This is a genomic window from Sphingomonas abaci (genome assembly GCF_014199625.1).
GTDB classification, from domain to species: domain Bacteria; phylum Pseudomonadota; class Alphaproteobacteria; order Sphingomonadales; family Sphingomonadaceae; genus Sphingomonas; species Sphingomonas abaci.
Genome location: NZ_JACHNY010000005.1, coordinates 126,066 through 241,408 on the forward strand (window position 1 = coordinate 126,066; position 115,343 = coordinate 241,408).

The 115,343-nt window shown below is 67.7% G+C and carries 99 protein-coding genes, 1 tRNA gene and 1 riboswitch (1 of these 101 only partly in view); of the genes, 57 read left to right on the plus strand and 43 right to left on the minus strand.

Going from position 1 to position 115,343, the window contains the following annotated elements; all coding sequences use genetic code 11:
• Positions 1-77: 77 nt before the first annotated feature.
• The 4 genes from GGQ96_RS12890 to GGQ96_RS12905 form a co-directional block, all read right to left on the minus strand.
• Positions 78-1,046, minus strand: a complete 969-nt coding sequence (locus tag GGQ96_RS12890; protein WP_184115379.1) for a FecR family protein — start codon at positions 1,044-1,046, stop codon at positions 78-80.
• Entirely contained in the window at positions 1,043-1,615 is a 573-nt protein-coding gene (locus tag GGQ96_RS12895; protein WP_184115380.1) for an RNA polymerase sigma factor, read from the minus strand. The genes GGQ96_RS12890 and GGQ96_RS12895 overlap by 4 nt, the downstream gene beginning before the upstream one ends.
• A 214-nt stretch (positions 1,616-1,829) precedes the next feature.
• Positions 1,830-2,132 carry a polyhydroxyalkanoic acid system family protein gene (locus tag GGQ96_RS12900; protein WP_184115381.1) on the minus strand — a complete coding sequence of 101 codons (303 nt, stop codon included), beginning with the start codon at positions 2,130-2,132 and terminating at the stop codon, positions 1,830-1,832.
• 2 nt (positions 2,133-2,134) lie between these two features.
• Positions 2,135-2,557, minus strand: coding sequence for a VOC family protein (locus tag GGQ96_RS12905; protein ID WP_184115382.1), 423 nt, complete (start codon positions 2,555-2,557; stop codon positions 2,135-2,137).
• Between the two features lie 103 nt (positions 2,558-2,660).
• On the opposite strand from GGQ96_RS12905, the gene lnt reads away from it, so the two are divergent.
• The 3 genes from lnt (at position 2,661) to GGQ96_RS12920 (ending at position 6,670) form a co-directional block, all read left to right on the plus strand.
• Positions 2,661-4,208, plus strand: coding sequence for an apolipoprotein N-acyltransferase (gene lnt, locus GGQ96_RS12910; protein WP_343059042.1), 1,548 nt, complete (start codon positions 2,661-2,663; stop codon positions 4,206-4,208).
• Positions 4,209-4,250: 42 nt separating this feature from the next.
• The gene (metK, locus tag GGQ96_RS12915) at positions 4,251-5,471 is read left to right on the plus strand and encodes a methionine adenosyltransferase (RefSeq protein ID WP_221239959.1); all 1,221 of its coding nucleotides are present in this window, start codon (positions 4,251-4,253) and stop codon (positions 5,469-5,471) included.
• Positions 5,472-5,626: 155 nt separating this feature from the next.
• Positions 5,627-6,670: a hypothetical protein gene (locus tag GGQ96_RS12920; RefSeq protein ID WP_184115387.1), complete on the plus strand. Its 1,044-nt coding sequence runs from the start codon at positions 5,627-5,629 to the stop codon at positions 6,668-6,670.
• On the opposite strand, the gene GGQ96_RS12925 is transcribed toward GGQ96_RS12920, so the two are convergent.
• Positions 6,645-7,256 carry a phosphatase PAP2 family protein gene (locus GGQ96_RS12925; RefSeq protein WP_184115389.1) on the minus strand — a complete coding sequence of 204 codons (612 nt, stop codon included), beginning with the start codon at positions 7,254-7,256 and terminating at the stop codon, positions 6,645-6,647. The genes GGQ96_RS12920 and GGQ96_RS12925 overlap by 26 nt on opposite strands.
• A gap of 81 nt (positions 7,257-7,337) precedes the next feature.
• Here GGQ96_RS12925 and trmB point away from each other — a divergent pair, with 81 nt between their 5' ends.
• A complete protein-coding gene (gene trmB, locus GGQ96_RS12930) occupies positions 7,338-8,018 on the plus strand; it encodes a tRNA (guanine(46)-N(7))-methyltransferase TrmB (RefSeq protein ID WP_184115391.1) in 681 nt (226 codons plus the stop codon).
• 25 nt (positions 8,019-8,043) lie between these two features.
• Here the strand turns inward: trmB and GGQ96_RS12935 are convergent, their stop codons facing one another.
• On the minus strand, positions 8,044-8,529 hold the full coding sequence (locus GGQ96_RS12935; RefSeq protein ID WP_184115393.1) for an Lrp/AsnC family transcriptional regulator: 486 nt from the start codon (positions 8,527-8,529) through the stop codon (positions 8,044-8,046).
• A 115-nt stretch (positions 8,530-8,644) separates the two neighbouring features.
• Here GGQ96_RS12935 and ald point away from each other — a divergent pair, with 115 nt between their 5' ends.
• The 7 genes from ald to GGQ96_RS12970 all read left to right on the plus strand — a co-directional run bounded on the left by ald (position 8,645) and on the right by GGQ96_RS12970 (position 18,864).
• The gene (gene ald, locus GGQ96_RS12940; RefSeq protein WP_184115395.1) at positions 8,645-9,730 is read left to right on the plus strand and encodes an alanine dehydrogenase; all 1,086 of its coding nucleotides are present in this window, start codon (positions 8,645-8,647) and stop codon (positions 9,728-9,730) included.
• A gap of 138 nt (positions 9,731-9,868) precedes the next feature.
• Positions 9,869-11,977, plus strand: a complete 2,109-nt coding sequence (locus GGQ96_RS12945) for a TonB-dependent siderophore receptor (protein WP_184115397.1) — start codon at positions 9,869-9,871, stop codon at positions 11,975-11,977.
• Between the two features lie 90 nt (positions 11,978-12,067).
• On the plus strand, positions 12,068-13,072 hold the full coding sequence (locus GGQ96_RS12950; RefSeq protein ID WP_246360542.1) for a M48 family metalloprotease: 1,005 nt from the start codon (positions 12,068-12,070) through the stop codon (positions 13,070-13,072).
• Between the two features lie 116 nt (positions 13,073-13,188).
• Positions 13,189-14,604: a carboxylesterase/lipase family protein gene (locus GGQ96_RS12955; protein WP_184115399.1), complete on the plus strand. Its 1,416-nt coding sequence runs from the start codon at positions 13,189-13,191 to the stop codon at positions 14,602-14,604.
• 133 nt (positions 14,605-14,737) lie between these two features.
• On the plus strand, positions 14,738-17,185 hold the full coding sequence (locus tag GGQ96_RS12960) for a putative bifunctional diguanylate cyclase/phosphodiesterase (RefSeq protein ID WP_184115401.1): 2,448 nt from the start codon (positions 14,738-14,740) through the stop codon (positions 17,183-17,185).
• Positions 17,186-17,290: 105 nt separating this feature from the next.
• Entirely contained in the window at positions 17,291-18,397 is a 1,107-nt protein-coding gene (locus GGQ96_RS12965; protein ID WP_184115403.1) for a Gfo/Idh/MocA family protein, read from the plus strand.
• Positions 18,394-18,864, plus strand: a complete 471-nt coding sequence (locus GGQ96_RS12970; RefSeq protein ID WP_246360544.1) for a cupin domain-containing protein — start codon at positions 18,394-18,396, stop codon at positions 18,862-18,864. Before GGQ96_RS12965 ends, GGQ96_RS12970 begins: the two co-directional genes overlap by 4 nt.
• A gap of 145 nt (positions 18,865-19,009) precedes the next feature.
• On the opposite strand, the gene GGQ96_RS12975 is transcribed toward GGQ96_RS12970, so the two are convergent.
• Positions 19,010-20,041: an SMP-30/gluconolactonase/LRE family protein gene (locus tag GGQ96_RS12975; RefSeq protein WP_184115405.1), complete on the minus strand. Its 1,032-nt coding sequence runs from the start codon at positions 20,039-20,041 to the stop codon at positions 19,010-19,012.
• On the minus strand, positions 20,038-23,037 hold the full coding sequence (locus GGQ96_RS12980; RefSeq protein ID WP_184115407.1) for a glycosyl hydrolase family 28-related protein: 3,000 nt from the start codon (positions 23,035-23,037) through the stop codon (positions 20,038-20,040). The genes GGQ96_RS12975 and GGQ96_RS12980 overlap by 4 nt, the downstream gene beginning before the upstream one ends.
• 227 nt (positions 23,038-23,264) lie before the next feature.
• On the opposite strand from GGQ96_RS12980, the gene GGQ96_RS12985 reads away from it, so the two are divergent.
• On the plus strand, positions 23,265-26,303 hold the full coding sequence (locus GGQ96_RS12985; RefSeq protein ID WP_184115409.1) for a TonB-dependent receptor domain-containing protein: 3,039 nt from the start codon (positions 23,265-23,267) through the stop codon (positions 26,301-26,303).
• A gap of 84 nt (positions 26,304-26,387) precedes the next feature.
• On the opposite strand, the gene GGQ96_RS12990 is transcribed toward GGQ96_RS12985, so the two are convergent.
• The gene (locus GGQ96_RS12990) at positions 26,388-26,630 is read right to left on the minus strand and encodes a helix-turn-helix domain-containing protein (protein ID WP_184115411.1); all 243 of its coding nucleotides are present in this window, start codon (positions 26,628-26,630) and stop codon (positions 26,388-26,390) included.
• Positions 26,631-26,920: 290 nt separating this feature from the next.
• Here GGQ96_RS12990 and GGQ96_RS12995 point away from each other — a divergent pair, with 290 nt between their 5' ends.
• Both GGQ96_RS12995 and GGQ96_RS13000 read left to right on the plus strand, forming a co-directional pair.
• Positions 26,921-28,267: a GntP family permease gene (locus GGQ96_RS12995; protein ID WP_184115773.1), complete on the plus strand. Its 1,347-nt coding sequence runs from the start codon at positions 26,921-26,923 to the stop codon at positions 28,265-28,267.
• Between the two features lie 22 nt (positions 28,268-28,289).
• On the plus strand, positions 28,290-28,967 hold the full coding sequence (locus tag GGQ96_RS13000; protein ID WP_184115775.1) for a FadR/GntR family transcriptional regulator: 678 nt from the start codon (positions 28,290-28,292) through the stop codon (positions 28,965-28,967).
• Positions 28,968-28,981: 14 nt separating this feature from the next.
• On the opposite strand, the gene GGQ96_RS13005 is transcribed toward GGQ96_RS13000, so the two are convergent.
• The gene (locus GGQ96_RS13005) at positions 28,982-29,518 is read right to left on the minus strand and encodes a gluconokinase (RefSeq protein ID WP_246360545.1); all 537 of its coding nucleotides are present in this window, start codon (positions 29,516-29,518) and stop codon (positions 28,982-28,984) included.
• Positions 29,519-29,718: 200 nt separating this feature from the next.
• Between GGQ96_RS13005 and GGQ96_RS13010 the strand changes: the two genes are divergently transcribed.
• Positions 29,719-32,805, plus strand: coding sequence for a glycosyl hydrolase family 28-related protein (locus GGQ96_RS13010; protein ID WP_246360547.1), 3,087 nt, complete (start codon positions 29,719-29,721; stop codon positions 32,803-32,805).
• 18 nt (positions 32,806-32,823) lie between these two features.
• Here GGQ96_RS13010 and GGQ96_RS13015 read toward each other — a convergent pair whose 3' ends face one another.
• Positions 32,824-33,060: a hypothetical protein gene (locus tag GGQ96_RS13015; protein WP_184115413.1), complete on the minus strand. Its 237-nt coding sequence runs from the start codon at positions 33,058-33,060 to the stop codon at positions 32,824-32,826.
• A 77-nt stretch (positions 33,061-33,137) separates the two neighbouring features.
• Positions 33,138-33,407, minus strand: coding sequence for a DUF6894 family protein (locus GGQ96_RS13020; RefSeq protein ID WP_184115414.1), 270 nt, complete (start codon positions 33,405-33,407; stop codon positions 33,138-33,140).
• A gap of 305 nt (positions 33,408-33,712) precedes the next feature.
• Between GGQ96_RS13020 and GGQ96_RS13025 the strand changes: the two genes are divergently transcribed.
• Positions 33,713-35,578, plus strand: a complete 1,866-nt coding sequence (locus GGQ96_RS13025) for a glycoside hydrolase family 97 protein (protein ID WP_221239960.1) — start codon at positions 33,713-33,715, stop codon at positions 35,576-35,578.
• 21 nt (positions 35,579-35,599) lie between these two features.
• On the opposite strand, the gene GGQ96_RS13030 is transcribed toward GGQ96_RS13025, so the two are convergent.
• From GGQ96_RS13030 to GGQ96_RS13040, 3 genes are all read right to left on the minus strand, one after another.
• Complete coding sequence (locus tag GGQ96_RS13030) at positions 35,600-36,208, minus strand: DUF2076 domain-containing protein (protein ID WP_184115416.1); 609 nt, start codon at positions 36,206-36,208, stop codon at positions 35,600-35,602.
• 243 nt (positions 36,209-36,451) lie between these two features.
• Positions 36,452-37,333 (minus strand): hypothetical protein, encoded by an 882-nt coding sequence (locus GGQ96_RS13035; protein WP_184115418.1) that lies wholly within the window; start codon positions 37,331-37,333, stop codon positions 36,452-36,454.
• A gap of 103 nt (positions 37,334-37,436) precedes the next feature.
• Positions 37,437-37,757 (minus strand): hypothetical protein, encoded by a 321-nt coding sequence (locus tag GGQ96_RS13040; protein WP_184115420.1) that lies wholly within the window; start codon positions 37,755-37,757, stop codon positions 37,437-37,439.
• A 356-nt stretch (positions 37,758-38,113) separates the two neighbouring features.
• On the opposite strand from GGQ96_RS13040, the gene GGQ96_RS13045 reads away from it, so the two are divergent.
• Positions 38,114-39,775 (plus strand): alpha-L-fucosidase, encoded by a 1,662-nt coding sequence (locus tag GGQ96_RS13045; RefSeq protein ID WP_246360548.1) that lies wholly within the window; start codon positions 38,114-38,116, stop codon positions 39,773-39,775.
• Positions 39,776-39,904: 129 nt separating this feature from the next.
• Here GGQ96_RS13045 and GGQ96_RS13050 read toward each other — a convergent pair whose 3' ends face one another.
• Positions 39,905-42,868 (minus strand): TonB-dependent receptor, encoded by a 2,964-nt coding sequence (locus GGQ96_RS13050; RefSeq protein ID WP_184115421.1) that lies wholly within the window; start codon positions 42,866-42,868, stop codon positions 39,905-39,907.
• A gap of 231 nt (positions 42,869-43,099) precedes the next feature.
• Between GGQ96_RS13050 and GGQ96_RS13055 the strand changes: the two genes are divergently transcribed.
• Entirely contained in the window at positions 43,100-44,656 is a 1,557-nt protein-coding gene (locus tag GGQ96_RS13055; RefSeq protein ID WP_184115422.1) for a tryptophan halogenase family protein, read from the plus strand.
• On the opposite strand, the gene GGQ96_RS13060 is transcribed toward GGQ96_RS13055, so the two are convergent.
• Positions 44,647-46,272, minus strand: coding sequence for a DUF5597 domain-containing protein (locus GGQ96_RS13060; protein WP_184115423.1), 1,626 nt, complete (start codon positions 46,270-46,272; stop codon positions 44,647-44,649). The two genes, GGQ96_RS13055 and GGQ96_RS13060, sit on opposite strands and share 10 nt — an antisense overlap.
• A gap of 172 nt (positions 46,273-46,444) precedes the next feature.
• Between GGQ96_RS13060 and GGQ96_RS13065 the strand changes: the two genes are divergently transcribed.
• From GGQ96_RS13065 to GGQ96_RS13115, 11 genes are all read left to right on the plus strand, one after another.
• Positions 46,445-47,209 (plus strand): Crp/Fnr family transcriptional regulator, encoded by a 765-nt coding sequence (locus tag GGQ96_RS13065; RefSeq protein ID WP_184115424.1) that lies wholly within the window; start codon positions 46,445-46,447, stop codon positions 47,207-47,209.
• 150 nt (positions 47,210-47,359) lie between these two features.
• Positions 47,360-48,541, plus strand: coding sequence for an inositol-3-phosphate synthase (locus GGQ96_RS13070; RefSeq protein WP_184115425.1), 1,182 nt, complete (start codon positions 47,360-47,362; stop codon positions 48,539-48,541).
• Positions 48,538-49,443: an HD domain-containing protein gene (locus GGQ96_RS13075; RefSeq protein ID WP_184115427.1), complete on the plus strand. Its 906-nt coding sequence runs from the start codon at positions 48,538-48,540 to the stop codon at positions 49,441-49,443. Before GGQ96_RS13070 ends, GGQ96_RS13075 begins: the two co-directional genes overlap by 4 nt.
• A complete protein-coding gene (locus GGQ96_RS13080) occupies positions 49,440-50,552 on the plus strand; it encodes a methyltransferase domain-containing protein (RefSeq protein WP_184115429.1) in 1,113 nt (370 codons plus the stop codon). The genes GGQ96_RS13075 and GGQ96_RS13080 overlap by 4 nt, the downstream gene beginning before the upstream one ends.
• Complete coding sequence (locus GGQ96_RS13085) at positions 50,552-51,547, plus strand: Gfo/Idh/MocA family protein (protein WP_246360549.1); 996 nt, start codon at positions 50,552-50,554, stop codon at positions 51,545-51,547. Before GGQ96_RS13080 ends, GGQ96_RS13085 begins: the two co-directional genes overlap by 1 nt.
• The gene (locus GGQ96_RS13090) at positions 51,538-52,353 is read left to right on the plus strand and encodes an MBL fold metallo-hydrolase (protein ID WP_184115433.1); all 816 of its coding nucleotides are present in this window, start codon (positions 51,538-51,540) and stop codon (positions 52,351-52,353) included. The genes GGQ96_RS13085 and GGQ96_RS13090 overlap by 10 nt, the downstream gene beginning before the upstream one ends.
• Entirely contained in the window at positions 52,350-53,855 is a 1,506-nt protein-coding gene (locus GGQ96_RS13095; protein ID WP_184115435.1) for a YcaO-like family protein, read from the plus strand. Before GGQ96_RS13090 ends, GGQ96_RS13095 begins: the two co-directional genes overlap by 4 nt.
• A complete protein-coding gene (locus GGQ96_RS13100; RefSeq protein ID WP_184115437.1) occupies positions 53,852-54,682 on the plus strand; it encodes a sugar phosphate isomerase/epimerase family protein in 831 nt (276 codons plus the stop codon). The genes GGQ96_RS13095 and GGQ96_RS13100 overlap by 4 nt, the downstream gene beginning before the upstream one ends.
• Positions 54,679-55,887, plus strand: a complete 1,209-nt coding sequence (locus tag GGQ96_RS13105; RefSeq protein ID WP_184115439.1) for a glycosyltransferase family 4 protein — start codon at positions 54,679-54,681, stop codon at positions 55,885-55,887. Before GGQ96_RS13100 ends, GGQ96_RS13105 begins: the two co-directional genes overlap by 4 nt.
• The gene (locus GGQ96_RS13110) at positions 55,884-56,585 is read left to right on the plus strand and encodes a PIG-L family deacetylase (RefSeq protein WP_184115441.1); all 702 of its coding nucleotides are present in this window, start codon (positions 55,884-55,886) and stop codon (positions 56,583-56,585) included. The genes GGQ96_RS13105 and GGQ96_RS13110 overlap by 4 nt, the downstream gene beginning before the upstream one ends.
• Positions 56,586-56,645: 60 nt before the next feature.
• Positions 56,646-57,419 (plus strand): SDR family oxidoreductase, encoded by a 774-nt coding sequence (locus GGQ96_RS13115; RefSeq protein WP_184115444.1) that lies wholly within the window; start codon positions 56,646-56,648, stop codon positions 57,417-57,419.
• A 54-nt stretch (positions 57,420-57,473) separates the two neighbouring features.
• Here GGQ96_RS13115 and GGQ96_RS13120 read toward each other — a convergent pair whose 3' ends face one another.
• Positions 57,474-57,956 carry a MarR family transcriptional regulator gene (locus GGQ96_RS13120; RefSeq protein ID WP_184115446.1) on the minus strand — a complete coding sequence of 161 codons (483 nt, stop codon included), beginning with the start codon at positions 57,954-57,956 and terminating at the stop codon, positions 57,474-57,476.
• Between the two features lie 61 nt (positions 57,957-58,017).
• On the opposite strand from GGQ96_RS13120, the gene GGQ96_RS13125 reads away from it, so the two are divergent.
• From GGQ96_RS13125 to GGQ96_RS13170, 10 genes are all read left to right on the plus strand, one after another.
• Positions 58,018-59,106, plus strand: coding sequence for a branched-chain amino acid aminotransferase (locus GGQ96_RS13125; protein ID WP_184115448.1), 1,089 nt, complete (start codon positions 58,018-58,020; stop codon positions 59,104-59,106).
• Positions 59,107-59,151: 45 nt separating this feature from the next.
• Positions 59,152-59,226: transfer RNA gene (locus tag GGQ96_RS13130), tRNA-Gln, on the plus strand.
• Between the two features lie 477 nt (positions 59,227-59,703).
• Positions 59,704-61,263, plus strand: coding sequence for a type I restriction-modification system subunit M (locus GGQ96_RS13135; RefSeq protein WP_184115450.1), 1,560 nt, complete (start codon positions 59,704-59,706; stop codon positions 61,261-61,263).
• Positions 61,260-62,585 (plus strand): restriction endonuclease subunit S, encoded by a 1,326-nt coding sequence (locus GGQ96_RS13140; protein WP_184115452.1) that lies wholly within the window; start codon positions 61,260-61,262, stop codon positions 62,583-62,585. Before GGQ96_RS13135 ends, GGQ96_RS13140 begins: the two co-directional genes overlap by 4 nt.
• A complete protein-coding gene (locus tag GGQ96_RS13145) occupies positions 62,582-63,604 on the plus strand; it encodes a DUF4268 domain-containing protein (RefSeq protein WP_184115454.1) in 1,023 nt (340 codons plus the stop codon). Before GGQ96_RS13140 ends, GGQ96_RS13145 begins: the two co-directional genes overlap by 4 nt.
• Positions 63,604-66,759, plus strand: a complete 3,156-nt coding sequence (locus GGQ96_RS13150; RefSeq protein WP_184115456.1) for a type I restriction endonuclease subunit R — start codon at positions 63,604-63,606, stop codon at positions 66,757-66,759. Before GGQ96_RS13145 ends, GGQ96_RS13150 begins: the two co-directional genes overlap by 1 nt.
• Before the next feature lie 50 nt (positions 66,760-66,809).
• Positions 66,810-67,082, plus strand: a complete 273-nt coding sequence (locus GGQ96_RS13155) for a hypothetical protein (protein ID WP_184115458.1) — start codon at positions 66,810-66,812, stop codon at positions 67,080-67,082.
• A 21-nt stretch (positions 67,083-67,103) separates the two neighbouring features.
• Positions 67,104-69,599 carry a DNA-directed RNA polymerase gene (locus GGQ96_RS13160; protein ID WP_184115460.1) on the plus strand — a complete coding sequence of 832 codons (2,496 nt, stop codon included), beginning with the start codon at positions 67,104-67,106 and terminating at the stop codon, positions 69,597-69,599.
• Between the two features lie 683 nt (positions 69,600-70,282).
• Complete coding sequence (locus GGQ96_RS13165; RefSeq protein WP_184115462.1) at positions 70,283-70,837, plus strand: recombinase family protein; 555 nt, start codon at positions 70,283-70,285, stop codon at positions 70,835-70,837.
• A 66-nt stretch (positions 70,838-70,903) separates the two neighbouring features.
• Positions 70,904-71,602, plus strand: coding sequence for a hypothetical protein (locus GGQ96_RS13170; RefSeq protein WP_184115464.1), 699 nt, complete (start codon positions 70,904-70,906; stop codon positions 71,600-71,602).
• 107 nt (positions 71,603-71,709) lie between these two features.
• On the opposite strand, the gene GGQ96_RS13175 is transcribed toward GGQ96_RS13170, so the two are convergent.
• Together GGQ96_RS13175 and GGQ96_RS13180 are read right to left on the minus strand one after the other, a co-directional pair.
• A complete protein-coding gene (locus GGQ96_RS13175) occupies positions 71,710-73,137 on the minus strand; it encodes a tyrosine-type recombinase/integrase (RefSeq protein ID WP_184115466.1) in 1,428 nt (475 codons plus the stop codon).
• Between the two features lie 142 nt (positions 73,138-73,279).
• Positions 73,280-73,888 carry a tyrosine-type recombinase/integrase gene (locus tag GGQ96_RS13180; protein WP_184115468.1) on the minus strand — a complete coding sequence of 203 codons (609 nt, stop codon included), beginning with the start codon at positions 73,886-73,888 and terminating at the stop codon, positions 73,280-73,282.
• Between the two features lie 150 nt (positions 73,889-74,038).
• Here GGQ96_RS13180 and GGQ96_RS13185 point away from each other — a divergent pair, with 150 nt between their 5' ends.
• From GGQ96_RS13185 to GGQ96_RS13200, 4 genes are all read left to right on the plus strand, one after another.
• A complete protein-coding gene (locus tag GGQ96_RS13185; RefSeq protein ID WP_184115470.1) occupies positions 74,039-74,674 on the plus strand; it encodes a hypothetical protein in 636 nt (211 codons plus the stop codon).
• 384 nt (positions 74,675-75,058) lie between these two features.
• A complete protein-coding gene (locus tag GGQ96_RS13190) occupies positions 75,059-75,394 on the plus strand; it encodes a hypothetical protein (RefSeq protein ID WP_184115471.1) in 336 nt (111 codons plus the stop codon).
• Positions 75,395-75,580: 186 nt separating this feature from the next.
• Positions 75,581-76,030: a LexA family transcriptional regulator gene (locus GGQ96_RS13195; protein WP_184115473.1), complete on the plus strand. Its 450-nt coding sequence runs from the start codon at positions 75,581-75,583 to the stop codon at positions 76,028-76,030.
• 286 nt (positions 76,031-76,316) lie between these two features.
• Positions 76,317-76,595 carry an aldo/keto reductase gene (locus GGQ96_RS13200; protein ID WP_184115475.1) on the plus strand — a complete coding sequence of 93 codons (279 nt, stop codon included), beginning with the start codon at positions 76,317-76,319 and terminating at the stop codon, positions 76,593-76,595.
• Here GGQ96_RS13200 and GGQ96_RS13205 read toward each other — a convergent pair.
• On the minus strand, positions 76,592-77,488 hold the full coding sequence (locus GGQ96_RS13205) for a LysR family transcriptional regulator (RefSeq protein ID WP_184115477.1): 897 nt from the start codon (positions 77,486-77,488) through the stop codon (positions 76,592-76,594). The genes GGQ96_RS13200 and GGQ96_RS13205 overlap by 4 nt on opposite strands.
• Before the next feature lie 91 nt (positions 77,489-77,579).
• Between GGQ96_RS13205 and GGQ96_RS13210 the strand changes: the two genes are divergently transcribed.
• A complete protein-coding gene (locus GGQ96_RS13210; protein WP_184115479.1) occupies positions 77,580-78,443 on the plus strand; it encodes an aldo/keto reductase family oxidoreductase in 864 nt (287 codons plus the stop codon).
• Here the strand turns inward: GGQ96_RS13210 and GGQ96_RS13215 are convergent, their stop codons facing one another.
• On the minus strand, positions 78,444-78,755 hold the full coding sequence (locus GGQ96_RS13215) for an ArsR/SmtB family transcription factor (RefSeq protein ID WP_184115791.1): 312 nt from the start codon (positions 78,753-78,755) through the stop codon (positions 78,444-78,446).
• A gap of 131 nt (positions 78,756-78,886) precedes the next feature.
• On the opposite strand from GGQ96_RS13215, the gene GGQ96_RS13220 reads away from it, so the two are divergent.
• Positions 78,887-79,621, plus strand: a complete 735-nt coding sequence (locus GGQ96_RS13220; RefSeq protein WP_184115481.1) for an SDR family oxidoreductase — start codon at positions 78,887-78,889, stop codon at positions 79,619-79,621.
• Positions 79,622-79,667: 46 nt separating this feature from the next.
• Here the strand turns inward: GGQ96_RS13220 and GGQ96_RS13225 are convergent, their stop codons facing one another.
• Positions 79,668-80,393, minus strand: a complete 726-nt coding sequence (locus GGQ96_RS13225) for an SDR family oxidoreductase (RefSeq protein ID WP_184115483.1) — start codon at positions 80,391-80,393, stop codon at positions 79,668-79,670.
• 154 nt (positions 80,394-80,547) lie between these two features.
• Here GGQ96_RS13225 and GGQ96_RS13230 point away from each other — a divergent pair, with 154 nt between their 5' ends.
• Positions 80,548-81,444 (plus strand): AraC family transcriptional regulator, encoded by an 897-nt coding sequence (locus tag GGQ96_RS13230; protein WP_184115793.1) that lies wholly within the window; start codon positions 80,548-80,550, stop codon positions 81,442-81,444.
• Positions 81,445-81,819: 375 nt separating this feature from the next.
• Here GGQ96_RS13230 and GGQ96_RS13235 read toward each other — a convergent pair whose 3' ends face one another.
• From GGQ96_RS13235 to GGQ96_RS13295, 13 genes are all read right to left on the minus strand, one after another.
• Complete coding sequence (locus GGQ96_RS13235) at positions 81,820-82,824, minus strand: FUSC family protein (protein ID WP_184115485.1); 1,005 nt, start codon at positions 82,822-82,824, stop codon at positions 81,820-81,822.
• Positions 82,825-82,974: 150 nt separating this feature from the next.
• The gene (locus GGQ96_RS13240; RefSeq protein WP_184115487.1) at positions 82,975-84,372 is read right to left on the minus strand and encodes an efflux transporter outer membrane subunit; all 1,398 of its coding nucleotides are present in this window, start codon (positions 84,370-84,372) and stop codon (positions 82,975-82,977) included.
• A gap of 11 nt (positions 84,373-84,383) precedes the next feature.
• Entirely contained in the window at positions 84,384-87,554 is a 3,171-nt protein-coding gene (locus GGQ96_RS13245) for an efflux RND transporter permease subunit (RefSeq protein WP_184115489.1), read from the minus strand.
• A 79-nt stretch (positions 87,555-87,633) separates the two neighbouring features.
• On the minus strand, positions 87,634-88,875 hold the full coding sequence (locus tag GGQ96_RS13250) for an efflux RND transporter periplasmic adaptor subunit (RefSeq protein WP_184115491.1): 1,242 nt from the start codon (positions 88,873-88,875) through the stop codon (positions 87,634-87,636).
• A gap of 431 nt (positions 88,876-89,306) precedes the next feature.
• Positions 89,307-89,855, minus strand: coding sequence for a nicotinamide riboside transporter PnuC (gene pnuC / locus GGQ96_RS13255; protein WP_184115493.1), 549 nt, complete (start codon positions 89,853-89,855; stop codon positions 89,307-89,309).
• Positions 89,855-90,952 (minus strand): phosphotransferase enzyme family protein, encoded by a 1,098-nt coding sequence (locus GGQ96_RS13260; RefSeq protein WP_246360551.1) that lies wholly within the window; start codon positions 90,950-90,952, stop codon positions 89,855-89,857. The genes pnuC and GGQ96_RS13260 overlap by 1 nt, the downstream gene beginning before the upstream one ends.
• A gap of 56 nt (positions 90,953-91,008) precedes the next feature.
• Positions 91,009-93,249, minus strand: a complete 2,241-nt coding sequence (locus GGQ96_RS13265; protein ID WP_246360583.1) for a TonB-dependent receptor — start codon at positions 93,247-93,249, stop codon at positions 91,009-91,011.
• 105 nt (positions 93,250-93,354) lie between these two features.
• Positions 93,355-93,465: riboswitch (TPP riboswitch) on the minus strand.
• A gap of 85 nt (positions 93,466-93,550) precedes the next feature.
• The gene (locus GGQ96_RS13270; RefSeq protein WP_184115499.1) at positions 93,551-94,696 is read right to left on the minus strand and encodes a glycosyltransferase; all 1,146 of its coding nucleotides are present in this window, start codon (positions 94,694-94,696) and stop codon (positions 93,551-93,553) included.
• Positions 94,697-94,767: 71 nt separating this feature from the next.
• Entirely contained in the window at positions 94,768-95,595 is an 828-nt protein-coding gene (locus GGQ96_RS13275) for a pyrroline-5-carboxylate reductase family protein (protein ID WP_246360552.1), read from the minus strand.
• Positions 95,592-96,092, minus strand: coding sequence for a type III secretion system chaperone family protein (locus GGQ96_RS13280; protein WP_184115501.1), 501 nt, complete (start codon positions 96,090-96,092; stop codon positions 95,592-95,594). The genes GGQ96_RS13275 and GGQ96_RS13280 overlap by 4 nt, the downstream gene beginning before the upstream one ends.
• Positions 96,093-96,177: 85 nt before the next feature.
• Positions 96,178-96,441: an accessory factor UbiK family protein gene (locus tag GGQ96_RS13285; RefSeq protein WP_184115503.1), complete on the minus strand. Its 264-nt coding sequence runs from the start codon at positions 96,439-96,441 to the stop codon at positions 96,178-96,180.
• Positions 96,442-96,479: 38 nt separating this feature from the next.
• Complete coding sequence (locus tag GGQ96_RS13290) at positions 96,480-97,031, minus strand: tryptophan-rich sensory protein (protein ID WP_184115505.1); 552 nt, start codon at positions 97,029-97,031, stop codon at positions 96,480-96,482.
• 97 nt (positions 97,032-97,128) lie between these two features.
• Complete coding sequence (locus tag GGQ96_RS13295) at positions 97,129-97,875, minus strand: TlyA family RNA methyltransferase (protein ID WP_184115797.1); 747 nt, start codon at positions 97,873-97,875, stop codon at positions 97,129-97,131.
• Positions 97,876-98,070: 195 nt separating this feature from the next.
• Here GGQ96_RS13295 and GGQ96_RS13300 point away from each other — a divergent pair, with 195 nt between their 5' ends.
• A complete protein-coding gene (locus GGQ96_RS13300; RefSeq protein WP_184115507.1) occupies positions 98,071-98,739 on the plus strand; it encodes an RBBP9/YdeN family alpha/beta hydrolase in 669 nt (222 codons plus the stop codon).
• 172 nt (positions 98,740-98,911) lie between these two features.
• Here the strand turns inward: GGQ96_RS13300 and GGQ96_RS13305 are convergent, their stop codons facing one another.
• Complete coding sequence (locus tag GGQ96_RS13305) at positions 98,912-100,405, minus strand: replicative DNA helicase (protein ID WP_184115509.1); 1,494 nt, start codon at positions 100,403-100,405, stop codon at positions 98,912-98,914.
• A gap of 107 nt (positions 100,406-100,512) precedes the next feature.
• Here GGQ96_RS13305 and GGQ96_RS13310 point away from each other — a divergent pair, with 107 nt between their 5' ends.
• From GGQ96_RS13310 to GGQ96_RS13340, 7 genes are all read left to right on the plus strand, one after another.
• Positions 100,513-101,001, plus strand: coding sequence for a UPF0262 family protein (locus GGQ96_RS13310; RefSeq protein WP_184115511.1), 489 nt, complete (start codon positions 100,513-100,515; stop codon positions 100,999-101,001).
• Entirely contained in the window at positions 100,998-101,441 is a 444-nt protein-coding gene (locus GGQ96_RS13315; RefSeq protein ID WP_184115513.1) for a cytidine deaminase, read from the plus strand. The genes GGQ96_RS13310 and GGQ96_RS13315 overlap by 4 nt, the downstream gene beginning before the upstream one ends.
• A gap of 169 nt (positions 101,442-101,610) precedes the next feature.
• On the plus strand, positions 101,611-101,808 hold the full coding sequence (gene secE, locus GGQ96_RS13320) for a preprotein translocase subunit SecE (protein WP_125994628.1): 198 nt from the start codon (positions 101,611-101,613) through the stop codon (positions 101,806-101,808).
• Positions 101,809-101,821: 13 nt separating this feature from the next.
• Positions 101,822-102,358, plus strand: a complete 537-nt coding sequence (gene nusG / locus GGQ96_RS13325) for a transcription termination/antitermination protein NusG (RefSeq protein WP_125994644.1) — start codon at positions 101,822-101,824, stop codon at positions 102,356-102,358.
• Between the two features lie 272 nt (positions 102,359-102,630).
• Entirely contained in the window at positions 102,631-103,062 is a 432-nt protein-coding gene (gene rplK, locus GGQ96_RS13330; protein WP_125994627.1) for a 50S ribosomal protein L11, read from the plus strand.
• A 4-nt stretch (positions 103,063-103,066) separates the two neighbouring features.
• Complete coding sequence (gene rplA / locus GGQ96_RS13335) at positions 103,067-103,759, plus strand: 50S ribosomal protein L1 (RefSeq protein WP_184115515.1); 693 nt, start codon at positions 103,067-103,069, stop codon at positions 103,757-103,759.
• A 219-nt stretch (positions 103,760-103,978) separates the two neighbouring features.
• Entirely contained in the window at positions 103,979-106,471 is a 2,493-nt protein-coding gene (locus GGQ96_RS13340; protein ID WP_343059052.1) for a PhoX family protein, read from the plus strand.
• A 48-nt stretch (positions 106,472-106,519) separates the two neighbouring features.
• On the opposite strand, the gene GGQ96_RS13345 is transcribed toward GGQ96_RS13340, so the two are convergent.
• Positions 106,520-107,362 carry an oxidoreductase gene (locus GGQ96_RS13345; RefSeq protein WP_184115519.1) on the minus strand — a complete coding sequence of 281 codons (843 nt, stop codon included), beginning with the start codon at positions 107,360-107,362 and terminating at the stop codon, positions 106,520-106,522.
• 103 nt (positions 107,363-107,465) lie between these two features.
• Here GGQ96_RS13345 and GGQ96_RS13350 point away from each other — a divergent pair, with 103 nt between their 5' ends.
• The 3 genes from GGQ96_RS13350 to GGQ96_RS13360 all read left to right on the plus strand — a co-directional run bounded on the left by GGQ96_RS13350 (position 107,466) and on the right by GGQ96_RS13360 (position 110,467).
• Positions 107,466-109,115: a thiamine pyrophosphate-binding protein gene (locus GGQ96_RS13350; protein ID WP_184115521.1), complete on the plus strand. Its 1,650-nt coding sequence runs from the start codon at positions 107,466-107,468 to the stop codon at positions 109,113-109,115.
• A complete protein-coding gene (locus GGQ96_RS13355; protein ID WP_184115523.1) occupies positions 109,112-109,573 on the plus strand; it encodes a YaiI/YqxD family protein in 462 nt (153 codons plus the stop codon). The genes GGQ96_RS13350 and GGQ96_RS13355 overlap by 4 nt, the downstream gene beginning before the upstream one ends.
• Before the next feature lie 114 nt (positions 109,574-109,687).
• A complete protein-coding gene (locus GGQ96_RS13360) occupies positions 109,688-110,467 on the plus strand; it encodes an SDR family oxidoreductase (RefSeq protein WP_184115525.1) in 780 nt (259 codons plus the stop codon).
• A 154-nt stretch (positions 110,468-110,621) separates the two neighbouring features.
• Here the strand turns inward: GGQ96_RS13360 and GGQ96_RS13365 are convergent, their stop codons facing one another.
• From GGQ96_RS13365 to panB, 5 genes are all read right to left on the minus strand, one after another.
• Positions 110,622-111,041: an Hpt domain-containing protein gene (locus GGQ96_RS13365; RefSeq protein WP_246360553.1), complete on the minus strand. Its 420-nt coding sequence runs from the start codon at positions 111,039-111,041 to the stop codon at positions 110,622-110,624.
• Between the two features lie 74 nt (positions 111,042-111,115).
• Entirely contained in the window at positions 111,116-112,495 is a 1,380-nt protein-coding gene (gene der / locus GGQ96_RS13370) for a ribosome biogenesis GTPase Der (RefSeq protein ID WP_184115527.1), read from the minus strand.
• A gap of 91 nt (positions 112,496-112,586) precedes the next feature.
• Complete coding sequence (locus tag GGQ96_RS13375) at positions 112,587-113,912, minus strand: PQQ-binding-like beta-propeller repeat protein (RefSeq protein WP_184115528.1); 1,326 nt, start codon at positions 113,910-113,912, stop codon at positions 112,587-112,589.
• Positions 113,909-114,628 carry a tetratricopeptide repeat protein gene (locus GGQ96_RS13380; RefSeq protein WP_184115530.1) on the minus strand — a complete coding sequence of 240 codons (720 nt, stop codon included), beginning with the start codon at positions 114,626-114,628 and terminating at the stop codon, positions 113,909-113,911. Before GGQ96_RS13380 ends, GGQ96_RS13375 begins: the two co-directional genes overlap by 4 nt.
• Positions 114,629-114,697: 69 nt before the next feature.
• Positions 114,698-115,343, minus strand: partial view of a 3-methyl-2-oxobutanoate hydroxymethyltransferase gene (gene panB, locus GGQ96_RS13385; RefSeq protein WP_184115532.1) — the 3' portion only. It continues 215 nt past the right edge of the window; only the last 646 of its 861 coding nucleotides appear in the window; the start codon falls outside the window, past its right edge — the gene reads right to left on this strand; it ends in the stop codon at positions 114,698-114,700.

Sequence of the window (115,343 nt, forward strand, 5' to 3'; positions counted from 1 at the left end):
TCTGGGGTCAGCCTTCTGGGGTCAGCCTTCTGGGGTCAGCCTTCTGGGGTCAGCCTTCTGGGGTCAGCCTTCTGGGGTCAGCCTTCTGGGGTCAGCCGCCAGCCGGCGCCGTCGCGCGTCGCGCGCATCCCGCTGATTGCCGCGAAGCGTCGGACGCTGGTCGCGGCATCGGCATCGACCTTGAACGTCCCGCTGAACCGGCGCATCCCGTCCCCCGGTGCCAGGCGCACCGGCTGGCCGATCGCACGCGACAGGTCGTTCGCGACCTCGGACAGCGCGACGTCGCCATAGCTCAACTGTCCGGTCCGCCATCCGCCGACCGACGCCCGGTCGACCCGGCGCACCGCGCCGCGATCGTCGACGATCCGGATCGCCTGGCCGGCCTTCAGGATGACCGCATCGTCGTCCGGTTCGGTGCCGCCATCGGGATCGAAGGACACCACCCCCGTACGCACCGCCACCTCGATCATCTTGTCGTGCCGGCGGACGTTGAAGGCGGTGCCGATATCCTCGACGCTCGCCGCGCCGATCTGCAAGCGGAACGGCCGCGCGGGGTCATGCACCACGTCGAAATAGGCCTCGCCCTCGCCGAACGATACCGCGCGCGTGGCGCGATCGACGTGCAGCGTCGTGCCGCCATTCATCGCCACCTGCGTGCCGTCCGCCAGCCGAACGGCGCGCGTCTGCCCCAGTGCGGTCGCGATGGTCAGCGGCGATGACGGCGCCTCCGCCCGAAAGGTCCAGCCGGCGATGCCGATCACCCCGACCAGGGCCGCGGCCAGGGCCGAGCCCAGCCACCAGCGGCGGCCGACACCGGCCGGCGGGTTGTCGTTGGCGGCTTCGGGCAAGGGCTCCGGCGCGGGTTCGGGAGCGAGGCCCGCCGTCGCCGCTTCCAGGTCGAGCGACACGGCATCGAACAGGGCGGCATTGGCCGGATCGGCCTCCAACCATGCGAGATGCCCGTCCCAATCCGCGAAATCGGGATCATGCAGCCGTCGCGCCCAGTCGAGCGCCTCGGCCAGCCGATGCGACGCTGCGCCGGTCATGTCCGCGCCTCGCCCGAAACGGCTCCGTCACCCCGCTGCCAGGCGGCGATGGCGCGGTACGCCTTTTGAAGATGCTTCTCGACCGCGCTCAGCGAAATGCCGAGCTCGGCGGCGATGTCGCGCTGCGCCACGCCCTCGACCCGGTGGCGGCGGAAGATGCGGTCGGTCCGCTCGCCCAGCGCCGCGAGCAGCCGGTCGACCTGATCCAGCCGCTCGCGCGCGATCAAGTCCGCGAGCGCGGAAGGTGCGGCCCCGTCTTCCGCACCGTCGCGGTGATAATCGTCGTCGCGGGTCAATCGCCGCCGCGTCGCCCGCGCCCGGTCGAGCATCAGGTTATGCGCCATGCGCATCATGTAGGATTCGGGGCGTTCGACCCCCTGCCCGCTGGTCGATGCCAGCTTGAGCCATAGATCCTGGAGCAGGTCCTCCGCCTCCTCCGCCGCACCCCGCGCGCGCAGATAGCGGAGCAGCACCGGGCGCTGCGCCAGAAAGGTTTCGGCCAGGGGATGGGTGGGAGTCACCCGCCACTCTTCGCCCAAGACGATGCGGCGCGGCACGAGGGCGCGCATCCCGCGACGCCACGCCAGCGATGGCCGGCGCTCTCGGCCGGACCGCAAAGGGGGATCGATCCCGTCTGATCTGCGCGCCCGAAACGCGACGATGATCCCCATAGGAAATACGCCATTGCCCTGGCGGCGACGCCGATGCGTCGAACCGCTGCTGGTATGACGCCGCCGTCTCGGCCGAGCCGCACCATCGTTTCGCCCCTTTCGCCGCGCAGGTTTATTTCAGCAGCTTGGGGGCTTCGCGCTCGATCATCTCCTTCACCTTGCCCGCGAACAGGCGCAGGAACGCCGGCAGGTCGACCACCGCATGCACCCTGTCGGCGAAGACCGTGGCGGTCGAGGCGATGCTCTGGCCCATGGCGGTGACGGTGAAGTGCATTGTGTCGCCGTCCCAGCGATGCTGGACGACGCCGCCGCCGGGAATCTTTTCGGTGATGCGCGAGATACCGCCGTCCAGACGCTGGCGTACGCCCTCCTTGCCGAGCGAATGGGGGATGTCGATCGCAATCGGGGTGCCCATGGTCAGTCCTTCGCAAAGATCATCGAGTCGTCGGCGAATGCCTTGAACTCCAAGGCATTGCCACTGGGATCGTGGAAGAACATGGTCGATTGCTCGCCCGCCTCGCCGGCGAAGCGGGTATAGGGTTCGATCACGAAGCGCGTGCCCGCCGCCACCAACCGGTCGGCGAGCGCGCGCCAGACCGCGGGCGTCAGCACCACGCCGAAATGCGGCACCGGCACCTGATGGCCGTCGACCGCGTTCTCCACCGCCAGCGCCCGCGCCCCGGGATCGAGATGCGCGACGATCTGGTGGCCGTAAAGGTCGAAGTCGATCCAGTGATCGCTCGACCGGCCCTCCGCGCAGCCCAGCGTGCCGCCATAGAAGGCGCGCGCGGCGACGAGGTCATGAACGGGAAAGGCGAGGTGGAAAGGCCGAATCGTCATGCACCAACACGTAATGCCCGCCCGGCTTTTCGCCACCCCGGACTTGCTGGCGCCGAGAAGCGGCGGCAAGGGCGGACACCATGGCCCCGATCAGGACAATGATGTGACCTTGCGCCTTCCCGCCCTGCTTCGCTCTCCGGGCCTCGCCTGCGTGCTGCTTGGCGCGCTGGCCAGTTGTGGCTTCGCGCCACTCGACTGGTGGCCGCTGTCGATCGCCTGCCTCGCCGCCTGGATGGCGATCGTCCACCATGCGGCGTCGCTGCGGACGGCCATGGCCCGTGGCTGGCTGTTCGGGCTGGGCCACTTCACCGTCAACAACAACTGGTTCCAGCACGCCTTCGATTTCCAAGACAAGATGCCGCCGGTGCTGGGCTATTTCGCCGCGGTCGCCCTGGCGCTCTATCTGGCGGTCTATCCGATGGCGGCGGCGGGGATCGCGTGGCGCGCACGCGGCAAGGCGGGCCCCGACCTGCCCTATGTGCTGGTCTTCGCCGCCGCCTGGATCGCGACCGAGTGGCTGCGCGCGGTGATCTTCACCGGCTATGCCTGGGACCCGCTGGGCGTGATCTGGGTGCCGGACCAGGCCATCGCGCACATCGCGTCCTGGATCGGCACCTATGCGCTGTCGGGCCTGACCATCGCCTTCGCCGGCGCGCTGTTGCTGTTGTGGCGCCGCCGTCGATGGACGGCGGCGGTCGCGCTGATCGTGCCGCTACTGCTGCAACCCTTCGGCTATCGCACCCGCCCCGGCCCCGCCGCGCCCGACGCACCGCGCGTCCGTGTGGTGCAGCCCAATATCGGCAACGAGGCCCGGGTGAACGCCGCCGAGCGTTCGCTGGAGACGCTGATCCGGCTGTCGGGCCGCCCCGGCCCCGCACCCCGCCTGGTCGTCTGGCCGGAGGGGCTGGTGACCGACCTGTTGGAAAGCGGCTATCCCGACTGGGTCTATGCCGATCGCCGGCCCTTTGGCCTGCGCGCCCGCATCGCCGACGGGCTGGGACCGCGCGACCTGCTGCTGACCAACGCTCCGCGCCTGGGCTTCGACGATCGCGACCGGATCGTCAGCGCCGCCAACTCGGTGCTGGCGATCGGCCCGGATGCTGAGCTCCACGGCACTTATGACAAGGCGCATCTGGTCCCCTATGGCGAGTATCTGCCGATGCCGTGGCTGCTCAAGCCGCTGGGGCTCGCCCGATTGGTGCCCGGCGACATGGACTTCACTCCGGGCCCCGGCCCGCGCGCGATCGAATGGCCGGGCTTCGGACCTGTGGGCATCCAGGTCTGCTACGAGATCATCTTCTCGGGCGCGGTGGTGGACGAGGCCCGTCGTCCCCGGTTGCTTTTCAACCCCTCCAACGACGCCTGGTTCGGTCGCTGGGGCCCGCCCCAGCATCTGGCGCAGGCGCGGATGCGCGCGATCGAGGAGGGCGTGCCGATCGTGCGCGCCACCCCGACCGGGATCAGCGCGATCATCGCCGCGGACGGCACCTTGCTCGCGACGGTCCCGCACGAGACGGCGGGCGCGATCGAGCTACCCGTGCCGCCCGCGCTGCCGCCGACCCTGTTCTCGCGCGTCGGCAACGCCATGGCGGCGATCGTCGCACTGCTGTTCTTCGTCGCCGCGATTGCCATTCGCCGCCGCCGCCGCTAGGTACCCCATATAAAGCTATCTTTATATCGTTATGAGGCCTTGATGCGCTCTTCCTATATCTTCACGTCGGAGTCGGTGTCCGAGGGTCACCCGGACAAGGTCGCCGATCAGATCAGCGACACGATCGTCGACCTGTTCCTGTCCAAGGATGCCGAGGCGCGCATCGCCTGCGAGACGATGACCACCACCAACCTGGTCGTGCTGGCGGGCGAAATCCGTTGCAAGGGCGTGTACGAACATGGCGAATGGGCCCCCGGCGCGCTCGAGGAAATCGAGGCGGCGGTGCGCGACCGGGTGAAGCAGATCGGCTATGAGCAGTCGGGCTTCCACTGGCAGACCTTCACCTTCGAGAACAACCTGCACGGTCAGTCCGCGGAAATCGCGATGGGCGTGGACGAAGGCTCGAACAAGGACGAGGGCGCGGGCGACCAGGGCATCATGTTCGGCTATGCCACGGACGAGACCCCCGGCCTGATGCCGGCCACCCTCTATTACAGCCACAAGATCCTGGAGACGATGGCGGCCGACCGCCATTCGGGCAAGGCCCCCTTCCTGGAGCCGGACGCCAAGAGTCAGGTGACGCTGCAATATGAGAATGGCGTCCCCGTCCGCGCCACCGCGCTGGTCGTCTCGACCCAGCACAAGGCCGGCTATTGCCTGCAGGGCGAGAATGCCGATCCGGCCAAGTATGACGTGCTGAAGGATTATGTCACTGGCGTGCTGACCAGCGTGCTGCCCGACGGCTTCGTCACCGACGCGACCAAGGTCTATATCAACCCGACCGGCGCGTTCGAGATCGGCGGCCCGGACGGCGACGCCGGCCTGACCGGCCGCAAGATCATCGTCGACACCTATGGCGGCGCGGCCCCGCATGGCGGCGGCGCGTTCAGCGGCAAGGACCCGACCAAGGTCGACCGTTCGGCCGCCTATGTCGCGCGCTACCTGGCGAAGAACGTCGTCGCCGCGGGCCTGGCCAAGCGCTGCACCATCCAGCTCAGCTACGCGATCGGTATCGCCGAGCCGCTGTCGGTCTATGTCGACACCCACGGCACCGGCACGGTGGACGAAGCGAAGCTGGAGCAGGTGCTGCCGCAGCTCGTCCGCCTGACGCCCAAAGGCATCCGCCAGCATCTGAAGCTGAATGCGCCGATCTACGTCAAGTCGGCCGCCTATGGCCATTTCGGCCGTGAGGCGGAGAACGGCTTGTTCACTTGGGAGGCGACCGATCTGGTCGACCAGCTCAAGGCCGCCGTCGCCGCCTGACCGGCGGACGTCGCGCCCGTCTGGAACGCGCCCCCGTGGTCCAGCGAAAAGCCGGGACACGGGGCAGCGTGGGAATGGGGCACGGCCATCACCGGCCATTGTGCCCCGCCGCCGAGGCGACTAGCCTCTCCCAAAAGCATTGGGAGAGGCTTACCATGGCATTGATCCGGCGAATGGGCTGGACGGCGGCGGCGCTCGCGGTCCTGTGCCTGTCGCCCTCCATGGCCCGGGCCCGCGACCTGGCGGTGCCCGCGGGCCAGGGCTGGCGCCATGCCGAGAGCGGGCTGATCCTGCCGTCGACGCTCGACGGCATGGCGCGGACCCGCCTGTCGGATTCGACGAGCCAGGAGCGCGACGTCACGATCAGCTTCGCCGATCCGACGCGCGCGACGATCGCCACCCTGTTCCTCTATCGCCCCGCCATCGCCAGCGTGCCTTTGTGGTTCGACCGGGCGGAGGCGGCCATCGGCGCCAACGACATACTTGGCGACACCGCGCCCAACAGCGCCGATCCGGTCGCCTTCGCGCCGCCGGGCAGCGGCACCGCCTCGGCGCTGCGTCGCGTCTATCGCGCCAGCAAGGGTGCCTATCCGGCGACGGGGCTCGCCATGCTGCCGGTGGGACCATGGCTGCTGGCGGTGCGGCTCAGCCGCCAGGATGGTGACCTGGCCGAGCTGGACGCCGCGATGACCCGGCTGATCGCAGCGATCCGCTGGCCCGCCGCCGTTCCCGACGCGCCCGCCGCGCAGCCGATTCGCGCCTGCCCGCAGCCGCTGGCCTGGGCGAAGGCGAAGCTGCGCAAGCCCGAAATGGACGAAACCGCCAACGCCTCCGTCCTGGGCTTGTCATATCGGTCCGCCACCATCCCGGCCGACGCGCGCCCGAGCCTCTGGTGCCGCGACGACAGCAGCGCGGTCGATTATGCCGTGTACCGGGCGGCGGGGCGGACCGGCTATGTCGTGGCACTGGGCGACGCCGGCCGCAGCGTTGCCGTCTCCCCCGCCCTGGCCACCATGCTGCGATCCGACGTCGGGGACCGGTTCACGGTGATGCTGGAGGATGTCGACAGCAGCGCCAGCAGCTATGGCACGTTCGATGGCCTGCCCCGCCCGGACCAGGTGGTGGACCGGGTGCTCCATGCCGAGCCCGACAGTCGCAACCAAGGCCCGCCGATCACGATGGGCGCGCCGAAAGGCTGACCCGCGCCCCGATCGCCGTCTCCGCCCGGTCGAGGATCGCCCGCGCCAGCCGCTCGGCGGCCAGGCCAATCACCGCGCCGGCCAGTACGTCGCTGACATAATGTTTGCCCCGGCTGGGTTGCAGCGCCGCCACGCCCGCCGCCGCCAGCCGCGCCGGGATCGCCGCCCGACGATGCCCGGCGGCAATCGCTTCCGCCACGGCCACCGCGCCGGCGGTGTGGCCCGAGGGAAAGGAGTTGAGCGACGGATCGTCCGCGCCGTTGCCCTTGCCGAGATGATGCCCCTCCTCCAGCGCGCGCGCCGGCCGGGTGCGATCGATGCCGCTCTTGAGCACAGTCTTCACGCCCGTCGCCAGGAGATGGCCGGTGAGCATCCGCACGCCCGTCCGAGCCAGCGGCCCCCGCCGGGACAGGAAGCCCACCAGGATCGTGCCGGCGGACAGCGCGATCAGTGGCGGCTGGTCGGCCAGCTCGGTCAGCTTGCCCGCCGCCCGCAGGACCGGCCCGTCGTCACGCCGCGCTGCCAAGTGCGTGACCTTGCGATCCGCTTCCGCCGCTTTCTTCGCGGCACGTTTACCCTTGCCCATGCTTGCCTCGTCCTTGTTCAGGCGCTGAACGGGTCGTCTGCCGCTTTGCTCCGGGGCGCTGGGGCGCTAAGGCCGCGCGCCATGACCGAACCCACCACCATCCGCCGTCTCTACGGCCGGCGACAGGGCCACAAGCTGCGCCAGGGCCAGTCCGCGCTGGTCGAGGATCTGCTGCCCCGCATGTCCGTGCCCGATCACGGACCGCTCGACGCCCGGACCCTGTTCGGCGACGAACGCCCGCTCGAGCTGGAGATCGGGTTCGGCGGCGGCGAGCATCTCGCCGGTCAGGCGGCGATGCGCCCCGACCACGGCTTCATCGGCTGCGAGCCGTTCCTGAACGGCGTCGTCGGCGCGCTCAACCATATCCGCGACGGCGCGCTTGCCAATGTCCGGCTGCATATGGGCGATGCTTTGGAAGTGATCGAGCGGCTGCCCGACGCCTCGCTGGACCGGCTCTACCTTCTCCACCCTGATCCCTGGCGCAAGGCGCGCCATGCCAAGCGCCGGATGGTCAATCACGGTCCGCTCGACCTGATCGCCGCCAAGCTTAAGCCGGGCGCGGAATTCCGGCTGGGCACCGACGACCCGACCTATTGCCGCTGGTCGATGATGATCATGAACCAGCGTCGCGACTTCACCTGGCTGGCGGCGACACCGCAGGACTTCCTGACCCGCCCCCACGACTGGCCGGAGACGCGGTACGAACGCAAGGCGCGCCGAATGGGGCACGAGGTCTGGTATTTCCGGTATCTCCGGACCTGATCGCCGCAGCAGCGCCGATGCCTGCTCAAGGCGAGAGCATCCCACCGGGCAGGCGCGGCGTCACCACTTCACGTAGCACGAAGCCGGACTCCATCCGCGTGACGCCGGGCAGGTGCGACAATTCCTCCCGGTGCACTTCGGCGAAATGCGACAGGTCGCGGGTGCGGACGGTCACCAGATAATCATCCGTCCCGCTCATCAGGTCGCAGCGCACCACCGAGGGACTGGCGATGACCGCCGCTTCGAACGCCTCCAGCACTTCCTTGCGCTGGCTCTCCAACGTGATCTTGATGTGGACGATCGTCGGATAGCCGAGCGCCGCGTGATGGAGCTGCGCCGCATAGCCGGCGATCACGCCGCGCTCCTCCAGCACGCGCAGCCGCCTGGCGATCGCCGTCGCCGAACGGCCGATCGCCTCGGCCAGAGCGAAGGACGTGGCCCGGCCATTTTCCACCAGCAGCGACAGCAGCTTGCGATCGACCTGGTCCAGGGCTTCAGATTCGAGCGTCATTTTCGCTTTGAATAGCGGAATGCCGCGTCCATCGGCAAGCCACCTGCCAACTTCGCCGGGACATGGCGTCCGCCGGCGCGCTATGACGCGATAAACATCCATGGAGAGTTGCGACATGCGCGTCGGTGTTCCGAAGGAAATCAAGAATCACGAATATCGCGTCGGCTTGACCCCAGGCGCGGTGCGTGAATATGTCGCGCACGGCCATGAGGTGCTGGTCGAGACCGGCGCAGGCGCGGGCATCGCCGCCGACGACGCCGCTTATGTCGCGGCAGGCGCCCGGATCGCCGACACCGCCGCCGAAGTGTTCGCCACCGCCGACATGGTGGTGAAGGTCAAGGAGCCGCAGCCCGGCGAATGGACCCAGCTCCGCCCCGACCAGATCCTGTTCACTTATCTCCACCTCGCGCCCGATCCCGAGCAGGCCAAGGGTCTGATGGCGTCGGGCGTCACCGCCGTCGCCTATGAGACGGTGGTGGACTCGCGCGGCCATCTGCCGCTGCTGGCCCCGATGAGCGAGGTCGCCGGCCGTCTGTCCATCGAGGCCGCGGGCGCGGCGCTCAAGGCCTATAATGGCGGGCGCGGCGTGCTGCTGGGCGGCGTGCCCGGCGTGCAGCCTGCGCGGATCGTGGTGCTGGGCGGCGGCGTCGTCGGCACCCATGCGGCGCGCATGGCGGTGGGCCTGGGCGCGGAGGTGACGATCATCGACCGCTCCATCCCGCGCCTGCGTGAACTGGACGAGCTGTTCCACGGCCGCGTCCGCACCCGCGTCTCGACGCTGGAGTCGATCGAGCAGGAAATTGGCGAGGCCGATGCGGTGATCGGCGCGGTCCTGATCCCTGGTGCGTCCGCCCCCAAGCTGGTCACCCGTCCGATGCTGAAGCTGATGAAGCCGCGCGCGGTGCTGGTGGATGTCGCGATCGACCAGGGTGGCTGTTTCGAAACGTCGCACGCCACCACCCATGCAGACCCGACCTATGAGGTCGACGGCGTCATTCATTATTGCGTGGCCAACATGCCGGGCGCGGTGCCGCTGACCTCGAGCCACGCGCTCAACAATGCCACCCTGCCCTATGGCCTGGCGCTCGCCGACCGCGGCGTGGCGGCGATCGACGCCGATCCGGCGTTGAAGGAAGGGCTGAACGTCCAGGGCGGCCGCATCGTCAATCGCGTCGTGGCCGAGGCGCTGGGCTTCGACTGACGCCGCTCGACAGTTAGTTGGCTCCAAGGGCGGCACTTAACGGTGTCGCCCTTTTTTGAGTCAAAGCTCGCTAACGATAACCAGTTGCATTAGCTTCCTGCTGCTCGTACGACGCTCTCGAAGAGGGAGCTATTGATAATGAACCTTATTCTTGCGTTGCTGGCATCGGCTGCGGCGACCGGGTCGACGGTGGCAGACGAGCCGCAGCGGGCGAACGCGGCGGGGGGCAATGACGAGATCGTCGTCACCGGCGCGCAGACGGCAGGCAGCGACGATTACACGATCGACGGCCAGACGACCGCGACCCGCCTGCCGCTGACCTTGCGCGAGACGCCGCAATCGGTCAGCGTCGTGACCCGCGCGCAGATCCAGGATTTCCAGCTCAATGACGTCAACGCGCTGCTGGCCACGGTGCCCGGCGTGACGGTGCAGTTCTCCGACACCGACCGGGTCTATTATTCGGCGCGTGGATTCGACATCCAGACCTTCCAGATCGACGGCATCGGCGTTCCCTTCGCCTTCGGCATCCAGACCGGCTCGATCGATACCGCCATCTACGACCATATCGAGGTGCTGCGCGGCGCGCCCGGCCTGTTGTCGTCGACCGGCAACCCGGCGGCGGTGGTCAACTTCATCCGCAAGCGGCCGACGCGCGACCTACAGGCCTCCGCCAGCGCGCAATATGGCTCCTATGACGCGCTTCGGATGGAGGGCGATGTCAGTGTGCCGCTGACCAGCGATGGCCATATCCGGGCCCGCGCGGTCGGCGTCTATTCGGACGCGGACAGCTATCTGGCGCGCAACCACCTGCGCCGCTGGACCGGCTATGGCATCGTCGAGGCGGATCTGGGCCCCGACACCGTGATCAGCGCCGGCTATGGCCATCAGGACCACAAGAGCCGGGGGGCGCTGTGGGGCGCCCTGCCGCTGCTCTACAGCGACGGCAGCCGCATCGCCTATCGCCGGTCGGACAGCACCGCGCCCGAATGGTCGAGCTGGGGCGTCGTCGATCGGCAGATCTTCGGCGACCTGACCCATCAGCTCGGCCATGGCTGGGTCGCGCGGCTGAGCGCGATCCGCCGCGCGACCGACGAAGACAATCAGCTCTTCTACGTCTATGGCAATCCGGACCGGACGACGGGCCAGGGCCTGCTCGACTATCCCGGCGCCTTTCGCGCGCCGACGCGCAACCTGACGCTGGAGGGCTATGTCACCGGCCCGGTCACGCTGTTCGGCCGCCAGCACGACGTGATGCTGGGCCTCAATCGCAGCGCGCAGGGCTATCGCCAATATTCCAGCTATGGCGCGATCAACCAGCCGGTCAGCCTGCCCGACCTGCTCGCGGGCCGCGCCGTCCGACCGGATTTCGCCCGCGATTACGACCTCAGCCTCGACCGGCACACCCGGCGCGAGACCGCCTATGGCTTGGTCCGGCTGAGCCTCGCCGATCCGTTGAAGCTGATGCTGGGCGGCAACCTGACCCATGCGACGAGCGCGGGCACGTCGTACGGAACCGCGGTCAATTTCGACAATACCCGCTTCCTGCCGTTCGTCGGCGCCACGCTGGACGTCACGCCGCATCTCAGCCTCTATGCGAGCTATGCGACGATCTTCAATCCGCAGACCGAGGTCGACCGGCTCAACCGCGTGCTGTCGCCGATCCGCGGCGACAATCTGGAGGCGGGCGTTAAGGGCGCGTGGTTCGGCGGCCGGCTGAACGCCAGCGCCGCGCTGTTCCAGACGCGCCAGGACAATAGCGCCGCCTATGCCGGCTTCGCCGATGGCCGCAGCTTCTACGAGGGGCAGGACGCCCGGTCGCAGGGCGTCGAGCTCGACCTGGGCGGGCAGCTCGCGCCCGGCCTGCAAGTGACGGGCGGCTACACGCTGATGCGCGTCGATGGCGAGGACGGGCAGCCGGTCCGCACCTTCGTCCCGCGCAACACCGGCCGCCTGAACCTGAGCTATTCGCCGCCCGCCTTCGACCGGGTGAAGCTGGGCGCGGCGCTGCAATATCAAAGCCGCATCTATTATGACGCGACCACCGCGACCGGCGTCGCCGCGCGAATCACGCAGGGCGGCTATGCGCTGCTCGACCTGCTCGCCAGCTATCGCCTGACCGAGCGGGTCGCGGTCAGCGCCAATCTGCGCAACGTCACCAACAGCCGCTACCTGACCGGCCTGACCTATGACCAGGCCTTCTACGGCGCGCCTCGCACCGTGCTGGCCACCGTCAGCGTCCGTTATTGAGCCAAGCACCGGCCCGGCCCCGGCGGCGATCGGCCGGGAACTTGGGCCGGGTCGGTGCTTTTCCCTCTGGCACCAAAAGGGGGATGACGCATGCGGCACTGGATGACGGGGATGATGGCGACGGCGGCGATGCTGGCGGCACCGGCCACGGCGCAGCAACCCCGCCCCCGCACCGCGACGGCGATCTCGGCCGGCGACCGGCAGCAGGGCGCGGCCGCCAATCCGCAGCTGATCAAGGAGTTCGGTGGCGCCTATACCGGCCCGCAGGCTGCCTATGTCGAGCGGGTCGGGCGGCGGGTCGCGGTGGAATCCGGCCTCTCGAATGCGGGCGGCGATTTCACGGTGACGACGCTGGATTCGCCGATCGAGAATGCCTTCGCCATCCCGGGCGGCTATATCTACATCACCCGGCAATTGCTCGGGCTGATGAACTCCGAGGCGGAACTCGCCTCCGTGCTGGGGCATGAGGTCGGCCATGTCGCCGCGCGCCATGCCGCCAGTCGCAACACCCGCTCGACCATCGGCGCGCTGCTGGCGGCGGGGGCGGGGATCGCGACGGGCAGCAACATCGCCAGCCGCGTCGTCGGCACCGGCGCCCAGCTCTATACGCTGCGCTATGGCCGCAACCAGGAATATGAGGCGGACGCGCTGGGGGTCCGCTACATGACCGCCGCCGGTTACGACCCCTATGCCGCCGCCGATATTCTGAGCGCGCTCGACGCGTCGTCGGGCTTGTCGGCGCAGGCCGCCGGCACGGCTGGGCGATCGGTGCCGACCTGGGCCTCGACTCACCCCAATGGCGAGGATCGGGTGCGCCGCGCGGTGCAGCTTGCCGCGGCGACCGGACGGCCGGAGGCGGCTCCCGCGCAGGACACGCGCTTCCTGCGGATGCTCGACGGCCTGCCCTACGGCAAGGAGAGCGACCGCCAGGTGATCCGGGTGGTGGCGGTCGGGCCTAGGGACAGCATCGCCTCGCTCTCGGCGCGCATGGCGGTGCCGCAACTCAAGCGCGAGCGGTTCCTGACGCTCAACGGCCTGTCGCCCGACCAGGCGCTCCAGCCCGGCTCCCTGGTGAAGCTGGTGGCCGCGCGCTGATCCGGCGCGGCCAGTCTCCCACGGCTTACGACCATTATCCCGCCCGCCAGCGCTGGCCCCGTCCGGAAAGGTCGGCTAGCATGACCTAAATACACGATAACGGGTGAGGATTTTCGATGCGTACCGCCTTTGCCTTGGCCGCGCTGGCCATCGTCGCCACCATCCCGGCGCTCGCGCAGGATGCCGCGCCGCGCGTGCGCATCGATACCGGCAGCCTGCGCGGCAGCAGCGAAGACGGCGTGGTGTCGTTCAAGGGAATTCCCTTCGCGGCGGCGCCCGTGGGACCATTGCGCTGGCGCGCGCCGCAGCCCGCTGCAGTTTGGTCCGGGGAGCGCGATGCCACCCGCTACGGCCATGATTGCATGCAGCTCCCCTTCCCCAGCGACGCCGCGCCGCTCGGCACGCCGCCGGCGGAGGATTGCCTCTATGCCAATGTCTGGAAGCCGGCGGGGGCGAAGGCCAAGCTACCGGTCATGGTATGGATCTACGGCGGCGGCTTCGTGAATGGCGGGTCGTCGCCGCCAACCTATGCGGGCGCCGACTTGGCGCGCCGGGGCATCATGGTGGTCAGCTTCAACTACCGGCTCGGCCGGTTCGGCGCCTTCGCGCATCCGCAACTCACCCGCGCCCGGGCCGATGGCCCCTATCTGGGCAATTACGGCTATCTCGACCAGATCGCCGCGCTCCGCTGGGTTCGCCGCAACATCGCCGCCTTCGGTGGCGATCCGAACAACGTCACGATCATCGGCGAGAGTGCGGGCGGCATGTCGGTCCACAACCTGCTCACCTCACCGCTGCTGATGAACGCGCCGGACGGACCTGCGCTGTTCCACAAGGCGGTGATCCTGTCGGGCGGCCCCGGCGTCACGCCTGGTCCCAGCCTGGCGGAAGCGGAGGCGATCGGCGTCGCCTTCGCTGCGTCCAAGGGGATCGCCGCCGACGACCCGCAGGCGCTGGCGAAACTGCGCGCGCTACCGGCGGACGCGGTGGTCGATGGCCTCAACCTCGCCGCCATGGCCCCGCGGCCGGGCAATCCCCGCACCTATAGCGGCCCGATCGTCGACGGCCTGATCACCACCGATCCGACCGCCGCCTATGCCAGCGGCCGCTTCCGCCACGTGCCGGTGATGCTGGGCGCCACCAGCGCCGATATCGGTGGAGCTGACGGGTATATGATCGCGGGCGCGCGCGACACCGCGGCGCGGCTGTCGGCGCAGGGCGTGCCGACCTATTACTACCGCTTTTCCTATGTCGCGACCTCGGTGCGGACGCCAGAGACGCCGGGTGCCGGCCACGCCACGGATATCCCCTTCTTCTTCGACACGGCGGCGATCAAATATGGCGTGGCGACCAGCCCGACCGACCGGGCAGCGGCGCGGACCGCCAGCACCTATCTGGCGCAGTTCGTCCGCACCGGCGATCCGGCCGCGCCCGGCCTGCCGGCCTGGCCCGCCTACGACGCCGCCCGGCCGCAGATGCTCGACCTCGACGCCGCCGGCGGCGCGCGCCTGCTCCGCGATCCGGCGCGGTGATCACCGCGCCATCCTTGCCGCAGATTGAACCAATTCGACTATCTTGTTCGATTAACACCTTATAATAGTTCCAGTTTGAAGACGATGTCGGGGCGGGGGCACCGGCGGTCCGAGGGCGCGGATGCGATTGGGGATGAAGCTCGGCTGGCTTTCGCTGCTCTGGCTGCCGGCCGTGCCGGCCGTGGCGGAGGCGCGGTCGGTCGATTTGCGCCCCGGCCTGTGCGGCGTCGTCCTACCCGATCCGTCGAGCGCGACTGTCGTGCGCCAAGGCCCCTATCGCTGCGGGACGGAGACGCCGTCCGCCACGGCTAGGGGGTGGCTGTGGCTCCGCCTGGACGCCACGCGGTTGCGGGGCCTGCAACCCGGCTGGCGGGTGGCGTTCGACCAGACCCGGTTCCGCAAGGTCGCGCTGCTGGTCGAGACGGGCGCGGGGACGCGACGCACGACGTTGGACCAATGGGCGCTGGACGGTCACTGGGCACCAGGCGGCCGACTGTTCTTCACGATCCATGATCCCGGCGCGTCGGTCCGCGGCCTCTATCTCGGCTTTGAGGGGGTTGACGACCTGTCGCTGATCCGCCGGCTGGACGCGCAGCCGGCGGACGGGCCGGGCTCCACCGACGCGCCCTGGCTGTGGATCATCGGCCTGTTCACCGGCACGGTGCTGTCGGCGCTCTGCTATAATCTGGTGATCGGGACGAACCGGCAGCGGGCGCACCGGCAATGGCCCTATCGACGCTGGTACGTGCTGTGGGCCAGCCTGTCGCTGCTCTATGGTCTGATCTGGTCGAACGTCGCGGGCTTCCTGGTTCCGGGGCTAGTGGGGCCGGTAGCGGTGCGGATCGACTATGTCTTGGTCGGGCTGCTGATCGCGGTCGGCAACGGCTTCTTCTTCGCGCTGGTGGACGAGGACCTCCTCCCCGCCTGGCTGCCGCGCGGCGGGCGGCTGCTGGGGCTGGCCGGTATCGTGGCGGGTGTGATCGCGTCGATCGGCCACCCCGTCCCGGCGGTGCCGAGCGACCGGGCGCTCAATGCCCTGGCCGGCATCGCCACCCTTTGGGTTGGGCTGGCCGGCCTGGTCGCGGTGTGGCGCGGCAGCCGCGCCGCGCGCTTCTACCTGCTCGGCTGGGGGCCGGTGATCGTCATGCTGCTCGCCCGGCTTGGCCGCAATCTGGGCCTGCTGCCGAGCGGCGACGCGATCGACATGGCGACCTTCTCCGCCTTCGCGTTCGAGGCGCTGGTGCTGTCGCTCGCCATCGCCGACCGGTTCGACCGGCTGCGTCGCGAGCGCGATCAGGCGCGCGCCGCTCATGACATCGAACGTGCCGAGGCCCGCGCCGTCCATCTGTCGGCGCAGACCGACTTCCTGACCGGCCTGGGCAATCGCAAGCGCTTCCAGCATGATATCACGACGCTGATCGCCAGCGGCCATGGCTTCATTCTTTACCTGGCGGATGTCGATTATCTCAAGCAGGTCAACGACCGACTCGGCCATGCCGGCGGCGACGCGCTGCTGCACCAGGTGGGGGAAATGCTAGCTCAGGTCGCGGAGGCGCAAGGCGGCTTCGCGGCACGGATCGGCGGCGACGAATTCGCGCTGCTGCTGCGCGACGACATGATGACGGGCACCGCCTTCGATACGGTGCAGGGTGCCGCCTGGCACTTCGCCGAGGAACGCGGCATCGTCTCGCTCAGCATCGGCTCGGCCCGCTTCCCGGAGGACGCGGACACGCCCGACCTGCTCTACCAGAATGCCGATCTCGCGCTCTACAAGGCCAAGGGGCTGGGACGCGGCCGGCAGCAATCCTACCATCCCCTGCTGCGCATCGATCGGCGCGCCCAGGCGGCACTGGCGACCGATGCGGAGGCGGCGCTCCGGCGCGGTGAGTTCCGCCTGTTCCTGCAACCGATCGTCGACCTCGCCACCCGCCGGATCGAGGCGCACGAGGGCCTGCTGCGCTGGCAGCACCCGGTCTATGGCCTGATGCTGCCCCACCAGTTCGAGACGGTGCTGGGCAGCGGCACGATCGCCCCGCGCATCCAGGCCTGGGTGCTGGAAAGCGCGCTGGAGCATCTCCGCGACGCCAAAGGCAGCATCGGTCGGCTCGGCGTCAACTTCACCTCGCTGCAACTCGCCGAGCCTGGCGCGGCGCGGCGCGTGCTCGACCGACTGGCGCATCACGGCGTCGCCCCCGGCATGCTGTGCGTCGAGGTGACGGAGACCGTGATGCTCGACCGCGGCGCGGAGGCAGTGGTCCAGACGCTGCACGAACTGAGCGCCGCGGGCATCAAGCTGGCGCTGGACGATTTCGGCACCGGCTTCGCCTCGCTCATCCATCTGCGCCGCCTGCCGATCGATACGATCAAGATCGATCGCTCCTTCATCGCCGGGCTCTCGGAGGACGATCGGGGCGCCGCCGCGATCATCCACGCGATCGTCAGCCTGGGCCATGACCTGGGCAAGTCCGTGGTGGCCGAGGGGGTCGAGACCGAGGCGCAGGCCAGCGCCCTGCGCGCGCTCGGCTGCCGCCGGGGCCAGGGCTACCTCTATGGCATGCCGCGGGCCGCCGCGGCGGCCTGAGCCCGACCCGTGGTTACGACCAAACAAAGGATTGCGGTCCGAAATGCCTGCTTGAAGCCGTTGTTTTTGCCGGCCATTCTTGCGCGAAACGGAGACTATGCCCCCATGGAAATCGCCCGTCGCGACCTGATCCTGTCCGCCGCTGCGCTGTCACTGACCTCGTCCGGCTGGGCGGCCGGGAGGGGCGACCGGCCACTCGGCTATGCCATCGTCGGCCTGGGCACCTACGGTCTGAACGTCATCATCCCGCAATTCGCCCATTGCACGCACAGCCGCCTCGCCGCCGTGGTGAGCGGCGACCCCGCCAAGGCACAGCGCGTCGCAGCCGAGCACAAGCTGCCCGCGCGCTCCGTCTATTCCTATGAGAATTTCGACAGCATCCGCGACAATCCGGATGTCGACATCGTCTATGTCTGCCTGCCCAACTCGATGCACGCGGAATACACGATCCGCGCGGCGAAGGCCGGCAAGCATGTGATGTGCGAGAAGCCGATGGCCGTCTCCGTCGCCGAATGCGAGGCGATGATCGCGGCGTGCAAGCGCGCCAACCGCAAGTTGATGATCGGCTATCGCTGCCATTTCGAGCCGTTCAACCTGGAGGCGATGCGACTGGCGCGGACCGGCGCGGCGGGCAAGATCCGCTATGTCCGCACCGAACACGGCTTCGTCCAGCGCTCGCCCGAGGCGTGGCGGCTGAAGCGCGCGCTGGCGGGCGGTGGCTCGCTGATGGACATGGGGGTCTACAGCCTCCAGGCGGCGCGCTACATGACAGGCGAGGAGCCGATCGCGGTCACCGCCCGCGAATCCACCGATCGCCGCGACCCGCGCTTCACCGAGGTGGAGGACATGATCGAATGGACGCTGGAATTCCCGTCAGGCGCGATCGCCGGCTGCCAGTCGATGTACAGCGCCAACCAGAACCATATTCTGTTGATGGGCGACACCGGCCGCATCGAGCTGGAGCCCGCCACCCGCTATGACGGCAACCGGATGTGGACGGGCAAGGACGGTCGCGAACGCGAGATCACGCCGCCGCCGGGTCCGGCGAAGACGCAATTCGCCGGACAGCTCGACCATTTGGCGCAGTGCATCCGCTCAGGAAAGGAGCCGATCGTCTCGGGCGAGGAGGGCTTGCGCGACATGCGGATCGTCGAGGCGATCTATCGGTCCGCGCGCGAGGGCCGCACGATCCGCCTGGATGGCCGGGCATGAGGATGCTGCTGCCTCTATCGATGCTGCTCGCCGCCCCGGCGATGGCCGGGGCCGCTGATCCGACCGCCTTCGCGAGCCATGCCGAGGTGCAGGCGCAGGTCGCTGCGATGGACAAGGCGATGACGCCGGGCCAGGGCTTCGCCTGGCGGCCACTGGTGCGCGACGGCGACCGGTCGGCGGCGATCGAGATCTGGAAGAAGCCCGGCAAACCGGCGGTGCATCCCGACCAGGCCGAATATGCGGTCGTACTGGCCGGGGCCGGGACGCTGATCTCGGGCGGCACGCTGGAGGCGGCCCGCGCCGTCAAGCCGGATCTGACCGAAGGGGATCGGATCGTCGGCGGCACCACCCGGCGGCTGGCGCCTGGGGACGTGATCTTGGTGCCGGCGGGCGTGCCGCACTGGTTCGGCATCACCGGCGACCGGCTCGTGCTGCTCGGCACGAAATGGCCATCGGCGGCGAAATAGGCCACGAGGTCCACCCCGCAGGAGGTGGTGGTTGGCCGAAGGGGGACGTCGAGGTTTCTCCGATCGACGTCCACGCTACGCTCGGTCGCGGATACCCCGCCACCATGTCGCCCATGCTCCCCTTCCCCCTAGGGGCAGGGTTCCGTCACCCTTGCCCTTGCCATCCGGCCTTCAGCGGAACGCGCAGCACGCGGTCGTTGGCGGTCAGGAACAATGCCCGGCCGCCCTCCCCGAAGGCGGCATTGGCGATCGGAGCGCCGGTCGCGATCAGGCCCAGCGGCTCGGTCGCCGGGGTCAGCAGCATCATGCCGCCCGGCACCGAGCAGACCATCGTGCCGTCGCGGGCCACCTTCATGCCATCGGGCAGACCAGGCGCGCCACCCGCCTGCATCGACTTGGCATCCAACCAGACGCGCCCGGCGGTCGGTCGGCCGGCGACGTCCAGATCATAGGCCATGATCCGCGGCGCCGCCTCGTCCGACACGGAGACATAAAGCCGGCGCTCGTCGGGCGACAGGGCGATGCCGTTGGGCCGGGTCAACGTGGCGTCGATCAACTCGACCCTGCCGTCGGGCGACCAGCGATAGACGCCGTTCACTGCGGTTTCGCGAAGCGGCGAATGGTCGGCATCGGCCAGCCCATAAGGCGGATCGGTGAAATAGATCGCGCCATTCCTAGCGACATGCAGGTCGTTGGGGCTGTTGAACCGCTTGCCCTGATAGCGGTCGACCACCAACTCGCGCCGCCTGGTCTTGAGATCAAGCCGGTCGATCGACCGACCACCGCTATTGGCGATCAGCAGCCGGCCCCGGTGGTCGAGCGCGAGGCCATTCGCGCCCGGTTCGCGCACCAGCTTCGGATCGGCGTCACCGGCGCCCGAAGGTGAAAGAAAGGGCGTGGTGCGCCCCGTCCTGCGGTCCCAGCGGCGCACCAGGTTGGCGGGCGGGTCGCTGAACAGCAGATAGTCGCCGGCCGGCACCCAGACGGGCCCCTCCGCCCACCGGATACCGCGCGCGATCACGTCGATGCGCGCATCCGGCGCGATGATCCGGTCGAGCCCGGGCGACAGGCGACGGAGCGTGGCGACCGGCTCTGCCGCGCGCGTCCAGGCCGCCGTACCGGCCAGCGCCAGACCGCCGGCGAGCAGCCCGCGTCGATCGATGACGGCCGTGTTCACAGACCGACCGAATAGAGCGCGTGATGGCTTAAGATGAACAAGGTCCGCCGATCCTCTCCGCCGATCACCAGTTGCAGCGGCCGCTCGGGCACGTCGATCCGCCGGGTGAGCGATCCGTCGGGAGCATAGATGAATACCTGCCCGTTCGCGACATAGAGATTGCCGGCCTCGTCGCGCGCCACGCTCTCGCCACCGCGATCCGCCACGACCTTGAGGTCGGTCAGCGTACCCTGCGGCCCGACCGCGCCGCTATAGGTCCGGTTTTCCGACGCGTTGGTCAGCACGACCCGGCCGTCCGCGCCCGGCCCGACCAGGCCATAGCTGTCGAGGGTGTCGGACCAGCGCCAGCCGCGATGATCGTCCGGCCCCTGGTTCCAGACGCGGAACGCCGGCAGCACCAGCGACCCGTCGGGCGACACGTAATCCTGCGGCCGCGCCTCGCCCATCTTGCTGGTGAAGAAGTGCGAGATGGGCGGGTACTCGTACGTCTTCGGGTCGATCCGGTCGGCGAATTCGCCATTCGCCCAGACATTGACCGGCATCAGCGTGCGTGCGTTCGGGCGCGCGACGCTTGGCGTCGGGGCGATCGGGCGCACGTCGTTCGGCGCCTTGGGATCGATGCTGTAGACGCTGCCGTCGCGCCCGGCAGAGGACAGGACCAGCAGCCGGCCCGCGCGGTCGACCGCCAGATTGACCGCGTCGAGCGGCGCATCGGCGACGATCGACAGCCCTTCCGCCTTCGACCAGCCATGGATGCGCTGGAACTCACGGTCGATGAAATAGAGCTTGCCCTTGGCATCGGTCGCGCCGCCCGCGATCGAGTAGAAGCCGTCGGCCAGCTTGCTCACTCCCGGCGAGACCGGCACCGCCGACGCGGTGGCGGCGGTCGCGGGCGCGGCGGGCACGTCGAGATTGGCGAACTCGCGCTCGCGCACCTCCTGCTGGCGCGTCATGTCCTTGATCGCATTCTCGAACGCGAACTTGCTGGCCCGCGTATAGGTCCCGCAGCCCTTGGCGTCGCAGCTCGCGAAGCCGCTCTCCGCGTTCACATGCACGTTGCGAAAGCGGATATCGCCCGAATTGTAGAGCTTCACTGCCGCGTCCATCGGCTTGATCGTGCGGGTGACGCGATAGCCATGATAATTGGCGAACAGGATGTTGCTGGAGTTGCGCATCTCGGTGGAGATGGCGTTGACGCCGTCGCGCACCTCCTGCTCGGTCTGGGGCGCCAGGAACTCCCAGTTCTGGACATTGTCCAGCACGATCTCGGCGCGGTAATGATGTTCGGCCGACAATTCGTATACATGGCCCGGCGTCTTGGTGTCCGACACATAGAAGCCGGCCGAGGCCAGCGTGTTGGGCGACCAGAGCGCGGCGAAGGTGCCGCCGCCGCCGTCGGTCACCCAGATGCTGGGATGCTGCCCGTCGAAGCGTGCGCGCGGATCGCCGAAGCCGATCGGGCTGCCCTTGGTCAGCAGCGTGCCGCCGCCGCCCTGGATCTTGACGTCGTTGACCATCGACGCTTCGCCCGCCTTCCACAGCAGCGCGGTGGCGCGCGGGTTCACGCCCCCGGTCCACAGGCCCAGACCATGGACGATGGCATTGCCGCCCCTGGCGCTTTGCAGCAGCGCCTTGGGACCGCCGACGCCCATATAGGCGGGCGTCTCGTCGGGCAGGTAGAGATGGGTCAGGCTGGGGTGGAGCGCGATCAGCACGCTGTCGGGTCGCAGCCGCAGCGTATCGGTCACCCGATAGCGGCCCATCGGCAGATAGACGACGCGGTGGGTGTCGATGGCGCGTTGCAGGGCGGCCGTGTCGTCGGTGGTGTCGTCGCCCTTCACCCCTAGATCATGCGCATTGGCCCATTGCGAAACCGGTGGCAGCGCCCGGATCGCGGGCTTCACCCGCGCCGGCACCCGCGCGAGCGGGGCCATGGTCACGTCGGTCGCGAAGTCGCCGATCGTGCCCAGGCCGGGCAACTTCAACCCATAGGAAAAGTCGCTGACGCGGTAGCGCGGCCCTTGCCCCGCCACGGTGCGACCGCTGTCGCGGAAGCGCGCGAAGACCGGCGTGTTGACCGCGATCGCGTTGTCGAAGCCCACTTGCGTGAAGGCGCTCTTCTCCTCCGAGACGACGACGCCCGCCTGGCTGACATTCTCGAACCGCACGTCCTTGCCCCAGAGCGAGTCCGAATAGCCGCGATCGATCTCGATCCCGACCGGCGTGTCGCGGATCGCGACGTTGACCAGCGTGAGATCGACCTCATGCTCGCGGATCGCGGCGTCGCGCTGGCCCTGGAACTCGCTGTCGATCAGCGTGAACTGCCAGGCCGGCGAGGTCTTTTCGGTCATGATGCCGTAGCGCCCGCCATAGAAGCGCAGGTCCTCAAACTCGTTGCCCGCCTGATAGACGCCGGCCAAGCCCGATCCGACATGGAAGTCGGCGTGGCGGATATAGCCGTGCTGCGCGACGCGAAAGCGCACCGCGACCGCCCCGGCATTGCCCGCACCGATACGGAAATCGACATTGGCCAGCGCCGAGTAGAAGGTGCTGGAGGTGGCGTCGAAGACGGTCGGGTCGAACGGCACGCTGGTCGGCGGCGGCACCGCCGGCTTGCCGCTGCGATACTGGTCCTCGCCGGTGAAGCTCAGCATCGCCGCGACGCCGGAGCCGAAGCCCGGGCTATTGTCCGCCAGGATGATCTCCGGCCGGGTCTTGCCAACGCCGAACACGCGCACGGCGGTGCGGATGAAGATGGTGCGGCTGATCCGGTAGCGGCCCGACGGCAGGAAGACGATGCCGCCCTGCCCGCCGGCGGCGGCCGCGTCGATCGCCTGCTGGATGGCGGCGCTGTCGTCCGCTCTGCCGTCGCCGACGCCGCGCACGGTGATCGCGCGCGGCTCGGCCGGGGCGCTGGTGTAGACGGAGGTCGAGGCGGCCTGTGCGGGCGCTGCCACCAGCACCATCGCCGAACCGAGCAGCCACATCGCCTTCATCACCCGTCTCCCGTTGTTTTTACGGGATTTCCTTTAACCGCCGGCTCAAAGGCGTTCATACGCGACCAAAGTCGTAACTGCTGTCACGGCGCACAACATACAGCCACCACCCTGTTGCACAACGGCCACATTCTACCATTGATATAGATATAGATTTATCATTTGGGTTGAAGCCGGTGGTTTTGGCCCGTTACGGTCCCGGTTAATCAATACAAGGGGACACCATCATGCGATCTCGCTATCTCTTCGGCACAGCCTTGGTTGCACTCGGCTTTGCGATTGCAACCCCGGCGGCCGCTCAGGAAACGCCTGCTGCAGCATCGACCGATCCATCGGCTCAGGCGCAGGCGAAAGCGACGCCCGCGGACGGCGACGAGATCGTGGTCACCGCGTCACGCATCTCGCAGTCGCCGATCGCCGCCCAGCCGACCCAGTCGATCACCGCCGAGACGATCGCGAAGCGGGGCTTCACCAATCTAGGCATGGCGCTCATGGAGCTGCCGCTCTTCAGCGTGCCCGGCAACAGCCCGGTCGGCGGTCAGGGCTTCGCCAGCGCCGGCCAGACCTTCGTCAACATGTACAATCTGGGGGCGCAGCGGACGCTGACGCTGGTCAACGGCAACCGCTTCGTGTCGAGCGCCAGTTCCTCGCTGTTCGGCCCCGTCGCCGGCAGTCCGGTCGACTTCTCATCGCTGCCGGTCAATCTGGTCGAGCGCGTCGAGACGGTGTCGGTCGGCGGCGCGCCCATCTACGGCTCGGACGCGATCGCGGGTACGGTCAACGTCATCCTGAAGCGCAACTATCAGGGCCTGTCCTTCGCCGGCCAATCCGGCATCTCGCAGCGCGGCCTGGGTGGCAACTACAGCCTGTCGGGGCTGGTCGGCCAGAACTTCGCCGAGGAGCGCGGCAACATCACGCTTAGCATGCAATATGACAAGCAGATCGGCATCCCGACGTCCGACATCTATTATCAGAGCGCCGACGCCCCCTTCTTCACCCGAGCGCAACGGGGTAAGTCGTTTCAGCAGCAGCTTTATTATGGTGGCCAGCGCTATGCCGTGTTCACCAACACCGGCATGCCGATGGTGGAGGACGGCTATCCGATCCTCTCCGGAGCGCCTTACTCCTCCATCACCGATGCGCAGGGCCGGGCCCTCTTCTTCAACTCCAGTGGCGCGTTGACCCCGTTCAACAATGGCCAGGTGACCGGGCAAAGCTTGATCCAGGCCGGCGGCGACGGCTTCCGTCTGCGCGACTATGGGAACTTCCTCGTCGACAGCAATCGCTTCTCCGGCACGGCGCTCTTCCACTACGATTTCAGCGACAGCCTGCGCTTCTCGGGCGAGGCCTGGTATGGCCGCAGCATCGCAGTCAATCTGCGAAACCAACCCTTTTACAGTAGCGCTCTCTTTGGCGACCCGGCCGGGGTGCAGAATGGGAATCTCGCGCTCAGCACTGCCAATCCCTTTCTGAGCGCGGCCGACCGGGCGACGATCGTCAGCAATCTTGCCGCCAATGGCCAACCCACTGACACGTTTTACATGGCACGGGCCAACACGGATCTGGCCACCGGCGCCTTCCGCTCCGCCAGCGATCTCTATCGCATTGTCAGCGGCTTCGATGGCGACGTGCATCTAGGCGATCGCACGCTGACTTGGGAGGTCAAGGGCATCTACGGCCGCTCCAACACCAAGACCACCGCGCGCGAATTGGTACTGAAGAACTTTTTCAACGCGATCAATGCGGTCCGCGATGCCAGCGGGAACATCGCCTGCGCACCGGGCTATAGCAACGCGACGATCCCGACGATCAGCGCGACCTGCGCGCCCCTCAACATCTTCGGCGTCAATCAAGCCAGCCAAGCCGCGATCAACTATGTCACCGCCATCGCCACGCCAAAACAGACCAATATCCAGGGTGATGTGATCGCCGACGTCAAGGGGGACCTGATCAAGCTGCCGGGCGGCTTCGCCAAGTTTGTCCTCGGCTTCGAGCACCGCTACGAATCGACGAATTTCAATCCCGGCCTGTTCTATTATGGCGAGCCGAATGGCGACGGCACACGGACGCAATATGGCAACAGCATCCCGATCGATCCGGTCGCGGGCGCGTATCACACCAACGAGTTCTTCGGCGAGTTGAATGTCCCGCTGGTATCCGATGACATGGACGTGCCGCTGATCCACAGCCTAGAGCTTCAGGGCGCGGCCCGGTATGTCAAGAACAGCATGACCGGCGGGTTCTGGGCCTATACGGGCGGTGGCAAATACGCGCCGTTCAATGGCCTGACCCTACGCGGGAACTACACCCGCTCGCTGCGCGCACCGGCGATCACCGAACTGTTCGCGCCGATCGGTCAGGTTTTCTCCGCTGCCAACGACCCGTGCGACAGCCGCTACATCACGGGTGGTCCCAATCCCACCCAGCGCGCCGCCAACTGTCGCGCCGCCGGATTGCCGGCGGATTTCACCTCTAACGTTGTCGACTATACGGCGGCCGGACGGTCGGGCGGAAACCCCAATCTGCAGAATGAAATCGGCAACAGCTGGACGGCCGGCGGCGTCTTTGAACCGCGGTTCGTCCCCGGCCTGCGCTTGGCTGGCGACTATGTGCACATCGACGTGAAGAACGAGGTCGCGTCGCTCGATCTGGTCGATGTGATGAACGCCTGCTACGACTCGGCTGATTATCCGAATAGTCCGTTCTGTAGCAGCTTCACCCGCAATGCGAGCGGCCAGGTGACGTCGTTCACCACCGGGAACTACAATATCGGCATCGAGCGTTTTCGAGGCGTCCAGGGAAGTTTCGCCTATATCCTGCCTTTCTCCCGCTTGGGCGCGAGCGCGGAGGCGGGAACCCTGTCGGTCGGTGTCAACTATCTTCATACGATCGAGCATTATTACCGCATCGGTAGCGGCGACATCCAGTACAAGCTGGGCACGACGGCGGAACCGAAGGACAATTTCACCGCCAACGTCAATTACGACAATGGCGGCTTCAACCTGATGTGGCAGTCGATTTATAACGGACCGACGCGGATCAACGTCAACGTGCCGGACAGCAACTACGAATATCCGCGTATCGGGGCCTATTGGATGTTCAACACCTCGGCGGGCATGAGCCTGGGCGACCGGTTCAACATCCGACTGATCGTCAACAACGTGCTCGACAAGAAGGTGCCTTTCCCCTTCTCGGTCAGCGCCAATCGCTATTACGACGCCTTTCTCGGCCGCAGCTTCCGCGTGAGCGTGGGCTTCAAGCTCTGATTGGCAAAAGATGGCCTCGGACCTGTCCGGGGCCGCCTCCACCACAGGCATCACGACGGCGCGCTTCGGCGCGCCGTTTTCCTATCAGAGGCTGAGCGCCTGCGCCGCGATGGCCACTTGCGTGCGGTTGCGGACGTTGAGCTTGCGCATCAGCGCGGTCATATGCGCCTTCACCGTCGCCTCGGCGATGCCGAGATCGAAGGCAATCTGCTTGTTGAGCAGACCTGAATGGACGCCGCGCAGCACCTTCATCTGGGTGGGGGTGAGCTGCGCCAGCGGCGAGTCGATCGCGTCGGGCCGGCGGCTGGTGTGGACGGTCGCTTCCATCGTCATCCTCCTCTGGCGGCCATGCGGCCGGGGTTCGCCGGCCGCCTGACGGGCCGGTCGAAAGATCGCGGTCCGACCGGCGGCTGGCGCAATCCGGTTGGACAGATTTTCTCTATGATCCTCGCGACCCCCTGCAATCAAGGCTTTTTTCTTGCCGACCCATAAAAACCTGTCCTACAGCTAGCGACAGGGACAGGCGAAAGCGCCGTCCAACACGCGAGGGAGGATGCGATGCGGCCTGCACCAGGCGAATGGACACCAGCGCCGGAGACACGCGCATGACGGCTGCGCTGACCGGTGGCGACCTGCGCCTGATCGGCGCGGCGCTGGCGGGCATCCTGCTGGCGGTGCTGATGATCGTGCGCGGCCGCCTTCATCCCTTTATCGGCCTGCTCTGCGGCGCGTTCACGGTCGGACTGCTCGCCGGCCTGCCGCTGCCCGATATCGCCAAGGCGGTGCAGAAGGGCGTCGGCGACATCATCGGCGGCACCGGGCTCGTCGTCGCACTAGGCCTGTCGCTGGGCGCGATGCTGCATCTGTCGGGCGCGGCCGCCGCGCTCGCCCGCGCGGCCTTGGGCGTGACCGGCGTGCGCGCCGCGCCTTGGGCGACGCTGGGCATCGCGATCGTCATCGGCCTGCCCTTGTTCTTCGAAACCGGCCTCGTCCTGCTGCTGCCGATCGTGGTCGCCGCCGCCGAGGCGATGGCGGGGCCGGAGGATGCCGACCGCGACTCCGCGCGCCTACGCCTGATCATGCCGGCGCTCGCCGGCCTGGGCGTCGTCCATGCGCTGGTGCCGCCGCATCCCGGGCCGCTGCTCGCGGTCGAGGCGCTGGGCGCCAATCTCGGCCGCACCATGCTCTACGGCATCATCATCGCCATTCCGACCGCGATCATCGCCGGGCCGCTGCTCGCCAGGGTGACGACGCGTGGCGTCCGTCTGGCCCCGCCGGTGATGGGCGATCACCAGCTGGCGATCGCCACCCCCGCCCTGTCACTGTCGCTGCTGATCGTGCTGCTGCCGGTCCTGCTGATCGCGACCGGCGAGCTGGGCCAGCTCCTCCCCGGCCTGACCGGCAGCACCGCGTTGGTCGCGGCGAGCAATCCGGTCGTGGCGCTGCTCGTCACCAACCTGCTCGCCCTGCCGCTCCTGTTCGGGCGGCGGTTGCGCGAGGCAGCGATCCAGGACGCGGTGTGGCACGAGACGATGGGTGCGGCGGGCGCGATCCTGCTCGCGATCGGCGCCGGCGGCGCGCTGAAGCAGGTGCTGGTCAGCGCCGGCTTGTCCGACCTGCTGGCCCGCGTCGTGCTGATGTACGCCATCTCGCCGCTGCTGCTCGGCTGGCTGGTCGCGGTCGGCATCCGGCTGGCGGCCGGATCGGCGACCGTGGCGACGATCACCGCGGTCGGCGTGATGCCGGGCGTCGTCGCCAGCTCGGGCGTGTCGCCGGAACTGGTGGTGCTGGCGATCGGCGCGGGATCGGTGTTCTTCAGCCATGTCAACGATCCCGGCTTCTGGCTGGTCAAGAGCTATGTCGGCACCAGCACGGCCGATACCTTCCGCACCTGGTCTCTGCTGGAGACCACCATCTCCGTGGTCGGCCTGGTGCTGGTCGTGGCGCTGAGCCATGTCATCTGACCGGGCCGCGCCCGGGCGGGCGATGAGCGAGGGGCGGCTGGCGGACCGGGCCTATACCGCGATCGTCCGCATCATCACCGAGGAGGATCTGGCGATCGGCGACCGCCTGCCCTCCGAAAGCCGGCTGGCCGAGACGTTCGGCATGTCGCGCACCATCGTCCGCGAGGCGCTGGCGCGGCTGGCGTCGGACGGCATCACCGAGGCGCGGCGCGGCGCCGGCTCCTATGTGAAGCGTCGCCCCTCCGCCCGGCTCGGCAGCCATATGCCAATGGACGCGCTGGCCGCGACGCTCGGCACCTATGAAGTGCGCTTCGTGCTGGAGGCGGAGGCGGCGCGGCTGGCGGCGCAGCGGCGCTCACCCGAGCAGATGGAGGCGATCGAGGCGGCGCTGACGGCGCTGCGCACCGCCTTGCTGTCCAACGCGCCCGCGCATGACGAGGACTGGCTGCTCCACCGCGCGATCGTCGAAGCGACCGCCAATGCCGCCTTCGTGCCGGTGTTCGACCATCTGCAGGATGCGGTGATGCGCATCCTGCGCGCCGGCGTCGAAATCTCGCGCGCTCGCGCGCCCGAGGTCATCGGCGCGATGATGGAGGAGCATGACGCGATCGTCGATGCGATCCGCGCGCAGGATGCGGATGGAGCGGCGCTGGCGATGCGCTGGCACCTGTCGCAGGGGCGCAAGCGGCTGATGCCGTGACGCGCCCGCTTCCGTCAGACGGACACGCCCTCCACCCAGTCGAGCACCGCGACGCTGAGATCGTCGGGCGCGCGCGATGCATCCAGCGTGATCGCGCGCTCGTCCGCGCCCGGCCGCTCCAGCGTGGCCAGCTGGCTGGCGAGCAGGCTGGGCGGCATGTAATGGCCTGCCCGGCTCTCCATCCGCCGCGCGATTTCCGCCGCCCCCGTGTCGAGCAGCACGAAGTGGAGCGGCATCGCCGCCGCCGTCTCCAGCCGTTCGCGATAGACCCGCTTCAAGGCCGAGCAGGCGGCGACCGCGACCCCCCGGTCGCGTGCCGCCGTCCCGATCGCCGCGCCGAGCCTGTCGAGCCAGGGCCAGCGATCCGCATCGGTCAGCGCATGGCCCGCCTGCATCTTGGCGACGTTGTCGGCCGAGTGATAGGAATCGCCCTCCAGCACTGGACAGCCGAGCCGCTCGCCGAGCCTGGCCGACAGCGTCGACTTGCCACTGCCGCTGACGCCCATGACGATGATCGCACAGGGCTGGCCCGCTGGTGTCTCGCCTGGCATCATCGCGCGTCCTTCATCCCTTCACGGCCCTCCAGGCCGCATCGCCGACGGATGACGGGCCGATGCGGACTTGACCATTACGACCTTTGTCGCAGTCGTCGGGTCGGCGGGCCCATCTTATCGACAAGGTTGAACGCTCCGGCGGACGATCGGAACCCCGGCCCGCGCGCGGCGCGGCCAGACCTAAGACGGAGAGCGCGATGACCATTCGACCAGCCATGCCCCGCCTGATCGGCCGGGCGGCCGCCCTGCTGCTCGCCGGCACCACCCTGGCCTCGACCGCCCTGCTGCCCACCGCGTACGCCGCCACGGCGCGTAGCGAGGGAACTTCGGCTTATCCCACCGCACCCGCCGATCCCCGCGCGGTGACGGTGTCCGCCGCGAACGACGGCGTCGCCGACGCCACGGCCGCGATCCAGCAGGCGATCGACTCGGTCGCGGCGAAGGGCGGCGGCGGGCTGGTCTTCCTGCCGAGCGGGCAATACCGCCTATCGCGCACGCTCTATATATGGCCGGGCGTGCGGCTGTTCGGCGTCGGGCGGACGCGCCCTGTCTTCGTGCTGGCCGCCAACACGCCGGGTTTCCAGCGCGGCGTCGGCAGCATGATCTTCTTCACCGGCAACCGCCGCGCCGCGCCCGGCGAGCCGGCCCCGCCGCCCGTCCCCGTGCCGCCGCCGACCAGCGTGCCGTTTGATCCGGCCATCGCCGACGCCAATTCGGGCACCTTCTATTCGGCAATGAGCAATGTCGATTTCCGGATCGGCGACGGCAATTCGGCGGCGACGGCAGTGCGCTTCCACGCGGCGCAGCACGCCTATCTCAGCCATATCGATTTCCACCTGGGCAGCGGCCTGGCCGGCATCTACCAGGTCGGCAATCTGGGCATGGACCTGCATTTCCATGGCGGCCGCTATGGCATCCTCACCGAGAAGCCCTCGCCGGCCTGGCCCTATACGCTGCTCGACTCGACTTTCGACGGCCAGCGCGACGCTGCGATCCGGGAGCATGAAGCGGGGCTAACCCTGGTCAACACCGTGTTCCGCAACGTGCCGATCGGCGTCGAGATCGACCGCGGCTATGGCGACTGGCTGTGGGGATCGGACGTGCGGTTCGAGAATGTGTCGCAGGCCGGCGTCGTCATCAGCAACGAGGGCAACGCCTATACCCAGATCGGATTCGAGAATGCGCTGGCCAGCAACACCCCCGTCTTCGCCCGCTTCCGCGACAGTGGCCGCACCGTGGCGGGCACCGGCGCGCGCTATCGGGTGAGCGCATTCACCTATGGCCTGACACTGCCTGGCCTCGGCACGATGGGTCGGTTCGAGACGCGGATGGACGCCGCCCCGCTCGCCCGCCTGCCCCGCGCGCGCGCGGATGCGATCCGCGCGATGCCGGCGGTGGCGAGCTGGACCAACGTCCGCGATCTCGGCGTGCGCGGCGACAACACGACCGACGACACCGCCGCGCTGCAACGGGCGATCGACACGCACCGCGTCCTTTATCTCCCCGCCGGCTTCTACCGCGTCACCGATACGCTGAAGCTGCGTCGCGACAGCGTGCTGATCGGCCTTCACCCTAGCCTGACCCAGATCGTGCTGGCGGAGGACAGTCCGGCGTTTCGCGGCATCGGCAGCCCACGCGGCCTGATCGAGAGCGCGCGCGGCGGCGATGCGATCGTGTCCGGCCTCGGCCTGGACACCGGCGGGCGCAACCCGCGCGCCACCGCCTTGCTTTGGCGCGCGGGCGCGGCATCGCTGGTCGACGACGTGAAGTTCCAGGGCGGTCACGGCACCTTCCTGGCCGATGGTAGTCGGACCGAGCCCTATAATGCCGATCACAGTGGCGATCCCGATCCCATGAAACGCTGGGACGGGCAGTTCGCCAGCCTGTGGGTGACCGATGGCGGCGGCGGCACGTTCAACGGGCTGTGGACGCCCAGCACCTATGCTTCGGCGGGTCTCTACGTCTCGAACACCGACACGCCGGGCCATGTCTATCAGATGTCGGCGGAGCATCATCGCCGTGCCGAGATCGTCCTGGACGGCGTCCGCCATTGGCGCTTCCTCGCCCCCCAGACCGAGGAGGAGGCGGGCGAGAGCCGCGACGCGGTGTCGCTGGAGGTGCGCAACTCGCGCGACATCCTGTTCGCCAATTATCATGGCTACCGCGTCACTCGCTCGATCCAGCCCGCCCCCAGCGCGGTGACGCTCTACGGATCGAGCGATATCCGCTTCCGCAACGTGCACGTGAACGGCGAAAGCGGCTTCGCGACCTGCGACGCCAATGGCTGCGGCACCTATCTGCGCGCGAGCAAATACCCCTATGCCAACGCGATCGCCGACGTGACGCGCGGCGCATTGGTACGCGAGCGCGAGTTCGCGGTGCTCGACGTGACCGACGCCCCCCTGCCAGAACCGGGCGCGACACTGGCGCCGGTCACCAAGCTGGCCGATGGCTTCTATTCGCTGGGCGGCGGGGCGGTCGACGGCAAGGGCCAGCTCTTCTTCGTCGATCGCTATTTCCAGCGTATTCATGGCTGGACCGCCGCCAAGGGTCTGTCGATCGTCGCCGATGCGCCGCTCGACCCGGTCAACCTGGTCGTCGACCGGTCGGGCAAGCTGATGGTCCTGTCGTCCGCCGGGGCGGCGGCGACCGTCTACAGCCTCGACCCTGCGCACCCGCAGGACGTGCAGGTGATTGCGCCGACTGCCGCCCCGGCGCGGTCCGCTGCGACGCTGGCGCTGCCGGGCAGCTTCTGGAACAATGGGGAATTCCGCGACCAATATGATCCCGCCACCGACCGCTTCACGACGCTGGCGGAGATGTTCGCCCGCGACGCGGCGGTGCCGAAGTCCAGCCAATATGTCTCGCCCGACGGCAGCGTGGCGCTGCCCGCCTTCCGCGTGTGGCAGCAGGGTCCGTCGAATCATATCGGCTGGCGCTTCTCCGACACGCTCGACACCTATGGCTTCGTGACCGGGCGGGTCGGCGAGCGGGTCTATGTCGCCAATGGGTCGGAGGATCGGACCTATAGCGCGCTGCTGGGCCCCGGCGGCGCGCTGACCGACCTGCGCCCCTTCGCCCCGCGCGGCGGCGAAAGCGTCGCCAGGGGACCGGACGGCCGCATCTATGTCGGGAACGGGCAGGTGTTCGTCTATGGGCCCGATGGGCGGGAGGCGGGGCGGATCGATGTTCCGGATCGCCCGCTGCAACTGGTGTTCGGCGGTCCGGATGGTCGGACCCTGTTCATCCTGACCCACCACGCACTCTACAGCGCCCGACCATAAGGGGCCTGGGCGCGGCGGTCAGATCGTGATCGGGAAATCGGACCGCCGCGCCAGCATCGCCATGTTGCCGAACGGGATCATCTCGGCGCTGCCGACATATTGGATGTAGAGCCGATCGCGCTCCGCCTCGTCCCAGGCCAGCGCGCGGCAGACCATCTCGCTGAGGCGACCGCGATCGATCCGTCTGCTGCCTGTTCCATCATTCGCAGGGCGCAGAAGCAGCATCGTCTCCGCCCACAAATTCACCGCACTCACCGTCCACCTCCGATTGGCTGCGCTGCCAATCCGCATCCCTGCCGGCCGTTCCACTTATTTCTTTGTATGATAGCGATTTAACCTAATTCAGCCTCATCTGGAGCCGAACCGGTGCGGATTGGCGACGACCGGGGGACGACGGTCGCCACGATGATATGGGCCAGCGACTGTCCGACGCTGTTCTCGATATCGAGCTGCCAATGCCCTTCATCGGCGAAACCGGGATGTTCCGACAGGTAGCGCCCTAGATATCGGACCGCCTCGTTCCGGGCCTCGCTCAGGTCGACGCAGTCGATGCTCCTCGCGGCCTGCGTGCTGTTCCTGAGTTTAAGAATGAAACGGGTCATGCACCTGTCGCACGGCGGCCGCCACGCGCTCCATTGGAATTCGGGATGGGGACCATAGCGGCTTCCCGGCACCGGTCACTGACATGGGTCGGGTTACGGCAGGAACCGTGCCATTTTGTCGCCGGTGATCATCACGGTCGGATGTCGCCGGGCGATGGGGAACGACGTCCAGATCCGCCGCCGGCACTAGCTTGCGGACCGCACGGTCAACGCCGGCCATTTCGCTTGCGATGGTCACCATCAGCTTCCAGACATACGATCGAAACGTCAGGACGCAGGCGGTTCGGCGCCACGGAGGAACAGCAATGCAGGGACGATCCGAAAGGGCATCGCGCGTCTGCCGCGGCATCGGCGGCCTGGCGCTGGCGGGCGCCGCGACGATGATGGCGACCGGGATCGCGCAAGCCAGGACGGTGCAAGTCGCCAGCCCGGACGGTAAGGTCCAGGCCCTTCTGTCGGACGACGACGGCAACCTGCGCTACCGCGTCACCGTCGATGGCAGGCCGGTGCTCGACCCGTCGCCGCTGCGGATGCGGGTCGACGGCGTCGAGCTGGGCGATGGCGCGGCGATCGGCGTCATTCGCCGGGGCAGGACCGACACGCGCTACCGAGTTCATGGCGCCAAGCGCGAGGCGATCGATCGCAGCAACATCGCTCATGTCGCGCTCACCAGCCACGGCATGGCGTTTGAGGCGGATGTCCGCGTCGCGGATGACGGCGTCGGCGTCCGCTTGCGCTTGCCTGCGCGACCGGGCCGCAGGATCGAGACCGATCATTCCGGCTGGAAGCTCGCCGCCCCCGATGCGCCCGTCTGGGTGACCAGGCGCGATCCCGCCTATGAGGAGATCTACGAAGCAACGACGCTCAGCGCGCTGAGGGGCAAGCCGCTTGGCCTGCCGCTGACCGCCAAGGTCGATCGGGTCTGGGTGACGATCAGCGAGGCCGAAGGGGTCGGCTATGGCGACCTGGCGATCACGCCCGATGCCGACGGGCTGTTGACCGGTGACCTCTATGCCGATCCTTCGGGCTGGCGCACCGACGCGGCGGTCGTCCAGCCGTGGCGGGTCACCATCGTCGCCCGCGACCTGACCGACCTGGTCAACACGACGCTGATCCCAACCCTCAATCCGCCCCCGCCGCCGGCCCTCGCCACGGCGGACTGGATCCGTCCCGGCCGGTCGAGCTGGCAGTGGCTGGCGATCGGCGCGCCGCTGGAAAGCGACCAGCACCAGTGGATCGATTGGACGAAGCGCCTCGGATACGAATATTATCTGCTCGACGAGGGATGGGCCGCGTGGAAGCAGCCCTGGGAGACGCTGGCCGATACGGTGCGCTACGCCCGCTCCCAGGGCGTCGCCGTTTGGATCTGGGTTCACAGCAAGGAGATGGTGGACCCGGCGCGCCGCCGCGCCGCGCTTCGCCGCTATGCCGATCTCGGTATCGTCGGCATCAAGGTCGACTTTCCCCAGCCTCCCAACCATGTCTGGACGCAATGGTACGAGGACGTCGCACGCGACGCGGCTAACGACCGACTGATGGTCGACTTCCACGGCGCGGTGAAGCCGACCGGGACCGAGCGGACCTGGCCCAATGTCCTGACGCGCGAGGCGGTGCGCGGCCATGAATGGCAGATCACCCGGTACAAGCGGGTGCTGCCCGCCGACCATGACACGATCCTGCCCTTCACCCGCTATGTCGTGGGGCCGGGCGACTATACGCCGACGGTGTTCGAACCCACGGAGTTGCAGGGCCATAGTTGGCCGCACGAACTGGCGCAGGCGATCATCTTCACCTCGCCCTATCTCTCGTTCGGTGGCCATCCCCGCACCTATCTGGAAAATCCGGCAGTGGACGTGCTGAAGGCGATCCCGGCGGCGTGGGACGAGACGATCGTCCTGCCCGGCAGCCAGCCCGGCACGCTGGCCGGCTTCGCCCGGCGGCGGGGCAAGGACTGGTTCGTCGCCGTAATCAACGGCCGGGAGGCGCGGTCGTTGAGGATCGACCTGCGCTTCCTGGGTCGGGGCGACTGGTCGCTGGTCTCGCTGGCCGACGCCGTCGCCCGGCCCGATGCCTATGACCGGGGCGAGCGCAAGGTCCGTGCGCGCGACGCGATCACCATGGCGCTGCGCGCGCAGGGCGGGTTCGTCGGCTGGCTGCGCCCCGCCCGCTGACCGAGCCGACTTGGTCAGCGGCTAGTAATTGCCCGGATCGTTGTTGCCGTCGTCGCCATCGTCGTCGCTGTCATAATAGTTGTTGACGATCGTCTCCTCGGGCCGGTCGGCAAAGCCCTGCCCGCCGCCAAACAGGCCGCCGCCGCCGCCCTGGTTGCGGCCGAACATGTCGGACAAGCCGTTGAACAGCATTTCTCCACCGGCGACGCCAGCCGCCGTGGTGCCGGCATTGCGCAGGAAACTGCCGAGCCCGCTTTGCGCGGAGAACAGGCCGGGGCGTTGCTGCGGCGGCGGCGCATAGTCCGCTTGCGATGGCGCATAGGCGGACTGGCCCCAGGGACCGGACCCGCTTTGTTGCGGCGGCAGGAAGCTGGACGTGGTGGGTGCCGGCCGATCTTGGCGATAGGCAAGCTCGCGTAGCTGGCTTTCGAGATCGGCGATACGGTCCTGCGCGGCGTGGAGCGACTGGTCGGCGACGATCGCGTGCTGGACCAGCCAATAGGCCGCGTCGGGATTGGCGGACAGCGTCTGGCGGATCATGCCGTCGGCCTCCTGGTCCTTGGGCACCCCCCGGGCATTGTTCAAATCCTGCAAGAAGCGCGTGAGCAACTGGCGTTCGTCCGGCGTCATCCGATCCTCCTTCAATGGAGGCGGAGATCGCGGTGAAGCGTCGCGGGTTCAATCGCTGGCGGGCGCCTTACCGGAATTTCATGCGGCCATCATGATCGGGGATGGCCGCAGGGTGCGAGTAATCGATCGCATGGTCTTCGTCGGCTTTCCACGACCGGCAAGCGAATGAAGCGGCTGTCCCCGACAGCCGCTCCGTCGAACCAGATTGCGGCGGGCGCGAGATGCAAGCCCGCCACGAACCGGTCAGCGCAGCCGGCGGCGGGTCGCCGCCGTCGCGCCGAAACCCGATGCCGCCGCGCCGACCAGCAGTGCGATGACAAGCACAAACGACGTGCCGGCCGCCGCGCCCGCCGCCTGGTCGGTCGCCGACTTGGCAGTGGCGACCGCCTCGTTCTTGGTCTGGACAAAGCGCTGCTTGGCCTGCGTCACCTGCGCCTGCGCCTCGGCGCGGCTGATCTTGCGCTGGGCGGCGACGATGTCGACGATCCGCGCCTCGGCCTGCTGGCCCTCGGCCCCGCCGCGCGCCAGTGCCGGCAATTCCTGCGCGATCGCCTTCTGCGCCTGCTCCGCGCTCATCTTAGCCGGATCGTTCGGCACGTCCGACAGATAGGCCGCGGCCTCGCTGCGTACGTCGCCCTCGTCGATGCCGGCGACCGACGCCGCCTGGGGCGCGGCGGCGGCGACCGTCGTTCCCGCCGCACCGGCCACCGCGCCTACGGTCCGGAACGCACCACCGATGATGCCGCCGACCGCCGAGGTCAGCAGGTACAGGGTCAGGATCAGCGTCACGCCCCAGACGACCAGGCCATGAACCAGCGCATCGAACCGTTCATGCACGCCCGCGACCCGCGCTGCGGCATAGCCGCCGGCGCCCAGCGCCAGCACGGTCGTCACCAGCCAGTAGAGACCCGCCCCAATGCCGAAGCCGGCAGCGCCGGGTGTCGTGCCCGCGACCGGATCGACCATGGTCAAGCCAATGCCGGCACCCAGAATGCCGAGTACCAGTTGCACTGCGACAGCCAGCACCACGCCGGCGAAGATCGCCCCCCAGGACAGGCGCGTGGGCGTCTTGCCCGAATAAGCGGCATCGACCGGCGCGACGCCGGGGGTGAAATGGGTAGCCATGAATACTCCTAAAGGATGGGGTCAACGCCGGTCCGTCCATGGCCTGGCACGACCCCGGGACGATCTGACCGGTCAAACAGCGGATGAACCGCCAGGCACCGCGTTACGGAAGCACGCCGCAACCCGCCGCGGCCTTGCCGACGGACAGGGCGATGGCGGGGTCCTTCAGCTCGCCGGCAACGCGCAGCAGGTCGCCGACGGTGAGCGCGCCGGGGGTCGTGTCGCCCTGGCGATAAGCGGCGGCGGCGCGGCCGAGTTGCTGGAGCTGGCCAAGCGAAAGATCGGATTGCAGGCGATTACCGACGCAATCGGCCCGGCCCTCGTCCAGGCCATAGCGTTGCAGCCCGCTGGATATACGGGTGGCGGGCGCGGCGCAGGCCGATAGCGACACAGCGCTGAGCAACATCAAGGCCGAGGCCCGCATTATCCACTCTCCCCGAATATCATCCGCCCGGCCAGGACGATGCGGCCGGTTCGGTGCCATTAACCGCTTATAAGGAATACGGTTCCCGCGATCACCTTCGGCGCGATAATCGTGATCGAACCGCCGGGTCGCCGGCCGAGCCATCGCGGCATCCGTCGCCCGCTGGGCAGTCGACGATGCCCGGTCAGCGGTGCGCATCCTTTCCGGCCCATGCGCCTACATCCACGAACGGGTCGCGGCGACCAACCGCCGAAGCACATCCTCACGCTTCCGCCGACATGGCTTGCGATGCCGCTAACAGTCTGATTAGTAGTATATTTGACGGCGGCACGCCGCTGCGTCGGGAGAGGAAAGCGATGGCCGGTTCGATCACTTCATCGATGGCGGGCGATCCGTCGCGCCGGGCGGTGCTTGCCGGCATGGCTGCCAGCGCCTTCGCCCACCGCGCCCTGGCGCAAAGCCCGATGGGGCTCGCACGGGGCCCGGTGCAGCCAAGCTGGTCGTCTTTGGTCGAGCACTACCGCTATCCCGACTGGTTCCGCGACGCAAAGCTGGGGCTGTGGTCGCATTGGGGGCCGCAATCGGTGCCCGAGCAGGGCGACTGGTATGGCCGCTTCATGTACATGCAGGGTCATCCGATGTACGAACATCACCTGAAGACCTATGGCCATCCGAGCGAGGCCGGGATGATGGAGATCCAGCGCCGCTGGACCGCCGAGCGCTGGGACCCCGATGCGCTGATCGCGCGCTACAAGCGGGCAGGCGCCCGGTATTTCGTCAGCCTGGCGTGCCACCACGACAATCTCGACTGCTATGACAGTCGCTATCACGCTTGGAACAGCCTGCGGGTCGGGCCGAAGAAGGACGTGGTCGGGATCTGGGCCGGGGCAACGCGGCGCGCCGGGCTGAAGTTCGGCGTCTCCAACCATGCCGCCCATGCCTGGCATTGGTATCAGACCGCCTATGGCTATGACGCGGTGGGTCCGCGCCAGGGTGTCCGATACGACGCGTTCCGTCTGCGCCAGGCCGACGGGCGCGGCCGCTGGTGGGAGGGGCTGGACCCGCAACAGCTCTATACCGGCGGCCATCTGGTCATACCCGACGGGATCGGGAGCGTGGCGGAGATGAATGCCTGGCACGACCGGCATGACGGACAATGGGTCGAGACCGCCCCACCCGGCGATACCGCCTATGCGATGCGCTGGCTGCTCCGCCAAGCCGATCTCATGGAGAAATACCGACCCGACTTTTGCTATTTCGACGATTACGAATTGCCGTTCGGCCCGATCGGGTTGCAGGCGGCGGCCGATTACTACAACCGCTCGATCGCGTGGCACGGCAAGATCGACGTGGTGCTGACCGCCAAGCAGCTCAAGCCTTATGCCCGGTTCGGTCTGGTGCAGGATGTCGAGCGCGGCTTCACCGATCATCGGTGGGACGAGCCGTGGCAGACCGACACCTGTATCGGCGACTGGTTCTACAATGTCGCGCGCTTGAACGACAAGAGCTACAAGACCGCCGAGCAGGTCATCCAGCGGCTCGCCGACGTGGTGTCGAAGAACGGCAATCTGCTGCTCTCCATTCCGCAACCCGGCGACGGCTCGATCGATCGCGAGGAAGAGAAGATCCTCGACGACATGGCCGCCTGGGTGGCGGTGAACGGCGAGGCGATCTTCGGGTCGCGACCCTGGCGCGTCTATGGCGAGGGACCGACCCGACTCCAGGTCGGGATGCAGAACGAACAGTCCGCCGGCGCCTTCACCGCGCAGGACATCCGCTTCACCACCAACAGCGGGGCGCTCTATGCCTTGCCGCTCCGCTGGCCGACGCGCCGGCTGTCGATCGCGGCCTTGGGAACGGACCGGCTGCGGGAGGCTGTGATCGAGCGGGTGACGTTGCTGGGCGGCGGGACGCTGGCCCATCGACGCGACGGCGCAGGCCTGCATGTCGACCTGCCGCCGCCGGGTGGTTCGGGTTTCGTCCCCGTGTTGCGCATCGACGGACGCGGCCTGGTGTAGACCCTTTTTTCTTCCCGAGAGGAACGCGTCCAGACAAAAAATGCCCGCCCGGCCGGTGACGCACCGAGGCCGGACGGGCACGCAGGGGGAGCCCTGGACATTGGGCGGGCCGAAAACCCGCCCGTGCGGTCAGTTGCGCATCCGGAACGAGATGCCGAAGCGACGATCGTTCAGTTCGAAATTGCGCGGGTTGCCGGGATAATATTGATAGCTGTCGAAGCGCGCGCGGGTCAGGTTGATCGCGTCTACCGTCACCGAAACCTTGGGCGTGAAGTTGTACCCAATCGACGCATCCAACTGGCCATAGGCGCGGTTGTAGATCGGCACGCCGCCAGTGCCATTGCTGGCGGAGTCGAACAGATAGTGGCTCCGCCAGTTATAGGCCGCGCGCGCGGTGAAACCATATTTCTCGTACAGGCCGACGAGGTTGTAGCTCCACTTGGACAGGCCCTGGAGCGAGGTCGGCACCTGGTCGCCGTTCAGGAGCGTGCCGGTGGCGCCGGGCGCGCTGCTGTCGACATAGGTGAGGTTCGCCTGCGCGCCCAGTCCGGACAGCGGCCCTGGCAGGAAGTCGAAGAAGGTGTTGCCGCCGATCTCGAACCCCTTCACCTCGCCCCTCGCGCCGTTGACGAAGGCGGTGTAGCGGAAGGTCTGCGGACCCTGGCCCGGCACCTCGACCTGCTGCTCGAACACCTGCGAGGTGGTGAAGTTCTTGAGCTTCTTGTAGAAGACCGTGCCGTAGAAGAAGGTCGTGGCGGCGGCGTTCCACTCCAGCGCCAGGTCGGCCTGGTCGACGGTCAGCGGCTTCAGCAACGGATTGCCGCCCGTGCCGGTGTTCACGCCATTGGGCTGGTAGCCGATGACGGTGGTGCCATCGAGCAGCTGGGCATAGCCGACCGAGAATTGGCGGTTGGCATTGAGTTGCGAGAAATCCGGCCGCGACAGGCCTTTGGACGCACCGGCGCGCAGTTGCAGTCGCTCGGTCAGGTGCGCGCGCAGGTTCAGGCTCGGCAACACCTTGGTATAGGACTGACCGACCGCATAGGGCTGGTCCAGCGTCACCTGCTGCGAATCAGCACCCAGGGTCGGGCGATAGTTGAGGCGGGTGGTGCCGCTGGCGTCGGCATCGGTCTTCACCACGCGCACGGCGATGTTGCCGTCGAGCGGCAGCCCGGCGTCGACCTTGAAATAGGCCGCGAGATAGCCGGCATAGGTCTTCTCGTTCTGGGTGTTGATGTCCTGGTCGGAGAAGGTTGTGATCGCCCGGCCGCCGATCGTGCGGAACGCCGCGACCGGATCGTTGAACAGCACCGCCGAGGCATAGGGCACCGAACCGATAATCGCATCGCCCTTGCCGCCGAACAGCGCGCCGTAAGGCGAGTTGATCCCGAGCGCGGCGGGATTGGCGAGGTTGAGTGGCGTGCCGTCGGCATTGGTCGGGGCCGCCGCCGTCCAGTTATAGGGCGTGCTGCGATTGATCGCTTCGCGATCGGTATAGCGGACCCCGCCCTGGATCGAGGTCAGGATGCTGTCGTCGAAGTCCCATTCCAGGTCGAGACGCGCCGCCTTCTGCGTCGCTACGCTGTCCTCCAGATGGTCCATGATCGCGGTGAAGCGATAGGCGGCGGGATCGGCGATCGCCCCCGTGCCCGGCGCACTCTGGAACGAGATGGCCGGCAGGTCGTGGCTCAGGTCGATCGTATAGCCGGCCAGGTCCTTCTGCCCGAAGGCGGTGTAGCTGGAGACGTTGGCGGTCGCGCGGACATATTGCAGGTCGAGATTGACGTGCAGCCGATCGGTCGGCTGCCACTTCACGCCGCCGGCATAGTCGGTGGTCTTGGTGCGCGAGAAGGCGACCTGCGTGTTGTTCTGCACGTTCAGCGCCGTGTTGGCGTTAGGCGTGGCCGGAGTGAAGCCATTAAAGCCGCCCGAGACGAACTGGCCGTCGTCGAAGCGGAAGCCGCCGGCATTGGGCTGCATGTAGTTGAGGAAGTCGGGGCTCGTGCTGTTGGTCACGAAGCTCGAATAATTGGGCGTGTAGAGGTCGTAGTTCGCCTGGAACACGGTGCCGTAGAATTGCAGGTTGCTCGCCGGCTCCCACTGGGCGGCGGCGTAATAGCCGCGCCGCTTGCGGCTGCCTTGCGTCACCTGAATGCCCGCGCCGTCGGGCATCGACAGGGTCTGCCCGGCATAGCCGGGGATGCCGGTGACCGGAACATAGGGCTCGATCGTCGCCTGGTCGCGGCGGAAGGAGGATTCGTAATAGGACACGTCGACCAGGATGCCGAAGTCGCCGATGCCGGTGTCGCTCCAGGTCTTGCTGACCAGCGCCGAACCGTTGAAGCGTGCATCCTTGGCCAGGTCGAAATAATTCGCCCCCATGCTCGCCGACAGCACGAAGCCCTTCTCGTCGAACGGCATACGCGTGCGCAAGTTGACCAGGCCACCGATGCCACCCTCGATCTCCTTGGCGGACGGGTCCTTGTACACGTCGACGCCGGCGAGCAGTTCGGAGGGAACATCTTCGAAGCTTAGCGAGCGGCCGCCGCTGCCGCCGAACACGTCGCGGCCGTTGAGCTGAGTCTTGACCTGGGTCAGGCCACGGATCGCGATACCGGACCCTTCGCCGTAGTTGCGGCTGATCTGGATGCCCGACACGCGTTGCAGCGCCTCCGCGACGTTCTTGTCGGGCAGCTTGCCGATGTCGGTCGCGGTGATCGAGTCGACGAACTGGTCGGAATTGAACTTCAGCGCCTGGGCAGTCGCCAGGCTGCGGCGCAGGCCGGTGACGACGATGTCCGCGCCCTGCCCGTCGTCCTGCGGGCCGGCGGCCTGCTCCACGGTCGACGCGTCCGAGGGCGGGACGGCCGCGACCGTGCCGCTGCCGTCGCGGGGCAGCGCGCCGGTGGCGGGCGTGCCCTGCTGGCTGGCGGTCGACGGATTGCCGTCGGACTGGGCGGGCGCGCCGGCACCCGGCTTGGTCGCATCCTGCGCCAGCGCGGGCGTGGCCACCAGCGCCAGCGTCAACAGCGACGCCCCGGCGGCGATCGCCCGGACGTGGCGCCGGATCAGAATAGGCGTATCGGTCTGCATCACAGTTTCCCCAAGGCTCCGGACCGGGCCGGCAGCGTTTCGACGGGGAGCGGTCACAGCCGCAAAAACGGCTGCGTCATCCTCCCCGGCCACGACCCCCACAGCCCGTTCCACGGACGCGTTTGATCGATATGTCACCGGTATCGCTGGAAAAAATTAGCGTCAATGTGATTGTTGCCATTAATATGACTTGTTCGACGACCTTGGGTTTTTGCGCAACAGCGTGGAAGGATGACCGTGGCTGATACCGATACCGCAGCGCCGATCGCCTCGATTGCGATCGTCGGCGGCGGCACCGCCGGATGGATGGCGGCGGCGGCGCTGGCGCGGTCGCTGGGCCCCCGCCCGCCAGCCATCACCCTGATCGAGTCGGAGGCGCTGGGCACGATCGGGGTCGGCGAGGCGACGATCCCGCCGATCCGCGAAATGAACCGGCTGCTCGGCCTGGCGGAAGAGGAATTCGTCCGCGCGACCGGCGCGACCTTCAAGCTGGGCATCGCTTTCGAGAACTGGCGGGCGGTTGGACATCGCTACTTCCACCCCTTCGGTCGGCTGGGTGCGGCGATCGGGCCCTTGCCGTTCCACCTATATTGGCAGGCCCTGGTGGCGGTGCGGCCGGACGCGGCTGGGACGCTGACCGCGTACAGCCTGCCGGCCATGGCGGCGGCGGCCGGCACGTTCCAGCAGCCGAGCGACGATCCGCGCAACACGCTGTCGATGATGAGCCATGCCTATCATTTCGACGCGGGCCTCTATGCCCGCTTGCTGCGCCATCGCGCCGAGGCGGACGGCGTGGCGCGGCTGGAGGGGCGGATCGTATCGGTGGTCCGTCACGAGCGCGACCATCCCGCCGGACCGATGGTGCGATCGGTCACGCTGGCGGACGGGCGGAGCGTGGCGGCGGACCTCTTCATCGACTGTTCGGGCTTCGCCGGGCTGCTGATCGGCGCGGATCCGGGCAATGCCTATCAGGACTGGCGGCATTGGCTGCCGTGTGACAGCGCGCTGGCGATGCCGACCGAGCGGACGGCCGATCCCCTGCCCTACACGCGCGCGATCGCGGAGCAAGCGGGCTGGCAATGGCGCATCCCGCTCCAGCATCGGGTGGGTAATGGCCACGTCTTCGCCAGCGACTTTGTCGAACGCGATACGGCGGAACGCGTGCTGCGCGACAGCGTGGCGGGCACGCCCCTTGCCGAGGCACGCCTGCTCCGCTTCACCCCCGGGCGTCGAGCCCAAGCGTGGCGTGGCAATGTCGTGGCGATCGGGCTGGCCGCGGGCTTTCTGGAGCCGCTGGAGTCGACCAGCATCCATCTGGTGCAGTCGGCGGTGACGCGGCTGCTCGCGCTGTTCCCGGACCAGGGCTTCGCCCCGGCCGACATCGCCTATTTCAACCGCGCCACGGCAGCGGAATATGAGCGGATCCGCGACTTCCTGATCCTCCACTATCACGCCACCGAGCGGCGGGACTCGGCCTTTTGGGATCATGTCCGCGAACAGGCGATCCCGGACACGCTCGCCGAGCGGATCGACCTCTATCGCAGCCGGGGGCGCTTCTTCCCCGAGCCGTTCGACCTGTTCCTGGAGCCGAGCTGGATCGCGGTGCTGCACGGCCAGGGGATCACGCCGGCGCAGCCCGACCCACTGGCGCTGGCGGCGGCGGATCGGCTTGCCGAGGTGCTGCCCCGCATGCGCGCGGCGATCGCGCGGGCGGTGGCGACGATGCCCGGCCATGCGGCGTTCCTCGCCCGCCACATCGCCGCGCCGCGCCCGCCCGATCAGCGATAACGGCCCATCGTCACCTTCAGGATGGCGGGCCGGTCGATCAGGTTGATGCCGTAATCGGTCTGATCGCCGTTCCAGACGCGGTCCATGACCCAGCGGCCCTGGTCGAAATGCCCCTCCTCCACCTTCACCACCATGCCGTTCGCCGGACCGCCCGGCCGCGTGGCGAAATTCAGCCGGACATGATCGCCGGTGAACAGAAACTCATCGGGCGAGAGCTGCGCGACCGCGACGCCGCCGATCGGATCCTTGGCCCAAGGGGCGGGATCGGATTGCAGCCAGCTCCACTCCTTCAGCCCGAATTGCCATTCGCCCCAGCTCGCGGTGATGGTCCAGTCGCCCATGGTGGTCGAGACCGGCGCGTCGTCGTCGGGCTTGGCGGCGCCCCAGGTCGGATGCTCGAACGCGATCCGGGCCCAGTCGCGCTGCATCCGGGCGAACACGCCATAAGGCCGGGCGAAGGCGTCCAGCGTCGCATCGTCCAATGCGGTCGCGCCGAGCGGGAAGTTGAAGTAGCCGGTGTCGTCCATCCCGAAGGGCGAAAAGCCGATCGCCCCGCGCCCGATCGCGGCGTAGAAATAGCGGGCGAAGGTTCGCGCGTTGCCGATCTCCGGCACCATCAGCGCATTGTCCGGCCGGCGATAGGCGTCGAGATAAAGGGCGACGTTCTTGCTCGCCTTGTCATAGAGGTCGGGCGCGGCGAAATCGATCGACGGGGCCGCCGCCTTCCAGATGTCGAGCACGTCCTGTTGCGGTCCGCCGCTGGCGACGCCGGTCGGATCGGGCACGTTGGACGGTCCGGCGAGCGCCGCGTTGACGTACATGGGCAATGGCTTCACCGCCTTACCAGCCGCCGCGATCGCGTCGACATAGCGCGCGGTGTACCAGGTATTGAACGCGCGATCGGCCTGCGCCCCGAACGCCTGCGTCCAATTGCCCGACTTGCCGAGCTTGCGGGCGAGCGCGAGCGGGATCGGCTGGGAAAAGGCGGCATTGGCGGCGGCGCTGTAGTCGCGCGGGTTGCGATAGCTGCCGACCTCGTTCTCGGGCTGCACCATGATGACGGTGTTTTGCGGATCGTGGTCGCGCAGATAGGTCATCAGCGCGACGAAGGCGCGCCGGTCCGCCTCCATCGTCGTACGGGCCATTGGGGTCAGGACATAATGGTCCTTGCCGGCCTTGTCCTTCATCCGCGGGAAGCGGCGATTGTCCAGCTTGACCCAATCGGGCGTGTAGCCGGGCGAGGTATTCTTCCAGGTGCCGAACCACAGCAGCACGACGCGCTTGTCATGCGCGCGGGCCTGGTCGAGCAGGGTCTGCACGAATGCGAAGTCGAACTGCCCTTCGCGCGGCTCGATCTGCTGCCAGGCGACCGGGATCTCGACGGTATTGGCATGGATACGGTCGAGCACCGGCCAGACGTGCGGTAGCGCCACCGCATAGTTGCTGGAATTGTTGACCTGCCCCGCCAGCATCAGGAACGGCGCACCATCGACGATCAGCGCATGGCGGCCGTGGCGGCTTTCCAGATGCGGCACCGGCGTCGCCGCCTGCTGCGCCAGAACAGGCGACGCGGCGAGTAGCAGCGCCCCCGCTGCGATGGTGGCTATGCGCTTCATGATCCCTCCCGGACGGCTGAGCTCTTTTGACGTCCTATCGCCCGCACGGTTCGCGATCACAAGGGGCAATCATCTGATTAATAGTGTATCTTGGTCCGACGACGGTCAATCCTGATCGCGGTAAAGATGCCGACCCAGGGAAATTGCAATCCCTCCGGACGTTCAGTGGCTTATGCCGATTAGCCCCCTTGAAGCGCGTCTGTCGCATCATTTGGATCTGACCTTTTCCGAACGCGAGGCGATCCGCTGGCTGGAACGACGCGAAAGGAGCTTCCGCGCGCGCGACATCATCATCCATGAGGGCGAGGCGACCGACTGTCTCTATATCGTCGCGAGCGGCTGGCTGCATGGCTCAACCGTCTTGAAAGACGGCGACCGGCAAATCCTGCGCTTCTATTTCGTCGGCGACATCACCACCACCTTCTCGATCGCCTGGGGGCGGAGCGCCGCGACCCTGCAAGCGGTGAGCGACGTGACCCTGTACGAAATACCCAAGGACGTCTTCGGTCGCATCTTCCGTAGCCATCCCCGCATCGGCGCATTGCTGTTCGCCATCGCAACCTCCGAACAGGTGGCGATGGCCGACCGGTTGACCTCCGTCAGCAAGACCGATGGCTTCACGCGGATCGCGACGCTGCTGCTCGACATCCGGTCGCGGCTGCGCGTGGTCGACGGCCTGCGCGGCAGTTCCTTCGAGTTACCGCTCACCCAAAAGGACCTGGGCGATGCACTCGGGCTGACCAAGACGCATGTCAATCGGTCGCTCAAGGCGCTGGAGGCGACCGGCTTGGTCGAGCGCGACGGCCGCGTCATCCGCATCCTCGATATCGATCGCCTGGCGGCGTTGGTCGACTTCCGCGACCGGCACCAAGAAATCGCGGTCGACTGGCTTCCCCCGGTCGGCGCGGCGGACATGCCCCAGGTCGCGATGACATAGGTCACTCCGTTTCGGGTCCGAAAATACTTATGTCACAACCCTGCGGCAAATTCTAGAACGGATTGGAAAAGCAGGAAACCTCTACCTGCCTTGCATCATTGCCCCGGTTGATACGGTCCGAAGCGGGCCGCACGGGCGGGGATCTGGAATATGGCAGAACGTTTGGGCGTGGCGATCGTTGGGGTCGGAGGCGCGGTCGCGACGACCGCCATCGCCGGCATCGAGATGATCAAGGCGGGATCGAACAGCTTCGACGGCTTGCCGCTGGCGGGCCGCGATGTGGCCGGCATGGTCGCCTATCGCGACATCGAGTTTGGCGGCTGGGATCTGGCCGATGAGTCGCTCGGCACGCTGGCGCTGCGCCACGGCGTGATCGGCGAGAAGGAACTGGCCGACGGGGCCGCCGCGCTCAACGACATGCGCGCCTGGAAGGCGGCCGGCTCGACCGGCTATTGCGCCAATATCGACGGCAGGAACAAGATGGAGACCGGCCACCGCGCCGCGATCCGCCAGATCCAGGACGATCTGCGCCGCTTCACCGCAGAGAAGCAGCTCGACCGCGTCGTCGTCGTCAACCTCGCCTCCACCGAGCGGGTGCCCCATGCGGACGACGCCGCGCTCCAATCCCGCGCCGCATTCGAGCAGGGGCTGGACAGCGACGATGCCGCGATCAGTCCGGCGATGCTGTATGCCTATGCGGCGATCGACGCGGGCACGCCTTACGCCAATTTCACCCCGTCGGTCGCCGCCGACATCGCGCCGCTCGCCGAGATGGCGGCCGAGCGCAACGTGCCGGTGGCGGGCAAGGACGGCAAGACCGGTCAGACCTTTATGAAGACGGTGATCGCGCCCGCGCTGCGCGACCGCGCCCTGCATGTCGATGGCTGGTTCTCGACCAACATCCTTGGCAATTCGGACGGGCTGGCCCTCGACGATCCCAAGTCGCTCCAGTCGAAGCTCGGCACCAAGGGAAGCGTGCTCAACTCGATCTTGGGCTACCCGGTCGAGGATCACATCGTGATGATCCACTATTACCGGCCGCGCGGCGACGACAAGGAGGCGTGGGACAATATCGACCTGACCGGCTTCATGGGCCAGAAGATGCAGCTGAAGCTCAACTTCCTCTGCAAGGACTCGATCCTGGCCGCGCCGCTGGCGATCGAGATCGCGCGTTGCCTCGACCTGGCCCAGCAGCGCGGCGAGGGCGGCGTGCAGGAGCAGATGGGCCTGTTCTTCAAGCTGCCGCAGACCAGCGGCGCGCACGACCCGGTCCATGCCGTGCCCGAGCAGCAGCGCATCCTGGACGACTGGCTGGACGGCAAGGGCGCGTGAGCGGGGCGCTTTCGCCCGCCGCCCTGCCCTTCTTTCGCGAACTGGGTGATCTGAAACGCATCTATTCGGCGAGCGCGCCGGGGTCGATCGCCGAGCGGCTGTTCGTCGCCGGCTGGGCGGCGCTGGTGCGCGGCGACGATCCCGCGCTGGTGATGCGGCAGGTGGTGGCGTCGGCCCTGGTCTCGGCGCGGCTGGGCGATCTCGACCTCGCCGCGCTGATGACGCTGGGGCTCGGTGACCGGGCGGCCGAGGTGCTGGAGCGCGCGTTCGACGCGGTGACGGGCGACCTTGCTCCCGGACTTCGCGCGTCGTTGCGGAGCGCGCTGCCGTGGGGACGACCGGCGATGGGCGAGACGCCTGCGTTCGTCGGCAAGCTCACCCGGCAGCCGCGGGCCGGCGTCACCTGTCCGGGCAAGCCCCGCATCATGCTGCAACCGGCCGAGAACCATGCCGAACATTGCCTGATGGTCGCCGTCTACGGCGTGCTGGCGAGCGCGTGGCACGGTGCCGACCCGGTCGTCGTCTTCCTCGCCGGCATGGCGCACCATCTGCACAATGCCGACATGGCCGACAGCGGTTATTCGGGCGAGATGCTGCTCGGCGACCTGCTCGATCGGGTGATCGTGACGGCCCGGCAGGCCAGTCTCGACGAACTGGCCCGCGCCAATGCCGCGTTGGCGGAGACAATACGAGCCGTGCTTTCCCCGATCGCAGGCGATGCGACGCCGGAGGCGCGCGCTTTCCATGTCGGCGACGTGCTCGACCGGGTGTTGGAGATCGAGCAGCATGGCCGCGCCGCGCACCTGACGATGACGACGGTGCTGGACGATTACGGCCTGGTGCATGACGGCCCGGTCAAGGCCTTCCACGATCGCATCCTGCGCGACGCGGGACTGGCGTGACGCTCGCCTCGCCCCTGACCGGACGGCCGCTCCGAGCCGATACGCCGCATTCGCTGGCGGCTCCCGGCGAACGCTGGCCCGTGGTCGACGGCATCCCCTATCTGCGCATCGGGAGCGAGGGGCTGGTGCGCGTCGCGCTCGACCATCTCGATGCCGGCTGCCCCGACGATGCGCTGGTCGCGCTGCTGACCGATCAGGATGACTGGTGGACGGGCCCGGCGACCGACCTGTCCGAAGTGAAGACGCTGGTGCGCGAGCGCGACCGTCTGTCCCTGCGCGAGGCGATGGCCTTGCTGCGGCTGGGGCCGGTCGCGGACTATTTCGCCTATCGCTGGAGCGATCCGACCTATCTGGCGGGGCTCGCGCTGGTCGAGGCGCATTGGACCGGGCCTGCCCATGCGTTCGAGCTGGCCTGCGGCATCGGCCACTATCTGCGCGAACTGACCGCGCGCGACGTCGCCTGCTTGGGCGCCGACGTGGTGTTCGCCAAATGCTGGCTCGCCAAGCATTGGGTCGCGCCGGCGGCGGATTATGTCGTATTCGACGCGGCCGGCGCATGGCCGGTCGCGGGCCGCCAGTTCGAGCTGGTGATGTGCCACGACGCCTTCTACTTCCTGCCCGACCAGCCGCGCGTCGCCGATGCCCTGCGCGACCTGGCCGCGCCCGGCGGCGTTGTCGCCGTCAGCCATGTCCACAACAGCGCCGTCGCCGGCGGTGCGAAGGGACCGGCGCGCACGGTCGATGCCTGGGCAGCGCTGTTCCCGACCGCGACCGTCTATGACGAACGCACGCTCCTAACGGCGTTGATGACGCAAGCCACGCCGACACCCTGCGGCTGGACGCCCGACACCGGTGTCGAGGCCTGGTCACTGGTTGAAGGCGGCGGTCGGGCCCGGCCGGTCGCCGGCGGCATTGCGATGCCGGCGGACGCCGCGGCGTTGCGCCCCAACCCGTTGCTCGGTGAGGGGCGCGCCGCCTGGCCATCCGACCGCTATCGCGACGAATATGCGGCCGGCTGCTACTGGGCGATGGCCGACCACGCCCTGCCCTTCGTCCCGCCCGACGACGCGCGGCTGCGCCGCCTGGTCGACCTGCCGGAGCGATGGTGATGCGGTGGGGGATCGTCGGCTTCGGCTGGGTGGCGCGCAGCTATATGATGCCGGGCATCGTCGCGGCGGGCGGGACGGTGACCGCGATCGCCGACCCCTCCCCCGCCGCGCGCGACCGTGCGGCAGCGTTTGGCCTCGCCGCCTTCGGCGATGTTGAGGCGATGCTGGCGTCGGGCCTGTGCGACCTGGTCTATGTCGCCACGCCCAACGATGCGCATGTCGCGCCCGTGCGCGCCTGCGCCAGGCAGGGCATACCGGTGCTCTGCGAGAAGCCGATCGCGGCGACCCTCGACCAGGCGGAGGCAATGGCGGCGGCGCTATCCCCGGACGCGCTCTACGGCACCGCCTTCGACCAGCGGCACCATCCGGCGCACGTCGCGATGCGGGACGCCATCGCCGCGGATGCGATCGGCCGGGCGGTGGCGGTGCGGATCGTCTATGCCTGCTGGGTCGATCCGGCCTGGAGCCCCGATGGCGGCGCGCATGACAATTGGCGCGCGGATCCGGCGCGCGCGGGAGGCGGCGCGGTGATCGATCTCGCGCTGCATGGCCTGGACCTTAGCGAGCGCCTGCTCGGCGAGCCGCTCGCGGCGCTCACGATCCAGTTGCAGCGGCGCATCCATGCCTATTCGGTGGATGATGGCGGCATGTTGTCGGGCCGCACCGCCTCGGGCGTGCTGTTCCAGAGCCATGTCGCCTATAATTGCGCGGAGGTTCTGCCCCGGCGGCGGCTGGAGGTGCTGGGCGAGCGCGGCCTGCTGGTCGCGACCGACACGATGGGGCAGACCGCCGGCGGCATGCTGGTCCGTCGCTGCGGCGCCAGCGGCGTGGAGACGGCACTGCCGTTCGACGCCGGCACCGCGCCCTTCGCCGCCCAGGCCGCTGCGTTCATGGCGGCGGCGCGGGGACGGCCGCACGATTTCTCCCTGTCGCGCGACCTCGCGCTCATGCGCCTGTTCGACCAGGCTTATCAGGATGCCCGCTCATGCCTCTAAGCTGCTTCGCCTGCGCCCATTGCGGTTTCTGGCAACGGCATTTCGCACCGCCCGACTGTCCGGTGTGCACGGATGTCCGCAACGACCTGCCCGAGGATGGCTGGCATTTCCTGCCCGAAGCGGAGGTCGCCGCCACCCATGAAGGCGCCGCGCGCGAGGTCGCGCCGGGCCTCTGGGCCTTCACCACCCATCCGGCGCTGGGCTTGGGCGGCACCGGCTGGCTGATCGTGCGCGACGGCGGCAACATCGCCTTCGAGGCCGCGCCCTATTATTCGCCAGCGATGCTGGACCGGATCGCGAGCCTCGGCGGCATCGGCTTCCTCGCCGCCAGCCATGCGCACGGCTATGGCGCGCTGTTCCAACTCCAACGTCACTTCGCGCCGCCGGTCGTCGCCATCCAGCGCGACGATCTGCGCATGACCAAGGCGTTCCAGGTCACCGCCCCGTATGACGAGCGGTTGGAGCTTGCGCCCGGCTACACGCTCCATCATGTCGGCGGCCATTACGAGGGGCAGGCCTGTCTGCACGACGCACCGGGTCGCCGGCTGTTTTGCGGCGACATGTTCAAGATCGACCAGGATGCTTCCGGGCGCAGCCACGCCATTTCCAGCCACAAGGCCTTTCACAAGGACATCCCGCTGACCCATGCCGAACTGCACGGCTATCGCGCGGTGGTCGCGGAACTCGACTTCGACGCGGTGCTGACGCCGTTCGAATATGCGCCGGAGGTGGACCGCGCGGTCGCGCTCGCCGCGCTGGACGACGGCCTGGCGCGCGCGCCGGGCGTGAAGAGGATGCCGCTATGAACTCTGGCCTTCCCGCCGGCCTTGGCCCCGCCGCCCGCGCCTATCTCGATGCTTTCCCCAAGGGCGACGTGGTCGCCTTCCCGATCCATCCGCTCGACCGGCTGGGCCTGCCGGTCTGGGTCGTCGCGCTATTCCCCGAGGATGCGGCGCTCGGCGGCATCATGCCTTACGGCGTCGGTTACGGCGCGACGGACGAGGCGGCGGTGCTGGGCGGGCTGGGCGAGATCGCGGAAATGGTCTGGCCGACGCTGACGCTCGGCGAACGCGCCAAGACGCGGGGGAGCTATGCCGAGCTGGTCCGATCGCTCGGCGCGCGTTCCGTCGCCGATCCGCTGACACTGGGCCTGCCCGCCGGGTCGCCGGTCGGCTGGGACACCGTACTCGAATGGGTGGAGGCGAGGCGCTGGGCGGACGGATCGACCGTCCTCGTGCCGATCGACCTCGCCGCCTATTCGTCCAAGGAGCTGTCACCCGGCTATCGGCCATTCACGACGATCATCTCGAACGGCATGGGGGCCGGGCCCGACATGTATTGGGCGATCGGCCATGGCCTGTGCGAGATTCTGCAACGCGACGGTAACGGGCTGTTGTTCCGCGCCCTCGACCAGGGCGTGACGCTCGACCTGGACATCCCCCTGCCCGCCACGACCCGCGCCATTCTCGAGCGGTTCGACGCTGCCGGCATCCGCGCGATGCCCAAATTCGCGACGGACCAATATGGCCTGCCCAACCTCTATTGCGTCGGCGTCGACGAGCGCGAAACCCCGGCCGCGCCCATCATGGTGACCGGGTGCGGCGAGGCCTGTCATGCCGATCGCGCCGCGGCGCTCGACAAGTGCCTGACCGAATATGCCGCCAGCCGCGCGCGCAAGGCCTTCGCGCACGGACCGGCCGATCTCGCCGCGACGGTCGCGCCCGACGGGTATGTCGAGCGGTTCATGGCGCAGGCTGGCGGCGCCGCCAAGTCGAGCGACCCGCGCGCCTTCGACGCGATGCGCGACTGGACCGGGCGCGACGCGGCGACGCTACGGGGCTGGCTGGGCAACAACGTCCTGTCCGAGCGGTCCCGCCACGCCTTCTCCGCCCTGCCCAGCGCGCCCGCCCCGGACGGCCACGCACGCGCCGCCGCCGCCCGCGCGGCGGTGGAGCGGGCCGGCTTCGACATCCTCTATGTCGATATGTCCCCGGCCGATCGCGCGGTCAGCGTAGTCAAGGTGATCGTGCCCGGCATGGAGGTGGAGACGATGAGCTATTACCGGATTGGCACGCGCAATACCGAAAAGCTGCTGGCGATGGACTCGCCGTTGATCCGCTTTGGCGATGAAACGGCCGATCTGCGCCGAATCCGCCTGCCGGCCGGCGATGCCGATCGGCTGGGTCACCCCCTCTTCGACACGGCGGCGGCGGACCGGCTGGTTGGGCCGCTCTACCCGTTGTACCGCGAGCCGGAGGCGCATCACGTCGCCCATCGCGCCGGGCGGTCGGTGGAGGCCATGGCATGAGCTTGCGTTATGCCTACAATACCAACGGCGCGGCCAACCATCGGCTGGACGATGCGCTGCGGCTGATTGCCGATGCGGGCTATGCCGGGGTCGCCCTGACCCTCGACCACCATCATCTCGACCCGCTCGCGCCCGACTGGGCGCGGGAAGCCGATCGGGTGGCTGCGCTGCTCGACAGGCTGCGGCTGGGCAGCGTGATCGAGACCGGGGCGCGCTACCTGCTCGACCCCCGCGCCAAGCACGAACCGACCCTGGTCACCGCCGCCGCCGAGGGCCGCGACCGGCGCGTCGCCTTTCTCCGCCGCGCGCTCGACGTGGCGGCACGGCTGGGCAGCGAGACCATGTCCTTTTGGGCGGGTGTCCCCGCGCCGGGCGTCGACCGCGACGCCGCATTTGGCTGGCTGAACGAGGGGCTGGCCCGAGTCCTCGACCATGCCGAAGCGGTCGGCGTGGAGGCCAGCTTCGAGCCCGAGCCGGGGATGCTGATCGAGACAGTCGGCGACTATGCGGCGCTCGCCGCCCGGCACCCGCGCCTGCGCCTGGCGCTGGACACCGGCCATTGCCTGGTGACGCAGGATATCGACCCGGCCCAGGCGATCCGCGTTCATGCCGACCGGATCGGCACCGTCGCGATCGAGGACATGCGGCGTGGTGACCACACCCACCTGCCGTTCGGCGAGGGCGACATGGACATGCCGTCGGTGCTAGCGGCGCTGGAGGCGATCGGGTTCACCCGGCTAGTCTGCGTCGAGCTGTCGCGCGAAAGCCCCCGCGCGCACGCCGCCATCCCGGAATCGATCGCCTGGTTGCGACGGATCGCCGCATGAGGATCGGCTTCGTCTCCCGGCGCTTCTTCCCCGCGATTTCGGGCATGTCGATCTATGCGATCAACCTGCTGCGCCAACTGGCCGCGGCCGGTCACGACGTGACGATGATCAGCCAATATTATGGCGATCCTGCCCGCGCCAGCGTCTATGGCGGCGGCCCGCCGCCCGAGGTGGCCGGCGTCCGCATCATCGGGCTGGAGGCGCTGGGCGAACAGGCGGACGGCGACTTCGAACGCGATGTCGAGGCGATGGTCGACGCGATCGCCGCCGAACATGGCCGCCGCCCTTTCGACATCCTCCACGCCCAATATGGCTATCCGACCGGCTGGGCGACCCTGCTCGCGGCGCAGGCGCTGGGCGTGCCCTGCGTCGTGTCGATCCAGGGCGGCGATGGCCACTGGGTCGGTTCCTGTTGCGACACGCACCGGATCGCGATGGAACGGGTGCTGGACCATGCCGGCGCGCTGCTGATCGGCGGCGGGAGCTTCGCGCGCGAGGTGCACGACCGGCTCGGCACGCCGATGGATCGGTTCACGATCGTGCCGGGCGCGGTCGACACCGACCGCTTCACGCCCGGCGAGGCGCATCCAGAGGGGCCGGTGCGGCTCTTCTATCATGGCCGGGTCGACCGTCGCAAAGGCGTGCTCGACATGCTCCACGCACTCGCCCGGGTCGAAGGCGAGTGGACGTGCACAGTCTCCGGCATCGGCCCCGACATGGCGGCGGCGCGGGCGCTTGCCCAGGAACTGGGGCTGAACGCGCGCGTCCGGTTCAGCGGCTATGCCGAATATGACCGCGTTCCCGAGCTCTACCGGGCGCATGACGTCTTCGTGTCGCCAACCTATGCCGAGGGCTTCTCCAACACGATCCTCGAAGCCATGGCGAGCGGACAGGCGATCCTGTCCTGCCGGTCGGTCGGGGTGGTCGACTGCATCCGCGACGGCGAAAACGGCCTGCTGGTCGAACCCGGCGACATCGCGGCGCTGGGCGCGGCGCTGACCCGGATCGTCAGCGACGCCGGCCTGCGCCGGCGGCTGTCCGAAGCGGGACTGGCCGAATGCCGCCGCACCTATAGCTGGCGGAGCGTCGGGCGGCAGATCATGGGCATCTACGCGCAGTTGCAGGGCACGTCCCCCGCGACCGGCATTTCCGCCCAGATCCCCATCGCCCCCTGTCGCTTCCGCACCGAGCCGCATCTGCTGTGAGCCACATCGTCGCCGTCTCGCCGCATCTCGACGATGCTGCCTTCTCGATCGGCGGGTTGCTGGCGGCGCGGGCACGGGCGGGCGACCGGGTCACGATTCTGACCTGCTTCACCGGCAATGTCGCGTCGCCAACCGGCTTCGCGCTTGCCTGCCAGCTCGACAAGGGACTGGCCCCCGAGGTCGATTACATGGCCCTGCGCCGCGCCGAGGATCGCGCCGCCTGCGCGGTGATCGGCGCGCAGGCGGTCCACCTGCCGCTGCTGGAGGCGCCGCATCGCGGCTATGGCAGCGCCCCCGAACTCTTCGCCTCCCGCCGGGCCGACGACACGATGCTGGCGCCGCTTGCCGAGGCGCTGGCCGCCGCATTGGACGACCTGTCACCCGACTGGCTGCTCGGGCCGCTGGCGGTCGGCAATCATGTCGACCACTGGCTGGTCCGCGACGCCCTGGCGGTGATCGGCCGTCCGGTCCTGCTGTGGGAGGACTGGCCCTATCTCACCCGCGCGTCGACCCGCCCCGCCGAGGTGGTACGGCACCGCCACCGGCTGGACGCCGCCGACCGGGCCGATCGGATCGCAATGTGCGCGGCCTACACCTCGCAGCTCGGCTTTCAGTTCGGTTCGGTGGCGGCGATGACGGCGGCGATCGACGCGATCGACAGCGAGGTGCTCCATGCCTCGGACCGCGCGGACCGGTGAACGATCCGCCACGACGATCATTTGGACGACCATCCCCCACCTGACCCGGAGCCGTCGACGATGAAGACCAGTGGCAACACCATTTTGATGACCGGCGGCGGTAGCGGCATCGGCGAGGCGCTCGCCCATCGCTTCCATGATCGCGGCGATACCGTGATCATCGCCGGCCGCCGTCAGGAGGCGCTCGACCGCGCGGCAGCGGGCCGCGAGCGCATCCATACCGTCACGCTCGACGTCGAGGATGCAGCCGCGGTCGACGCCTTCGCCCGCCAGGTCGTCGCCGACTTCCCGGCCTTGAACGTCCTGTTCAACAATGCCGGCATCATGAAGTTCGAGGACCTGACCGGCCGCCGCGACCTGTCGGACGCGGAGGCAACGCTGGCGATCAACGTGCTGGGTCCGATCCGCCTCACCAACGCGCTGATCGACCATCTGGCCAGCCAGCCCGATGCGGCGATCGTCAACGTCACGTCGGGCCTCGCCTATGTGCCGCTGGTCGCCGCGCCCACCTATTCGGCCACCAAGGCGGCGATCCACTCCTACACCGTGTCGCTGCGCACCCAGCTCGAGGGCAAGGTGGAGATCATCGAGCTGGCCCCGCCGGGGGTGCAGACCGACTTGACCCCCGGCCAGGCCAACCGCCCCGGCTATATGCCGCTGGAGGCCTTTGCCGATGCCGTCGCCGCGCAGTTCGCCGAGCAGCCGACCCCCAAGGAGATCCTGGTCGACGAGGTCCAGTTCCTCCGCCAGGCCGAGCGCGAGGGCCGTTTCGACGAGACGCTCAAGACCCTGACCAAGCGCGCCGCCGAACAGCGCGCGGCCGGCGACGCCTGACCGCCTGGGGCGCGGCCGGTGCGGGAGAGACCCGCCCCTGCCCGGCCGCCGCCTTCAGTCGCGCAATGCTTCGACCAACGGGCGCTCGGCGTCCGGGATCATGCCCTCCAGCACCATCCAATAGCCGGCCACCGCCTCCTGACCTGCGCGCGAATAGGCCGCGGACATGCGTTCGCGCACCGCGTCGAACAGCGCGCTCTCCATCGCCGCCCCGCTCTCGGTCAGGCGAAGCAGCCGCTGGCGGCGATCGCGCTCGCCGGGCCGGATCTCGACCAGGCCGCGCTGAGTGAGCTCGGTCAGCACGCGGCCGAGCGATTGCTTGGTGATCGCCAGCAGCGCGAGCAAGGCGCTGACCGTCAGGTCGGGCTTGCGCGCGATGAAGTAGAGCGCACGGTGATGCGCCCGACCGAGACCTTCGGCCGCCAGTCCTCGGTCGATCGACCGGGTAAGGTGGCTATGGCCGAAATACAGGAGTTCGAGTCCGCGCCGCAATTCGGGCTCGCGGAGAAACTGGGCGGAGGGGGCAGAGGCAGCCATGTTGACCCGTTTAGACAGGCCTCCTAGGCGTTTGCAATCCGCCAACAGCATGAGGCCCAGAATGTCAGCGCAATCGTTCCGCTTCGAACCGAATGCCACCCCCGTGGCAGATGCGGAACGAGCTAAGCAGTTGATTGATCCAGGTTTTGGCCGCATCTTTACCGACCATATGGCGGTGATCCGTTTCTCCGACTCGCAAGGGTGGCACGATGCGCACATCGCCGCCCGCCAGCCGGTGCCGATCGATCCCGCCTCCTCGGTCCTGCACTATGCGCAGGAGATCTTCGAGGGGATGAAGGCCTATCGTCTGGCGGATGGCGGCACCGCGCTGTTCCGCCCCGAGCAGAATGCCCGTCGATTCCAGGACTCGGCGCGGCGGCTGGCCATGCCGGAACTGCCCGAGACATTGTTCCTCGAATCGGTCGAGCGGCTGGTCGATGCCGATCGTGACTGGATCCCGGCGGGACCGGACGGCGCGCTGTACCTGCGACCCTTCATGTTCGCCTCTGAAGTGTTCCTGGGCGTGAAGCCGGCGGCGGAATACCTCTACATGGTCATCGCCTCCTCGGTCGGCGCCTATTGGAAGGGTGGCGCCAAGCCGGTGTCGATCTGGGTCAGCCAGCATTACACCCGCGCCGCGGCCGGCGGCACCGGCGCCGCCAAGTGCGGCGGCAATTACGCCGCCAGCCTGCTCGCGCAGAAGGAGGCGATCGCGCAAGGCTGCGACCAGGTGGTGTTCCTGGATGCGGTGGAGCGGCGCTGGGTCGAGGAACTGGGCGGCATGAACGTCTTCCTGGTCTTTGCCGACGGCACGCTGCAGACGCCGGCGCTGACCGGCACGATCCTGCCCGGCATCACCCGGGATTCGCTGCTGACGCTGGCGCGCGACCTGGGTCTGACCGTGCGCGAGGAGCCCTATGCCATCGATCAGTGGCGCGCCGACGCCAAGAGCGGCCGGCTCGTCGAGGCCTTCGCCTGCGGCACGGCGGCGGTGGTGACGCCGATCGGCCGCGTGGCGGCGCCCGAGGGCAGCTTCACCATCGGCGACGGCGCGTCCGGCCCGGTCACGCGCCGGTTGCACGAGGCGTTGGTCGCGATTCAGCGCGGTGCCGCCCCCGATCCGCACGGCTGGCTGCGCCGCATCGGATAAGGGCTTTTCAGGCGCGCCTTTCTGGCTATAAGGCGCGCCTCCCGGTGGGGCGTCGCCAAGCGGTAAGGCAACGGTTTTTGGTACCGTCATACGCAGGTTCGAATCCTGCCGCCCCAGCCAGTTTCTTAAAATCGTTGTTTTGCAATAGCTTACGGGATCATTCGCCAACTTTGTGGGGCAGGTTTGTGTGGCTCCGACGTAGAGAAGGCAACCGCACGGCGTTAAGCTCCGACCCAGCTTCGTTGAACCTCGGCCTTGTGCGGTTCCGGAAGACGTGATGAAGATTGGGCCGGAACTTCCGGGGGGACATTCGTGGCGATGCCATGGGAACATCATCAGATCGTCGTGGGAACGTATTCCGCCCGCGAGCATGGTAGCAAATCAGAGGTTCGCGTCCGGCCGCTTCCTGGGCAAATGTGCCCTCCCGACATGCAGGTTCAGTTTTCGCGTCAGGCGCGGACGCAGCCCAAGGTTGGCACGTGCTTTCGTATCTGGGTCAAGGAAACCGACCTCAAGGGGGATATCTCCTTCCTGCAATCGCCGTGGCAATGGCCCTATGCGGTTGTCGGTTGAACACAGAGAGCAAGTGAGAGACTGATGCCCATCGACCTTCAGGACCTGTCCCGGCGTCTGTTCAAGACCGCTGAGCAGCTCTGGACCAACACCGCGCTGCGACCGGATCAATACGCCCAGCCGGTACTGGCCCTCATCGCCCTGCGCCAGATGGAGGCGAAGTTTGATCTGGTCGATGCCGAGCTTGGGAAGACCTTCTCCGGTCGCCTCAAGCCCACGCCAGCCGACTATCAGGGCCGAGGGGCCATCTTCCTTCCGGCCAATGCGCGATTCTCGTACCTCCTAGGACGTCCGGAGACCGAGAACCTCGCCGAGGCGCTCAATGAGGCAATGAAGGGCATCACCGAGCACAACCCCGACCTGGCGGGGGTGCTGCCGCAGGGCTACGGCTCGCTTCCGAATAGTGTCCTGCGTGAGCTGATGCGCCTCCTGGCGCCGCTGCGGGTCGCTGGCGACGCCTATGGCCTGATCTTCGAGTACTTCATGGGCCAGTTCGCCTCGGCTTTCATGCAGAAGGGCGGAGAGTATTTCACGCCCTCGTCCATCGTGAAGCTGATCGTCGAGGTGATCGAGCCTTACCACGGCAAGATCTTCGATCCGGCCTGCGGATCAGGCGGCATGTTCGTCCACTCGGCCGACTTTGTTCGGCGTCATCACAAGAACCCCAGCCGCGAGATCAGCGTCTACGGCAGCGAAAAGATGGCCGACACGCAGAAGCTGTGCCGCCTGAACCTCGCGGTCCACGGCCTGTCGGGCGACATCCGCGAGGCAAACAGCTACTACGACGACCCGCACGGCATGGTCGGCAAATTTGACTTCGTCATGGCCAACCCGCCGTTCAACCAGTCCGAGGTCGACCGCGACCGGCTGGTCAACGACACCGGCAAGCTCGACGCGCGCTTCTCGCTGGGGGTGCCGACCACCAACAACGCCAATTACCTGTGGATCGGGCTGTTCAGCGCTGCTCTCAACGAGCAGGGTCGCGCAGGCTTCGTCATGGCCAACAGCGCCAGCGACGCAGGCGGCTCCGAACGTGAGATGCGCCGCAAGCTGATCGAGAGCGGCGCGGTAGACGTCATCGTCTCAACCTCGCCCAACATGTTCTTCACGGTCACCCTGCCGGTTACCCTGTGGTTCCTCGACAAGGCGAAAGCTAAGAGCCCTCGCGGCGACCAAGTGCTCTTCATCGACGCCCGCCACATCTTCCGCCAGGTAACCCGCGCCCATCGCGACTTCACGCCCAGCCAGGTCGAGTTCATCGGCAATGTCGTTCGCATGTGGCGCGGCGAGGAGGAAGAGCTGGAAGCAGGCAGTGGTCCGAAGATGACCGAGGTGTTCGGCGATGATGGCTATCGGGACATCCCCGGCCTCTGCAAGGTCGCCAGCCGTGCCGAGATCGCCGCGCAGGGCTGGAGCCTCAACCCCGGCCGATACGTCGGAGTAGCACCGGGCGAGCAGCCGGACGACCAAGACTTCCGAGAGCGGCTGGAGACGCTGCAAGAAGAGCTGGAGGGGCTGAACGCCGAGGCCGAGCGGCTGCACGTGATAATTGCTCAGAACGTGGCGGGGGTGCTCGCGGCGTGAGAAAGTCAGGCCATCCCCTGATCGATGCTGCACCAAGTGGTTGGCGGCTGGCTACCGTCGATGAAGTGAAATCGAGCGAGCGACACTCGTGTGTCGCCGGGCCGTTTGGCTCCTCCATCAGTTCCAAGTTCTTCACATCCAGCGGCGTTCCGATCATTAGAGGCTCCAACCTAACAGCCGACTTAGATCGTTTTGTCGCAGATAAGTTCGCTTTCATCAGCTATGAAACCGCTGCGAGGTTCTCGGCGCAGACCGTCCGTGCAGGAGACCTCGTGTTCACCTGTTGGGGGACCATCGGACAAGTGGGCCTGATCCCGCAGGACGGGCCATTCGATCATTATGTCATCTCCAACAAGCAACTCAAACTGCGTGTTGACACCGACATTCTCGACCCACTCTTCGCGTTCTATTTCTTCGCGGCACCCGAGACGGTCCAGTATGTGCGGGATCGCGCTATCGGTTCGGCTGTTCCTGGCATCAACCTCGGCATCCTCAAAGCGCTACCAGTGCTGGCCCCTCCCCTGAACACGCAACGGCGCATCGCCTCTATCCTCGGGGCCTATGACGACCTGATTGAGGTGAACCGGCGGCGGGTGTCGGTGCTTGAAGAGATGGCGCGGGGGCTGTTCGAGGAGTGGTTCGTCCGCTTCCGCTTCCCCGGCCATGAGAACGTGCCAATCGTCGACACCCCCGACGGGCCGCTACCGGAGGGGTGGCGATGGGGGCGAGCTAAAGACCTCGTCGACTTCGATCCCAAGACCAAGGTACCCAAGGATGGCGACAAGCCCTTCGTTCCCATGGGTCAACTAGACACGACCAGTTCCTTGATCGCGCCGTTCGAAGTCCGGTCGGGCAACTCTGGTGCCAAATTCCAAAACGGCGACACCTTGTTCGCCCGCATCACCCCATGTTTGGAGAACGGTAAGACCGGCATAGTACGGGGCCTGCCCGCCCCCGAAGGACATGGCTTCGGCTCGACGGAGTTCATCGTCATGCGCGGCTCGCGGGCCGGTCCTGCATTCACTTACTGCCTGTCTAGGACGCGGAGTTTTCGCGACCATGCTCGCTCCTCCATGTCTGGAGCGAGCGGGCGCCAGCGCGCTCGAACCGAGAGCGTGGCGGCCTTCGAGCTGCCCGTGCCGCTTTCCGATGAGACGCTCGAACAGTTCGAGACCGTGGCTTGGCCGATGCTGCAACAGGTCGGAGTGTCGGGAGAAGCCAACCTGCGCCTCGCCGCCTCCCGCGACCTCCTGCTCCCCCGCCTGATTTCTGGCCAACTTTCGGTCGAGACTGCCGAACGCGAACTAGAGGCTGCCGCATGACCCCCAAACTCGGCAAGATGCAGCGCGTCAATGTCCGTGACGCGTGGCTCAACGAAGCGCAACACTTCACGCCGTGGCTCGCGTCCGAGGTGGGTATCGAACTGCTCCAGGACGCCCTCGACGTAGACCTAGAGGTGCACGCCACCGAAAAATCCGTGGGCGGCTTCAAGGCCGACATCTTGGCCAAGCGGACCGATACGACCGACGATCACTGGGTTCTGATCGAGAACCAGCTGGAGCGCACAGATCACCGGCACCTCGGTCAGCTCTTGACCTATGCGGCGGGCCTGGATGCAGCCACCATCGTCTGGGTCGCCGAGCGCTTCGACGAACAGCACCGAGCGGCACTCGATTGGCTGAATGAAATCACCAGCGATAAGTTTGAGTTCTTCGGCTTGGAGATCGAGTTGTGGCAGATCGACGGCTCGCCTCCGGCGCCAATGTTCAACGTCGTGGCGCAGCCGAATGAGTGGTCCCGGGAGGTCAAGCAGAAGGCCGAGAGCGCCACGTCCGACCTGAAACAGCAGCAGCAAAGGTTCTGGGCGGACCTCAAGGCGAGGCTCGATGAGAAGAAGAGCAAGATTCGCTCGCGCAAGGTTAGGCCCCAGCATTGGGCGGATTACTCGATTGGCAAGCACGGAGCTTGGCTCACCGCAACCATCAACAGCCAGAAGAAGTGGGTTTCTGCTGAATTCAATTTTCGTGGCCCTGCGGGTAAGGTCTGGTTTGACGAACTGCTCGCGAGCCGAGCGGAAGTGGATGCGGCGCTCGGCCCCGACGTGGCATGGCAGCGGCTGGAAGGGCGTCAGCAAAGCCGGATTGCCCTCTATCGGAAAAACACCGATCCGACGAACGAAGCGGAGTGGCCTATCCAGCAATCATGGCTGATCGAAAAGCTGGAACTACTCTACCAAGTGTTTGGTCCGCTTGCCGCCAAGCTGAGCGACGGAAACGGGGCGACGGGGGCAGAGTACCCCTATGTCGACAGCGCCGGTATAGAAGGGCACGAAGCGCTCTGATGGCACCGTCGCTGACCGGGATCCTTGCCTCCGAAGACGGCATCGTGGAGAAGCCGGCGCTGGCGTTGCTTGAGGAACTAGGCTGGTCGCACGTCGATCTCCGCGACGAACTGCCGGGCGCGGATAACCCCACCGGCCGCACCAGCTTCCGTCAATCATGGCTCCCACTTCGCCTCCGAGCTGCCCTCGAACGCCTCAACCCTGCGCTGTCCGCAGAAGCCCTTCGGCTGGCCGAAGAAGCGCTCACGCAGGACCGTTCAGCAATGCTGCCGCTCCATGCCAATCGCGAGGTGCACGGGCTGCTCGTCGAGGGCGTGCCCGTCGAGATCAGGCGTGAGGATGGGCGTTTCGAGACGGTGCTGGTCCGGGTGATCGATTGGCGCGACGTATCGGCCAATGACTTCCTGGCCGCCAGCCAGGTCTGGATCGAAGGCGTACTGCACAAGCGTCGTCCGGATACCATCGGCTACGTCAACGGCCTACCGTTGCTCTTTGCCGAATGGAAGGCGCCGACCTGCCCGCTGGCAGAGGCCTATGACGCGAATCTGCGCGACTATCGCGACACGATTCCGCAGCTCTTCGACGCCAACGGCTTCGTGATCCTCTCCAACGGCCTAGAGGCCGTCATGGGGGCCAGCCACGCGCCATTCGAGGTCTTCGCCCCCTGGAAGCGTCTGGAGGAAGGCGGCCCGGACAGCGTTGGGCTGGAGACGATGCTGCGCGCCACCTGCGAACCCAGGCGCTTCCTCGACCTGCTCGAGAACTTCCTGTTGTTCGACGAGGCGCGCGGCGGGCTGCGCAAGGTGATCGGCAAGTATCATCAGGTGCTGGGCGTGAACCGCGCCATAGACGCGATGGAGCATGTGGGAGAGAACCGGGGCCGACTTGGCGTGTTCTGGCACACGCAGGGCTCGGGCAAGAGCCTGTCGATGGTCATGTTCGCCGAGAAGGTCCTGCGACGCCTGGGCGGCAACTACACCTTCGTGATCGTCACCGACCGGAGCGAGCTGGACGACCAGATCGCGGGGCAATTCGCTTCGGTCGGCGCGCTCACAAAGGATATTCAGCACGCCCAGGCGGGCAGCCGCGCGCATCTGAAGGAGTTGCTGGCCGGCAACGAGCGCTACGTCTTCACGCTGATCCAGAAGTTCTCGACCGCAGACCGCGAGCCGATGCGGATGCTGTCGGATCGCTCGGACGTCATCGTCATCACCGACGAAGCGCACCGTAGCCAATACGACCAGCTCGCCGCGAACATGCGCGCGGCGCTGCCTAACGCTGCCTTCTTGGGATTCACCGGAACCCCACTGATCCAGGGCGAGGAAAGCCGGACCCGGGAGGTCTTTGGCGATTACGTGTCCGTGTACGACTTTGCGCAGTCGGTGAAGGACGGCGCCACGGTCCCGCTGTTCTACGAAGCTCGCAAGCCGGAACTGCAGCTCGACGGTGACGATTTGCGAGCGGAACTCGATGCACTGCTCGACGAGGCGATGCTCAGCGATGAACAGGACGCGAAAATCAGGCGCCAGTTCGCCCGCCAGTACACGCTGATCACCAGCCCCGACCGGCTCGACAAGGTCGCTGAAGACGTCGCGCTTCATTTCGCGATGCGCGGCTATCGCGGGAAGGGCATGTTCGTGGCCATCGACAAGGCCACGGCCGTCGCAATGCACGACCGCGTGAAAGAGGCCGTCGCTCGGCTCATTGCCCAAGACGAGGAGCGGCTGAAGGTCGCGCTTGAAGCGGAGGGCGCGGCCATCGCCGAGCGGCTCACCTGGCTGCGCGAACTCGATATGGCGGTCGTGGTCAGCCAAGGCCAGAACGAGATCGACGACCTCAGGAAGAAGGGCCTCGACATTCTGCCGCACCGCGAGCGGATGCAGAAGGAAGACCTGGAGGCGAAGTTCAAGGACAAGGACGACCCGCTGCGGCTGGTTTTCGTTTGCGCCATGTGGATCACCGGCTTCGACGTCCCCAGTATCGGCACCGTCTATCTCGACAAGCCGATGAAGAACCACACGCTGATGCAGACCATCGCCCGCGCCAATCGCCGGGCCGAGAGTAAGACCTCGGGCGTGATCGTCGACTATGTGGGGGTCTTCAACAACCTCCAGCGGGCGCTGGCGATCTACGCGGGCGGCGGCGGGCAGGATGAGACACCGATCAATGACAAGGCGGCTCTTGTCGCCGCGCTCGAACAGGCGCTCACCGACGCCGCTGCCTTCGCATCGCCACTGGGCGTGGACATAGACGCCGTCCTGAAGGTGAAGGGGTTCGAGCGGCTGGCGCTGATCGGAAGCGCGGTCGAGATCATGGTGGCGCCCGACGACCGGCGGCGCGAGTTCCTCCGGTTGGCCGGCATTGTCACGCGGGCCTATAAAGCGCTCCTGCCCGATGAGCGCGCAGCACCGTATCTCAAGCCGGTGGCGGCGCTGCACACCCTATCTGACGCCGTGAAGGCGAAGCTGGGACCAGTCGATATCTCCGCGGTGGCGGACCAGATTGCCGCGTTGCTCGACGAGAAAATCGAGGGCGTGGCGATCCTCACGCCCATCGTAGTGGGAGACACCGCCGAGGGCCGTGTGGACCTATCGGACATCGATTTCGACAAGCTTGCCGACCTCTTCAGCTACAGCCCTAAGGTGACCGCCGAGAAGTTGCGCGAGGAGGCGGAAGAGCAGGCCACGAAGATGGCCAAGCAGAACCCGACCCGCCAGGGCTTGGTGGAGCGGCTGGAGAAGCTCGTCGCCGAGTACAACGCCAGCTCCATCGACGTGGAGCGATTCTTCGACGAACTGAAGGCGTTCATCGGCGAGATGGACGACGAGGAGCGGCGCGCGGCTCGCGAGGGCCTAAACGAAGAGGAGCTGGCGATCTTCGACCTGCTGACCACTCCCGAACCCAAGCTCACCAAGGCCCAGGAGATCGAGGTCAAGCAGGTGGCACGGCATCTTTTGGAACGCCTCCACGAGCTGGTCGACGCCATCGACTGGGTGCGTGGGCAGGAGACTCGCGGCGCGGTGTGGAGCGAGATCAGAATGCGCCTCAACGAGTTGCCCGAAGAGCCCTATCCGCAGGCGATGTGGGATGCCAAGGTTGACCGCGTCTGGGAGTTCGTGCTCGGGCGATACGGAGACGGCGCCTCTTCTAATTGATTAGGCGCCAAGTCTTCTCTCGCAGATTCAGCTTCCTGTTACGGATTTCCATGACCTTCATCCGCCATTCCTCTGGGCTCCACGCCTTCGTGAGCCGGGGCGCAAATACCGGCACGCTGCTGTTCCCACACCGCCACGGCGACGGGCAATTCGTCGTGTCGCCGACGCGCTTCGAGAAGGACTACGAGCGCGTCCCCAAGGAGAGCGAACTGCTGGCATGGCTGGAGCGCGGCTACTCTCTCCGCATGTCCAACCCGGAAGCCGGCATCACGGGTCCCAGTCTGATCGCACCCGCGAATATCTACCGCCCCATCGTTCCCTGACCCTCCATGACACAGGCAGACATGATCGAGGCCCAGAAGGACCTCGAAGCCGAGTCCCGCGCGCTCGGGCAAGCGCGCTACCGAAACAAGCGCAACGCGCCTTGGGCCGACGCCTTGGGCCCGCAGGTTGACGAAGCGTCGCTGCCGCCCGGCCGCGCTATGCTCAGGCGCGTTCTCAAGCCCACCGCAGAAGCCATCCGGGACTTCCTCGAAACCGGCAGGGCCGGCCGCGCGGGGCGTCGTCATGTCGCCTTCGATCTTCTGAAGGAAGCGCTCGCGGAACCTGAGCCGCTTGCCTATCTCACGCTGCGCTGCGCCATCACGGCGGGCGTGCAGGGGCTGCGAGCGCAAAAGGCCGGAAGGATGGTCGCGCGGGCCGTCATGGATGACTTGCAGGCGGCCGCCTTTGCGAGGATCAACCCGGAGGGCGCCGAAGGCCTTCACAGGAGCCTTGCTGGGCGCGCTCGCATCAGCGCGAGGCGACAGCGAACTATCCACGCCATCTACACCGCCGAGGGTGTCTCATTCGGGTGGACCGAACAGCAGCAGGTGAATGTCGGGCTGAAGCTGATCGAGCTCGCAGCCGAGGCCACCGGCTTGTTCGAGCTTACGCTGATCAGGACGAAGGTGGCCGGCAAGTTCACCAGCGAGCAACGCCTACAGGTGACCGACGCTGCGACAACATGGCTGGAGAACCAGCATGAGCGATGCGAGCTGCTCGATCCCATTCCATTGCCGATGGTCATCCCGCCCTGCCCGTGGACCACTCCGACCGATGGCGGATATCTTACCCCTCCGCTCGGTTCACGGTTGGTACGGTCGCACACAGCTCCGTACCTCCAGGAGCTTGAGAACGTGGCGATGGAGCGCATCTATCGAGCCGTCAACACGGTGCAGGCGGCCGGCTGGCGGATCAATCGTCGCGTCCTGGAGGTGCTGGACCGCCTCGCGGCGGACGGTGGCGCTCTGGCGGGCCTGCCGCCTCGCGATCCCGAGCAGCTACCCGAGCGGCCCGAGGGAGCCGTCGAGGGCGACGAAAAGTTCAAGCTTTGGAAACGCCAGCGCAGCGAAGTTCATCAGCGCAACGCTGCGAGCCGCAGCAAGCGCATGACGACCGCCCAGCAACTCTGGGTCGCGCGGAAGCTGATCGACTTCCCGACCATCTACTTCCCGCACGCGCTTGACTGGCGCGGACGGGTCTATCCGATTCCTCAAGGCGGCCCGCATCCGCAGGCTGGCGACATCGGGAGGTCGCTCCTCGAGTTCGCCGAAGGAAAGCCTCTGGGCCCGAACGGAGCCCGCTGGCTAGCTATTCACGTCGGCAACGTGTTTGGCATTGACAAGGTGAGCTTCGAGGACCGCATCGCCTGGGTGGAGCGGCACCGCGCCGAAATCCTCGACAGCGCCAATGACCCGCTCGACGGCAAGCGCTTCTGGACGACCGCCGACAGACCGTGCGCGGCCCTCGCTGCGTGCTTCGAATGGGCTGGCTATCTCGACCAAGGCGAGGCGTTTGTCTCCCATCTACCCATCGCCATCGACGGATCGAACTCGGGGCTTCAGCACCTCACTGGCCTCATGCGCGACGCTGAAGCTGCCCCGCATGTCAATCTGACAGCCGCCGAGCGGCCCGGCGACATCTATGCACTGGTCGCTGCGAAGGCGCAGGCGATGGTCGACGGCTCCAGCGATCCCAGGGGGGGCCCGTGGAAGAACGGCAGGATCACCCGAGGGATCGTGAAGCGTCCCTGCATGACCTACGTCTACTCGGCGACGGCCTTCGGCATGGCGGACGAGATCAGGGACGAACTCAACCGCCTCGACAAAGCCGCAGCAGAGGAGGGACGTCCGCCCCATCTTGATGGCGAGGACAACTACAGCGCCGCCTCATGGCTCGCTACGCGCCTCTACCGCCTGATCGGCGACAGCGTCCCGAATGCGGCGGCGGCAATGGGCTGGCTCAAGGCAGCCGCAAAGGCGATCAGCGGACTCGACATCCCGCTCTGGTGGACGACACCGGCCGGCCTGCCCGTCATGCAGCGCTACCCGAAGACCGACGCCGACAAGACCGAGGTGACGTTTCGGGGAAAGCGCGTGCAACTTCGCCTCGACAACGAGGCTGGCCCCAGGACGTTGGCCGACTGGCTTGAGCAGCCTGAATCGCGGTGGATGGACGGGTCTAGGGCGCAGACCGGCATTGCTCCCAACTTCGTCCATTCGCTCGATGCCGCGCATCTCATGCTCACGGTCGCCGCCGCCCAGGAAGCCGGGATCACGGATCTTGCCGTCATCCACGACAGCTTCGGGACCTATGCCGCCGACACGGATCGCCTTTCGATGATCCTGCGCGAGACGTTCGTCGCCATGTACGAAGGCGACCCGTTGGGGCAGTTCAGGGCCGAGCTGGTGGAGCAGTTGAAGCCCCATGACGATGTCGTCGCCGCCCTGCCGCCATTGCCCGTCAAAGGCAGTCTCGACCTAAAGGCCGTGCTGGACGCCTCGTACATGTTCGCTTGAGCGACGTTCGACCATTTGCCCCTTCTCTATAGAGCGATGAGCGCGAACGACGGGATGGGCGGTGGATCGTTGATGGCCGGGGCGCCGCGGGACCTCAATCATTGTGGACCTCCGCAGGTCAGGCCGACCAAGACAAGGACCAAGTCAGCGACGCCCTCCTCCCGCCTCCATGAAATCTTGACCTCGGTCCTGTTCGAGGGGACTGCGATGATCCTCGATATCGAGCTGACCGAAGGTACCTCGATGGCGTGCCCAGGAAGCGGGGGTTATCCTCCTCCTTGATCGACCTTCGACGGGGAGATGGGAGAAGCGGTCTTCGGTGCTCCAGCGTGAAGCGGTTGAACACTAGTCCCGCACCGGCATCATACCGGACATCACGCGGCACCAAGTGGAACCCGATGGTTTTGACGCAAAAATCTCTTCGGCCATAGCGATGGACGCTTGCGGCCGGTGTCCCCCCTAGGGGGTGGCTGTCTGAGACTTGCTCCTGCGTCACGCCGTGGTGTTGACCTTCAGCGTGGAGCCCCCTTGCCGCTTGCGCGAGACCCCGCGATCTTCGTCGTCCCACTGGGGTATACTTGGATCGGACACAGGCATCGAACAGCACATCCGTCCCAATAGGGTTGACATTCGATTTTCGGACACGCATTCAGGCATGGTCTAGAACCTAATGGGACACTTCGATGACCTCTAAGACCTACGGGTACGCTCGCGTCAGCACCGACGATCAGGACTGCAGCATCCAGGAAGCGGCACTCTACGCCGCTGGCTGCGACATCGTTCGCAGTGAGAAGATGAGCGGTACCACAACGGAGGGCCGGAAGGAGTTGGAGACCCTGCTCGACTTCATCCGCTCTGGTGACACCATGATGGTCACGCGCATCGACCGTCTAGCCCGATCAGTGGCGGACCTTGAGAAGATCGTCGGAGTCCTGAAGGAGCGCGGAGCCTTCCTGCGAGCGACCGAACAGCCCATCGACACGTCCACGCCCGCAGGCGTCGCCTTTCTCCAGATGCTCGCGGTGTTCGCGCAGTTCGAGACGGCGATCCGACGCGAACGCCAGATGGAGGGCATCGCAAAGGCCAAGGAGGCGGGGGCCTACAAGGGGCGCAAGCCATCGGTTCCAGTCGAGGAGGTTCGCCGCCTGAGGGCCGAAGGTGTCCGTCCAGCTGACATTGCAAGACGCCTCAAGATCGGCCGAGGGAGTGTCTACCGCGCGCTTGAGGGCGCCGCGTAGGTTTGACCGTCCGTCTTCCTGGGCCTGCTTTTTTGCGAGCTCGCGTTTTGGGTAATCGAGGTGATCATGAGGGGTTTTGAGAAGCGTCAGGCCGAGCGTGAGGCGCAGAAGGAGCGTGAGGCGGAGGAGTGGCGCAGCGTTCGAGCGAAGTTCCGGCAGAAGCTGGAAGGCGCCGGCGCGCAGCTTGATCCTCTGTTCGTTGAGGTACGAGCGCATAGCCCAAGTTCTGACGGCGAGTGGTTCACTTGGTGGCTGCGGGATGATGTTGTCGGCAACACGGTCAAAGTGCAGAATGCCATCGCGGCGAACTTCATCACCCATGTAACACTTCATTCCGGCCGGATAGCTGCGCCCGGCGAGAGTGGAACTGCTCGCATGTGGCTTGATGCGGAAAGGGCGGGCAGCGAAGAACTCGATGCGGCTCTCATGCTCACTGCAATGAGGGCGACCGAGACGGTGCCGGAATTACGTTGGGGCAAAGCGGTCTCTACGTATCGAGAAAAGCTCTTCCGCTGGTCATTGGATACGCTGAAAGCTGCGGCAATTGACCCATACACTCTCTCCAGCAGGCGGTTCCTGCCTCGCCTACTGCAAACGGACCGAGAGGCTCGCGAGGAGGGAGAACTGGTGGATCTCATCGCCGCCAACCTGGCGTCATTTCTTCTTGAATGGACACCAGTTCGCATCGAGGTACTCTATAGCGCTGCGGAGGCGTCTGCAGGGGAATCGTCCTGGCACTGTGCGGGCGTCATCGATTCCGCCTGATCGACAAGCTTGGAGGCGCTTTATCGCCGCCCGGTTACGAGCGTCCGCCCGCCAGTGTGGCGCATATAAGGCCCCTCCTCGAGAATGATCGATGCCTGCGGATGTGGTTAGTCAGCTACGCCCGGATATTTCAGCATAGAGACGATCTGTGCCCGGCGCTGGATCGATACGCCACGCCCGTACACACCAAAGGTGATGCCCTTCTTTTCGTGACCAACGATCTGGGCAACCTCGGTTTCAGGTACGCTCGCCGCCTCCCACTGCGCCACCGCGTTCTTTCTGAAGGAATGAAATGCCGCCTGCCGGTCAGCAAATCCCAGCGACTGCTTGAACCGGGTGAACTCCTTCCCGGCATCAGCACCCGCCTTCTTCCCCGGTCCTTCGAGATTGAAGCCGGGCCAGAGGCGGTCTTCTGGCTTCCCTCGCGTCCGCGAGACCAACCATGATAGGCTCGGGTGAACGGGCACCTGCCGGTTACCCGCAGGCGTCTTCGCGTCCCTCACATCGAATACATCGATGTCGTCGACCTTCTTTAGGTTCGCCCACGTCAGGCTCGCAATCTCATCCAGACGCATTCCACTGAACAGGGCAACCAGCATCACCTCCCGCAAGTCGGATCGCTTTGGACCGGGGTTCAGCAGTCGCTCAAGTTCCTCGGGCTCCCAGGGACGGTAACCCTTAACGTTGACCCCGGCGCGCAGACGGGTGCGATGACCGCTGAAGGGGTTCCGGCCCTCGGCGTAGCCGCGTTCGCTTGCCCATTCCCATAGCGCCTGAAGGGTCGCGGCGTGGCGGTTACGCGTTGCGTCCGACAGGCCTTTGTCCCGGCCGCCAAAGGCGTCCTGAAGGTCGTCCCACGTCATGGCCCGTGCTGCCGAGGAACGTGCCCACGCGCTGTCGAGGTGGCGCAAGGCGTCCATGAACCGCGCCGCGTCCGGGCGGCCAATACCGCGAATGGGCTTGTCCCGCCAATAGCCCGCGAACAGCGCGAAGGTGGCGCGCTTCTGCTGCTCGGTGTTGCTTTCCTTCAGGCCCGTCTGAGTCTTCCACAGCTTCATGTAGTCGCTAGCAAGCTGGCTGAACGACGGTTCGAACTCATGCCGCACGTCAGGCTTGCGGCCAAGGAGGGTCGTTCGTGCGTCATGGAGAGCTGCCAATCTCGCAGCCGCTTCAGGGGACGGCTCCTCCTCATGAGGCGTGGCCTCGGCAATCTTCTCAATCTCGTAATCGATACCCGCATCAACGGGCTCTTGTCCGATGGTGTGAACTTGAAAGCGGCCCGCCGCCGCCGCTTGCAGGGTATCCTCGTACACGCGCCGCAGGGTCGAACGAGCGTCCTGCGCCAGCCCCTCACGCTCTGCCCACTGTACCCTTAAGGCGTTCTGCCATTGGTCAGCCTCGATCTGGGCGAGCTTGCGGCTGGTGGCCTTCAGCGTGCGATACAGAAACTCCCGGTCGTCATGGTGCGGACGGTGAGCCAGGGGAATGCGGACCTTCGCCTCGAAGCGATTGTGACGTGGGCGGATGGCGGCCATGAGGGGTCCTGAAGGAGCGTGTGGGGCAGGTTTGTGGGGCAGCTCTGTGGGGCGCAACCCCGCAGAAAACAATCATTTTCTGCAAATTCAGGTGCTTGAACACCCCTCTGCTCCGCCTCCTGCCGCCCCAGCCATTGAGAAATCATGGTCTTCCTTCCGTCTTGGGGTCAGCAGAAGCGACGTTCTGCAATCTCGCATCGTGGGCTTCGAGTTTCGCAGTCGCAGAGTCGCTGAGCGACGTGGTCGTCGACTGGTAGCCGTCGAGCATCCGGGCCACCGTGGAAGCCCACCAGCCCGGGATCGCGGCGATTTCGCTGGGCGTCGCGCCGGGCTGAGCCAGCATGGTGCAGGTGGTGCCGCGCAGGTCATGGAAGTACAGTTCCTCCCAGCCGGCGGCGACCACCGCCTCCCGCCAGCGATGGTCGAAGTTGACGCTGTCCCAGCGCTTGCCGTTCCGGGTCAGGATCGTCTTTGCTTCGTGGGTTTGCGCGTCAAAGATCACCTTCAGCGCGCGGGTGATCGGCATATCAAGCCGCCGCTTCGACCTGGCCTGGCGGCCGTCTTCGGGCTTGGCAGACGAGGTGCACGGACCCAGGCCCAAGGGGTGGAAAAGATCCGATCGTGTCCCGCGCCGGTCTGCCCCGAAATGCTGTTTGAACGCTTCGGCGCTGGCCGGGTGGACGACGTGGTGCGCCCGAGCCGCGATTGTGCTGGGCGGCGCGGCCCCATGGTCGATGACGAACGCGCGCAACCTGGGCCTGCCGCAATGGTTCCGGCTTGCCGCCGATCCGCAGCCCCGCTGCCTCATGCTGCCAAAACGGCCGATGTCACCGAAACTGTCTCCGTGGTCGCGCGTAGACGTGCTTCTACGTTGATCCTTCGCATGACAATGGAGCTCCTGATGAAGATTTTGATGGCGGCTGCACTCGTGTCCACCGCGGCGGCCGCCCACGCGCAAGCACCCGCCAAGGCCTATCCCAGCTGCAATCTGACCGCGCAGCGCGCGTTGAAGGGCAAAGTCGGCGGTTCGATCACGGATCCGAGGCAAGCGCATATCTCTGTTCGCGCCAACGTCCTGGAAGCGGACCTGAGCAATGCTCGCACGGCCCGTCGTCTGACCCAGGCCATGACCAGCCAGCTCTACAATCGCGTTCAGGCGGTCAGGGCTGGCGCCAATCGCTACACCAAGAGCCAGGGGTTCCTCAGCGCAGATGAACTTGCCTCGTATGACCGCGCGCTCGACGCCGTCGCGACGGTGCTGTGCCGGCGTGTCGCGCCCGACTGGAACGCGAAGATTGAGGGCGACAGCGACTACCTCCAGCACCGGGCCGTGACGCTGAACACCCGCATCGATGCTGCGATCAAGGGACACCGCCTGAGCCGCCAGGACGCGGTGCCGCTGCGTCTCGCGGTTGGCCAGGTGCAGACGGAGGCTGGTCATCTCCAGGCAGTGCACGGGACGATCCACCGCCCCGACGCGGACCGGATGAATCAGCGGCTGACTGATGTCGAGCGCGCCCTGACGCACCAGCCATAAGTTCGATCGAAAACGGGGCCTGCCGAGTAGACGGGCGGATGCCGCACGCTCGCCGCCCGTACATCGGGGTATGGCTGGGGTATCGACAGGCTGATGGGCTTGGATGGACGAGGCGGGTTTTCAAGCGCGGCGGAGTGGTGTCCGCCGCGCTCCATGGCGCGTTTCAAATGTTATGAACGGCATGGATTTCAGTCGGCGCTCATAAAACTGAGGACCTCATCTCCCAAGATATATGGTATAATAGGAACCCATGTTTCCATGACGATTTGTTCATTTGTAGCCTGAAAAGGCACAACAAACATCAAGTTTGGTGACTTCGATGGCTGCGCTTGGCTTCGATCAATGCCCCGGACGTTAACCGCAGCGGACGGCAAAGAGCATGTGGTGACCAGCACCACGACGATCAAATTCGCTGAACGTGTTCTGGCATCATACCGTGTCCTGGCGGTGGGCTTGCCCAGCGAACTACGCTGCCCGTCCCCAATGAGTATGTTGCTCGAGCTTTATGTAGCCGAAGAAGAGGCTTTATATCCAACCGCGGATGGGTTGGGTGTCATCGACGCGATGCACCCGAACGTCAGAAATCATTGGATAAAGGCATTGGTTCAGTCGGGCCACATCGAACAGAAGGGATCACGCTTCGCGCTGTCGGATGTCGGATACAAAGTGGTGAACGATGTCCTCGATTTATTATTCCAGGTGCAACGTTGCTTGGATTAAGGTCGCTACCGGCACCATGATGCTAAACTGACCGTAGTACGACGGCTTGCCGATCGTCGTGCTGGCGAATAGGGCCGATTCTTCCTATGTTCCTTGACGGGGGGGGGGGGGGGCATGGAGGTAATGTGGGGGGAGCGTTCCGCCTTCCACGGTGCGCCGCGGCGCATTGAGGCCCTGGCGTACATCATGGAGTGGATCGACCGCAGCGGCACCAGCCCGAGCTATGGCGAGATCGGCCGGGCGATGCGGCCGCGCATCGCCAGCACCCGGGTGCGCAACCTGGTCGACCAGCTCGTCCGCATCGGCGTGGTCGAGCGCGGCACCGGTGCGCGTCGCGGTATCCGCGACGCGCACCGGTGCCGCGTCCTGATCGCCGATGCGCTTGGGCGGCACGGCTGGGCGCATGCCCACCCGTTGGGCAACCTTATTGTGCACCCGTGCACAAATGAGCACCTGCCGATTATCCCGCTCATCCTGGTAGATCGCGAGGTGAAATGGGTGGAACCGGCGATGCGATACGACACCAGGACGATGCAGGTCATGGTCGGCACCACCCCAGGCGAGACGGTCGCGATGGGCAAGGTCGATCTAGGCAATCTCCTATCCGGTGGCGCGAGGGCAGCGCGCCGAGGATGATCTCGCCACGAGGCGGCGTGTCCTGATCGGCGCGGGGACGATGGCAGTCGCGGCATGAGCCGGCCGACGCACCCCGATGCGATCGCGTTCGGCGGCGAACTGTATCTGCGCGACGCCAAGGCGACCCTCGTCCCGCCCGCCATGGTGAAGCCGATCGACCTGCTGATGGACGAGCTGGTCGCCGGCATCATCGCGGAGGCGGAGCAGGTCAGCGGGCTGATCGCGACGTCTCCATCCGCGGACCGGCGCCGTCCCGAATTTGATCCGAACGCTCGGGCGGCATCACATGCCGGTCGTGGCCTACAGCCCGGTCGAACAGGGCCGTCCGCTGGCCCATCCCGGTCTCGCCGCGATGGCTGCGGACCGCGGCGTCACCTCCGCGCCACTCGCCCTCGCCTGGCTGCTGGCTCGGGACGGCGTGCTCGGCATTCCCAGGGCCGGGTCGATCGCGCATGTGCGCGACAACCAGGCTGCCTTGAACCTCACCTTGTCCGAAGCCGAGCAACGCCACCTCGACGCTCGCTTCCCAGCGCCATGCGGTCCGCAGCCGCTCGCGATGCTCTAGCCGCGGATGAAGTCGAGCAACGCGCGCAGCGGCGGCGGAACGAGGCGGCGGCCGGAATAATAGAGGAAAGGTCCCGAGAAGGATTGCCACCAGTCCGGCAGCACCGGCTCCAGCGCACCGCGGTCCAGCGCCGGCCGGAGCCAATCCTCGAACAGATGGATGATCCCGCCACCCGCCACCGCGACATCGACCAGCAGGTCCACCGCGCCGGCGACGCTGGCGACCAGCGGTCCCTTCGGCTCGATCCGGACGATCTCGCCGTCCCGCTCGAACTCCCATGGGCTGGTGATCGCGCCGCTGGTGAAGCGGCCGCGCAGGCAGCCATGGTCCAGCAGGTCGCGCGGATGGGTCGGCCGCCCCCGCGCGTCGAGATAGGCCGGCGCCGCCGCCGTCGCGAACCGCTGGATGCGCGGGCCGATCGGCACGGCGATCATGTCCTGCTCCAGCCGCTCGTCATAGCGGATGCCCGCGTCGCAGCCTGACGCCACCATGTCGACAAAACCGTCCTCTGCGACGATCTCGACCTGGATGTCGGGATAGGCGGCGAGAAAGCCGGGCAGGATCGCCGGCAGCACCAGGCGGGCGGCGCTGACCGGTACGTTGAGGCGCAGCGTGCCCGCTGGGGTGTCGCGATACAGATGGACCACGTCGAGCGCCGCTTCCACCTCGCCCAAGGCCGGCGCCAGCCGCTCGATCAGGCGGGCCCCCGCCTCGGTGGGCACGACGCTGCGCGTGGTGCGATGGAGCAGCCGGACCCCGAGCCGTACCTCCAGCCGCCGCACCGCCTCGCTGAGCGTCGAGGCGCTTGCCCCGACCGTGCGGGCCGCGTCGCGAAATCCGCGCGCCTGCGCGACTGCAAGGAATGCGTTGAGATCGGCAAGGTCCGCCTTCATCGTTCGGTTTTCCGTACGGCCCGTGCGGATCATTCCGGCTTATCGCGATGATCCGCAAGCCATATCTCGGTGCCAGCACAGGAGAACGACGATGACGATCGATCAGGCAGGCACCTATTCCTTCGCCGGGCGCGACGTGAAGCGGCTCGGTTACGGCGCGATGCAACTGGCAGGACCCGGCGTGTTCGGACCGCCGCGCGACCATGACGCCGCGCTCGCCGTCCTGCGCGCGGCCGTCGAAGCCGGTGTCGACCATATCGACACCAGCGACTTCTACGGCCCCCACGTCACCAACCGGTTGATCCGCGAAGCGCTGTCTCCCTATCCGGACGACCTGCTGATCGTGACCAAGATCGGCGCGCGGCGCGGTGACGATGCCTCGTGGCTGCCCGCGTTCGCACCGGAGGAATTGACCCGCGCCGTCGAGGACAACCTGACGAACCTCGGATTGGAGACGCTCGACGTCGTCAACCTGCGCCTGATGTTCGACGTCCACGGCCCGGCGGAAGGATCGCTCGCCGCGCCGCTCGAGGCGGTGGCAGACCTGCAGCGTCAGGGGCTCGTGCGCCACATCGGCCTCAGCAACGTGACGCCGGCGCAATTCGAGGAAGCCCGCGACATCGCCGAGATCGTCTGCGTCCAGAACCAATATAATCTGGCGCACCGCGACGACGATGCCTTCATCGACGCACTGACGGTGGAGGGCGTCGCCTATGTCCCCTTCTTCCCGCTGGGTGGCTTCAGCCCGCTCCAGTCGGCGGCCCTCTCGGACACGGCGGCGCGGCTGAAGGCGACGCCGATGCAGGTGGCGCTCGCCTGGCTGCTCCAGCGCTCGCCCAACATCCTGTTGATCCCCGGCACCTCGTCGGTCGCGCACCTGCACGAGAACCTCGCTGCGGCTTCGCTGACGCTGCCGGAGGACGCGGTAGCCGAACTGGATGCGATCGGTCGCTGATCAGGCCGACCGGTTCGCAAGCACCGCGTCGAGCAGACCGGGAAAACGCCGGTCGAATTCGGCGCGGCGCAGCGTGTTGATCATTTCCCGCCCCGCCTGCGTCGTCTCGATCAGCCCCGCTGCGCGCAGCAGTTTCAGGTGATTGGACAGCGTGCTCTTTGGAATGGCGTCGCACGGCGCGGCGTCCGTGCAGCTCAGACGCTCGGTCGCGGCAAGCCGCGCCACCATGGTCAGCCGATTGGAGTCGGCCAGCGCGTGCAGGGCCAGGTCGAGCGGAACGTCCTCCAGTCGCGGATGAGTAAAGCGAGGCATGTCGTCGATATAGGGCACCACGATCAATTTAATAGTTCGGCATTATTGAACTATCGAACCATAACCCCATCTTCCGCCTGCCGACAGCGCACGACGCCGTGACCGCGGGCGCAAATTTCTGGAGAATGCATATGTCAGTTCAAGGCAAGACAGCGCTCGTCACTGGTGGATCGCGCGGTATCGGCTCGGCGATCGCCAAGCGGCTGGCGGCGGATGGCGCGATCGTGGCGATCACCTATGCCGGCAACACGGCCGCGGCCGATGCCACCGTTGCGGCGATCGAGAGCGCGGGCGGCACCGCATTCGCCTTCCAGGCCGATGCCGCCGACCCTGCGTCGCAGCGCGCCGGCGTCGAACAGGCCGCTGCCGCGCTGGGCGGGATCGACATCCTGGTCCACAATGCCGGCGTGGCCGAATTCTCCTCGATCGCCGAGGACACCGACGAAACCTACGACCGCCAGTTCGGCGTCAATGTGAAAGGCCTGCACGTCGGCACCCGTGCGGCCCTGCCGCATCTCCGCAACGGCGGCCGCATCATCCTGATCGGCAGCATCTCGGGCGAGATGGCCTTCCCGGCGACCACGGTCTACAGCGCGACCAAGGCCGCCGTGGCGGCGCTGGCGCGCGGCTGGGCCAAGGACCTCGCGTTCCGCAACATCCTGGTCAACACCGTGCAGCCCGGACCGATCGACACCGACATGAACCCCGCCGACAGCGACTTCGCCGGGCAGGTGCTGCAAGCGATCCCGCTCGGCCGCTATGGCAAGGTCGAGGAGATCGCGGGAGCGGTGGCGTTCCTCGCCGGCCCGGATGCGAGCTACATCACCGGCACCACGCTCAACATCGATGGCGGCGCGACGGCCTGAGCATCGCGAGGGCGTGCCGGCCGCACCAGCCGGCACGCCGACGCCGTCACATGTCCGCCGCGGTCGGGCGGACGATCACCTCGTTGATGTCGACGCCCTCGGGCTGCTCCAACGCATAGCGGACCGCCCGCGCGATCGCATCCGGGGTCAGCGCCTTCTTCCGCCACCCCGTCAACGCCGTGGCCACCGCCGGATCGGTGATGTCGTGGCCCAGTTCGGTGGCGACGACGCCGGGCGAGACCAAGGTCGCGCGCAGGTCGTCATGCTCCTGCCGCAGCCCCTCGGTAATGGCCCACACCGCATGCTTGGTGGCGCAATAAACGGCGGCGGTCGGCATCACCATGTGCGCGGCGACCGAGGCGACGTTGACGACATGGCCGCGCTTCTGCGCCACGAAGCGGGGCAACACGGCGGCGATGCCGTTGAGGACGCCGTGGATGTTGACGTCGACCATCCGCTTCCACTCGTCCCGCTTCAGCGCGGCGAGCGGCGACAGCGGCATCACCCCGGCATTGTTGACCAGCACGTCGACCCGCCCGAACCGCGCTTCGGCGGCCTCCACGAACGCGTCAAAGTCGGCGCCGTCCGTCACGTCGAGCGTGCGCCATGCCACCGTGTCGCCCAGTTCCTCGGCCAGTGCCTGCAACCGTTCCGCGCGACGTGCGCCGATGAACAGCCGTGCGCCGGCCGCCGCCAGTTCACGCGCCGTCGCCTCGCCGATCCCGCTCGAAGCGCCGGTGATGAGGACGATCTTGTCCATGCTGCCTGTCATGATGCGTTCCTTGCCTTGGCTTGAATTGACCGGCGGCAACATGGCGCCCCGGGGCCCGTGGGCGGTAGAGCGATCGTCCGAACACTTTGCACGATCCTCCAGAACTGGCTCGGCTCGCTTGCGCAGGCCGACGGGCTGATGGATGACGACGGGCATGGACCGGATCACCGAACTTGCTGCCGTCATCGATCGTCATGTCGTCGGATCAGGGGTTTGCACGACCGCGATGCCACATGTGTCGCTGATCCGGGCCGATCAACCAAGCACTCCGACGCCCGCCGTCTACGAGGCATCGCTTTGCCTGATCGCGCAAGGGTCCAAGCGAGTGTCGATCGGCGACCACAGCGTCGTCTATGATCCGGCCCATTACCTGCTCGTGTCGGTCGACCTGCCGCTCGTCGGCCATGTCACGGATGCCAGCCCCGATCGGCCCTATCTCTGCTGCAAGATCGACCTCGACCCGGCGGTGCTCGCCGACCTGATGGTGGACGAAGGTGGCGGGGTGCCGCGCACCGACCTGCCGGTCCTGGGCGTCTATCCCAGCGATCCTGCCCTGATCGACGCGGCATGTCGGCTGGTCGGACTACTCGACCGGCCGGAGACGATCCGGGTCCTGGCGCCGCTGATCGAGCGCGAAATCCTGTACCGGTTGCTCAGCGGGCCGCATGGGCCGATGCTCCGCCATGTCGCGACCGCCGGCAGCCACCTCAACCAGGTCAGCCGCGCCATCGCGGCGATCCGCCGTCGGTTCGACGCACCGATCCGCATCGACGAGGTCGCCGCCGAGGCGGGCATGAGCCCCTCCTCGCTCCATGCGCATTTCAAGGCGATCACCCGCATGACGCCGCTGGAATATCAGAAGCAACTGCGGTTGCAGGAGGCGCGTCGGCTGATGCTGGCGGGTGGGGCCACCGCGGGCACCGCTGGCTTCGCGGTGGGCTATGAAAGCCCGTCGCAGTTCAGCCGCGAGTATCGCCGCCTGTTCGGCGCGCCGCCACGCCAGGATATCGAACGCCTTCACGCCGCCCCGGCTGCCGGCATGGCGCTGTAGCAGAGGCCATGCCGGGTGCGGTGGCGCGCCGCCATCGGCTATGTGAGTGACGGTCCCTAGGAGCCACGACCATAAACGACCGGAAGATCAGCGCCACCGGCCCTGCCCCTTCCGGCCGACACGGTGTCCATGTCGAGCGTCCCTACCTTTGACCGCCCCGCCGCCGCCACGCCTGACGGCCGGCGGCTCTTTGAGGACCTGATTTTGGCGGGGGCGTTCCTCCTGGTCAGCCACGACGCACGCTTCCTGGGCGCGATCGGCATCCAGCGTACCGGGCGGGTCGCCGGCATCGATGACGCTGCCATGCCGCGCCGGCTCGCTCGGACCGGGGAGATGCGGCATCCGATGTGCTGGCGAAGGGCCGCCGGCGGCGGATCACCCCTGAATGCCGTGATCCTGCTCCCGGACCTGTCGCCGTGGCGCGATTGCGGCGCCGCCGAGCGCGACAAGGCCGCCGATCAGCGTGGCGGTCAGCCGGTCCCCATCGACGCCCAGCAGATCGCTGCCCGCCACGGCGATCATCAGCACGACCGTCGCGGTGATGGCGGTCGCTAGCACCGCGTAGCGCGCCTGCTGGAGGCCGAAGGCGCAAGTCGCGAACACGGTCGCGGCGATCACCCGCAGCATCGGTGACCCGGTTGCGAGGATGATCCCGGTCGCGATCACAATGCCCAGGATGGTTCCCCCGATCCGTTCGACGCCGCGCAGCGCGGTATCGCGCAGACCCGGCTTCAGCACGATCATCGCTGTCATCGGCGCCCAATATTGATGGACGAGATGGGCGGCGCGGCTCGCCAGCAAGGCCGCGCCGATGCAGATCGCCGCGCGCAAGGCGTGGAGCGCCATGTCCTTGGCCCGGACGTCGTCCTCGGGCGGGGACACGGTCGCGGGCGCGTCGATCCGGCGCTTCATCAGCCAGACCGTACCGATCTGGACGCCGGTGCCCAAAGTGACCAGGGCAGCGCGGTGCAATCCGTCAGCCAGACCGCCGGGGTAGTTCGCGGCGAGCAGGAACGCGATGATCACCTGCAACCACACCCACCACAGCGCGGTGTCCCAGCGGATGAGCGCTCCGCATAACCCGCCCATGATCATCGTCACCATCAGTTCGAGCAACGGGTCCCGTCCGGCCAGCGTGCCCAGGATGCTGACGACCATCATCCCGACGCCCGTCAGCAGCATCGCATCCAGATGGCGGTGCCGCACCCGCTTGGTCGCGCCGAAACCGACCGCGAACGCCGCACCGGCCGCGATCGAGGCGGCGACATGCGCCCCACCCAGCACCCCAGCCAACAGCAGCATGAAGAGGGCCGGCATCGCGACGACGGCCCCCCGCCAGTCGAAGCGGAACGCCTGTCGCAACGCGTCGCGTGTCTCCATCCGAATGGCAGCGGCCTCCTTCCTCCGCTTTTGTGACCAGATCCGGCATCACCTACACATAGGATACGCAAACCCAATGATGTATTTATAGAATGAACGTGATCCCATACTGCGATCGCGCTGCCTCCTTGCCCGGCCCTGCGCGGGTGGTCAGGCGTTCCAGCTTCCGCCCAGTGCGCGGAACAGGTCGATCTGCTGACGCGCGATCTGCGCATCGGCCAGCGCCAGGGCGGCTTGCGTGTCGGCGAAGGTCCGCTCGGCATCCAGTTGCGCCAGGCTGTCGATCTGTCCCTCCCGCTGCTGGGCCCGGGTGATGCGCGCCGCGACCGCCGCCTGGTCGCGCGCCGCCTGGAGCGCGGCGCGGCGCTCCAGCGCCCGGGCATAGTTGGACAGCGCGGTTTCGGTCTCCTCCACCGCGGTCAGGACGGTGCCGTCGAAGGTCGCCAGCGCGGCCCGGCTATCGGCTTCCGCCCCGGCGATCCGGGCCCGCGCGCGGGTCGGGTTGACGCTCCAATTGAGGAGCGGCCCCAGCACCCAGTTGAGCGGCCCCGCGCCGAACAGGTCGCCCACCCCCGTGCCCGTCGACCCGATCGAGCCGCCCAGGCTGATGCGCGGATAGAGATCGGCCGTCGCCACGCCGATCCGCGCGGTGGCGGCGGCGAGACGGCGTTCCGCGGCGCGCACATCGGGACGGCGCGCCAGCAGCGTGAAGCCGTCTCCGACCGGGATCGGCTGGTCGAGCCGCAAGGTGGTGGTCCGCCCGGCGGCGATCGGTGGCAGGTCCGCTGGCAGCCGTCCGGTGAGCGTCGCCAGCCGGAACAGCGCCGCCTGGCGCTCGGCCGCAAGCGCCGGCACGTCTGCCTGGCGCTGGTTGCGCAACGCCGCGATCCGGGCGGTGTCGAGCCCGGTGGTCAGGCCGGCGCGGGCCCGTCCTTGCGTGACCCGCAGCGAACGATCGATGAGCGCGACGATCCGCTCGGCGACCGCCAGCCGCTCGGCGGCCGACGCGGCATCGGCATAGGCGCGGGTCGTGTCGGCGACTACCGCGACGCGCACCGCATCGGCATCGGCCTGCGCCGCGCCGACCTCGCCGCGCGCCGCCTCGATATTGCGCGACACGCGGCCGAACAGGTCGACCTCATAGGCGACGTCCAGGCCGGTATCGATCGTCCAGTCCTGCTGCCGGACGCCGGGCGGGCGCTGGATCGCGGAGTAGCGGCCATAAGTGGCGCTGGCGCCGGCGGTCGCCTGAGGCTGCCGATCGCCGCGCACCTCGCGCAGGGAGGCCCGCGCTCGGGCCAGCCGCGCGACCGCGACCCGGATGTCGGTATTGGCGGCCAGCGCATCGGCGATCAGCCCGTCGAGCACCGGATCGCGGTACAGCTGCCACCAGCGGTCATTGTCCGTGGCGGCCGTGCTGGTCGCCGGACTGGCGGTCAGGAACGGGCTGTCCTTCGCCAGCAGCGGCGCCGGGGGCCGGTAATCAGGCCCGACGGCGCAAGCCGCAAGGGAGAGCGCCGAGGCGGACGCCAGGATGATGCGGATCATGGAGAGTCTCCTCATTCGGCCGGCTGCAGCTGGACGGCGGGCGCGGCGGGGCGGCGGCGCAGCCGGTCGCTCAGCGCGCGGCAGACGACGTAGAAGGTGGGGGTGAAGATCAGGCCGAAACCGGTGACGCCGAGCATCCCGAAGAACACCGCGGTGCCGAGCGCCTGGCGCAGCTCCGCCCCGGCCCCGCTTGCCACGAGCAGCGGCACCGCGCCCAGTACGAAGGCGAAGCTGGTCATCAGGATCGGCCGCAGCCGGTCGCCCGCGGCGCGCACCGCCGCCTCGACCGGCGACAGGCCGTCCTGCAACTCCGCCTGGCGCGCGAACTCGACGACGAGGATCGCGTTCTTGGCGGCGAGGGCGATCAGCACGACCAGGCCGATCTGGGTCAGCACGTTGTTGTCCATGCCGCGCAGGTTGACGCCGATCATCGCCGCCAACAGGCACATTGGCACGATCATGATGATCGACAGCGGCAGCACCAGGCTTTCATATTGCGCCGCCAGCACCAGGAAGACGAAGACGACCGCGAGCGCGAAGATGACCGCCGCCGTGTTCCCCGCCAGCCGCTGCTGGAAGGCGATGTCGGTCCATTCCGTGCTGTAGCCGGCGGGCAGCGTCTCGGCCGCCAGCTTCTCCATCGTCACCAGCGACTGGCCGGAAGAGAAACCGGGTGCAGTATTGCCGTCCAGCTCGACCGCCGGGAACATGTTGTAGCGGACGACGCGATACGGGCCGGTCTTGTCGCGGAAGGTCGCGACCGAGCCGATCGGCACCATCGCGCCTGCGTTCGAGCGGGTCTTGAGGTTGGCGATGTCCGCCTCGGTCGCGCGGAACGGCGCGTCCGCCTGGGCGGTGACGCGGTAGGTCCGGCCGAGCAGGTTGAAGTCGTTGACGAAGGCCGAGCCCAGATAGACGTTCAGCGCCTCGAACACCCGCTCCGGCGGCACGCCGAGCAGATCGGCCTTGGCGCGGTCGATATCGGCGAAGACGCGCGGCGTGGCGGTGTCGAAGAAGGTATAGGCGCCGGCCAGACCTTTTGCCTGATTGGCCTTGCCGATCAGCGCATAGGCCTCCTGCCCCAGCGCCTGATAGCCATGGCCGCCGCGATCCTGCACCATCATGCGGAAGCCGCCGGCCGCGCCGATGCCCTGGATGACCGGCGGCGGCACGATCATCAACCGCGCCTCGGTGATGTCGGCGGTCGCCTTTTGCGCCTCGGCCATGATCTGGCTGACGTGGATGCCCTTGCGGTCCTTGAAGTCCTTGAGCGGGATGTAGGCGGCGGCGGCATTGGGCGCGAGCGTCTGCGACGGGCCGTCGAAGCCGGCGAGCATCACCGCGCCCTTCACCCCCGCCAGCGGCAGGATGCGCGCGGCGACCTTGCGCATCACCGCATCGGTGCGCTCCACCGACGAGCCCGGCGGCAGCTGGATGACGGTCAGGAAATAACCCTGGTCCTGCTGGGGGATGAACCCGGTCGGCGTCGTCCACAGCATCCCTATGGTCGCCGCGATCAGCCCGGCATAGGTCACCATCACCCGCTTCGGGCGGGTGACGAGCGTCCGGGTCAGGCGGCTGTATCGCTCGCTCATCGCCTCGAAGGCGCGATTGAACGCATCGCCGGCGGCCCGCACCCGCCGCATCACCAGGCCCTGGCTGCCGTGATCCTCGGCATGATCCTTCAGCAGGATCGCGGCAAGCGCCGGCGACAGGGTCAGCGAGACGATCAGCGAGATGATCGTGGCCGTGGAGATGGTCGCGGCGAACTGCTGGTAGAAGGCGCCGGAGATGCCGTTCATGAACAGGGTCGGGATGAACACCGCGCACAGCACCGCGACGATCGCGACCAGCGCGCCGGCCACCTCGTCCATCGAGGTGAAGGCGGCCTGGAGCGGCGTCATGCCCTGGGCCAGGTTCCGCTCGACATTCTCGACCACGACGATCGCGTCGTCGACGACGATGCCGATCGCCAGCACCAGCCCGAACAAGGACAGGTTGTTGAGCGAATAGCCGACCAGCAGCAGCACCGCGAAGGTGCCGATCAGCGACACGGGGATGGCGACGACCGGGATGATCGCGGCGCGCCAGCGCTGGAGGAAGACGATGATGACCAGGACGACCAGGACGATGGCCTCCAGCAGCGTATGCATCACCTCGTCGATCGACTGGGCGATGAACTCGGTCGGGTTGTAGATGACGCGGTAGGCCAGCCCCTTGGGGAAGGTCTGCTGCACCCGGTCCATCTCGGCGGTGATCGCCTTGGCGGCGGCGAGCGCGTTGGAGCCCGGGCGCTGGAACACGCCGAGCAGCACCGTCGGCTCGCCGGACAGATAGGTGTTGGTGGAATAGTCGGCGGCGCCCAACTCGACCCGGCCGACATCGCGTACCCGAACCTGGCGGCCGTCGGCATCGGTGCGGATGACGATATCGGCGAATTGCTGCGGCTCGGTCAGCCGGCCCTGCGTCTCGACGTTGAGCTGGAAGGCATTGCCCTGATTGTAGGGCGGCTGGCCCAGCGTGCCGGCGGCGACCTGCACGTTCTGCGCGCGCAGCGCCCCGACGATGTCGCCGGCGGTCAGGCCGAGCGCGGCGGCGCGGCCGGGATCGATCCACACCCGCATCGCATAATCGCGGGCGCCGAAGAGCTGGACGTCGCCCACGCCCTCGATCCGCGCCAGCCGATCCTTCACCTGGGTCAGTGCATAGTTGGACAGATACTGGGTGTCGAGCGAACGATCGGGCGAGACCAGGTTCACGACCATCAGGAAGTCGGGCGAGGTCTTCTTGGTGACGATGCCCAGCCGCTGCACCTCCTGGGGCAGGCGCGGGGTGGCGATGGCCACGCGGTTCTGGACCAGCACCTGCGCGGCGTCGAGGTCGGTGCCCGGCTTGAAGGTGACGGTGATCGTCGCGCGGCCGTCGCCGGTCGATTGCGACGACTGGTAGATCATGCCGTCGACGCCGTTGATCTCCTGCTCGATCGGCGCGGCGACGGTCTCCGCCACCGTCTCGGCCGAGGCGCCGGGATAGGTCGCGGCGACGGTCACGGTCGGCGGCACGATGTTCGGATATTGCGAAACGGGCAGCCCCAGATAGGCGAGCGCCCCGACGATCGTGATGACGACCGCGATGACCGCGGCGAAGATCGGCCGCGTGATGAAGAAGCGCGACAGGCGCATGGATAGCCTCCCCGCCCGTGCGGGCGACGATATGAGGAACACGAGAGCGTACGGGTGGCCGCCGGGCGGCGACGGCCGGCTAGCGGGCCAGCGTCGCCTCGCCGACCATCGGCGCGGCCGGCGGCGCGGCGGCATCCTGGGCCGCCGCGATCCGACCCGGCCGCACCGTCACCTTGGCGCCCGGCATCGCCATCTGCGTGCCGCTGACGACGACGCGGTCGCCGGCCGCCAGCCCGCTGCGCACGATGCGCAGCCCGTCCACGACCGGACCCAGCACCACCGGCTTGGCCGCGACGGTGCCGTCGCGAGCCACGGTCAGCACCGTCCTGCGCGCCTGGTCGGTCTGGATTGCGGCATCGGGGACCAGCAGGGCGCGCACCGACGCGCCGCTGGCCAGGCGCATGTTGCCGAACATGCCCGGGGTCAGGAACAGGTCGGGATTGGACAGCACCGCCCGACCCCGCACCGTGCCGGAGCGCGGGTCGAGGCCGTTGTCGGTGAAATCCAGCCGACCGGACCGGGTATAGCGAGTCTCGTCCTGCAGGCGGACCTCGACCGTCGACCCTTCCGCGGCGGCGCGCTTGGACTTGAGGAACAGTCCCTCCGAGGCATCGAAGGCGAAGTAGATCGGGTCCAGCGCGTTGATCGTCGTCAGCAGCGTGCCGCTGGTGTCCCCCGCCGTCACCAGATTGCCGGCATCGATCCGGCGATCCGAGATGCGGCCGGCGATCGGCGCGCGGACCTGGGTGAACTCGACATCCAGCGCGCGCGCGCCGACCCGCGCCTGCGCCGCGACCAGCGCGGCCTGGGCGGCGCGGACGCGGGCGGCGAGCTGGTCGAGATCGCTCTTCGACACCGCGTCGTCGGCGACCAGCCGATTGGCGCGGTCCAGATTGGCGCGCGCCAGCGCCAGGTCGCTCGCCGCGCCCGCGACGCTCGCCCGCGCCTCGGCCAGGCTCGCCGCGAACGGCCGCGGGTCGATCGTGAACAGCAACTGCCCCTTGCGGACGATCGCGCCGTCGGTGAAGTGCACGGCGGTGATCGCCCCCGACACGCGCGGGCGGACCTCGACCGACTTGGAAGCTTCGAAGCGGCCGACATAATCGTCCCATTCGGTCACCTGCCGGACCAGCGGCTGCGCAACCTCGACGGCGGGCGGCGGCATCGCCGCCACGGCGGGCCCATCGCGATGGAACGCCGCCCAGGCGCTGCCCAGGGCGACGACCGGCAGGGCGATCCAGCCCACGCGCCGCCACTGGCGTCGGCGCGGCTCGGATCGCGCGTCGCCGGCGGGCGCGTCGATCGTGGCGATCATGTTCATGCGGCCGCCTCCAACGAGGGGTTGCCGAGGCGGGGCCGTTCGGCCCGGCTGGCCGAATTGGGATCGGCCGAGAGATCGACATTGGCCATGAGATGTCCTTCCGTCATGGTCATGGGCGCGCCGTTTCCGCCCGTGACAGGGCGGCCGCCACGCCCCGTGCTCCGGGTCGTGACGCTGGCGCGCAGATGTGGACCGTCATCGCCGTGACGCAGCGCGTCCGACGGATCGGGTCGATGGGCGAATGAGATACGCTTGCCGGGGCCGCCGATTACGGGGCGAGCACCGCCGGAAGTACAGGATGGAGCATAGCGGCGTCCTTGCGAGCCGAGACGCCTTGGGTAGCGCCCTCTTCTATACTGACTGGTATATTAACGGCGGACCGTCACGTCAACGGCTTTCATACCGACCGGTAGAGATTTTTCGAACGGCGATCACACCTTGCGCCAGTCGCGATAGCCGATCACCGCCAGGCCGATCATCACCGCATAAAGCCCGGCGGTGAGCACCAGGCCCTTGGCGACGAACATCCCCACATAGACGATGTCGACCGCGATCCAGAGCAGCCAGCTTTCGCGGTGACGCCGGGCCGTCCAATATTGCGCGACGAGGCTGAAGCTGCTGAGCGTCGCGTCCGTCCACGGCAGAGCCGCATCGGTATGGCGGCTGGTGAACCACCCGATCGCGGCCGCGCTCAGCGCGCCGACCGCCAGCCCCGCCAAAGCCCCTAACGCCGACAGCGGCACGACGGCCACGTGACCCGTGCCGCGTCGGCCACGGCTCCAGACGATCCAGCCATACAGGATGCCGACCCCGAACAGCGCCTGCAGCACCATGTCCGCATAAAGGCGCACGTCGAGGAACAGCTTGAAATACAAGGCACAGGCAACAAGGTTCAGCGGCCAGCACAACAGGTTGCGCCGCGCGGTCAGCCCGATCGCCAGGAAACTGGTCGCGACCGCCGCGATCTCCAAAGGCGACATCAGCCGCGCCGTCCCGCCGCGCAATGCTCGAGAAAGGTCTGTCCGCTCGGCGACAGGAACCATTCGGCATGTCCGAAGAGATAGGTTTCCCAGGCCAGCGCCGCCGCAGCGCGATCCCCGACCACGCCGGCGAAATAATCGATTTCGGAAAGCGCGAATTCGACATGGACCAGCGGCAGCAGGCGGACGGCCGTGGCGACGAGGGCGCGATCCGCAGGCGCGACCGATTCATAGCCCGCGACCAGCGCCTGCGCCGCCACCGGGTCGCCGATGGCCTCGTCCCGTCCCTGCCCCAGCTCCAGCCAGGCGATGGCGCTCCGCTCGATCGCGGTCGCCAGGTCGTGCGCCGCGCAGCTCCGGTCGGACAGGCCGAAATCAAGCACGGTCTGGACGCCGCCGTCCGCCGACCATAGCAGGTTGGAGGGATGCCAATCGTTGTGGGTCCATAGCCGCGCCTGGCGCGCGACGATCGGGGCCAGCCCCTGGCCCAGCGTTGCGAACAGCGACGCCAGCCGGCGCCGCCACGGCCGCCCCGCCAGCCACGCGGCCAGGGCCGGGCGGGCTGCGACATAGGCGTCGAGCGCCGCCATGGGATCCGCAGCGGCCAGGACCGTGAGGCTGGCGACCAGGGGCTGGACGCGACGCGGCGGCGCGTCGAAGCCCTGCGCCGCGCGGTGCAGCCGCGCCAGCGCGCGCCCGGCCGCATGGGCATGATCCAGGGTCAGGAACGGCGTCCAGGAGGGCCTGTCACGATACAGGTCGTCGCCGCTCGCCTGCCGCTGAAGCTCATAGGTCCATGGCCCGATCGCAACCGCGCTCGTTCCGTCCGCCGTGCGGAGCAGCGCGGGCACTGGCGCGCCCGCCGCGGCGAGATGCGCGACGAAGCGATGTTCCTCCGCCACGCCCGCGACATCGCGGACGCGGCGGTCGTGCCGCTTCAGCAGCAAGCCGCCACCGCGCGTCTCTATCAGCGTCGCGGCGGAAAAGGGCCGTGGCGAATGCCAGAGCAGCGCCCTCATCTCCCCGGCAGCCGGATAGCGGGCGAGCACCGCCGCCGCCTCACCGGGCGTGATCGCGGGCCAGGTCGGCACTGCCATGGCGGTACCCATGCCATGGACCCGGTGCTCCGCCGCCGGATCGGACGCGGGCACGATCAGAAGCTGCGCGACACGGTGGCGGTGACCGCCGCGCCGCCGGCGATGTAATAGGCGGGCGCCTGGCCCGGCACGATCGTCCCGCCCCGCCCCACGGCCTCCCGCGCATTGGCGGTCACCGCCTGCACGCCCGCCAGCACATGCGGGTCGGTGACGTTGATAGCATTCAGACGCAGGTCGGTCCGCTTGCCCCCGAACCAGTCGGCGAGATGGACGCCGATCGCCAGGTCGACCGTCGCATAGCCCGGGATGCTCTCGTCGTTCAGGAAGGTCGCATATTGGCGACCAACATATTTGCCGGCGACGCTGCCGAACAGCCGACCATCGTCGTAGGTGCCGCCGCCGCCGATCTGGAGCGTCGGGCTGGATACCGCATGCTTGCCGCGCGTCGGCAACGTGTCGTCGCCGACCGGCAGGTCGTCGTCAAGCCGCGCGCGCAGATACTCGCCCGAGACATAGACGCTGACGCCCCTGGCGGGGCGGTAGTCGATCTCGGCGTCGATGCCGTAGGAATGCTGGCCGCCGGCATTCAGCGTCGTGTTCACCTGCGCGCCGCCATTGTCGACGACGGTCGCCAGTTGCCGGTTGCGGAAGTCATAGTGAAAACCGGTGATCGAAGCCGACAGGCTGGGCCCTATATAGCGATAGCCCAGTTCCTGAGACACCGAATATTCGTTCTTCAGCGCGGCGGTGCCACGGGTCGAAACGACGCCGCCATCATAGCTGTCGTACAGCGTGAACTCGTTGGGCGGGCGGAAATTGGTGGTGATGTTGGCGAAGACCTGCTGGCGGTCGTCGATCGCATAGCGAAGCGCGGCGCGCGGCAGGACAGTGAAGCTGTCGCGGCGGACGCGGGTCTGTGGTCCCGGCAGATAGTTGCGGCCGTTGCGCAGCAGACCGACGCCCTTGACGCCGATATCGATGGTCAGGCGCTCTCCAAGCGCGATGCTGTCGGCCAGGAAAGCGCTCTTCGTCACCGTGACGGTGCGCTGGTTCTCATAGGCGAGGAGGCGACCATCTGCGGTGCGGATCGCCTTGCTGCGATAGCCCCATCGATCGGCCGGGCGCCCCTCGGCATCGACCGCGGTATAGGTCTGGGTGACGCGGTCCGTGCCATAGTCGAACCACAGCCCCGCCATGATCCGGTGCGCGCCCGCCTGCCAGCGCAGCGTGCCGACCTGGCCGACGCGCATCTGATCGCCGGTATAATTGCCCATCACCGTCGCGACGCCGTCGCGCGCGCCGGGCAGCGCGATGGGGTCGGCCAGCTCCTCCACGCCCAGGAAATTGCCGGTCGTCGAGAGCTGGGTGCCATAGGGCGAATTGCCGTAGCCGAACTGGAGATAGCTGGTGCCGTCGAACGACCACCGATCGCCCAGCACCAGATGCACCGGAGCGGAGGCATAGAGGTTGCGGAATGGGGCACGGTACAGCCGCCAGTAGGTGGTGGCCCCTGCCTGATAGCGCGCATCGTAGTTGAACCCGCGCCCCTGCGCCTGCCACTCGGCCAGGGTCGGGCTGGGATAGCTGGAGGAATTGGCGTCGTTGTACGACAAAGCGAGGCTGGCGCGATTGCCGTTTCCCCATTCGGCGAGCAGCTTGGCGTCGACATGCTGGCGCGTGTCATAGCCGGCGCCCCGCCAATTGTCGGCGCGGGTGTTGGAATAGGACAGGAAGGCCTTCACCGCGCTGCCCGCGATGGGTCCCGTATCGGCGCGGACGAAGACGCGGCGCAGGCCGTGCGAGCCGAGCGAGAGATCGGCGGACCCCTGTCGCGTCGACCTGGGGTCATCGAGCGTCAGCGCCATCAGGCCACCGGCGCCCACCACCGTGGGCGCGTCAATATCCGTCGATCCCTGCGCGAGCGCGATCTGCCGGACATTGGCCGGATCGGCGAATTGCGACGGGTAGGCGTAGAAATAGCCGATATCGTTCTGCGGCGCGCCCTCCAGCAGCACGGCAATCTCGTCCTGCCCGAGACCGCGCAGCGTCAGGCTCGAACTGGTCGACAGGCCATAGGGATCGCTCGACGCGACATTCGCGCCGGGCAGCAGGCCGACGAGCTGGAAGGCGTTGAGGGTCGGGGCCTGCTTGCCGATGAAGTCGGCGGAGATCGCACTGACCGCCCTGGGCTCGGTCTGGTCGGGCAGCAGCCCCTCGGGATCGCGGTGGCCGATGACGCGGATGTCGGCCGGAACGTCGGTCGTCGCCTGTTGCGCCAGGGCGGCGGCGGGCAGCATCAGCCCGGCCACCGAACAGAGCAGGGCTGCGGGGCGGATCGTCACTCGATCGCGTGCATGGGGTACCGGCATCGTCTCGCGTCCACTTCACATGGAGGGACGACGGAGGACACCGCCAACCCTCCCTACGCCGGTATCATCCGGATCAGGTTCGACGGGTCATGGGCTCGCGGCCCAACTCTCAGCCGCGCACCAGCGGCCCCCCGGGGATGGCGTCCTCTAGCCCGGTTTGCGGCGCAGGTGAACCGTTGTCGTCATCGGGCGGGCCGGGGTGCGACCTCCGGATCCGTCGGGTGGGGCCTCAGCCGCCGCGCTCCTTGACGGACGCCATCCATTCCAGCCGCGCCGTGTGCATGGCCGGCAGGGTGAAGCGGGTGGCGAGATCCGCGATCGCGCTGCTCAGCTCCTGACGGAGCACGGGATCGGACAGGGCGACCAGTCGCTCGCTCAGCGCCGTCACGTCGCCCTGCCGGTACAACAGGCGCGGATCGAGACCAAGCGCGCGATAGGGCAACGTGTCAGGACAGACGGGAATGCACCCCCGGCTGATCGCATCGAAGATCAGGCGCGGCTGTTCGTCGTTGAGATTGGTCAGGAGGACGACGTCATAGCCGTCCAGGAAGCGGAAGAAGGGTTCGGGATAACCGACCGGGGCCAGCAGATGGAAATTGTCCAGCCCCGCCTCGCGCGCCTGACGTTCCAACCGCTCCTGCTCCGCACCCTTGCCGATGATCGTCAGTCGGTCGAACCGGTTCGCACCAGCCCGGGCGAAAGCCTGGATGCCGAGATGGAAGCCCTTCATGGGCTCCAGCCGCCCGGCCATGCAGACCCGCAGCGGCTGGTCGCGCTGCGGCCGCGGCGGGACGATGTCCGCGACCTGGATCCAACTCGCCACGCCGACATGGACCGAGCGCGCCACCGGCTCCACCAGCGCCCGCACTCCCTCGCCGACCACGAACACGCCCGCACAGCGCCGCGCGAGCCAATTCTGCGCCAGCCGGACATCGGCATAGCGCAGCAGGCCCTGGATGCGGCGCGGCCACGACCCACCCCGCGAATTCAGGATGGCGGTGCGAGCACGGTTGCTGGTGATGCCCAGAAACACCGCCGTCCCACGGGCGGCGGCGATCCGCAGCAGCGGCCGGAACCGCCGCGCCATCCGCAGGCCACCATTGCCGGGCAGCTGGATCGCCGTCGACCAGTCAACCTTCTGCTCAAGCGTTTCGCCACCGGACAGATGGCGTTCGTCGACGACCGCGATCGCCGGATCGAGCGGCGCTCCATCCTCGATGGGATCGGTGACGATCGGACACAGCAGCACGATCTCCGCTTGGTCCGCCTGGGCATTGACGTCCCGCGCCCAGAGGTCGATCGTCCGCCATCCCCCTTCATGCCGGGTGACCGGGATGGGAGAGCATAAAAGGATGCGGGGCTTGGCGGTGGTCATCGTCGTCGAACGCTCCCTGAAATGCCGGCGATCGTGATCCGGCAGGGCAATTCGCCCATGATGATGGGGGATCAGCCGCGCGCCGCCGCTGCCATCTCCGCATTGCGGCGCTCGGAGGCGGACAGCGTCGCGGTCAACAGGCGGATTAGCGCGTCGTCCGCATCCAGCACGTCGAGCCCCTTGCGCGTCGAACCGCCTGGACTAGCGACCCGGTCGGCCAGCGTTGCAGGCGGGACATCGGCCTGCAACGCCATCGCCCCCGCCCCCGCCAGCGTCGCCACCGCGAGCCGCCGCGCCTGCTCGGGCGGCAGGCCAAGCGCCGTTCCCGCCGCCGCCAGCGCATCGGCGAAGCGGAAGACGAAGCCCGGACCACAGCCGGCCAGCGCCGTCACCGCGTCGAACGACCGCTCGTCGGCGATCCATTCGGCCAGCCCGAGCGGCCGGGCCAGCGCTTCGGCCGCCCGGCGCACCTCGAGGGCTTCGCTCGTGCTGAACAGCGCCGTCACACCCTGACGAATTGCGACCGGCAGATTGGGCATCGCGCGCACCACCGCGCGCGCCGGGATGCGCCTCGCCAGCACATCGGCCTCCACCCCTGCCAGGATCGACACGAGCAATTCGGGCTCCAGTCCGGCGAGCAGCGGCGCGACCGTGTCGAGTTGCTGCGGCTTGACCGCCAGCACCAGAGTCGCGGGCCGCTCGTCCGGCGGCAATTCCGTCACCGAGCGGACGCCGCCCGGCGCGCCCAGCCCGCTGCGCGTCACCACCGTGACGGACGCCGGGTCGAGCCCGGCGGCCATCCAGCCGCGCAGCATCGCACCGCCCATATTGCCGCAGCCGATCATCCAGAGCGGCTGCGGGAGCGCCGCCATGTCGGTGACGGACGCGTGGTCGGTCATGCCTCGCCCTGGGTTTCGACCAGCGCCGCCGCCAGCGCCTCGCGCGGGGACTTGCCGCCCCAGAGCACGAACTGGAACACCGGGTAGAAGCGTTCGCACTCCTCGATCGCGGATTCCACCAGCAGTTCGGCGGCGGACAGCGACAGGACGCTGTCGTCGCCGCCATCGATCATCGCGGCGTGGCGGAACAGCAGGATGCCGCTCGACGACCAGAGTTCGAAATGGCCGATCCACAGCTGTTCGTTGACCAGCCCGATCGCCTCGTAGATCGTCGCGCGGCGATCGTCGGTGACCTTGATGTCGGGGAAGCACAGGAACTGGAGGACGCTGTCCTCCTCGCGCCACAACGCCCGCAGCTCGTAGCTGGCCCAGCTGCCCTTGACCGTGGCGATGATCTCGTCGTCATGCCGCTCATGCTCCCAGCCATGGGCGGCATAATAGGCCTCGAGCATGTCGATGGGCGCGGCGTCGTCGGCCTGGTCGTCGTGGTCGAGCATCAGCACCCTGTCGCACCGATCGCCACGCGACGGAAGAGACCTCCGGTCGCGTCCGCGCCCGGTTTCGACGCGCAAACGAACACGATCATGCGGTCGGCAGCGGATCGGCCGCCTTGGCCTCAAGCGCGTCGAGTCGGGCGCGCAGCGCATCGGCTTCCTCGCGCGCGGCGATGGCGATCGCCTTCACCGTTTCGAACTCGTCGCGGCTGACGAAGTCCAGCCCGCCGATCCAGTCGCGGGCGCGGGCGCGGGCGGTCGATTCCGCTTCGCGGCCCATGCCGGCGATAGTGCCGGCTGCGCCGTTCACCAGCTTGGCGAGATCGTCGAAGATGCGGTTGTCGGATTGCATGTCGAATTCCAATCGGCGGGATTGCGGGAACGGGGCGATTACAAGAGTTGGGAGCTGCGCGCCGCCGGCGCAACCGTCTCGGCATCGGGATTGCGCTGGTCGATGCTCCAGGTCAGCACCGTAGCGAAGCTGATCCACACCAGATAGGGCACCAGCAGCCATGCGGCCACCGGCCGGATGCGACCGAAGGCGAAGGCGGTGGCGATGCCGACCACCACCATGGCCGAGATCAGCACCGCCGCCGCGAAGATCCGGTGCGCGCCGAAGAACAACGGCATCCAGATCAGCGCCGCGACCACGCCGATCGCGAACAGGGCTACCGCGCCCATCCGGCCGCGGGCGCCGCGCGCGTTCAGGATCATCGCCAAGGCCAGTCCCTGGCATATATAGATGATCGTCCAGGCGACCGGGAACATCCAGCCCGGCGGCGTCAGCTCCGGCTTGGCGAGCGCGACATACCAGCCATTGTCCGATCCCGCCGGCACCGACCGTCCGGACGCGAAGCCCAGCAGCAGCATCAGCGGCACGGTGACCACCGCCCATCTCAGATAGGATGCCCGCAACTGCCCCTTCGACGCGATACCGTTCACATTCGCTCCTGAGATGTCCGCATGGCCCGTGTCCTGCCGCAGGATGAAGAACCAGTAAACCGCTCGTCCCGTTTTTCATGGGCTTGATCGCCGACCATCACGGCAGATCCACCCGATTCCGTCCCGAAATGAGAAATTCGACATTGCCTTCAGGCCCGGTGATCGGACTGGGAACGATGCCCTCGACCGACCAGTTCCGGCTGCGCAGCCAGGCCGCGACTTCGTCGCACACCCGCGCATGGACCGTCGGGTCGCGCACCACCCCGCCCTTGCCAACCTCGTCGCGCCCCGCTTCGAACTGCGGCTTGATGAGCGCGATCAGGCGCGCGCCCGGCCTGGCGAAGCCGAGTGGCCGATCCAGCACCTTGGCCAGGCCGATGAAGCTGGCGTCGCACACGATCAGGTCGACAGGTTCCGGGATATGGTCCTCGGTCAGGATGCGGGCGCTGGTCTGTTCATGGACGATGACGCGCTCGTCTTGCCGCAGCTTCCAGGCGAGCTGGTTGGTGCCGCTGTCGACCGCGTAGACGCGCGCCGCCCCGCCCTGCAGCAGCACGTCGGTGAAGCCGCCCGTCGAGGAGCCGACGTCGATCGCCACCAGCCCGGTCACGTCCAGCCCGAAATGGCTGAGCGCATGGGCCAGCTTGATCCCGCCGCGCGACACCCAGGGATGGTCGCGCCCGCGCACGTCGAGCACCACGTCCGCCGGCAGCGCCTGGCCTGGCTTGTCGACCTTGCGATCCCCCGCGAACACCAGCCCCGCCATGATCAGCGCCTGGGCGCGGGCGCGTGACTCCACCAGTCCCCGATCGACCAGCATCTGGTCCGCGCGCTGCTTGGCCATCTTGTTCATCCGCCGGCCATGACAAGCGCAACGCCCTGCCGCAACCCGCCATCGCTCCGGCGCGACGGCTATTGCCTATCAGCTTGGTAGGAATATGCTGAAGCCATAGGGTGTGGCGTGACGGCGGACCCTGGACCGCCGAGTCGCTCTGTCCCCTTGCCCTGTCGTCGGGGCCTTTATGTCGGGAGAAGCGCCATGGGTTCGTTCGCACCGTTCGAGACCGTCCAGCCAACGGTCGTCACCGTCCCCGGACTTGGTGGCTCGGGACCGTCGCACTGGCAGACGCTTTGGGAAAGCAGCCGAGTCGATACGATCCGTGCCGAACTGGGCATGTGGCACACGCCGCATCGCAACAGCTGGGTGAACCGGCTGGACGAGGCGATCCGCCACGCCCATGCGCCGGTGATCCTGGTCGCGCATTCGCTGGGGTGCCAGGCGGTGGCCTGGTGGGCGCAGCTCAGCCCGCAACCCTATGGCTGGCCCGTGGCCGGCGCGCTGCTGGTCGCGCCCGCCGATGTCGACCGCCGCGATGCGCCGGTCGAGCTGACCGGCTTCGCGCCCGCGCCGCGTATTTCGCTGCCCTTCCCGTCGATCCTGGTCGCGTCCACCGACGATCCCTGGGTATCGATCGAGCGGGCGCACAGCATGGCGGCTGATTGGGGCAGCCATTTTCTGGATATTGGCGCGCACGGCCATATCAACGCGGCAAGCGGGCTGGGCCTGTGGCGCGAGGGACAGGAACTGCTCGAACGCGTGATCGCGGCGGCGACCGACGGCCATGGCCATCGCCGCACCCCCGGCGACGCCCGCGCCGTCCTGACCGCCCGGCGCGAGGATCATGGGTCGGGGGTGTCGCGGCAGTGAGGTTGGGGCGATGGGCTTCGTCTCTCTCTTTGTTCCCTGGCGATGGCCGGGGCCTGTTGGGGGACCCTGATGAAGATGCACAGCGCTCCTTCACTATAGCCTTTCCAACTGGGCCCCGGCCATCGCCGGGGAACAGAAGGAGCAAGAGATCAGAGGTCGCGCCCCCTCCCCCTCAATAGCCCGCATAGTCCGAGAAGCGGGTGATCGTCGGATCGAACTTCAGCACCACCTTGCCGGTCGCGCCGTGGCGCTGCTTGGCCACGATCAGCTCGGCGAGGCCATAGACCCGCTCCATGTCGCTGGCCCAGGCGGCGTGATCCTCGAAGACCTTGGCATTGTCGCCCTCGACCGGCCGCTTCGGCTCGCGCGCGGCGGTGTAGTAATCCTCCCGGAACACGAACCAGACCATGTCGGCGTCCTGCTCGATCGAGCCCGATTCGCGCAGGTCCGACAGCATCGGCCGCTTGTCCTCGCGGCTTTCCACCGCGCGGCTGAGCTGCGACAGCGCCAGCACCGGCACGTTCATGTCCTTGGCCAGCGTCTTCAACCCGCGCGAAATCTCGGAGATTTCCTGCACTCGGTTGCCGTCGCCCTTGCCGCCGGCGGTCAGGAGCTGGAGATAGTCGACCACCACCAACCCCAGTTCGTTGTTGTGCCGGCGCTGGAGGCGGCGGACGCGGGTGTGGAGCGCGGAGATCGACAGGCCGCCGGTATCGTCGATGAACAGCGGCAGGTTCTCCAGCTCCGCCGCCGCCTGGGCGAGCTGCCCGAACTCGGCGCGGCTGATCTTGCCCATGCGCAAGCTTTCGGAACTGATCCGCGACTGTTCGGCGAGAATACGCGTGGCGAGCTGGTCGGCGCTCATCTCCAGGCTGAAGAAGGCGACCTTGGCGCCGACCGATTCGGAGGGCGGGATGCCGTCGGCCATGTCGCGCATCCAGCGCCGCGCCGCGTTGAAGGCGATGTTGGTCGCCAGCGAGGTCTTGCCCATGCCGGGCCGGCCCGCCAGGATCATGAGGTCGGAGCGGTGCATGCCGCCGATCTTGGAATTGACCGAATCGAGGCCGGTGGTGATGCCCGAGACATGGCCGCCGCTGTTCAGCGCGCGCTCGGCATTCTTCACCGCCATGGTCGTCGCCTGAGCGAAGGTCTTGATCGAGCTTTCCGCGCCACCGTCGCCGGCGACCTTGTACAATTCCTCCTCGGCGAGTTCGATCTGCGCGCGCGGGTTCACCTCCTCGGACGTATCCATCGCCCGGTCGACCAGGGTGCGGCCGACCGTCACCAGCGCACGCAGCATCGCCAGGTCGTAGATCTGCTGCGCGAACTGGCGCGCGCCGATCAGGCCCGCGCCCGATCCCGTCAGGCTGGCGAGATAAGCGGGGCCGCCCAGTTCGCGCATCCCCTCGTCCGCCTCGAACATCGGGCGCAGCGTCACCGGGGTGGCGAGCATGTCGTTGCCGCGCAACGTCTTGATCGCGGCGAAGATACGGCCGTGGACGGGTTCAAAGAAATGCGCCGGCTCCAGCCGGTCGACCAGGTCGTCCGCCAGGCGGTTGTCGATCATCATCGCGCCCAGCATCGCGGCCTCGGCCTCGACGTTGCGGGGAAGCTGCTGCGGCTCGGCGGCGGCAGCGGGGGGAGTCGGGAATGCAAGCGTGGCCATCGCCCCGCGTTAGACCCGGCCGCCCCCCGGCCTCAAGCATCCTGCGGCGAACCGTCCCGCCCGCGGCAAAGATTGTCGTTCCGCCTCCGACCCTCTATCGCGGGCGGATGGCCGATCCCCGGATCATCGATATCGAACTGGACGAACGCAGCCTGGGCTGGCGTTCGGCCGATGTCGAGCAGGAGCGGCGGATCGCCATCTTCGACCTGCTGGAGGACAATCACTTCGCCCCCCAGCGCGAGCAGGCCGACGGCTATGCCGGGCCATACCGCATCAAGCTGGAGCAGGAGGAGGGCCGGCTGGGCATCCACATGCACCGCGAGGATGGGACGCACCTGGAGACGCTGGTGCTGGCGCTCGGGCGCTTCCGCCGGCCGATCAAGGACTATTTCGCGATCTGCGACAGCTATTACGAGGCGATCCGCAAGGCGAGCCCGGCGCAGATCGAGACGATCGACATGGCCCGGCGCGGCCTCCACAACGACGCAGCAGAGATGCTGAAGGAGCGGCTGGCGGGGAAGATCGACGTCGATTTCGACACCGCCCGCCGGCTCTTCACGCTGATCTGCGTGTTGCATATCCGCGGAAACCTATGACCGAAGAACACCTGATCCAGGCCGCCCGCGCCGCGGCCCTTCACGCCCATGCTCCCTATTCGCGTTTCGCCGTCGGCGCGGCGCTGTTGATGGAGGGCGGCGACATCGTCACCGGCGCGAATGTCGAAAATGCCAGCTACGGCCTGTCGCTCTGCGCCGAGACGGTGGCGATCGCCACCGCCAGCGCCAGCGGGCGGCTGCGCGAGATCGTCGCGGTGGCGGTGATCGGCGGCGCGATGGACGCCGAGGGGCGGCCGACCGGGACCCAGCCCGTCTCGCCCTGCGGCCGCTGCCGCCAGGTGATCAACGAGGCCGCGCAGCTGGGCGGGCGCGACTTGCCGGTGCTGTGCGGCGCGGCGGAGGGCAACGCGATCGCCCGCTATCGCCTGTCGGAGCTGCTGCCCGCCGCCTTCGGCCCCGGCGATCTCGGCATTTCCTGACCGCCTGGCGTGTAGAGCGCCGCTATACACATGCCTTGCCTTTCGCGGTTCCCCCGCTTAAGTGCATGGTCTATCCGACAGCGAGGATGGCGCCCCGCGCCGGTTTCCACCAGGAAAGCGGCGAGCGGTTCCATGTCTCCCGATCGTGCAATTTCATGGGCTGAACCAAGTGGCGAAGACGACCCCTGTCGAGTTCATCAACCAGGTGAAGGTGGAGACCAAGAAGGTCTCGTGGCCGAGCTGGAAGGAAACGTGGATGACCGGCCTGATGGTCGTGATCATGACCACGATCCTGGCGCTGTTCTTCCTGGGCGTGGACTCGTTCTTCAACGCGGTGGTCACCGCCCTGCTCAAGCTCGCGCAGTAAGGACTGAATGACGATGGCGCGCTGGTACATCATCCACGCCTATTCCGGCTTCGAGGGCAAGGTCCGCGACGCGATCATGGCCGAGGCGACCCGGCTCGGCCTTGACCGGCTGGTCGAGCAGATCGAGGTGCCGACCGAAACCGTGACCGAGGCCCGGCGCGGCAAGAAGATCGCCGTCGAACGCAAGTTCATGCCCGGCTATGTGCTCGCCAAGCTCGACATGAACGACCAGGTCTACCACCTCGTCAAGAACACGCCGAAGGTGACCGGCTTCCTGGGTTCGATGGGCAAGCCCCAGGCGATCAGCGAGGCCGAGGCCGCGCGGATGCTCAACTCCAAGGAGGAAGCCGCCGCCGCACCGAAGACCAAGGTCAAGGTCGACTACGAGATCGGCGACGCGGTCAAGGTGCTGGAAGGCCCCTTCGCGACCTTCAACGGTGTCGTCGAGGCGTTGGACTTCGACAAGTCGAAGGTGTCGGTCTCGGTGTCGATCTTCGGCCGCGCCACCCCGGTGGAGCTGAACTTCGAACAGGTCGAGCGGAGCAAGTAAGCGCCGCACGGCGGGGCTTACTTGCTCCGCCGGCCGGCGGGTCGACCCAGCCGGACCCGTCCGAAGACGCGGGATTTACTCCCGGGTCGGCCGCCGAGAGGACACGCGCCAAGGCTTTACGCCGCGCCGCATCCCCGCTAAAGGCCCCGCTTTCCCAATCCCGGCCGCGCCCCCGCGGCCTGGCGCTTTCGTTCGCGGAGGCGATCATTCGGGGGCAAGTGACCGCGGGAGGCCGGTACCGGCCGCCAACACCGCTAAACTGAGAGAGACACATGGCAAAGAAGATCACAGGTTACATCAACCTGCAGGTTCCGGCCGGCGACGCCAAGCCCGCGCCGCCGATCGGCCCGGCGCTGGGTCAGCGCGGCGTCAACATCATGGAGTTCTGCAAGGCGTTCAACGCCGCGACGACCGACATGGCCAAGGGGACGCCGATCCCCACCAAGATCACCGTCTATGCGGACCGCTCCTTCTCGTTCGAGACGAAGACGCCGCCCGCGACCTTCCTGATCAAGCAGGCCGCCAACCTGAAGTCGGGCTCGAAGGAGCCGGGCAAGGTGTCGGCGGGCAAGATCGCCCGGTCGAAGCTGTCGGAGATCGCCCAGGTCAAGATGAAGGACCTGAACGCGAACGACATCGAAGCGGCGACGAAGATCATCGAAGGCTCCGCGCGCGCGATGGGCCTCGAAGTGGTGGAGGGTTGAGATCATGGCCAAGCTGACCAAGAAGCAGAAGGCGATCAGCATCAACCCCGAGCAGCTGCACGGCGTTGACGAGGCGATCGCGCTCGCGAAGACCAATGCGACCAGCAAGTTCGACGAGACCATCGAGGTCGCGCTGAACCTGGGCGTCGATCCGCGCCACGCCGACCAGATGGTCCGCGGCGTCGTCAACCTGCCCAAGGGCACCGGCAAGACCGTACGCGTCGGCGTGTTCGCCCGCGGCGCCAAGGCGGACGAGGCCCGGGAGGCCGGCGCCGACGTCGTCGGAGCCGAGGACCTGATGGAGCAGATCCAGGGTGGCAAGATCGACTTCGACCGCTGCATCGCGACCCCGGACATGATGGGCGTCGTCGGCCGCCTCGGCAAGGTGCTGGGCCCCAAGGGCCTGATGCCGAACCCGAAGCTGGGCACCGTGACGATGAACGTCGCGCAGGCCGTCAAGGACGCCAAGTCGGGCCAGGTCGAGTACCGGGTCGAGAAGGCCGGCATCATCCACAGCGGCATCGGCAAGGCATCGTTCCCGGCCGAGGACCTGCGCGCGAACTTCGACGCGCTGGTCGACGCGGTGGTGAAGGCGAAGCCCGCCGGCGCCAAGGGCAAGTATGTCCGCAAGGTCGCGATCTCCTCGACCATGGGCCCGGGCATCAAGGTCGACACGACGGAAGTCGCCGGCGCCTGATCGCGCTCGCGGTCCGGATGGATCGACACGATGAAGGCCGGGGGCGACCCCGGCCTTTTTTGTTACCCGGTCGCCTCGGCTCGAACCTGACGTGCCTGTCATCAACACGTCATCACAGTGACATGGATGAGACATTGCGCTGCAATCACAGCGACATGCTTTGCCCTCAATGACCTCCCCGCAGGCCGGGCGACACCGGCCGATCCCGGGGGACGTTTCGTGAAATCACCGTTCAGCACCATCGCCGGCTATGACGATGGCGATATCGACACCAACCGCAGCGCCAATCCGCACCTGGGCGACCTGATCGAGCAGCGCTACTCGCGCCGACAGGCGCTGATGGGCGGCCTGTCGGCGGCGGGCGCGGCCGTGTTCGGCGGCATGTTGCTGAGCGCGTGCGGCGATGACGCGGACACGCCGGTGGCGGTCAGCGCCGGCGATGCGACGACCGCGAGCGCCGGCCGCACCGTCGTGCTGACCGGCCAGTCCGAGCGCGGCGGTCGTTCGGCGGCATGGCGGCAGGTCAGTGGCCCCGCCGTGACGATGGCCGTGACCGGCGTCAACACCGCCACCTTCACCGCACCCGGCGTGGCAAGCGCGACGCCGCTGGTCTTCGCCTTCGGAGTGACCAGCGACTCGGGCGTGAAGAGCGAGGCGCAGACCACGGTCACCGTCACGCCAGCCGTGTTGGGTTTCACCGCCGTGCCCAAGGGGTTGGGCGATACGGTGGTGGTGCCGAGCGGCCATGACGTCACCGTCCTCTACCGGCTGGGCGATCCGCTCGCCGCGGGCGTGGCGGCCTATGCCAATGATGGGACCGACACCAATTTCGCCCAGCGCGCGGGCGATCATCACGACGGCATGAGCTATTTCGGCCTGGCATCGTCCGGCAGCAGCCCCGATCCCAGCAACAGTAGCCGCGGCGTACTGGTGCTCAACCACGAGAACATCACTGCCGCCTATCTCCATCCCAACGGCCCGACCAGCAGCAACGGCGTGCGTCCCGAGGCGGAAGCGATCAAGGAGATCGAGGCGCATGGCGTCTCGGTGGTCGAAGTGTCCCGGGCCAGCGGCGGCGCCTGGACCTATGTCCAGTCCTCGAGCCTCAACCGCCGCATCACGCCGAACACGCCGATGCGCTTCAGCGGTCCGGCGGCGGGCAGCGCGCTGCTCCGCACCGCCTATTCGCCGGACGGCACCAGCGGTCGCGGCACCATCAACAATTGCGCCAACGGCACCATGCCCTGGCACACCTATCTGACCAACGAGGAGAATTGGGCCGGCTATTTCCGCCGCAACGCCGGGGACGCCGCCGTGCGCACGACCGCCGGCCTGGCGAAGGAGAATGTTTCGCTCGCGCGCTACGGCATCTCGGAGGGGCGCACCGGCAATAATGGCTGGACCACCGTCACCCCCGCCACCGCCGGCAACACCGTTTTCTCGCGCTGGAACGCCACCGCCGACGCCACCCAGGCCGCGGACGGCAGCGGCGACTTCCGCCACGAACCCTTTCAGTTCGGCTGGGTGGTCGAGATCGACCCCTTCGATCCCAGCGCGACCCCGCGCAAGCGGACCGCGCTCGGCCGCATGAACCACGAGGGCTGCCAGGTCGGCCGCACCATCGCCGGGGTCCGCCCAGCCTTCTACATGGGCGACGATGCGCAGAACGAATATATCTACAAGTTCGTGTCGGCCACGCCCTGGTCGGCGGCGGACGCCAGTGCCAGCGACCGTCTTGCGGTCGGCGACAAATATCTGAACGCCGGCACGCTCCATGTCGCGCGTTTCAATGCCGACGGCACCGGCCAGTGGCTGCCCCTGGTGTTCGGGCAGAACGGCCTGACGAGCAGCAACGCCACCTATCCCTTCGCCGACCAGGCCGATGTGCTGGTCAACACCCGCCTCGCCGCCGACGTGCTGGGCGCGACCAAGATGGACCGGCCGGAATGGACCGCCGTCAACCCGGCGACCGGCGAGATGTATTGCACACTGACCAACAACAGCTCGCGCCGCCCGGTCGCCAGCGGGTCGCAGACCGGCGTCGATGCCGCCAATCCGCGCGCCTATGTCGATCCCAAGACGACCGGCGGATCGACCACCGGCAACGCCAACGGCCATGTCATCCGCCTGCGCGAGACCGGTGACACGTCGGAGGCGTCGACCTTCGCCTGGGACATCTATGCCTTTGGCGCAGGTTCGGACCTTGACGCGACCAACATCAACCTGTCCGGCCTGGACGCGACCAACGACTTCTCCTCGCCGGATGGGATGTGGTTCGGCCTGCCGAGCAACGTCTCGGGTCAGGGCACACCGCTGCTCTGGCTCCAGACCGATGACGGTGCCTTCACCGACCAGACCAACTGCATGATGCTGGCGGCGATCCCCGGCACGGTCGGCGATGGCGGCACCCGATCGGTGACCAGCACCGTCGGCGGCGGCAGCGCGACCGTCTCCACCCGCATCGGCAAGACGCCGGGTACGACGCTGCGCCGTTTCCTGGTCGGCCCGAAACAGTGCGAGATCACCGGCATCCACTCGACGCCGGACGGAACCGCGCTGTTCGTCAATATCCAGCATCCAGGCGAGGACGGCAACGCCCGCGCGATCAGCAGCAACTGGCCGGCCAGCCAGACCGGCGCCGCCAGCGGCAGCCGCCCGCGCTCCGCCACGATCGTCATCACCCGCAGCGATGGCGGCATCGTCGGCCTGTAGGGCTGAGGTCGGGAGGGCGGTGCATCCGCCCTCCCCTCGTTCCCGCGCTTAGTCCGGGAAGTCGGTCGCGACCGCGGCTTCGCGCCGCGCTTCGATCTCGTGCAGGCGGCGGCGCAGGCGATCGGTGACCTGGTCGATCCCCCAGGCGCCCAGCACCATGTGACGCGGCGGGTCGGCCTCGTCCGCCAGCGCGACGATTGCGGCGGCGGCCCGCTCCGGATCGCCCGCCTGGCGGCCGCTGACCGAACGCGTGCTTTCCAGCCGCTGCCCGGCGGTCGCCTGATAGGCCTCGATCCCGACCGGCGTCTGGCGCAGCGAGCGGCCCGCCCAGTCGGTGCGGAACGGCCCCGGCTCGATGCAGGTCACCCGGATGCCCAGCGGCGCGCCCTCGGCGGCGAGCGAATCGGACCAGCCCTCCACCGCGTGCTTGGACGCGGCGTAATAGCCCGAGCCCGGAAACCCGACCAAGCCGGCGACCGAGGTGATGTTGACGACATGCCCGCCCCCTTGCGCGCGCATCATCGGCAGCACGGAGCGGGTCAGCGCGAACAGGCCGAAGACATTGGCGTCGAACTGGGCGCGGATCTCCGCTTCCTCGCCCTCCTCGATGCTCGCCTGATAGCCATAGCCGGCATTGTTCACGAGGACGTCGATCCGTCCGAACCGTTCGCGCGCCGCCTCCACGGCGGCGGTGATCTGCGCGAGGTCGGTGACGTCGAGCGCCAGCGGCAGCAACCGGTCGGACGCGCCATCCAGATTCGCGACTCGCGCCACATCCTTGGCGGTCGCGACCACCCGCTGCCCCCGCGCCAGCACCGCCTGTGCCAGCGATCGGCCGAAACCGGTCGAGCAGCCGGTGATGAACCAAACGGCATCCTGCGCCAACGCCATGTTCTCTCTCCACTTTTTTTCGAAAGGACACGGCGCGAATGCGCCACGCCTGTCGCGGTTCCGGGCCGCTATCCGCCGCCGCCGCCGCGCGCTATGAGCGGGCATGACCAGCAGAACCGGCGGCCGCCTCCTCGTCGACCAGCTCCTCGCACAAGGCTGCGAGCGGATTTTCACCGTGCCGGGCGAGAGCTTCCTCGCCGTGCTCGACGCGCTCCACGACACGCCCGAGATCGACCTCGTCGTCTGCCGGCAGGAGGGGGGCGCGGCGTTCATGGCCTGCGCCGACGGCACGCTGGCCGGGCGGCCCGGCATCGCCTTCGTCACCCGTGGGCCGGGCGCGACCAACGCCTCGATCGGCGTCCATGTCGCGATGCAGGACTCGCAGCCGATGATCCTGTTCATCGGCGATGTCGACCGCGCGACCCGCGACCGCGAGGCATTCCAGGAGGTCGATTTCCAGGCGATGTTCGCCCCCTTGTGCAAATGGGCGGCGCGGATCGACGATGCGGCGCGCATCCCCGAATATGTCGCCCGCGCCTATGCCACCGCGATGAACGGCCGCCCCGGCCCCGTGGTACTGGCGCTGCCCGAGGACATGCTGCTCGACCAGGTCGAGGCACTCGACCGGCCATGGATCGAGCGCCCGGCCCAGGACGCCGTCATTCAGGACATACTGACCGTGGGCGACATGATCGCCGAGGCCGAACGGCCGCTCGCGATCATCGGCGGCGCGCACTGGGACCAGGAGACGGTGGCGCTCGTCGAGCGATGGGGAGAAGCGGCGGGCGTACCGCTGGTGGCGGCGTTCCGGCGGCAGGATGCCGTGTCCGCGACCTGTCCGGTCTATGCGGGCAATTTGGGCTACGGTCCGAACCCGAAGCTGCTGGACCGCGTGCGCAACGCCGATCTGCTGGTCGTGCTGGGCGCCCGGCTCGGAGAGGCGACCACCGATGGCTATCACCTCGTCACCCCGGACCATCCGGGCCAGACGCTGATCCACATCCATCCCGATCCCGAGGAACTGCACCGCGTCTATCGGACCGACCTCGCCTTGTGCTGTGACGTCCACTGCGCGATCGGCATGCTGGAAACGCAGGCCAGCGACGCCGCCAGGCCCCATCCTTCCGGACGGGAGGCTCATGCCGACTATCTGGCCTGGTCGGAGCCGGCACCGCGTGCAGGCGTGGCGCTCGACTTGGGCCTCTGTGTCGCAGCGATGCGCGAGCGACTTCCGGCCGATACGATCATCTGCAACGGCGCCGGCAATTATTCGGGATGGTGGCATCGCTACTGGCGATATGAGCCGGGATGCCAGCTTGCCCCGACCTGCGGCGCGATGGGCTATGGCCTTCCGGCGGCCGTCGCCGCTGCTCTGCGCCGCCCCGATTCCTTCGTCGTCGCGCTGGCGGGCGACGGCTGCTTCCTGATGAACGGGCAGGAGCTGGCGACCGCCGTGCAGACCGGCGCATCGATGCTGGTGATCGTCGTCGACAATGGCGCCTATGGCACGATCCGGATGCATCAGGAGCGCGAGTTCCCCGGCCGGATCAGCGCCACCCGCCTCGCCAATCCGGATTTCGCCGCGCTCGCCCGCGCTTACGGCGCCTGGGCGGAGACGGTGGAGACGACCGAGGCCTTCGCCCCTGCCCTCGCCCGCGCGCAGGCGGAGACGGGCGTCCGTCTGCTCCACCTCAAGACCCAGGTCGAGGTCATCACCCCGGCGGCGATGCTGAGCGACGTCGCGCGACGATGATCCGCATCCTGGTCGATGCCGATGCCTGCCCGGTGAAGGACGAGATCTACCGGGTGGCGCTGCGCCACGGCGCGGCCGTGGTCGTCGTCAGCAACAGCCGGCTGCGCATGCCCGACCATCCGCTGATCACCCGCCAGGTGGTGAACGACGGGTTCGACGCGGCGGACGACTGGATCGCCGAACAGGCGAACGCCGCCGCCATCGTCGTCACCGCCGACATTTTGCTGGCGGATCGGGCCTTGAAGGCGGGTGCGACGGTGATCGCCCCTAATGGCCGTCCCTTCACCACCGCCTCGATCGGCGGCGCGATTGCGACGCGGGCGATCATGGCCGATCTGCGCGCCGGCGGCGACGTGATCGGCGGACCCCCGCCGTTCCAGAAGAGCGACCGCTCGCGCTTCCTGTCCACGCTGGACGAAGCGCTGGTGCGGCTTGCCCGAACCATCCGCCGCGCCTAAACTTTCCCTCCGTTCGGGAGTCTTCGACATGAACCAGCATCGCCGCTGAGGCGGACCGAAGCACTATCGGCGGGCACGCACCGTGGGCTGGCCGTCATGGACAGGGCGAACATCATGCAAAGACTGACGGGCAAGACCTGCGTCATCACCGGCGCGGCGCGCGGAATCGGCCGCGCGATCGCCGAGCGCTTCCAGGCCGAGGGCGGCATCGTCATCCTGACCGACCAGGATGTGGAGGCGGGCACGGCCGCCGCCGATGCGATCGACGCCCGGTTCCTGCCCCTCGACGTCGGCGAGGAAGAGGACTGGCTGCGACTGGCAGACGCCGTGCCGGTGGCGGATGTGGTGGTGAACAATGCCGGCATCACCGGCTTCGAACAGGGCGTGGTGCCGCACGATCCCGAACATGCCAGCCTGGCCGACTGGCGCGCGGTGCACCGGGTCAATCTCGACGGGACATTTCTGGGCTGCCGCTATGCGATTTGCGCGATGAAGGCGACGGGAACCGGTTCGATCATCAACATATCGTCACGCTCCGGCATGGTCGGCATCCCCGGCGCGGCCGCCTATGCCGCGTCCAAGGCGGCGATCCGCAACCACAGCAAGACCGTGGCGCTCTACTGCGCGCAGCAGGGCTGGCGCATCCGCTGCAACTCGATCCACCCCGCCGCGATCCTGACGCCGATGTGGGAGCCGATGCTGGGCGATGGCCCCGGCCGCGCCGAGCGGATGGCCGCGCTGGTCGCCGATACGCCGCTCAGGCGGTTCGGCACGGCCGAGGAAGTCGCGGCGGTGGCGGCGATGCTCGCCGCGGACGAAGCCGCCTATGTGACGGGAACGGAAGTGACGATCGACGGCGGCCTGCTCGCCGGATCGGCCGCCACGCCGGGATAGCCCCGTCGCTTACACCTCTAGAGCGTGTAGCAGGATGCACCGGCGCGCATGGGATTGCCTAGGCACGTGTGACAGGGTGAAACTGCCTGCCATAGGACCGGACAGATTCGGGATCGCATGGACGGGGATGGCAGTCCTCGCCACGCGCCGCCCCTCAGGCGATCTTGCGCCCGAAACCGCCGCCGCCCAGCGGCCGCCGCGGGGCCGGGGGATTCGCCTCACGTTCGAGCAGCGCCAGCGTCTGCTCGAACAGCGGCCGCAATCGCGTGACGGCGGTCAGCGCCGCCTCGCACGTCTCCTGCGCCTCGACGCAGTCGCGGCCGATCACCTCGATCTCCTCGGCCAGCGTCGCCAGCGGCAGCGCGCCGAACTGGCGGGCCTCGCCCTTCAGCGTATGCGCTGGGATGACCAGCCCGGCCGCGTTCAGCCCACGCATCGCCAATTCGATCGCGGCGACCGATTTCACCCCATCCTCGCGGAAATAGCCCAGGATGCGGACGAAGCCGGTCCCCAGCTCCGCCCGCGTCGCGAAAAAAGCGGGCCAGTCGACCAGCGTGCTACCCTCGAACGACAATGTCTTGGCTCCACCGGCAAATCTTGCCGGGTCATAGCCCATCAAGGGTAAACAGCCTGTTGCCAAGCGACCCGTCAGTCGTCCTTGCGATCGAACGGGTTTTTCGGCGCGCGCAGCGTCAGCCGCACCGGCACCGCGCCGAAGCCCAGCTCGCGCCGCATCGAATTGACCAGATAGCGTTCGTAGCTGGCCGGCAACTGGTCGACCCGCGTGCCGAAGATGACGAAGCTCGGCGGGCGCGATTTGATCTGGGTGACGTAGCGCATCTTGATCCGCTTGCCGCCGGGTGCGGGGGGCGGATTGGCCTCGATCGCGCGTTCGAACCAGCGATTGAGTTCGCCGGTGCCGACACGTTTCGACCAGGCCTCGCGCACCTCGAACGCCGCGCCGACGAGCTGGTCGATGCCCTTGCCCGTCGCGGCCGAGACGGTGATGACCGTGACGCCCTTCACCTGGCTCAGCCCATCCTCCAGCGCCTTCTTCACGCCATTGAACAAGGACGAGGCGTTTTCGGCGATGTCCCATTTGTTGAGCGCGATGATCAGCGCGCGCCCCTCTTCCAGCACGCGGTCGGCGATGCGCAGGTCCTGCGCCTCAAGTCCCAGCGTCGCGTCGAGCAGCAGCACCACCACTTCGGCGAAATCGACGGCGTGGAGCGCGTCGGCGACCGACAATTTCTCCAGCTTGTCCTGCACCTTGGCGCGCTTGCGCATGCCCGCCGTGTCGATCAGCCGCACCGGGCGCGGCGCGCCCTTGGGATCGTGCCACATCCAGTCGACCGCGATCGAATCGCGCGTGATGCCGGCCTCCGGTCCGGTGATCAGCCGGTCCTCGCCCAGCATCCGGTTGATCAGCGTCGACTTGCCCGCATTCGGGCGGCCGACGATCGCCAGCTTGAGCGGCGCGTCGGGACGGTCGTCCCCTTCCTCTTCGGCCTCGCCCTCCGCCTCGGCGCGCTCCAGATGCGGCAGCAGCGCCTCGAACAGGTCACCCATGCCCTCGCCATGTTCGGCGGAGAGCTGGACCGGATCGCCGAAGCCGAGCGCCAGCGACTCGAGGATGCCCTGTTCGCCCTGCCGTCCTTCGGCCTTGTTGGCGGCGAGCACGACCGGCGTGGTCGAGGAGCGGAGCCAGCGTGCGATCTCCTCGTCCAGCGGCACGATGCCGGCGCGCGAGTCGAACAGGAACAGCGCCACATCGGCCTGTTTCAGCGCCGCCTCGGTTTGCAGGCGCATCCGGCCGGGCAGCGTCTGCGCGTCGTGATCCTCGTAGCCGGCAGTGTCGATGACGCGGAAATCGAGGCCGATCAGATGCGCGTCACCTTCGCGGCGGTCGCGGGTGACGCCGGGCCGGTCGTCGACCAGCGCGAGCTTCTTGCCGACCAGACGATTGAACAAGGTGGATTTGCCGACATTCGGCCGGCCGACGATCGCGACCACAGGGAGTTTGGGCATGGTCCGCCCTTAGCCGTTGTCGAGCGAGGCGTCACCCCGCTTGGCGACCGATCGGCCGGCGTTCGCGCGCCGCCCGATCGGTGAGCCGGGATCAGCGAAAGGCGGTCAGCCGCCCGCGCTCGTCGATCGTGTAGAGCGTCGACAGCGCGACGACCGGCGGCAGGGAGAACGGCGTCCTGGTCTCGATCGTCGAAACGATCTGGCCGTCGCCTACCCCGGCCGAGACGATCTGGCCGTCGCTGTTGGTCAGCACCAGCCGGCCGCCGGCCAGCACCGGCCCGAACCAGGTGATCGGGCCCTTGCGCTTCTTGACGTTCCGATAGCGGGGCAACTGCGCGATCCAGCGCGCCTTGCCGCTGGCCCGCGACAGGCAGGCGAGACGTGCGTCGTCGGTGACGACGAACAACCAGTCGCCCGCGATCCAGGGGGTCGAGATGCCCGCCAGATTTTGCTCCCACAGCCGCTGCCCGGTCGACAGATCGAGCGAGACCATGCGGCCGCCCTGCCCGACCGCGAAGACGCGGCCATTGTCGATCACCGGATCGGCGTCGATATCGGCCAGGCTGGACACCGACATGGTGACCGCGGTGCGCGACAGCGCATCCTGCCACAGCACGCGGCCATTCTCGTAGCGATAGGCGGACAGCTCGCCGGACGAATAGCCGGTCACCACCGTGCCCTGGCTGGCGGCGGGCGCGGCGACGCCGAACACGCCCTGCGTCTCCAGCGTGCCCGACTGCGCCCATTGCACCTTGCCGTCGGCCTGGGCGAGCGCGAACAGCTGATTGTCCTGGCTCAGCACATAGACATTGCCATTGGCGATGGTCGGCGACCCGCGCAGTGGACCGCCCGGCTTGGCGCGCCACAGCGGCGCGCCGTCCGCCGCCGTCATCGCCACCACGTCGCCCAGGCCGTCAGTGGCATAGAGCTTGCCGTCGTCGAAGCTGACGCCGCCGCCGAAGCGGGCGGCGCGCGACCGTTCGCCGTCGTTGATGCTCTTGGTCCACAGCACCGCGCCGGTCCGGGCGTCAAAGGCATGAACGGTGGCGTCCACGTCGATGATGAACAGCTTGCCGTCGGCGATCACCGGCGCCGCGGCCAGCCGCTCGCGATCCGATCCGCCATTGATCGTCGCCTGCCAGGCCCGGCCCGGCGCCTCGGCGAGGGCGAGCTGACCCATCGACTTGGCGGCGTTACCGCCCGGCTGCGCCCAGGCGTCATTGGCGAAGGGTGCGGGCAACGTCACCTGCACCTGCGCCATCGCCGGATCCGTCGCCACCTCGTTTTCCGAAGCGAGGATCGGCACGCGCTGGCCGACCGTCGGCGTCTTCTTCGGGCCACCGCCCTTGAAGACGCCGCAGGAACTGAGCGCGATGAGCGCGGCGACCATCACGGGCGCGCGGAAAGTCTTGTTCATGGCTGGACCTTGCGAACGGTGGCGGCGGCGGCGGAAGGCAACGCGGCCTCAACGCCCATGGCGCTGGCCATCTGAACCGCGCGTTGACGGAGCGAGGCGGGCACGCCCTCGTCCTCGGCGATGCGCGCGAAGAGCTGGCCGGCCTGCTGAGTCTGGCCCATGCGGATCTGCGCCACCGCCATCATCTCGCCGGCGCTGCCCAGCCAGGGATTGCCCGGCACCGCCAGCGGCCGCATCCGCTCGACCACCACCTGCGGTTGCAGGCTGTCGAACTCGATCGCGGTCTGACGCACCAGCGCCAGGTCGCGGAACGGCTTGGCGATCGAGTCGTCCCTGGCCACCTCGGCGAACTTGGCCGCCGCGCCCTTGGGGTCGTTCTTCTGGAGCAGCAGGTCGGCCTGGGTGTATTTGGCCAGCGCCTGGTAGGACGGGCCGCCCTCCGCCGCGAGCTGCTTCAACGGCGCTTCCGCCTTGGCATAGTCGCCGGCCGCGACCGAATCATAGGCGGCCTGCAATTCCTCGCCCTGAACACCCGCCGCCTCTTCCTGGCGGTTCTGCCAGAACAGATAGGCGGCGAACAGCGCGAGGCCGACGACGATGGCGGCGATCAGCAGCTTGCCCCAGCGCGTCCAGAAGGCGGTGAGCTGGTCGCGGCGGACCTCGTCGTCCACCTCGCGCATGAAGACTTCAGCATTGGCGTCGGGCGGCAAGGCCAAGGAGCGGCTCCGGATTACGGGGAAACGATCAGCGCCCATAGCCGCGCCGCGACCGAAACGGAAGCCGCGTCACGCCTTGGGCGCATAGACCTGCTCCGCGCCCGGGAAGGCGCGCGTACGGACTTCGGCGGCATAGGCCTCGGCCGCCGCGCCGATCCGGCCGGCCATGTCGTCATAGCGCTTCACGAAACGGGCGGTGCGCTCGAACAGGCCGAGCATGTCCTCCGCCACTAGCACCTGGCCGTCGCACTCGGCCGACGCGCCGATGCCGATCGTCGGGCAGGCGATGGTCCGCGTGATCTCGATCGCGATTGGCTCGACCACGCCCTCGATGACCACGGAAAAGGCGCCCGCCGCCGCCACCGCCTGCGCATCGCCGACGATCTTGGCGGCCTCCTCCGCGCTGCGCCCGCGCGCGCCATAGCCGCCGAGCAGGTTCACCGCCTGGGGCGTCAGGCCGACATGGCCCATCACCGGAATGCCGCGCTCGGTCAGGAAGCGGACGGTCGGGGCCATCGCCGCGCCGCCCTCCAGCTTGACGGCCGCCGCACCGCTATCCTTCATCAGCCGTGCAGCGCTCAGAAACGCCTGTTCGGGGCTGGCCTCGTAGCTGCCGAACGGCATGTCGACCACGACCAGCGACTGATAGCTGCCGCGCACCACCGCAGCGGCATGGGCGGCCATCATCTCCAGCGTCACCGGCACGGTCGAGGGC

Bases quoted from the DNA above. Each gene is read 5' to 3' on its own strand.
- GGQ96_RS12890 (WP_184115379.1), bottom strand. From the start codon at position 1,046: ATGACCGGCGCAGCGTCGCATCGGCTGGCCGAGGCGCTCGACTGGGCG.
- GGQ96_RS12895 (WP_184115380.1), bottom strand. From the start codon at position 1,615: ATGCGCGCCCTCGTGCCGCGCCGCATCGTCTTGGGCGAAGAGTGGCGG.
- GGQ96_RS12900 (WP_184115381.1), bottom strand. From the start codon at position 2,132: ATGGGCACCCCGATTGCGATCGACATCCCCCATTCGCTCGGCAAGGAG.
- GGQ96_RS12905 (WP_184115382.1), bottom strand. From the start codon at position 2,557: ATGACGATTCGGCCTTTCCACCTCGCCTTTCCCGTTCATGACCTCGTC.
- metK (WP_221239959.1), top strand. From the start codon at position 4,251: ATGCGCTCTTCCTATATCTTCACGTCGGAGTCGGTGTCCGAGGGTCAC.
- GGQ96_RS12920 (WP_184115387.1), top strand. From the start codon at position 5,627: ATGGCATTGATCCGGCGAATGGGCTGGACGGCGGCGGCGCTCGCGGTC.
- GGQ96_RS12925 (WP_184115389.1), bottom strand. From the start codon at position 7,256: ATGGGCAAGGGTAAACGTGCCGCGAAGAAAGCGGCGGAAGCGGATCGC.
- trmB (WP_184115391.1), top strand. From the start codon at position 7,338: ATGACCGAACCCACCACCATCCGCCGTCTCTACGGCCGGCGACAGGGC.
- GGQ96_RS12935 (WP_184115393.1), bottom strand. From the start codon at position 8,529: ATGACGCTCGAATCTGAAGCCCTGGACCAGGTCGATCGCAAGCTGCTG.
- ald (WP_184115395.1), top strand. From the start codon at position 8,645: ATGCGCGTCGGTGTTCCGAAGGAAATCAAGAATCACGAATATCGCGTC.
- GGQ96_RS12945 (WP_184115397.1), top strand. From the start codon at position 9,869: ATGAACCTTATTCTTGCGTTGCTGGCATCGGCTGCGGCGACCGGGTCG.
- GGQ96_RS12950 (WP_246360542.1), top strand. From the start codon at position 12,068: ATGCGGCACTGGATGACGGGGATGATGGCGACGGCGGCGATGCTGGCG.
- GGQ96_RS12955 (WP_184115399.1), top strand. From the start codon at position 13,189: ATGCGTACCGCCTTTGCCTTGGCCGCGCTGGCCATCGTCGCCACCATC.
- GGQ96_RS12960 (WP_184115401.1), top strand. From the start codon at position 14,738: ATGAAGCTCGGCTGGCTTTCGCTGCTCTGGCTGCCGGCCGTGCCGGCC.
- GGQ96_RS12965 (WP_184115403.1), top strand. From the start codon at position 17,291: ATGGAAATCGCCCGTCGCGACCTGATCCTGTCCGCCGCTGCGCTGTCA.
- GGQ96_RS12970 (WP_246360544.1), top strand. From the start codon at position 18,394: ATGAGGATGCTGCTGCCTCTATCGATGCTGCTCGCCGCCCCGGCGATG.
- GGQ96_RS12980 (WP_184115407.1), bottom strand. From the start codon at position 23,037: ATGAAGGCGATGTGGCTGCTCGGTTCGGCGATGGTGCTGGTGGCAGCG.
- GGQ96_RS12985 (WP_184115409.1), top strand. From the start codon at position 23,265: ATGCGATCTCGCTATCTCTTCGGCACAGCCTTGGTTGCACTCGGCTTT.
- GGQ96_RS12990 (WP_184115411.1), bottom strand. From the start codon at position 26,630: ATGGAAGCGACCGTCCACACCAGCCGCCGGCCCGACGCGATCGACTCG.
- GGQ96_RS13000 (WP_184115775.1), top strand. From the start codon at position 28,290: ATGAGCGAGGGGCGGCTGGCGGACCGGGCCTATACCGCGATCGTCCGC.
- GGQ96_RS13005 (WP_246360545.1), bottom strand. From the start codon at position 29,518: ATGCCAGGCGAGACACCAGCGGGCCAGCCCTGTGCGATCATCGTCATG.
- GGQ96_RS13010 (WP_246360547.1), top strand. From the start codon at position 29,719: ATGACCATTCGACCAGCCATGCCCCGCCTGATCGGCCGGGCGGCCGCC.
- GGQ96_RS13020 (WP_184115414.1), bottom strand. From the start codon at position 33,407: ATGACCCGTTTCATTCTTAAACTCAGGAACAGCACGCAGGCCGCGAGG.
- GGQ96_RS13025 (WP_221239960.1), top strand. From the start codon at position 33,713: ATGCAGGGACGATCCGAAAGGGCATCGCGCGTCTGCCGCGGCATCGGC.
- GGQ96_RS13030 (WP_184115416.1), bottom strand. From the start codon at position 36,208: ATGACGCCGGACGAACGCCAGTTGCTCACGCGCTTCTTGCAGGATTTG.
- GGQ96_RS13035 (WP_184115418.1), bottom strand. From the start codon at position 37,333: ATGGCTACCCATTTCACCCCCGGCGTCGCGCCGGTCGATGCCGCTTAT.
- GGQ96_RS13040 (WP_184115420.1), bottom strand. From the start codon at position 37,757: ATGCGGGCCTCGGCCTTGATGTTGCTCAGCGCTGTGTCGCTATCGGCC.
- GGQ96_RS13045 (WP_246360548.1), top strand. From the start codon at position 38,114: ATGGCCGGTTCGATCACTTCATCGATGGCGGGCGATCCGTCGCGCCGG.
- GGQ96_RS13050 (WP_184115421.1), bottom strand. From the start codon at position 42,868: ATGCAGACCGATACGCCTATTCTGATCCGGCGCCACGTCCGGGCGATC.
- GGQ96_RS13055 (WP_184115422.1), top strand. From the start codon at position 43,100: ATGACCGTGGCTGATACCGATACCGCAGCGCCGATCGCCTCGATTGCG.
- GGQ96_RS13060 (WP_184115423.1), bottom strand. From the start codon at position 46,272: ATGAAGCGCATAGCCACCATCGCAGCGGGGGCGCTGCTACTCGCCGCG.
- GGQ96_RS13065 (WP_184115424.1), top strand. From the start codon at position 46,445: ATGCCGATTAGCCCCCTTGAAGCGCGTCTGTCGCATCATTTGGATCTG.
- GGQ96_RS13070 (WP_184115425.1), top strand. From the start codon at position 47,360: ATGGCAGAACGTTTGGGCGTGGCGATCGTTGGGGTCGGAGGCGCGGTC.
- GGQ96_RS13085 (WP_246360549.1), top strand. From the start codon at position 50,552: ATGCGGTGGGGGATCGTCGGCTTCGGCTGGGTGGCGCGCAGCTATATG.
- GGQ96_RS13090 (WP_184115433.1), top strand. From the start codon at position 51,538: ATGCCTCTAAGCTGCTTCGCCTGCGCCCATTGCGGTTTCTGGCAACGG.
- GGQ96_RS13095 (WP_184115435.1), top strand. From the start codon at position 52,350: ATGAACTCTGGCCTTCCCGCCGGCCTTGGCCCCGCCGCCCGCGCCTAT.
- GGQ96_RS13100 (WP_184115437.1), top strand. From the start codon at position 53,852: ATGAGCTTGCGTTATGCCTACAATACCAACGGCGCGGCCAACCATCGG.
- GGQ96_RS13105 (WP_184115439.1), top strand. From the start codon at position 54,679: ATGAGGATCGGCTTCGTCTCCCGGCGCTTCTTCCCCGCGATTTCGGGC.
- GGQ96_RS13115 (WP_184115444.1), top strand. From the start codon at position 56,646: ATGAAGACCAGTGGCAACACCATTTTGATGACCGGCGGCGGTAGCGGC.
- GGQ96_RS13120 (WP_184115446.1), bottom strand. From the start codon at position 57,956: ATGGCTGCCTCTGCCCCCTCCGCCCAGTTTCTCCGCGAGCCCGAATTG.
- GGQ96_RS13125 (WP_184115448.1), top strand. From the start codon at position 58,018: ATGTCAGCGCAATCGTTCCGCTTCGAACCGAATGCCACCCCCGTGGCA.
- GGQ96_RS13135 (WP_184115450.1), top strand. From the start codon at position 59,704: ATGCCCATCGACCTTCAGGACCTGTCCCGGCGTCTGTTCAAGACCGCT.
- GGQ96_RS13145 (WP_184115454.1), top strand. From the start codon at position 62,582: ATGACCCCCAAACTCGGCAAGATGCAGCGCGTCAATGTCCGTGACGCG.
- GGQ96_RS13150 (WP_184115456.1), top strand. From the start codon at position 63,604: ATGGCACCGTCGCTGACCGGGATCCTTGCCTCCGAAGACGGCATCGTG.
- GGQ96_RS13155 (WP_184115458.1), top strand. From the start codon at position 66,810: ATGACCTTCATCCGCCATTCCTCTGGGCTCCACGCCTTCGTGAGCCGG.
- GGQ96_RS13160 (WP_184115460.1), top strand. From the start codon at position 67,104: ATGATCGAGGCCCAGAAGGACCTCGAAGCCGAGTCCCGCGCGCTCGGG.
- GGQ96_RS13165 (WP_184115462.1), top strand. From the start codon at position 70,283: ATGACCTCTAAGACCTACGGGTACGCTCGCGTCAGCACCGACGATCAG.
- GGQ96_RS13170 (WP_184115464.1), top strand. From the start codon at position 70,904: ATGAGGGGTTTTGAGAAGCGTCAGGCCGAGCGTGAGGCGCAGAAGGAG.
- GGQ96_RS13175 (WP_184115466.1), bottom strand. From the start codon at position 73,137: ATGGCCGCCATCCGCCCACGTCACAATCGCTTCGAGGCGAAGGTCCGC.
- GGQ96_RS13185 (WP_184115470.1), top strand. From the start codon at position 74,039: ATGAAGATTTTGATGGCGGCTGCACTCGTGTCCACCGCGGCGGCCGCC.
- GGQ96_RS13195 (WP_184115473.1), top strand. From the start codon at position 75,581: ATGGAGTGGATCGACCGCAGCGGCACCAGCCCGAGCTATGGCGAGATC.
- GGQ96_RS13200 (WP_184115475.1), top strand. From the start codon at position 76,317: ATGCCGGTCGTGGCCTACAGCCCGGTCGAACAGGGCCGTCCGCTGGCC.
- GGQ96_RS13205 (WP_184115477.1), bottom strand. From the start codon at position 77,488: ATGAAGGCGGACCTTGCCGATCTCAACGCATTCCTTGCAGTCGCGCAG.
- GGQ96_RS13210 (WP_184115479.1), top strand. From the start codon at position 77,580: ATGACGATCGATCAGGCAGGCACCTATTCCTTCGCCGGGCGCGACGTG.
- GGQ96_RS13215 (WP_184115791.1), bottom strand. From the start codon at position 78,755: ATGCCTCGCTTTACTCATCCGCGACTGGAGGACGTTCCGCTCGACCTG.
- GGQ96_RS13220 (WP_184115481.1), top strand. From the start codon at position 78,887: ATGTCAGTTCAAGGCAAGACAGCGCTCGTCACTGGTGGATCGCGCGGT.
- GGQ96_RS13225 (WP_184115483.1), bottom strand. From the start codon at position 80,393: ATGACAGGCAGCATGGACAAGATCGTCCTCATCACCGGCGCTTCGAGC.
- GGQ96_RS13230 (WP_184115793.1), top strand. From the start codon at position 80,548: ATGGACCGGATCACCGAACTTGCTGCCGTCATCGATCGTCATGTCGTC.
- GGQ96_RS13235 (WP_184115485.1), bottom strand. From the start codon at position 82,824: ATGGAGACACGCGACGCGTTGCGACAGGCGTTCCGCTTCGACTGGCGG.
- GGQ96_RS13240 (WP_184115487.1), bottom strand. From the start codon at position 84,372: ATGATCCGCATCATCCTGGCGTCCGCCTCGGCGCTCTCCCTTGCGGCT.
- GGQ96_RS13245 (WP_184115489.1), bottom strand. From the start codon at position 87,554: ATGCGCCTGTCGCGCTTCTTCATCACGCGGCCGATCTTCGCCGCGGTC.
- GGQ96_RS13250 (WP_184115491.1), bottom strand. From the start codon at position 88,875: ATGAACATGATCGCCACGATCGACGCGCCCGCCGGCGACGCGCGATCC.
- pnuC (WP_184115493.1), bottom strand. From the start codon at position 89,855: ATGTCGCCTTTGGAGATCGCGGCGGTCGCGACCAGTTTCCTGGCGATC.
- GGQ96_RS13260 (WP_246360551.1), bottom strand. From the start codon at position 90,952: ATGGCAGTGCCGACCTGGCCCGCGATCACGCCCGGTGAGGCGGCGGCG.
- GGQ96_RS13265 (WP_246360583.1), bottom strand. From the start codon at position 93,249: ATGCTGCCCGCCGCCGCCCTGGCGCAACAGGCGACGACCGACGTTCCG.
- GGQ96_RS13270 (WP_184115499.1), bottom strand. From the start codon at position 94,696: ATGACCACCGCCAAGCCCCGCATCCTTTTATGCTCTCCCATCCCGGTC.
- GGQ96_RS13275 (WP_246360552.1), bottom strand. From the start codon at position 95,595: ATGACCGACCACGCGTCCGTCACCGACATGGCGGCGCTCCCGCAGCCG.
- GGQ96_RS13280 (WP_184115501.1), bottom strand. From the start codon at position 96,092: ATGCTCGACCACGACGACCAGGCCGACGACGCCGCGCCCATCGACATG.
- GGQ96_RS13285 (WP_184115503.1), bottom strand. From the start codon at position 96,441: ATGCAATCCGACAACCGCATCTTCGACGATCTCGCCAAGCTGGTGAAC.
- GGQ96_RS13295 (WP_184115797.1), bottom strand. From the start codon at position 97,875: ATGGCCAAGCAGCGCGCGGACCAGATGCTGGTCGATCGGGGACTGGTG.
- GGQ96_RS13300 (WP_184115507.1), top strand. From the start codon at position 98,071: ATGGGTTCGTTCGCACCGTTCGAGACCGTCCAGCCAACGGTCGTCACC.
- GGQ96_RS13305 (WP_184115509.1), bottom strand. From the start codon at position 100,405: ATGGCCACGCTTGCATTCCCGACTCCCCCCGCTGCCGCCGCCGAGCCG.
- GGQ96_RS13310 (WP_184115511.1), top strand. From the start codon at position 100,513: ATGGCCGATCCCCGGATCATCGATATCGAACTGGACGAACGCAGCCTG.
- GGQ96_RS13315 (WP_184115513.1), top strand. From the start codon at position 100,998: ATGACCGAAGAACACCTGATCCAGGCCGCCCGCGCCGCGGCCCTTCAC.
- nusG (WP_125994644.1), top strand. From the start codon at position 101,822: ATGGCGCGCTGGTACATCATCCACGCCTATTCCGGCTTCGAGGGCAAG.
- rplK (WP_125994627.1), top strand. From the start codon at position 102,631: ATGGCAAAGAAGATCACAGGTTACATCAACCTGCAGGTTCCGGCCGGC.
- rplA (WP_184115515.1), top strand. From the start codon at position 103,067: ATGGCCAAGCTGACCAAGAAGCAGAAGGCGATCAGCATCAACCCCGAG.
- GGQ96_RS13345 (WP_184115519.1), bottom strand. From the start codon at position 107,362: ATGGCGTTGGCGCAGGATGCCGTTTGGTTCATCACCGGCTGCTCGACC.
- GGQ96_RS13350 (WP_184115521.1), top strand. From the start codon at position 107,466: ATGACCAGCAGAACCGGCGGCCGCCTCCTCGTCGACCAGCTCCTCGCA.
- GGQ96_RS13355 (WP_184115523.1), top strand. From the start codon at position 109,112: ATGATCCGCATCCTGGTCGATGCCGATGCCTGCCCGGTGAAGGACGAG.
- GGQ96_RS13360 (WP_184115525.1), top strand. From the start codon at position 109,688: ATGCAAAGACTGACGGGCAAGACCTGCGTCATCACCGGCGCGGCGCGC.
- der (WP_184115527.1), bottom strand. From the start codon at position 112,495: ATGCCCAAACTCCCTGTGGTCGCGATCGTCGGCCGGCCGAATGTCGGC.
- GGQ96_RS13375 (WP_184115528.1), bottom strand. From the start codon at position 113,912: ATGAACAAGACTTTCCGCGCGCCCGTGATGGTCGCCGCGCTCATCGCG.